At 61.7% G+C, this 112729-nt stretch carries 117 protein-coding genes and 3 pseudogenes (2 of these 120 only partly in view); 64 read left to right on the top strand and 56 right to left on the bottom strand.

What is annotated here, in order from left to right; translation table 11 throughout:
* A protein-coding gene (locus X760_RS41555; protein ID WP_023716622.1) for a hypothetical protein crosses the window boundary here: on the bottom strand, positions 1 to 1731 show its 5' portion. Its footprint begins 102 nt before the window's first position; 1731 of the gene's 1833 nt are visible here — the first part of the coding sequence; it begins with the start codon at positions 1729 to 1731; the stop codon falls past the left edge of the window.
* A 159-nt stretch (positions 1732 to 1890) separates the two neighbouring features.
* Here X760_RS41555 and X760_RS41550 point away from each other — a divergent pair, with 159 nt between their 5' ends.
* From X760_RS41550 to X760_RS77720, 10 genes and pseudogenes are all read left to right on the top strand, one after another.
* Entirely contained in the window at positions 1891 to 2994 is a 1104-nt protein-coding gene (locus X760_RS41550) for a myo-inositol-1-phosphate synthase (protein ID WP_023716621.1), read from the top strand.
* A complete protein-coding gene (locus tag X760_RS41545) occupies positions 2991 to 3587 on the top strand; it encodes a histidine phosphatase family protein (RefSeq protein ID WP_023716620.1) in 597 nt (198 codons plus the stop codon). Before X760_RS41550 ends, X760_RS41545 begins: the two co-directional genes overlap by 4 nt.
* A gap of 14 nt (positions 3588 to 3601) precedes the next feature.
* Entirely contained in the window at positions 3602 to 4705 is a 1104-nt protein-coding gene (locus X760_RS41540; RefSeq protein WP_023716619.1) for a glycosyltransferase, read from the top strand.
* Positions 4705 to 5505: a nucleotidyltransferase family protein gene (locus tag X760_RS41535; protein ID WP_023716618.1), complete on the top strand. Its 801-nt coding sequence runs from the start codon at positions 4705 to 4707 to the stop codon at positions 5503 to 5505. The genes X760_RS41540 and X760_RS41535 overlap by 1 nt, the downstream gene beginning before the upstream one ends.
* A gap of 2 nt (positions 5506 to 5507) precedes the next feature.
* Entirely contained in the window at positions 5508 to 6269 is a 762-nt protein-coding gene (locus X760_RS41530; RefSeq protein WP_023716617.1) for a TIGR04290 family methyltransferase, read from the top strand.
* Positions 6262 to 7194 carry a beta-xylosidase gene (locus X760_RS41525; RefSeq protein WP_023716616.1) on the top strand — a complete coding sequence of 311 codons (933 nt, stop codon included), beginning with the start codon at positions 6262 to 6264 and terminating at the stop codon, positions 7192 to 7194. The genes X760_RS41530 and X760_RS41525 overlap by 8 nt, the downstream gene beginning before the upstream one ends.
* A 20-nt stretch (positions 7195 to 7214) precedes the next feature.
* The gene (locus tag X760_RS41520) at positions 7215 to 8279 is read left to right on the top strand and encodes a glycosyltransferase family 4 protein (RefSeq protein WP_023716615.1); all 1065 of its coding nucleotides are present in this window, start codon (positions 7215 to 7217) and stop codon (positions 8277 to 8279) included.
* A 7-nt stretch (positions 8280 to 8286) separates the two neighbouring features.
* Entirely contained in the window at positions 8287 to 9276 is a 990-nt protein-coding gene (locus tag X760_RS41515; RefSeq protein WP_031193309.1) for a GNAT family N-acetyltransferase, read from the top strand.
* A gap of 59 nt (positions 9277 to 9335) precedes the next feature.
* Positions 9336 to 10040: pseudogene (locus X760_RS77725) on the top strand (class I SAM-dependent methyltransferase); the annotation flags it as partial.
* A gap of 219 nt (positions 10041 to 10259) precedes the next feature.
* A complete protein-coding gene (locus X760_RS77720) occupies positions 10260 to 10478 on the top strand; it encodes a hypothetical protein (RefSeq protein ID WP_023717099.1) in 219 nt (72 codons plus the stop codon).
* Between the two features lie 370 nt (positions 10479 to 10848).
* Here X760_RS77720 and X760_RS41505 read toward each other — a convergent pair whose 3' ends face one another.
* Positions 10849 to 11433 (bottom strand): sigma-70 family RNA polymerase sigma factor, encoded by a 585-nt coding sequence (locus X760_RS41505; RefSeq protein ID WP_036244131.1) that lies wholly within the window; start codon positions 11431 to 11433, stop codon positions 10849 to 10851.
* Between the two features lie 270 nt (positions 11434 to 11703).
* Between X760_RS41505 and X760_RS77715 the strand changes: the two genes are divergently transcribed.
* The 3 genes from X760_RS77715 to X760_RS41495 all read left to right on the top strand — a co-directional run bounded on the left by X760_RS77715 (position 11704) and on the right by X760_RS41495 (position 12714).
* Entirely contained in the window at positions 11704 to 11907 is a 204-nt protein-coding gene (locus X760_RS77715; RefSeq protein ID WP_023716611.1) for a hypothetical protein, read from the top strand.
* Between the two features lie 126 nt (positions 11908 to 12033).
* On the top strand, positions 12034 to 12381 hold the full coding sequence (locus X760_RS0136850) for a DUF982 domain-containing protein (protein ID WP_023716610.1): 348 nt from the start codon (positions 12034 to 12036) through the stop codon (positions 12379 to 12381).
* Positions 12382 to 12414: 33 nt separating this feature from the next.
* Complete coding sequence (locus X760_RS41495; protein WP_084642356.1) at positions 12415 to 12714, top strand: DUF982 domain-containing protein; 300 nt, start codon at positions 12415 to 12417, stop codon at positions 12712 to 12714.
* 43 nt (positions 12715 to 12757) lie between these two features.
* Here the strand turns inward: X760_RS41495 and X760_RS41490 are convergent, their stop codons facing one another.
* From X760_RS41490 to X760_RS41480, 4 genes are all read right to left on the bottom strand, one after another.
* Entirely contained in the window at positions 12758 to 13252 is a 495-nt protein-coding gene (locus tag X760_RS41490; RefSeq protein WP_023716608.1) for a hypothetical protein, read from the bottom strand.
* Between the two features lie 86 nt (positions 13253 to 13338).
* Positions 13339 to 13974, bottom strand: coding sequence for a LysE family translocator (locus X760_RS41485; protein ID WP_023716607.1), 636 nt, complete (start codon positions 13972 to 13974; stop codon positions 13339 to 13341).
* Positions 13975 to 13978: 4 nt separating this feature from the next.
* Positions 13979 to 14137 (bottom strand): hypothetical protein, encoded by a 159-nt coding sequence (locus X760_RS76110; RefSeq protein ID WP_245278486.1) that lies wholly within the window; start codon positions 14135 to 14137, stop codon positions 13979 to 13981.
* Positions 14138 to 14248: 111 nt separating this feature from the next.
* Positions 14249 to 15001 (bottom strand): SIR2 family protein, encoded by a 753-nt coding sequence (locus X760_RS41480; protein WP_348633196.1) that lies wholly within the window; start codon positions 14999 to 15001, stop codon positions 14249 to 14251.
* Between the two features lie 290 nt (positions 15002 to 15291).
* Here X760_RS41480 and X760_RS41475 point away from each other — a divergent pair, with 290 nt between their 5' ends.
* The 10 genes from X760_RS41475 to X760_RS41430 all read left to right on the top strand — a co-directional run bounded on the left by X760_RS41475 (position 15292) and on the right by X760_RS41430 (position 24513).
* Positions 15292 to 16068, top strand: a complete 777-nt coding sequence (locus X760_RS41475; RefSeq protein ID WP_023716604.1) for a heme-binding protein — start codon at positions 15292 to 15294, stop codon at positions 16066 to 16068.
* A 62-nt stretch (positions 16069 to 16130) separates the two neighbouring features.
* Positions 16131 to 17933: a methanol/ethanol family PQQ-dependent dehydrogenase gene (locus X760_RS41470; protein ID WP_280940404.1), complete on the top strand. Its 1803-nt coding sequence runs from the start codon at positions 16131 to 16133 to the stop codon at positions 17931 to 17933.
* The gene (locus X760_RS41465) at positions 17914 to 18783 is read left to right on the top strand and encodes a substrate-binding domain-containing protein (RefSeq protein WP_023716602.1); all 870 of its coding nucleotides are present in this window, start codon (positions 17914 to 17916) and stop codon (positions 18781 to 18783) included. The genes X760_RS41470 and X760_RS41465 overlap by 20 nt, the downstream gene beginning before the upstream one ends.
* Positions 18780 to 19313, top strand: coding sequence for a c-type cytochrome (locus tag X760_RS41460; RefSeq protein ID WP_023716601.1), 534 nt, complete (start codon positions 18780 to 18782; stop codon positions 19311 to 19313). Before X760_RS41465 ends, X760_RS41460 begins: the two co-directional genes overlap by 4 nt.
* 38 nt (positions 19314 to 19351) lie before the next feature.
* Positions 19352 to 20326 (top strand): cytochrome c oxidase subunit II, encoded by a 975-nt coding sequence (coxB, locus tag X760_RS41455; RefSeq protein WP_031193303.1) that lies wholly within the window; start codon positions 19352 to 19354, stop codon positions 20324 to 20326.
* Positions 20323 to 22299: a cytochrome c oxidase subunit I gene (gene ctaD / locus X760_RS41450; protein WP_023716599.1), complete on the top strand. Its 1977-nt coding sequence runs from the start codon at positions 20323 to 20325 to the stop codon at positions 22297 to 22299. Before coxB ends, ctaD begins: the two co-directional genes overlap by 4 nt.
* A complete protein-coding gene (locus tag X760_RS41445; protein ID WP_023716598.1) occupies positions 22296 to 22901 on the top strand; it encodes a cytochrome c oxidase subunit 3 in 606 nt (201 codons plus the stop codon). The genes ctaD and X760_RS41445 overlap by 4 nt, the downstream gene beginning before the upstream one ends.
* 1 nt (position 22902) lies before the next feature.
* Complete coding sequence (locus X760_RS41440) at positions 22903 to 23244, top strand: hypothetical protein (RefSeq protein WP_023716597.1); 342 nt, start codon at positions 22903 to 22905, stop codon at positions 23242 to 23244.
* A complete protein-coding gene (locus tag X760_RS41435) occupies positions 23241 to 24119 on the top strand; it encodes a cytochrome c oxidase assembly protein (RefSeq protein ID WP_023716596.1) in 879 nt (292 codons plus the stop codon). Before X760_RS41440 ends, X760_RS41435 begins: the two co-directional genes overlap by 4 nt.
* Positions 24100 to 24513: a cytochrome c gene (locus X760_RS41430; RefSeq protein ID WP_023716595.1), complete on the top strand. Its 414-nt coding sequence runs from the start codon at positions 24100 to 24102 to the stop codon at positions 24511 to 24513. The genes X760_RS41435 and X760_RS41430 overlap by 20 nt, the downstream gene beginning before the upstream one ends.
* A gap of 3 nt (positions 24514 to 24516) precedes the next feature.
* On the opposite strand, the gene X760_RS41425 is transcribed toward X760_RS41430, so the two are convergent.
* The 9 genes from X760_RS41425 to X760_RS76105 all read right to left on the bottom strand — a co-directional run bounded on the left by X760_RS41425 (position 24517) and on the right by X760_RS76105 (position 31653).
* Complete coding sequence (locus X760_RS41425; protein WP_023716594.1) at positions 24517 to 25320, bottom strand: ABC transporter permease; 804 nt, start codon at positions 25318 to 25320, stop codon at positions 24517 to 24519.
* On the bottom strand, positions 25317 to 26042 hold the full coding sequence (locus X760_RS41420) for an ATP-binding cassette domain-containing protein (RefSeq protein WP_023716593.1): 726 nt from the start codon (positions 26040 to 26042) through the stop codon (positions 25317 to 25319). The genes X760_RS41425 and X760_RS41420 overlap by 4 nt, the downstream gene beginning before the upstream one ends.
* Complete coding sequence (locus X760_RS41415) at positions 26039 to 27007, bottom strand: PQQ-dependent catabolism-associated beta-propeller protein (RefSeq protein WP_023716592.1); 969 nt, start codon at positions 27005 to 27007, stop codon at positions 26039 to 26041. The genes X760_RS41420 and X760_RS41415 overlap by 4 nt, the downstream gene beginning before the upstream one ends.
* Positions 26995 to 28173, bottom strand: a complete 1179-nt coding sequence (locus X760_RS41410) for an ABC transporter substrate-binding protein (protein WP_023716591.1) — start codon at positions 28171 to 28173, stop codon at positions 26995 to 26997. Before X760_RS41410 ends, X760_RS41415 begins: the two co-directional genes overlap by 13 nt.
* A 192-nt stretch (positions 28174 to 28365) precedes the next feature.
* A complete protein-coding gene (gene pqqE / locus X760_RS41405) occupies positions 28366 to 29454 on the bottom strand; it encodes a pyrroloquinoline quinone biosynthesis protein PqqE (protein ID WP_348633200.1) in 1089 nt (362 codons plus the stop codon).
* Positions 29455 to 29480: 26 nt separating this feature from the next.
* Positions 29481 to 29777, bottom strand: a complete 297-nt coding sequence (pqqD, locus tag X760_RS41400; protein ID WP_023716589.1) for a pyrroloquinoline quinone biosynthesis peptide chaperone PqqD — start codon at positions 29775 to 29777, stop codon at positions 29481 to 29483.
* Entirely contained in the window at positions 29774 to 30532 is a 759-nt protein-coding gene (pqqC, locus tag X760_RS41395) for a pyrroloquinoline-quinone synthase PqqC (protein WP_023716588.1), read from the bottom strand. Before pqqC ends, pqqD begins: the two co-directional genes overlap by 4 nt.
* On the bottom strand, positions 30529 to 31461 hold the full coding sequence (pqqB, locus tag X760_RS41390) for a pyrroloquinoline quinone biosynthesis protein PqqB (RefSeq protein ID WP_023716587.1): 933 nt from the start codon (positions 31459 to 31461) through the stop codon (positions 30529 to 30531). The genes pqqC and pqqB overlap by 4 nt, the downstream gene beginning before the upstream one ends.
* An 87-nt stretch (positions 31462 to 31548) precedes the next feature.
* Positions 31549 to 31653: a hypothetical protein gene (locus X760_RS76105; RefSeq protein WP_023716586.1), complete on the bottom strand. Its 105-nt coding sequence runs from the start codon at positions 31651 to 31653 to the stop codon at positions 31549 to 31551.
* 342 nt (positions 31654 to 31995) lie between these two features.
* Here X760_RS76105 and X760_RS41385 point away from each other — a divergent pair, with 342 nt between their 5' ends.
* The 3 genes and pseudogenes from X760_RS41385 to X760_RS41380 all read left to right on the top strand — a co-directional run bounded on the left by X760_RS41385 (position 31996) and on the right by X760_RS41380 (position 34234).
* Positions 31996 to 33192, top strand: a complete 1197-nt coding sequence (locus tag X760_RS41385) for a M20/M25/M40 family metallo-hydrolase (RefSeq protein WP_023716585.1) — start codon at positions 31996 to 31998, stop codon at positions 33190 to 33192.
* 9 nt (positions 33193 to 33201) lie between these two features.
* The gene (locus X760_RS77075; RefSeq protein ID WP_023716584.1) at positions 33202 to 33489 is read left to right on the top strand and encodes a hypothetical protein; all 288 of its coding nucleotides are present in this window, start codon (positions 33202 to 33204) and stop codon (positions 33487 to 33489) included.
* Between the two features lie 224 nt (positions 33490 to 33713).
* Positions 33714 to 34234: pseudogene (locus tag X760_RS41380) on the top strand (ferritin-like domain-containing protein).
* A gap of 310 nt (positions 34235 to 34544) precedes the next feature.
* Here X760_RS41380 and X760_RS41375 read toward each other — a convergent pair.
* The 9 genes from X760_RS41375 to X760_RS41335 all read right to left on the bottom strand — a co-directional run bounded on the left by X760_RS41375 (position 34545) and on the right by X760_RS41335 (position 40950).
* Positions 34545 to 35459, bottom strand: a complete 915-nt coding sequence (locus X760_RS41375) for a hypothetical protein (RefSeq protein ID WP_023716582.1) — start codon at positions 35457 to 35459, stop codon at positions 34545 to 34547.
* Positions 35456 to 35851, bottom strand: coding sequence for a phage holin family protein (locus X760_RS41370; RefSeq protein WP_023716581.1), 396 nt, complete (start codon positions 35849 to 35851; stop codon positions 35456 to 35458). The genes X760_RS41375 and X760_RS41370 overlap by 4 nt, the downstream gene beginning before the upstream one ends.
* The gene (locus X760_RS41365; protein ID WP_245278485.1) at positions 35848 to 36576 is read right to left on the bottom strand and encodes a hypothetical protein; all 729 of its coding nucleotides are present in this window, start codon (positions 36574 to 36576) and stop codon (positions 35848 to 35850) included. The genes X760_RS41370 and X760_RS41365 overlap by 4 nt, the downstream gene beginning before the upstream one ends.
* A 271-nt stretch (positions 36577 to 36847) precedes the next feature.
* Entirely contained in the window at positions 36848 to 37321 is a 474-nt protein-coding gene (locus tag X760_RS41360; RefSeq protein ID WP_023716579.1) for a DUF2269 family protein, read from the bottom strand.
* Positions 37321 to 38607: an SDR family oxidoreductase gene (locus X760_RS41355; RefSeq protein WP_023716578.1), complete on the bottom strand. Its 1287-nt coding sequence runs from the start codon at positions 38605 to 38607 to the stop codon at positions 37321 to 37323. Before X760_RS41355 ends, X760_RS41360 begins: the two co-directional genes overlap by 1 nt.
* 36 nt (positions 38608 to 38643) lie before the next feature.
* A complete protein-coding gene (locus tag X760_RS41350) occupies positions 38644 to 38982 on the bottom strand; it encodes a hypothetical protein (protein WP_023716577.1) in 339 nt (112 codons plus the stop codon).
* A complete protein-coding gene (locus tag X760_RS41345) occupies positions 38982 to 39344 on the bottom strand; it encodes a hypothetical protein (protein WP_023716576.1) in 363 nt (120 codons plus the stop codon). The genes X760_RS41350 and X760_RS41345 overlap by 1 nt, the downstream gene beginning before the upstream one ends.
* Positions 39344 to 40564: a divalent metal cation transporter gene (locus X760_RS41340; RefSeq protein ID WP_023716575.1), complete on the bottom strand. Its 1221-nt coding sequence runs from the start codon at positions 40562 to 40564 to the stop codon at positions 39344 to 39346. The genes X760_RS41345 and X760_RS41340 overlap by 1 nt, the downstream gene beginning before the upstream one ends.
* Positions 40561 to 40950 (bottom strand): hypothetical protein, encoded by a 390-nt coding sequence (locus X760_RS41335; protein WP_245278505.1) that lies wholly within the window; start codon positions 40948 to 40950, stop codon positions 40561 to 40563. Before X760_RS41335 ends, X760_RS41340 begins: the two co-directional genes overlap by 4 nt.
* A 227-nt stretch (positions 40951 to 41177) precedes the next feature.
* Between X760_RS41335 and X760_RS0136835 the strand changes: the two genes are divergently transcribed.
* Positions 41178 to 41390 (top strand): DUF2934 domain-containing protein, encoded by a 213-nt coding sequence (locus X760_RS0136835; RefSeq protein ID WP_036244130.1) that lies wholly within the window; start codon positions 41178 to 41180, stop codon positions 41388 to 41390.
* Between the two features lie 6 nt (positions 41391 to 41396).
* Positions 41397 to 41525, top strand: coding sequence for a hypothetical protein (locus X760_RS78770; RefSeq protein WP_280940403.1), 129 nt, complete (start codon positions 41397 to 41399; stop codon positions 41523 to 41525).
* Positions 41526 to 41707: 182 nt separating this feature from the next.
* On the opposite strand, the gene X760_RS41330 is transcribed toward X760_RS78770, so the two are convergent.
* The 6 genes from X760_RS41330 to X760_RS41305 all read right to left on the bottom strand — a co-directional run bounded on the left by X760_RS41330 (position 41708) and on the right by X760_RS41305 (position 47454).
* Entirely contained in the window at positions 41708 to 42469 is a 762-nt protein-coding gene (locus tag X760_RS41330) for a GntR family transcriptional regulator (protein WP_051409549.1), read from the bottom strand.
* Positions 42470 to 42538: 69 nt separating this feature from the next.
* Positions 42539 to 43321: an SDR family NAD(P)-dependent oxidoreductase gene (locus X760_RS41325; RefSeq protein ID WP_023716570.1), complete on the bottom strand. Its 783-nt coding sequence runs from the start codon at positions 43319 to 43321 to the stop codon at positions 42539 to 42541.
* A gap of 96 nt (positions 43322 to 43417) precedes the next feature.
* On the bottom strand, positions 43418 to 44332 hold the full coding sequence (locus X760_RS41320; protein WP_023716569.1) for a PfkB family carbohydrate kinase: 915 nt from the start codon (positions 44330 to 44332) through the stop codon (positions 43418 to 43420).
* Positions 44329 to 45528: a mannonate dehydratase gene (gene uxuA, locus X760_RS41315; RefSeq protein ID WP_023716568.1), complete on the bottom strand. Its 1200-nt coding sequence runs from the start codon at positions 45526 to 45528 to the stop codon at positions 44329 to 44331. The genes X760_RS41320 and uxuA overlap by 4 nt, the downstream gene beginning before the upstream one ends.
* Positions 45529 to 45685: 157 nt before the next feature.
* A complete protein-coding gene (locus X760_RS41310; protein WP_023716567.1) occupies positions 45686 to 46345 on the bottom strand; it encodes a ThuA domain-containing protein in 660 nt (219 codons plus the stop codon).
* An 11-nt stretch (positions 46346 to 46356) separates the two neighbouring features.
* Positions 46357 to 47454, bottom strand: coding sequence for a Gfo/Idh/MocA family oxidoreductase (locus tag X760_RS41305; RefSeq protein ID WP_023716566.1), 1098 nt, complete (start codon positions 47452 to 47454; stop codon positions 46357 to 46359).
* A 491-nt stretch (positions 47455 to 47945) separates the two neighbouring features.
* On the opposite strand from X760_RS41305, the gene X760_RS0136825 reads away from it, so the two are divergent.
* Positions 47946 to 48704 (top strand): dihydrodipicolinate synthase family protein, encoded by a 759-nt coding sequence (locus X760_RS0136825; RefSeq protein WP_245278484.1) that lies wholly within the window; start codon positions 47946 to 47948, stop codon positions 48702 to 48704.
* On the opposite strand, the gene X760_RS41300 is transcribed toward X760_RS0136825, so the two are convergent.
* The 6 genes from X760_RS41300 to X760_RS41275 form a co-directional block, all read right to left on the bottom strand.
* Complete coding sequence (locus X760_RS41300) at positions 48705 to 49106, bottom strand: DUF1801 domain-containing protein (RefSeq protein ID WP_198030445.1); 402 nt, start codon at positions 49104 to 49106, stop codon at positions 48705 to 48707. It abuts the gene before it with no gap.
* A gap of 89 nt (positions 49107 to 49195) precedes the next feature.
* On the bottom strand, positions 49196 to 49666 hold the full coding sequence (locus X760_RS41295; protein WP_023716564.1) for a DUF1801 domain-containing protein: 471 nt from the start codon (positions 49664 to 49666) through the stop codon (positions 49196 to 49198).
* A gap of 4 nt (positions 49667 to 49670) precedes the next feature.
* Complete coding sequence (locus tag X760_RS41290) at positions 49671 to 49901, bottom strand: hypothetical protein (RefSeq protein ID WP_023716563.1); 231 nt, start codon at positions 49899 to 49901, stop codon at positions 49671 to 49673.
* Positions 49902 to 49987: 86 nt separating this feature from the next.
* Positions 49988 to 50380: a VOC family protein gene (locus X760_RS41285; RefSeq protein WP_023716562.1), complete on the bottom strand. Its 393-nt coding sequence runs from the start codon at positions 50378 to 50380 to the stop codon at positions 49988 to 49990.
* 74 nt (positions 50381 to 50454) lie between these two features.
* On the bottom strand, positions 50455 to 50865 hold the full coding sequence (locus X760_RS41280; protein WP_023716561.1) for an SRPBCC domain-containing protein: 411 nt from the start codon (positions 50863 to 50865) through the stop codon (positions 50455 to 50457).
* Positions 50862 to 51185, bottom strand: a complete 324-nt coding sequence (locus tag X760_RS41275) for a metalloregulator ArsR/SmtB family transcription factor (protein WP_023716560.1) — start codon at positions 51183 to 51185, stop codon at positions 50862 to 50864. The genes X760_RS41280 and X760_RS41275 overlap by 4 nt, the downstream gene beginning before the upstream one ends.
* A gap of 199 nt (positions 51186 to 51384) precedes the next feature.
* On the opposite strand from X760_RS41275, the gene X760_RS41270 reads away from it, so the two are divergent.
* From X760_RS41270 to X760_RS41255, 4 genes are all read left to right on the top strand, one after another.
* Positions 51385 to 51627, top strand: a complete 243-nt coding sequence (locus X760_RS41270; protein WP_023716559.1) for a type II toxin-antitoxin system prevent-host-death family antitoxin — start codon at positions 51385 to 51387, stop codon at positions 51625 to 51627.
* On the top strand, positions 51627 to 52052 hold the full coding sequence (locus X760_RS41265; protein ID WP_023716558.1) for a type II toxin-antitoxin system VapC family toxin: 426 nt from the start codon (positions 51627 to 51629) through the stop codon (positions 52050 to 52052). The genes X760_RS41270 and X760_RS41265 overlap by 1 nt, the downstream gene beginning before the upstream one ends.
* A 100-nt stretch (positions 52053 to 52152) precedes the next feature.
* Complete coding sequence (locus X760_RS41260) at positions 52153 to 52383, top strand: AbrB/MazE/SpoVT family DNA-binding domain-containing protein (protein WP_023716557.1); 231 nt, start codon at positions 52153 to 52155, stop codon at positions 52381 to 52383.
* Positions 52373 to 52780, top strand: coding sequence for a PIN domain-containing protein (locus tag X760_RS41255; protein ID WP_023716556.1), 408 nt, complete (start codon positions 52373 to 52375; stop codon positions 52778 to 52780). The genes X760_RS41260 and X760_RS41255 overlap by 11 nt, the downstream gene beginning before the upstream one ends.
* An 84-nt stretch (positions 52781 to 52864) precedes the next feature.
* On the opposite strand, the gene X760_RS41250 is transcribed toward X760_RS41255, so the two are convergent.
* From X760_RS41250 to X760_RS41210, 9 genes are all read right to left on the bottom strand, one after another.
* Complete coding sequence (locus X760_RS41250) at positions 52865 to 54115, bottom strand: RNA polymerase sigma factor (protein ID WP_023716555.1); 1251 nt, start codon at positions 54113 to 54115, stop codon at positions 52865 to 52867.
* A gap of 118 nt (positions 54116 to 54233) precedes the next feature.
* The gene (locus X760_RS41245; RefSeq protein ID WP_023716553.1) at positions 54234 to 54602 is read right to left on the bottom strand and encodes a YciI family protein; all 369 of its coding nucleotides are present in this window, start codon (positions 54600 to 54602) and stop codon (positions 54234 to 54236) included.
* A 399-nt stretch (positions 54603 to 55001) separates the two neighbouring features.
* Positions 55002 to 55784 (bottom strand): ABC transporter ATP-binding protein, encoded by a 783-nt coding sequence (locus tag X760_RS41240; protein ID WP_031193294.1) that lies wholly within the window; start codon positions 55782 to 55784, stop codon positions 55002 to 55004.
* A 10-nt stretch (positions 55785 to 55794) separates the two neighbouring features.
* Positions 55795 to 56592, bottom strand: coding sequence for an ABC transporter permease (locus tag X760_RS41235; RefSeq protein ID WP_245278504.1), 798 nt, complete (start codon positions 56590 to 56592; stop codon positions 55795 to 55797).
* A 97-nt stretch (positions 56593 to 56689) separates the two neighbouring features.
* The gene (locus X760_RS41230; protein ID WP_051409543.1) at positions 56690 to 57655 is read right to left on the bottom strand and encodes an ABC transporter substrate-binding protein; all 966 of its coding nucleotides are present in this window, start codon (positions 57653 to 57655) and stop codon (positions 56690 to 56692) included.
* A 251-nt stretch (positions 57656 to 57906) separates the two neighbouring features.
* The gene (gene hutC, locus X760_RS41225) at positions 57907 to 58638 is read right to left on the bottom strand and encodes a histidine utilization repressor (RefSeq protein ID WP_023716549.1); all 732 of its coding nucleotides are present in this window, start codon (positions 58636 to 58638) and stop codon (positions 57907 to 57909) included.
* A 31-nt stretch (positions 58639 to 58669) separates the two neighbouring features.
* Positions 58670 to 59692, bottom strand: a complete 1023-nt coding sequence (locus X760_RS41220) for a zinc-binding dehydrogenase (protein WP_023716548.1) — start codon at positions 59690 to 59692, stop codon at positions 58670 to 58672.
* Positions 59693 to 59707: 15 nt separating this feature from the next.
* A complete protein-coding gene (gene hisD / locus X760_RS41215; protein WP_023716547.1) occupies positions 59708 to 61030 on the bottom strand; it encodes a histidinol dehydrogenase in 1323 nt (440 codons plus the stop codon).
* 80 nt (positions 61031 to 61110) lie between these two features.
* Positions 61111 to 61884 (bottom strand): 3-oxoacyl-ACP reductase family protein, encoded by a 774-nt coding sequence (locus X760_RS41210; protein ID WP_023716546.1) that lies wholly within the window; start codon positions 61882 to 61884, stop codon positions 61111 to 61113.
* A 199-nt stretch (positions 61885 to 62083) separates the two neighbouring features.
* Here X760_RS41210 and X760_RS41205 point away from each other — a divergent pair, with 199 nt between their 5' ends.
* Complete coding sequence (locus X760_RS41205; RefSeq protein WP_023716545.1) at positions 62084 to 64144, top strand: N,N-dimethylformamidase beta subunit family domain-containing protein; 2061 nt, start codon at positions 62084 to 62086, stop codon at positions 64142 to 64144.
* A gap of 55 nt (positions 64145 to 64199) precedes the next feature.
* Here the strand turns inward: X760_RS41205 and X760_RS79020 are convergent, their stop codons facing one another.
* From X760_RS79020 to X760_RS79010, 3 genes are read right to left on the bottom strand one after another with little or no spacing between them, the layout of a single operon-like run.
* Complete coding sequence (locus X760_RS79020) at positions 64200 to 64517, bottom strand: hypothetical protein (RefSeq protein WP_348633195.1); 318 nt, start codon at positions 64515 to 64517, stop codon at positions 64200 to 64202.
* Positions 64508 to 64918 (bottom strand): hypothetical protein, encoded by a 411-nt coding sequence (locus X760_RS79015; RefSeq protein WP_348633194.1) that lies wholly within the window; start codon positions 64916 to 64918, stop codon positions 64508 to 64510. The genes X760_RS79020 and X760_RS79015 overlap by 10 nt, the downstream gene beginning before the upstream one ends.
* Positions 64915 to 65127 (bottom strand): NAD(P)H-binding protein, encoded by a 213-nt coding sequence (locus tag X760_RS79010; protein WP_023716544.1) that lies wholly within the window; start codon positions 65125 to 65127, stop codon positions 64915 to 64917. The genes X760_RS79015 and X760_RS79010 overlap by 4 nt, the downstream gene beginning before the upstream one ends.
* Before the next feature lie 194 nt (positions 65128 to 65321).
* On the opposite strand from X760_RS79010, the gene X760_RS41195 reads away from it, so the two are divergent.
* From X760_RS41195 to X760_RS41160, 8 genes are all read left to right on the top strand, one after another.
* Positions 65322 to 65609 (top strand): helix-turn-helix domain-containing protein, encoded by a 288-nt coding sequence (locus X760_RS41195; protein ID WP_245278483.1) that lies wholly within the window; start codon positions 65322 to 65324, stop codon positions 65607 to 65609.
* 280 nt (positions 65610 to 65889) lie between these two features.
* Entirely contained in the window at positions 65890 to 66243 is a 354-nt protein-coding gene (locus X760_RS41190) for a hypothetical protein (protein ID WP_023716542.1), read from the top strand.
* 103 nt (positions 66244 to 66346) lie between these two features.
* Entirely contained in the window at positions 66347 to 66709 is a 363-nt protein-coding gene (locus X760_RS41185) for a metalloregulator ArsR/SmtB family transcription factor (protein ID WP_023716541.1), read from the top strand.
* Positions 66690 to 67208: an SRPBCC family protein gene (locus tag X760_RS41180; protein ID WP_023716540.1), complete on the top strand. Its 519-nt coding sequence runs from the start codon at positions 66690 to 66692 to the stop codon at positions 67206 to 67208. The genes X760_RS41185 and X760_RS41180 overlap by 20 nt, the downstream gene beginning before the upstream one ends.
* A gap of 344 nt (positions 67209 to 67552) precedes the next feature.
* Entirely contained in the window at positions 67553 to 67969 is a 417-nt protein-coding gene (locus tag X760_RS41175) for a hypothetical protein (protein WP_023716539.1), read from the top strand.
* A gap of 103 nt (positions 67970 to 68072) precedes the next feature.
* Positions 68073 to 69287: a glycosyltransferase family protein gene (locus X760_RS41170; protein ID WP_023716538.1), complete on the top strand. Its 1215-nt coding sequence runs from the start codon at positions 68073 to 68075 to the stop codon at positions 69285 to 69287.
* Position 69288: 1 nt separating this feature from the next.
* Positions 69289 to 70533, top strand: coding sequence for a glycosyltransferase (locus X760_RS41165; RefSeq protein WP_023716537.1), 1245 nt, complete (start codon positions 69289 to 69291; stop codon positions 70531 to 70533).
* A complete protein-coding gene (locus X760_RS41160; RefSeq protein ID WP_023716536.1) occupies positions 70530 to 71726 on the top strand; it encodes a glycosyltransferase family protein in 1197 nt (398 codons plus the stop codon). The genes X760_RS41165 and X760_RS41160 overlap by 4 nt, the downstream gene beginning before the upstream one ends.
* Before the next feature lie 129 nt (positions 71727 to 71855).
* Here the strand turns inward: X760_RS41160 and X760_RS41155 are convergent, their stop codons facing one another.
* Positions 71856 to 72527 carry a class I SAM-dependent methyltransferase gene (locus tag X760_RS41155; RefSeq protein WP_031193291.1) on the bottom strand — a complete coding sequence of 224 codons (672 nt, stop codon included), beginning with the start codon at positions 72525 to 72527 and terminating at the stop codon, positions 71856 to 71858.
* A 189-nt stretch (positions 72528 to 72716) separates the two neighbouring features.
* Between X760_RS41155 and X760_RS0136815 the strand changes: the two genes are divergently transcribed.
* The 4 genes from X760_RS0136815 (at position 72717) to X760_RS41140 (ending at position 77292) form a co-directional block, all read left to right on the top strand.
* On the top strand, positions 72717 to 72977 hold the full coding sequence (locus X760_RS0136815; RefSeq protein ID WP_156947991.1) for a hypothetical protein: 261 nt from the start codon (positions 72717 to 72719) through the stop codon (positions 72975 to 72977).
* 17 nt (positions 72978 to 72994) lie between these two features.
* Positions 72995 to 75709: an ABC transporter ATP-binding protein gene (locus X760_RS41150; RefSeq protein ID WP_023716533.1), complete on the top strand. Its 2715-nt coding sequence runs from the start codon at positions 72995 to 72997 to the stop codon at positions 75707 to 75709.
* 157 nt (positions 75710 to 75866) lie between these two features.
* On the top strand, positions 75867 to 76316 hold the full coding sequence (locus X760_RS41145) for a cyclic nucleotide-binding domain-containing protein (RefSeq protein WP_023716532.1): 450 nt from the start codon (positions 75867 to 75869) through the stop codon (positions 76314 to 76316).
* 121 nt (positions 76317 to 76437) lie between these two features.
* Complete coding sequence (locus X760_RS41140) at positions 76438 to 77292, top strand: MBL fold metallo-hydrolase (protein WP_023716531.1); 855 nt, start codon at positions 76438 to 76440, stop codon at positions 77290 to 77292.
* Positions 77293 to 77382: 90 nt separating this feature from the next.
* Here the strand turns inward: X760_RS41140 and X760_RS41135 are convergent, their stop codons facing one another.
* Positions 77383 to 78159, bottom strand: a complete 777-nt coding sequence (locus tag X760_RS41135; RefSeq protein WP_023716530.1) for a polysaccharide deacetylase family protein — start codon at positions 78157 to 78159, stop codon at positions 77383 to 77385.
* On the bottom strand, positions 78156 to 79244 hold the full coding sequence (locus X760_RS41130) for a glycosyltransferase family 4 protein (RefSeq protein WP_023716529.1): 1089 nt from the start codon (positions 79242 to 79244) through the stop codon (positions 78156 to 78158). The genes X760_RS41135 and X760_RS41130 overlap by 4 nt, the downstream gene beginning before the upstream one ends.
* Before the next feature lie 92 nt (positions 79245 to 79336).
* Here X760_RS41130 and X760_RS41125 point away from each other — a divergent pair, with 92 nt between their 5' ends.
* The 8 genes from X760_RS41125 to X760_RS41090 all read left to right on the top strand — a co-directional run bounded on the left by X760_RS41125 (position 79337) and on the right by X760_RS41090 (position 90129).
* Positions 79337 to 80497, top strand: a complete 1161-nt coding sequence (locus X760_RS41125) for a DUF3095 domain-containing protein (protein WP_023716528.1) — start codon at positions 79337 to 79339, stop codon at positions 80495 to 80497.
* A 106-nt stretch (positions 80498 to 80603) separates the two neighbouring features.
* Positions 80604 to 81947, top strand: a complete 1344-nt coding sequence (locus X760_RS41120; protein WP_031193288.1) for a nucleotide sugar dehydrogenase — start codon at positions 80604 to 80606, stop codon at positions 81945 to 81947.
* Between the two features lie 51 nt (positions 81948 to 81998).
* The gene (locus tag X760_RS41115) at positions 81999 to 83339 is read left to right on the top strand and encodes an adenylate/guanylate cyclase domain-containing protein (protein WP_023716526.1); all 1341 of its coding nucleotides are present in this window, start codon (positions 81999 to 82001) and stop codon (positions 83337 to 83339) included.
* A gap of 164 nt (positions 83340 to 83503) precedes the next feature.
* Entirely contained in the window at positions 83504 to 85399 is a 1896-nt protein-coding gene (locus X760_RS41110) for an ABC transporter ATP-binding protein (RefSeq protein WP_023716525.1), read from the top strand.
* Entirely contained in the window at positions 85396 to 87294 is a 1899-nt protein-coding gene (locus X760_RS41105) for an ABC transporter substrate-binding protein (protein ID WP_023716524.1), read from the top strand. The genes X760_RS41110 and X760_RS41105 overlap by 4 nt, the downstream gene beginning before the upstream one ends.
* Before the next feature lie 2 nt (positions 87295 to 87296).
* The gene (locus X760_RS41100; protein WP_023716523.1) at positions 87297 to 88295 is read left to right on the top strand and encodes an ABC transporter permease; all 999 of its coding nucleotides are present in this window, start codon (positions 87297 to 87299) and stop codon (positions 88293 to 88295) included.
* A complete protein-coding gene (locus tag X760_RS41095; protein WP_031193287.1) occupies positions 88292 to 89473 on the top strand; it encodes an ABC transporter permease in 1182 nt (393 codons plus the stop codon). The genes X760_RS41100 and X760_RS41095 overlap by 4 nt, the downstream gene beginning before the upstream one ends.
* Positions 89474 to 89649: 176 nt before the next feature.
* Entirely contained in the window at positions 89650 to 90129 is a 480-nt protein-coding gene (locus X760_RS41090; RefSeq protein WP_023716521.1) for a class I SAM-dependent methyltransferase, read from the top strand.
* A gap of 66 nt (positions 90130 to 90195) precedes the next feature.
* Here X760_RS41090 and X760_RS41085 read toward each other — a convergent pair.
* Positions 90196 to 91613 (bottom strand): annotated as a pseudogene (locus tag X760_RS41085) (adenylate/guanylate cyclase domain-containing protein).
* 204 nt (positions 91614 to 91817) lie between these two features.
* Here X760_RS41085 and X760_RS41080 point away from each other — a divergent pair.
* The 3 genes from X760_RS41080 (at position 91818) to X760_RS41070 (ending at position 94835) form a co-directional block, all read left to right on the top strand.
* A complete protein-coding gene (locus tag X760_RS41080) occupies positions 91818 to 92642 on the top strand; it encodes a hypothetical protein (RefSeq protein WP_023716520.1) in 825 nt (274 codons plus the stop codon).
* 74 nt (positions 92643 to 92716) lie between these two features.
* Positions 92717 to 93241 (top strand): GNAT family N-acetyltransferase, encoded by a 525-nt coding sequence (locus X760_RS41075; RefSeq protein ID WP_023716519.1) that lies wholly within the window; start codon positions 92717 to 92719, stop codon positions 93239 to 93241.
* Between the two features lie 208 nt (positions 93242 to 93449).
* The gene (locus tag X760_RS41070; RefSeq protein WP_023716518.1) at positions 93450 to 94835 is read left to right on the top strand and encodes a hypothetical protein; all 1386 of its coding nucleotides are present in this window, start codon (positions 93450 to 93452) and stop codon (positions 94833 to 94835) included.
* Between the two features lie 549 nt (positions 94836 to 95384).
* On the opposite strand, the gene X760_RS41065 is transcribed toward X760_RS41070, so the two are convergent.
* A complete protein-coding gene (locus X760_RS41065) occupies positions 95385 to 97856 on the bottom strand; it encodes an adenylate/guanylate cyclase domain-containing protein (RefSeq protein ID WP_023716517.1) in 2472 nt (823 codons plus the stop codon).
* Positions 97857 to 97936: 80 nt separating this feature from the next.
* The gene (locus tag X760_RS41060) at positions 97937 to 99031 is read right to left on the bottom strand and encodes a branched-chain amino acid ABC transporter substrate-binding protein (RefSeq protein ID WP_023716516.1); all 1095 of its coding nucleotides are present in this window, start codon (positions 99029 to 99031) and stop codon (positions 97937 to 97939) included.
* Between the two features lie 279 nt (positions 99032 to 99310).
* On the opposite strand from X760_RS41060, the gene X760_RS41055 reads away from it, so the two are divergent.
* Together X760_RS41055 and X760_RS41050 are read left to right on the top strand one after the other, a co-directional pair.
* On the top strand, positions 99311 to 102610 hold the full coding sequence (locus X760_RS41055) for an adenylate/guanylate cyclase domain-containing protein (RefSeq protein WP_023716515.1): 3300 nt from the start codon (positions 99311 to 99313) through the stop codon (positions 102608 to 102610).
* Positions 102611 to 102629: 19 nt separating this feature from the next.
* Positions 102630 to 103310 carry a redoxin domain-containing protein gene (locus X760_RS41050; RefSeq protein WP_023716514.1) on the top strand — a complete coding sequence of 227 codons (681 nt, stop codon included), beginning with the start codon at positions 102630 to 102632 and terminating at the stop codon, positions 103308 to 103310.
* Between the two features lie 305 nt (positions 103311 to 103615).
* On the opposite strand, the gene X760_RS41045 is transcribed toward X760_RS41050, so the two are convergent.
* Both X760_RS41045 and X760_RS74190 read right to left on the bottom strand, forming a co-directional pair.
* Positions 103616 to 106588: a trifunctional glycosyltransferase/class I SAM-dependent methyltransferase/polysaccharide deacetylase gene (locus X760_RS41045; RefSeq protein WP_031193286.1), complete on the bottom strand. Its 2973-nt coding sequence runs from the start codon at positions 106586 to 106588 to the stop codon at positions 103616 to 103618.
* 81 nt (positions 106589 to 106669) lie between these two features.
* Positions 106670 to 106801 carry a glycosyltransferase gene (locus X760_RS74190; protein ID WP_084642351.1) on the bottom strand — a complete coding sequence of 44 codons (132 nt, stop codon included), beginning with the start codon at positions 106799 to 106801 and terminating at the stop codon, positions 106670 to 106672.
* 409 nt (positions 106802 to 107210) lie between these two features.
* Here X760_RS74190 and X760_RS41040 point away from each other — a divergent pair, with 409 nt between their 5' ends.
* The 5 genes from X760_RS41040 to X760_RS41020 form a co-directional block, all read left to right on the top strand.
* Positions 107211 to 107876 carry a hypothetical protein gene (locus X760_RS41040; RefSeq protein WP_031193285.1) on the top strand — a complete coding sequence of 222 codons (666 nt, stop codon included), beginning with the start codon at positions 107211 to 107213 and terminating at the stop codon, positions 107874 to 107876.
* A 7-nt stretch (positions 107877 to 107883) separates the two neighbouring features.
* Positions 107884 to 110664 carry an OmpA family protein gene (locus tag X760_RS41035; protein ID WP_023716510.1) on the top strand — a complete coding sequence of 927 codons (2781 nt, stop codon included), beginning with the start codon at positions 107884 to 107886 and terminating at the stop codon, positions 110662 to 110664.
* A 16-nt stretch (positions 110665 to 110680) separates the two neighbouring features.
* On the top strand, positions 110681 to 111172 hold the full coding sequence (locus tag X760_RS41030) for a Rab family GTPase (RefSeq protein ID WP_023716509.1): 492 nt from the start codon (positions 110681 to 110683) through the stop codon (positions 111170 to 111172).
* A gap of 3 nt (positions 111173 to 111175) precedes the next feature.
* Positions 111176 to 112258, top strand: coding sequence for an adenylate/guanylate cyclase domain-containing protein (locus X760_RS41025; protein WP_023716508.1), 1083 nt, complete (start codon positions 111176 to 111178; stop codon positions 112256 to 112258).
* 347 nt (positions 112259 to 112605) lie between these two features.
* Positions 112606 to 112729: the start of a mechanosensitive ion channel family protein gene (locus X760_RS41020; protein ID WP_245278482.1), read on the top strand. It continues 2177 nt past the right edge of the window; only the first 124 of its 2301 coding nucleotides appear in the window; its start codon is at positions 112606 to 112608; its stop codon lies off the right edge, out of view.

Genomic DNA, 112729 nt, shown 5'->3' with positions numbered 1-112729 from the left:
GAACCGAAGCAACATCGCCGTATAACGTCTTGCCGCGGCCGCCAGCCGGATCTGTTCCCGATCATCGCCAGATCGTAAAGCCATGCTCCACAAGCCAAGCTGGAAGGCGAGATAGCAGGGCTCGTAGTAGTGGACCAGATTGGCATCGACGGGACGGGAAGCTCTCGCTTCCACAACCTTGCAAAGCGCCGCAGTCGCCGCGTCCGAGAGGCTGTATTCGACGCGGGCGCCGGCAATGTCCCAGGCGATGTCCTGACAGCCGACCAGATCGTGCGACCGGCAATGGTCGAGGGCGTCCGTCTTGATCAGCGTTCCGCCGCGCGAAAGGATGAACTCCCACGGATGAAGCCGCCCGTCGATCTCGACCCGCTGCATATTCTTGGGTGAAGCCTGGTTCGAGAACCAGTTCTGCAGCTCCGCCGCGCGGCGCTCGCCCAGCGCCTCACTTGTATTCCGCACGGCCATGTCGGCAAGCGCCTCCAGCGAGGCGCCCGGCTCGGAGGCGGGCAGATTGGCTGCGCGCCAGGCCAGATAGCGCGCGAGATGAGCGACCACTTTTTCTTTCGAAAGCCTTGCCCGGTCCAGCGTTGTACCGTCGATCCAGCGTTCGACGAGAAAGCCATGGCACAGCCCGGCGACTTCCGGGCCAAAGCCTGCATCATGTAGCCTCCCGGCAGTCCCGGCCTTGTGCATTCCGATTTCGCCGAGCCCGACGAACTTGACCGACCATTTTTCCCGGCCCGCAGAAGCGAGGAACTTTCGCCGCTCGAAGCCGCGGTGAACGGGTGGCCAATGATCCTGCGAGTGATAGTGCAAGCGACGCCACTCTCCGCCGGATGTTTCCGCCAGGCTGGCCGCTGTGCTGCCGATGGTCCGGGCTACCCAATTCCGCAACGTCGGGACAGCGGATCCAGCGGGGAAAGTGCGTTCGAAATCCGCGGTGTGTTTTTGGCAAACCCTCCATGCCTCGCGACTGTCCGCCGAAGCCTCGGGACCCGGGCCACCCAAATGGCTTGGGAACAGATGGATGCGCCCGGCATCGATGCCTAGCCCTTGCAGCCATGCGACCACGGCGTGGAACGAACTGCCGGACAGGCCCGGGCCTTCGTCGACGATTGCAAAGCGGGCCGACGGCTTCGTCATCCAGCCACCGATCAGCTCCGGATCGGCGGCAAGCCGCCTGCGAAACGGGTGGCCGGTCGGACGGACGCTGACGGGTGCTGGTGCGCCGATGGCTGCAGCCACCATCGCTGCAAGCCCCAGGCCGATGCTGCGGATGCCGATTACGCATGTGTTCGCATCGAGACCCGACTGCCGCGCGGCGACGAAATAGCTCTCCGGATAAAGCGCGTAATGGGCGTAGCCCTCAGCCGAGCCGGTCAGGATGTCGCCATCGCATTCGAGTTCGGCCAAAATTCGCGGCACGTCTGCCTCGACCGGGCCATCGATCGTGAACCCGGCCTCCCACGATCTACCCACGTGCCGGGCCAAGCCGACCAGGAGATTTGCGCCCGCGATCCGCTGTGGGGAATTCCGGTCCGTGCCGTTGGCCTCGAATTCAGCATCGGCAAGGCCCTGGACCAGTTCCGAGGCCCTGATGAACAGGCCGACCAGGGCTGCGTGGCGCTCGATCCCACTTGGCATGTCCGCAATGTGCTCGGCCGCTTTGCACGCTGAGCCGCGAACAAGTTGCGCGCTCTGCATTTGCTTGTGGTCGCCATAGACGATCATTGTCCCGTCCTGGTTGGCCTCACCCCTCGCTGCACAACTCGGCGGGCGCTACTTTGATCCACTATCGGTTGCACGATTTTTGCAGCCGGCAAGGAACAATCCGGGAGGAAGGCGGTTTGGCACGAAGAACTTACCTTCAACAGCATAGGCAGCGGTTTCGTGGGATCGAAGAAAGTTCGAATCGGTATAGTCGGCGTCGGCAACTGCGCTTCCTCCCTTGTTCAGGGCATCACCTATTACCGCGACGCAAGGAGCAATGAGCCCATACCCGGGCTGATGCACGCCGATCTTGGCGGCTACCATGTCAAGGACATTGAAGTGGTCTGCGCATTCGACGTCGCCAAGGGCAAGGTCGGACGCGATGTGGCAGACGCGATCTACAGCGCGCCGAACAATACTTTCCGCTTTGCCAATGTGGCGCCTACCGGCGCTCGCGTCGAACGCGGACCGACGCTGGACGGCATCGGCAAATATCTGCGCGACGAGATCGAGGAGGCCGACGAGCCGGTCGCCAATGTCGGCAAGATCCTCGCCGACAGCGGCGCCGAAATCCTGGTGTCCTATCTGCCAGTCGGCTCGGAGGAGGCAACGCACTTTTATGCCGAGTGCGCGCTCGATGCGGGCTGCGCCTTCGTCAACTGCATACCAGTCTTCATCGCCTCGCGGCCGGAGTGGCGCCGCCGCTTCGAGCAACACGGCCTGCCGCTGATCGGCGACGACATCAAGAGCCAGGTCGGTGCGACGATCGTACATCGTCTGCTTGCCAACCTGTTTCGTGAGCGCGGCGTGCGTATCGATCGCACCTACCAGCTCAATTTCGGCGGCAACACCGATTTCCTCAACATGCTGGAGCGCGAGCGGCTGGAATCGAAGAAGATCTCAAAGACGCAATCCGTCACCAGCCAGATCGATGTTCCCTTGGAGCCCGGCAACATTCACGTCGGGCCGAGCGACCACGTGCCGTGGCTGACCGACCGCAAGTGGGCCTATATCCGGGTCGAAGGCACGACCTTCGGCGGTGTGCCGCTGAATGCCGAGCTCAAGCTGGAAGTGTGGGATTCGCCCAACTCGGCCGGGGTCGTGATCGATGCGGTGCGTTGCGCCAAGCTGGCGCTCGACCGCGGCATCGCAGGCGCGCTGACCGGTCCCTGCAGCTATTTCATGAAATCGCCGCCCGAGCAGTTCACCGACGCGGAAGCCCGCCAGCGCACGCTCTCTTTCATCGCCGGTAAGGACGAGCCGATGCTCGATGCCGCGGAATGACGACGACGTTCTTTCTGGTCCGCCACGCCGCGCATGACAATGTCGGCTGTTATCTTGCCGGACGGATGGCGGGCGTTTGCCTCGGCGAAGCCGGCAGGGCACAGGCCTCGCATCTGGCTGACCGTATGGCACGCGAGGCGATAGCGGCAATCTTTTGTAGCCCGCGCGAACGCACGCAGGAGACGGCCAATCCGATTGCGCTCGCCTGCAATGCCGGTGAAATCGTGATCCGCGAGGAACTCGATGAGATCGACTTCGGCACCTGGTCGGGAAAGACCTTCGAGGAACTGAACCAGGATGCCGACTGGCGGGTGTGGAACGACCAGCGCCAGCAGGCGAGAACACCGAGCGGCGAGACCATGCTGGACGTGCAGCAACGCGTCGTCTCGCTGATCGAGCAGGTCCGCGGAACATACCAGAACCAGTGCGTTGCACTGGTCAGCCATGCCGACGTCATCAAGGCCGCCGTGTGCAAAGTGCTCGGCCTGTCGCTGGGGAACTGCTTTCGTTTCGATATCGACCCAGCATCGATCACCACGGTTGTTTGGGGAGACTGGGGGTCGAAGCTGATCAGACTCAACGAAGCTGCCTGACGAGGAATTGCCGGATGCGCATGGTCATTTTCGGTCTTACCGTGACATCGTCGTGGGGCAACGGGCACGCCACGCTGTGGCGCGGATTGATCCGGGCGATGGCCGGGCTGGGCTGGTCCATCACCTTCTTCGAACGCAACACTCCCTATTATGCCGGGACGCGCGACCTCGACCAGCTGGATGGCGGCAGCATTGTCCTTTATCCGGACTGGCAGGACATCCAGAGCGCTGCCGAGCAGGCGGTGAATGAGGCCGATGTCGTCATCGTCACCTCCTATTGCCCCGATGCGGTGAGCGCGTCGCGCTTTGCCCACCAGGCCTGTCGCGGGCTGAAGGTCTTCTATGACCTAGACACGCCGGTGACGCTGGCGCGAATCGAACAAGGTGAGCCTCCGGCCTATTTCGGGCCGGAAGGGCTTCGGGATTTCGACCTCGTGCTGAGCTACACGGGAGGAACCGCGATCGATGCGCTGAAGACGATGCTGGGCGCGCGCCGCGTCATGCCACTCTACGGCCATGTCGATCCAGAGCGACACCGGCCGGCCCCGCCCAAGCCGGAGTTTGCCGGCGACCTTTCCTATCTCGGGACGTATGCGGCAGACCGCCAGACCGGGGTCGAAAGGCTGCTGGTCAGTCCGGCTGCGCGCCTGCCGGATCGCCGTTTCATCATTGGCGGCGCACAATATCCGCAAGAATTCCCGTGGAGCGACAATATTTTCTTCGTCCGTCACCTGCCGCCCGCCGAACACCCCGCCTTCTTTTCATCATCACGGCTGACCCTGAACGTGACCCGCGAGGCGATGGCCGAAAGGGGCTGGTGTCCTTCCGGCCGGCTATTCGAAGCCGCCGCTTGCGGTGCTGCGATGGTGAGCGACACGTGGCCGGGACTGGAGGCCTTCTTCCGGCCCGGCGAAGAGATCGTCGTGGCCAACAGCACCGACGACGTGGTCGCCGCGCTCGACCTGCCCGACGCCGAGCTTGACGCGATCCGCCGCCGAGCGCGCGAGCGGGTGCTGGACGAACACACCTCGGCGCGGCGGGCGAAGGAATTCGACCGCATCCTGTCCGATGCACTGCACGGCTCCACGCATGGCGAGCCGTTGAAGGAGGCAGTTTGATGTTGGGCATCGTGCCCGCAGCCGGACGGGGAAGCCGCATCCAGCCGCTCGGCTTTTCGAAGGAGCTTCTGCCGGTCGGCAGCCGCATCGACGGCAATACCGAGCGGCCTTGCGCGGTCAGCGAATACCTGGTGCGCCGCATGGTGCGCGCGGGGGCTGACAAGATCTGCTTCGTCATCGGCTCGGGTAAGTCGGATATCCTCGAATATTATTCTGCCGGCTATGCCGATGCGGCCGCTCTGTTCGTGGTGCAGCCCTCTCCAGTCGGCCTTTGCGACGCCATCTTCCGCGCCGCACCACTCGTCGCAGCCGACGAGACCGTTCTGGTCGGGTTGCCCGATACGATCTGGTTTCCCGAAGACGGCTTCTTAGCGCTTCCGGACGACGGCCTGTCCTTCCTGCTGTTTCCGGTGGACCAGCCGGAATTCTTCGATGCCGTCGTTGTCGACCAGAACAGCCGGGTGAAGCAAATCCAGGTCAAGCAGCAGAATGCCGCGTCGAACTGGATCTGGGGTGCGTTCAAGATGCCCGGCCACACCCTTCACCGGCTTGCCGCGCTGTGGCGGGAGCGGGACCGGTGCGACGAATATATCGGCACGCTGGTCAATGCCTATCTGGCCGCCGGGGGTGAAGCGCATGGCATCAAGGCTGGCACCGCCTATGTCGACGTCGGCACCTTCAACGGCTATCGCACGGCACTTCGGCTGCTCGAAAGCGCCGCCGGTACCAAGGACGACCAAGCCGCCATGACGCTGCCCGGCCACCAGCACGTCCCTATCCTCGCAGGCGAAGGAGGCTAGCCATGCTGCATTCCGATGCCGAAATCCGCCGCCGCATCGATGCGCTCGGCCCATGGTTCCACAATATGGAGCTGGCCGGCGTGGAAACGGCTCCCGATCATTTCCTCGGCAATTACCCGCTGATCAAATGGCGCAAATTCGCCGACGCCATTCCCGCCGATCTTTCCGGCAAGGCGGTGCTCGACATAGGCTGCAATGCAGGTTTCTACTCTATCGAGATGAAACGCCGCGGCGCCGGTCGCGTGCTCGGCATCGACTTCGACGAGGCATACCTTGCGCAGGCGCGCTTTGCCGCTGAGGTTGCGGACTGCGACATCGAATTCCAGCAGCTCTCGGTCTACGACGTTGGCGCGCTGCGTGAGCGGTTCGACATCGTGCTGTTCATGGGAGTGCTCTACCATTTGCGCCATCCCTTGCTCGCTCTCGATCTGATCCGGGAGCACGTTGCCGACGACCTGATGATTTTCCAGTCGATGCAGCGCGGCAGCACCGACGTGCCGGCACTCGAGCAGAATTATCATTTCTGGACGCACGACCTGTTCGACCGGCCGGAGTTCCCAAAGCTGCATTTCATCGAGCATCGTTATGCCGACGACCCGACCAACTGGTGGATTCCCAATCGCGCCTGCACCGAAGCCATGCTGCGCAGCGCCGGCTTCGAGATCGTGCTGCAACCCGAGCAGGAGGTCTATTTCTGCCGCACCGCCGACGTACCGGCCGGCGGCGGCGCCATCTACCCGTCGAAAGGACAGATAAATGATTGAAGCCGCGATGATCTGGAACGAGCCAAACAACAAATCCCACTGGGATCCAGAGCTCGATCCCGACTGGAGCCGCTTCGCCAACATGGCAATCCTGGCCGCCGACGCGATAGCGTCGGAGAATCCGGCCTTGACCAAGGTCCTTGGCGGCATCTCGCCGATCGACGCCGCCTTCATAACACGGATGCAGGAATTCGGCGTGCTCGATCATGTCGACGCGGTCGCCGTGCACGGCTTTCCGCTCGACTGGAACCTCTGGCAGATCCACGAATGGCCGCAGAAGATTGGCGAAATTTCGGCTGTCACCGATCTTCCGGTATGGGTCAGCGAGGTCGGCGTGTCGACCTTCGGTGCCGAGGAGGTACAGGCCTGGGGCCTGCGCCGGACAGCGGAACTGCTGATCGGCAACGCACCGCGCATCCAATGGTATAGCCTCTACGACCTGCCGCGCGAATGGGAAGCGACGACGCGCCATCGCGAGGCGGAAGGCTCTTCCTACTACCGCCATTTCTACATGGGCCTGCTGCGCCAGGACGGCACGCCAAAGCCCGCGCTCGAGGAATTCCTGCACCACGCGCCGGCAATGGGACTGGTGCAGTGGTTCCATTTCGAAGATCACCGGCTGGATGACGCCGTCGCCTGGATGAAACGGCTCGGCGTCACCAATCTGCGCACCGGGCTTTCCTGGGCCGACAGTTTCAGGCCGAACGCACTTGACTGGTTCGACCGGCAAATGGAGGCGTTGGCCGACTTCGACGTGACGGTCACCTTCTGCTTCACGCCGGAACACCGCGGAATGATGCCGCACCACGCCAGCCCGCCGCTGGTGCCGGCGGAATTCGCCGAATTCTGCGCGGCAATGACGCGCCGCTATGCCGGCAGCATCGCTGCCCCTTCCGCCGGCAGGCAGCGCGCCTCCGCAGCGTGAGGAGCTTCGGCTCGCCAGCCATGACGCTCACCGTCCTCAACGTCGCCTATCCCCTCGCCCCGGTCGGGCCGGATGCGGTCGGCGGCGCCGAGCAGGTGCTGTCGATGCTCGATCAGGCGCTCGTACAGGCCGGACACCGTTCGATCGTGATTGGCTGCCAGGGCTCGAGCGCTGCCGGCACTCTCATCGAGACGCCGGCCGAACCGGCTGTGCTCGATGAAGCGGCGAAGCGCCGGGCCCAGCGTGCTCATCGCGCAGCAATAGCTACCGCGCGCGCCCGTTGGCCAATCGACGTGGTACATTTGCACGGCATCGATTTCGACGCCTATCTGCCGGGCGATGGGCCGACATTGGTGACCTTGCATTTGCCGCTCGACTGGTATCCGGCCGACGCTCTCAATCCGGCGCGGGAGGACCTGTGGCTGCATGCGGTATCGGCGGCTCAGCAAAGAACCGCGCCGCCGGGCGCCAGGCTGATCGGGCCGATTCCCAACGGAGTGGACGTCGACGCGCTGAGCGAGCCGCAGGCCAAACACGAGTTTGCGCTCGTGCTCAGCCGCGTCTGCCCGGAAAAGGGCATCCATCTGGCGCTGGACGCAGCCAAGAAGGCCGGTGTGCCGCTGGTCGTCGGCGGAAAAGTCTACCCCTACGAAACCCACACCGCGTATTTTCGCGACGAGGTCGAACCCCGGCTGGACGACCGGCGCCGCTTCCTTGGTCCCCTCGGCCTTGTCGCCAAGCGGCGCCTGCTCAACACAGCCCGCTGCCTGGTCATCCCGAGCCTTGCCGCGGAAACCAGTTCGCTCGTCGCCATGGAGGCGCTCGCCTGCGGCACCCCCGTGGTGGCCTTCCCGAATGGCGCACTGCCGGATGTGGTCGAGCACGGCAAGACCGGGTATCTGGTCGGGGATGTCGACGAGATGGCGGAAGCCATCGTTGCCGCGTCCGGCCTGGATCCCGAGACCTGCCGGGCCGAGGCGCGGCGCCGCTTTTCACTCGACCGCATGGTCTCCTCCTACATGGACGCCTATCGGGCGCTGGCACGGCTCGGCACAGACAGCGGACAGCCCGCGGCGGCGAAGTGAGCGGGACATGCTCCGCAGCGAGATCATCGACGATGCGGCGGGCCTCGAAGCCCTCGGGCCACACTGGTGGGAACTCTGGTCGCGCAGTCCCTCGGCGACGCCGTTCCAGTCTCCCGCATGGCTGGTGCCGTGGTGGCGGACATTCGCTCCTGGTGAGCTTGCGACGGTCGCCGTCTGGAGTGGCGATGACCTGGTCGGCCTGGCGCCACTCTATCTGGAACACCGGGAAGCTGGCGCGCGATTGCTTCCGCTTGGGATTTCGTTGAGCGACTATCTGGACCTCCTTTGTCTTCCCGAGATCGCCGAACCGGTCGGCGCCGTCATCGCCGGCTCGGTTCTTTCCATCGGCTGGTCACAGTGGATCTTGCCGGATCTGCCGACCGACGGTGCCGGCCTCGCCATCTGCCATGCCGCGCTCGAAACAAGCCAGGCTGTCAGCCACGCTGCTTGCCCGGTGCTTTCCCTCATGGGCGATGAGACGCTTCTCACCTGTGTTCCGGCGCGGCGACGGCGCCAATTGCGCCGCGCCCATAGAGCCGCTTCGAGACGTGGCCGGGTCTCCATCGAGCCCGTTTTGTCCGATCCGCAGACATTCCTCGATCATTTGATCCGCCTTCACCGCGCGCGCTGGGCCGGACACGGCGACGGCGTCCTGTCCGACAGCCGGGTGGAAGAATTCCATCGTCAGGCGCTGCCGCAGCTGGTTGCTCAGGCACTTGCCCGATGCTGGCTTGTCGCTATCGGTGGCGCGATCGTGGGCGCTTATTACGGGTTTCATCATCGAGGCCGCGCTTACGCTTACCTCGGTGGCTTCGATCCGGCCTATGCGGAGGAAAGTCCCGGCGCGCTGCTCATCGGCCAGGCGATAAGCCAGGCGATCTGCGAAGGCGCGGAAGACTTCGATTTTCTGCGCGGGCAAGAGGCCTACAAATACAGCTGGGGCGCCGTCGACCGGTGGACGCTGCGCAAGATCTGGACGCGGAGCAAAGGGCGGTGAACGCGACCCGATCGAGATCTCGGCGGGCGACATCAGCAACACAGGTGCTGGAGGAGTGCATGGCAGATGGTGCCGGCGCCGAAGCCGTCATCGCCAGGCTGGCTCTCCGTTTCGAGACAGGAATCGACGCCGTAGAACTGGCGACGATTGCGCAAAATATGCACTCGGCCGACCCGCGAAAGACGGCGAAACTACAGCGGATTGCCGGCCTGCTTCAGCGCAGGCCCGAGATCTTCGCCACGCTGCGCAAAACAGGTGCTGCGGTTCGGCACGAACGCGGGGAGGACGAGACCGACGATGCGGTGGTCAAGCGGCTGGCGGCAGGATTTGACGCGGCGGCGGCGATCTCCCCGGCGGCGAGCGTCCAGCTGTCGTCGCTGGGCAATGAGGAAAAGCTCTCGGCCGCGACGGCTGAGATCGTCGCATGGCTGGAGAGGCGAGGCTTTACCGGCACTGACCGCGACATACTGGACATCGGCTGTGGCATCGGTCGGTTCGAACAGGCGCTCTCCGCTCTATCGCACCGGATCGTCGGCATCGACATATCCGTGGCGATGATCTCGATCGCCCGGCGGCGATGCGCCGGGCTCGGCAATGTAGAATTCCGCCCTACCCGCGGTTTCGATCTTGCCGATTTTCGCGATGCCAGCCTCGATCGCGTGCTGGCCGTCGACAGCTTTCCCTATCTGGTGCTGGCCGGCCTCGCGGAACGGCACTTCATGGAAATCGCCCGCGTGCTGAAGAGGCCGGGCATCGCTGTGCTTTTGAATTATTCCTATCGCGGACAGCCGGCGCTGGATCGCGCCGACGTTCGTAACTTCGCCAATGCAAATGGCATGCAAGTCCTCGTCGACGGGGAAAAGCCGTTCCGGCACTGGGACGGCGATGCCTTCCTGCTTACGATTTCCGGCGGAACATTGCGGCCCAACGCTGGTTCGGATGCCGAACGGGAAAAGCCGCTCGACAGTATGAAGGAGGACAAGATGGCGTCCGGCAGCAAGAAGCACATCGGCCGCGGCAGTCACGGCAAAGGCGCTGGCGCTGGCGCGATGACCGATCTTCCCAAGGACAAGATCGGAGAGAACGCCGTTCTGTCCAACAGAGACAAGAAGCAGCACACCAAGGAGCGTGGGCTCGACGGCAATCGGGTCAAGTCCGAGCAGTACCAGGATCATTCAGCGGATCGGCGGCCTGAAAACTGATCGTTGCGGCGGCATGTGGCTTGCAGCCGGCGAGCAATTGAAACGCAGCGAGAGCCCAACTGCTGACCAAGCTGTGCAAGGACCGAAGCCGGTCGCATGGAATAGCCTGCAAATTCTTGCAAACTCGCACTGTTGCCACCAGAGTGAGGTGAAGGGACCAACATTTGCCAAGAGAACGCGATGTCTCGCTCAAGGGAAGATTCCGTCAGCACGCGTGCCGATCTGACGATAGACCGGGAAATCGCTTCTTTGCTTGCGGCCATCGAACAGGAAAGGGTTCCTGACCGGCTGACCAAACTTGCGATCGAATTGCAGCACGCGCTTGTGGAAAGACGATTGCGCCAAACCAGCAACTAACGTCACATGTATATTAGCGGCGCCTCTCGGCTTCGAAGTCCAGTTGTCCTTCGGACAGGTAGCTGCGCCTTTCCATCAGCGTTTGCGAGGAACTTTCGCCAAGGTATTCCAGCACGCCGGCGCGTGCCCTGTTGAGCCGGCTTTTCACCGTTCCGACTGCGCAACCGCATATTTCGGCCGTTTCCTCATAGCTGACGCCCAGCACGCCTATCAGCATCAGAACCTCGCGCTGGTGCTCGGGAAGGCTCTGGATGGCCTGGTGGACTTCCTTGCCCTGTACCGACCATTCCTGCGTCGCTTCCGAGATCGGCCGCAGCGAAGCGCAGTCGAGCAGGCCTGGCGCTTCCCTCACCGCGGCTCTGACACGCGTGTAGTAGGTGTTGCGCATGATGGTGAACAGCCATGACTTCATGCGCGTTCCAGCTTCGAACTTGTCGATGTTGGCCAGTCCCTTGGTCAGCGTCTCCTGGACCAGGTCGTCGGCATCATCGGGAGTGCGGCAGAAGGTGCGGGCGAAAGCCCTTAAAGCGGGTATGAGGTGGACGATGGAAACTTCTTCGGTTTCGCGGGTCGCGAAGGCGTAGGCTGTGGGTGGCAATGGTCCAGCTCCCGTCCAGAATGAGTTCGTGAGCGCAGACCAGTTAAATGCATTGGGCGAAAGATCGTTCCGGTTGGCGAAAATCACCTGGCTCCAGAAACCGGAGGGGCTTGGCTGGGCGATCCAGCCGACGGCGATATTTTTGACGGAACAACCACCGGTGTCGCGGAGTTCGAATCGAGGTCTGCGAAAATCCGGGGCGCCGCTACTGGCGCGAGCCTTGGCCGCCACCTCAAGGACAGCCCGCCACCTCAAAAACAGGAGGAATCCATGACAGGAAACAAGCACGTTAAAGGCAAAACGCCGGCCGATAGCGACCTCGCCAACGATCCCGGCATCGGCAGTTCCAAGGGTACGATCAAGGAGGGCGACCGGCTCGATCAGGGCGACAACACGTTCGAAGGTGATGTCGAGAACGACACCACGCCCCAAGGCGGTATCAATCCCCGGCAGAAGATGCGGACCAACAAATAATGGCACGACCGGCCGCCGCACGATCGAACAAACCCGCTGCAACCCGTGCAGCAATCCCGCGTTAAAGAGCATCGGCCTCTGTCCGTCCCGAGCGTTGATGCGACAGGCTCTTTCGCGGAGACACAGATGACAAAAAAATCGTTTGGCCGCCCCGTTCCAATTCTCGTCGGCCTTGGTTTCCCTCGCCATGTCGAAAATGTCTGGCAGGCCTATGACGTCTTGAACGAATGGCCGAGCCGCGGCCCGGCGCACAAGGCGGCGTTCGACGCCTGTCGCGCCGGGCTGGCTGACGAGGTCGATACCCAGACGGTGCGCGCGGCGTTCGAAGCATTCGCCCGCAAGGCGGGCATTCTGGCGCACGATATGACGACCGAAACACCAGCACGCATTACAACACCTGCGAAGGCTCACGACGTTTGGCTAAAACGCCCATCGGACGGCCCTCCAGACCCTGGAGAAACCCAGCTTACTTGAAGCGGCCAGCTTGCTTGAACCGGGAGGAATACGGTGCTGAGAATAGAGTTCGATACTCCTGTTTGCATCTATTTCGGCAAGCCTGGGCGATCGCGATTGGTCAGTTCCGTTTTCGAAGCATTATATTGCCTGAAAAGCGAGAAATGGCCGGCGCGCAACGCGCCGCTGTCGCTGATGGCGGCAGATTTATTGAATCGCGCCCGGACCGGTGAAATCACGGCCGCCAAAGCCCGCCAAGCATTTGTCGACGCCGCTTGGGAGGCGAACATTCTTGTCGAGGGCGAGCCGCATGATGCGCATGCCCCGACAGCCTTCATGTCCGACATCGAGTGAGCCGGCAGGCTGCCTCCCGGCAGTTCCGTCCAGCGCCAGCTTATCACGAATGGCTGGCGTTCTCGGCCTTTTTCTCGCGCTGCTGCCTGAGGACCTCGTCGGTTCCGACGAGCTTCTTCGATCCGCCGGGGATCGCGGTGGAGACGACCGACGGCGGGTCGCTCGCCGGGAAAGAATCCTCCAGACCAGCCTGCAACTGGTCTTCCAGCGTCTGCGGCTCTTCAGAGCGGCCGGGAGTCCTTCGAGTATCTACGTTCTCCAGCGGCTGTGTCATATCCGGTGACGACTTGACGTCTCGAATCCAGCCATAGAGCTGTTCGATGGCAAATTCCTTCATCGTGTCGAAATCGGCTTTCTCGTCACGCGATGCTTCGATTTGGTCGACCATGGTCTTCTCGAAACGTTCGAGGCTATCGCTTCCGCAGGCCCGGCAGAGACGCACCAGCGCCTCGCGCAGTATGAGGGGCGCAAAGTGCGCCGTTGCCTCAAGCCTGAGCTGCTGCAAACGCTCTGGGGTGGCGGCTTGGAACTTCGACATGTTCGACCTCTCGCCTTGTGGAGCATGTCAACGAAAATTGTCGATGGATGTTCCATAAGGGCGGCCGCCGGTGCATCGCTCGATCCTCAGCGGTGTGCGCCACCACCGAGTGCCATGCGGACACCGAGGCCGACAACGAGGCAGCCTGCCACGCGGCGCTGCCAGAGCCTTACCTTCGGTCGTTTCATAATCCAGGCCCCGAAGGTGCCGGACGCGAGCGCATATGTGCCTAGCACCAGCACACCGGTCATTTTCTGTGTGCCACCGAGCAGCAGCAATTGCAGCGTGACCGATCCGCGAGCAGGATCGACGAACTGCGGAAGGAATGCCACCATCAAGGTTATCGGCCAGGGATTTATCAGATTGGCGATCATTCCTTCACGCGCGGCCGCAAGCGGTCCGACATTGCGCGGCTCGTCGACGGCGACGCTATCCGACCGTAATAATACCATACGCGATCCAAGCCAAACCAGATAGGCTGCGCCCGCCCAGCGAAGCATCGCAAAGGCAAGGGGCGATGCCTGGAGCAGTGACGATATGCCGAGGGCAAGGAGCGGCAACTGGACCATTCCGGCGCCGAGGGTCATGCCCAGAACGGTGAACAGGGCAACGTCCCGGCCCTGTCCGACGCCACGCGCCATCACCAGCAGACTGTCAGGCCCTGGCGGCATCTGCATCAGGATGACCGTCCCGCCAAAAGCCGCCCATGACGCGAGATCCATGCCGCTACTTCGACCCGGTTTCGTAAGACGGCTTCCCGCCACCCTTCAACCGGCCGGCATCTCGCATCATCTTGAGCGCTTCGTCCCTGGTCAGGCCGCACCTGCGGGCAAAGAAATTGATCTGATAGACCTGCTCGGTCGAGAGGCAATCTTTGGCTTGCACTCTTCGCTTGTGTTTGCGTCCACTCATACACGCTGGATCCGGTATAACTTAGCCTTCCCAACTCACATCGGGCCAGCCGGTTCCCCACGGCTTCGTCGCTTCCGCTGGTTTTCAGGCGCCGTCGGGCCGGCCGACCTTGTCCTTGAGTTCGTTCAGGAATGCGAGCAGCGCGTCCTCCGGATCGTCGGCATCCTCGGTCAGCATATCGATGCCCCAGCGTCCGAGGACGGCCTCCTGGACGATGCTTGGCTGCGGCATGAAGATGAAGGATTTTGGCCGATTCTTCTCATAACCGGACCGGCGCCAGGTCTGCCAAAGCCTGTGCAGCAGCAGACGGATGTTCATATCGGACATGCTGTAGCCGATGAACAGGATGGTACGCCCGAGCGCGTCGGCGCGAAACTTCACGTCGAGCGCCGAATCGAACGAAAGCCGGTCGAAATAGTCGGTCTCCGCCAGGACTAGGGATTTGTCGTCGTCGAAATCGCCGTGGAATTTGATGATCTGGGTGACCTCGCCTGTTGTCTTGGGCAAGTCCTTTGCATTGGCCACTTTCACAAAGGGCCGGCCATGGATCTCGAAGGCAACCTCGAGGTTGCGATCATAATTGGTGGTGTAGATGATCGGAAAATCGAGCGACACGATAAGCTTGTGGATCGCCGAGCCCCGCACTTTTTCCCGCGATACGCTCCATTCGCGATCCATCCAGCTGCGCAAAGGGCCGAGGCTCCCCTGCTTCAGCCGGTAATATTCGGCAAGGGCCTGATAGTTGGCCTCCGGTGCGCCGATCATGTCCTCGTCGAGGCCGAGCTCGTTTTGCATGTGCTCGATGAGCTTTTGCCAGGACGGCAAGCCGACGCTCATCGACACTCCGGCTCCAACGAACAAGATCGCTCGTCGCTCTTTCACCGATTGAGCCAGTTGCTCGACTGCAGACAGCATCCGACACAACTGCGAACAGCGCCCTCCGTTCCGGCCGAGCCCGGACCACCGCGGGAATAAGTCCAATTTGCGGTTGAATGAGAACGCCAGGATCAACTATCCCGAGCGCCGGCCGCCGAGTTTGGCCGACGGAATCCGACATTTATTTCATTCCATTTGGCACTTCTGCGCCTCTCGCGCGTTGGGAGTGTTCAACAAAGACGGCGCAGCTAATGGATCGCCATCGGATTGTCTCAGTAGCATTATGTCTGTTCCTGCTTACAATCGGCGCCGTCCAGCAAAAGGCTTGGGCTCAAGCACCTTGCCCGGCCGACCATGACAAATTGCTGGCCGCCCTCAAGGCCAACGTCAAAGCCAGCGGCGGCCCCGGCAATGGCGGCTTCGATACCAATGAATGGGCGGCAATCGTGGCTCGCGACGGAACTGTCTGCGCCGTCGCCTTCAGCGGGCCTACCGCCGACGCCCAGTGGCCCGGCAGCCGACTGATCGCCGCCGAAAAAGCCAATACGGCCAACGGGCTCAGCCTCGCGCAGATGGCTTTGTCCACCGCGAACCTCTACGCGCCGGTGCAGCCCGGCGGTCCTCTATTCGGCCTCCTGGCCACCAATCCGGTCAATCAGGCGGCAGCCTATGCGGGCGATCCTTCTACGTATGGAAGCTCCAGCGATCCATTGCTGGGAAAGCCCATCGGCGGTGTCGTCGTGTTTGGCGGTGGCCTGGCTCTCTACGACGGCAAGGGGATCGTCGGGGCCCTCGGGATAAGCGGCGATTCCTCTTGTGCCGACCACAATGTCGCCTGGCGGGTGCGGGCCGCACTCGGGCTGGACAAGGTACCGGCCGGCGTCAACCCAAACCGCAAGGACGCTATCATTTTCGACCTCGATCCCGGCGGCAAGAGCGCTTCCGGCTGGGGCCATCCATTGTGTGCCGGAACCGAGGCGGACGTAGCCGCAGAGCTTGGCGCCGGTGTCGGCGGGTCGATACGCTAATGAGGCAAGTGCGACAGGTGGCAGCGAAAACCAGTGTGTCAGCCAAAAGGGGAGAAAGGCCAATGGCTGCGATGCTGGGATGGACGCTGCTGGCAGGCTTCGCGCTAGTTACCACGGCGGTTGCTCAGTCAACGTCAAGCTTTGCGATAAATCCGCCGTCCGCGGCTGCTCCGCCCGACGACGGCCAGTGGGCGATGCCGGCAAAGAACTACGCCTCGACCCGCTACAGCGAACTTGCGGAAATCACCGAGGACAACGTCAAGAACCTGCAGGTGGCCTTCACATTCTCCACTGGCGTCAACAAGGGCCAGGAGGCTGCGCCCCTGGTCGTCGGCAACACGATGTACATCGTGACGCCGTTTCCCAACATCCTCTACGCGCTTGACCTTACCAAGCCCGGCGCGCCGATGAAGTGGAAATTCGAGCCCAATCCCGAGCCTGCGGCGCAGGGCGTTGCCTGTTGCGACGTGGTCAACCGCGGTGCGGTCTTCTTCGACGGGCGCATCTATTTCAACACGCTCGACGGCCATACCATCGCCGTTGATGCAGCCACCGGCAAACCGGTCTGGAACACCCATATCGGCAACATCAATATCGGCGAGACCATCACCATGGCGCCGCTGGTGGTCAAGGGCAAGGTGCTGGTCGGCAATTCCGGCGGCGAAATGGGCGTGCGCGGCTGGATCAAGGCGCTCGACGCCGGCGACGGGCACGTCGTCTGGACGGCCTACAACACCGGCCCGGACGCCGAGGTGCTGATCGGCCCCGATTTCAAGCCGCATTACGACATGGACAAGGGCAAGGATCTCGGCGTGACGTCATGGCCGCCCGATGCGTGGAAGATCGGCGGCGGCAATGTGTGGGGCTGGATCTCCTATGATCCGGATCTGAACCTTATCTTCCACGGCACCGGAAATCCCGGCCCGTGGAATCCGGATCTGAGGCCCGGCGACAACAAATGGACCGCCGGCATCTTTGCCCGCGATCCCGACACCGGCGCAGCCAAATGGTTCTATCAATGGACCCCGCACGACCTCCACGATTACGACGGCATCAACGAGCAGGTGCTGCTCGACATGACTTGGCAGGGCAAGCTCCGCAAGGTCCTGGTCCGACCGGAACGCAACGGCTATGTCTATTTGCTGGACCGCACGACGGGGGAGGTATTGTCGGCGGTGCCGTTCGGGCCTGTCAATTCCAGCAAGGGCGTCGACCTCAAGACCGGCCGGCTGATTGTAAATCCCGACAAAAAAACCGGCACCGGTAAGGTCGTGCGCGACATCTGCCCCACCGCATCCGGGCTAAAGGACTGGCAGCCTTCGGCGTTCTCGCCAAAGACCGGCCTGCTCTACATTCCGCACAATAACATGTGCATGGACGAAGAAGGCGTCGAGGTGAATTACATCGCCGGGACGCCCTATGTCGGCATGAACGTGCGCATGATTCCGGGGCCGGGCGGCAATCGCGGCGCTTTCACCGCCTGGGATGTCGCCGCCGCCAAGCCGGCGTGGAGCCTGAAGGAGAACTTTCCGGTGTGGAGCGGCGCCGTCGCCACCGCCGGCAATGTCGTGTTCTATGGCACGATGGAAGGCTGGTTCAAGGCGGTCAGCGCCAGGACCGGCGCGCTGCTTTGGCAGTTCAAGACGTCGTCCGGCATCATCGGCCAGCCGATCACCTATCGCGGCCCAGACGGGCACCAATATGTCGCGGTCCTTTCGGGCGTTGGTGGCTGGGCTGGGGCGATCGTATCCGGCGATCTCGACCCGCGCGACGCCACCGCCGCGCTGGGCTTCGTTAACGTCATGAAGGATCTGAAGGATGTAACCACGCCGGGAGGTACGCTGTATGTATTTCGGCTGCCTTGAGACGATCGGCCGAGTTGCGCGGCCACGGAGAACGCGACCGCGGCGGCTTGCCGCCGCGGTCGGTGCACTGGCGCTCTCGCTTGTTGCCCCCCTTGCCGATGCGCGCGAATTGAGAATCTGCGCCGATCCCAACAACATGCCGTTCTCCAATGCCGCCAGGGAGGGCTTTGAAAACAAGATTGCCGAACTCGTCGCCGAGGAGCTTGGTGCGACTGTTTCCTACACATGGTGGGCACAGCGGCGCGGCTTTGTGCGCAACACGCTGAAAGCCGGCCTGTGCGATCTGGTGCCCGGCACACCCGCCAATCTCGAAATGCTGCGCACCACCGCGCCCTACTACCGGTCTTCCTACGTCTTCGTGACACGAAAGGATGCGCCGGAAATCACGTCCTTCAACGATCCTCGCCTGCGCGATCTGCACATCGGCGTCCAGCTGATCGGCGACGACGGCGCCAACTCGCCACCCGTCCAGGCGCTCGGGCGCCGCGGCATCGTCGGCCATCTCATCGGCTTCCCGGTCTATGGCGACTATTCCGCGCCGAACCCGCCAGCGCGCATCATCGAGGCGGTGGCGAATGGCGACATCGATGTTGCCGTCGTCTGGGGACCGTTGGCCGGCTACTTCGCCGCCAGGCAAAAAGCTCCGTTACGAATTACGTCGGTTGCGCCGCGTATCGACGGTCCGCTGCTGCCGATGATCTACGACATCTCGATGGCCGTGCGCCGCGACGACGATGCACTGCGCGGTGAGGTAGACGCAGCTATTGCCAAACACCGCGCCGAGATCGATACGATCCTGGCGGAATATGGCGTGCCTCGCCTCGACGGCGCCGGGGCGGCAGTGCGATGAACCGCGGCCTTCCATGCTTGCTGTCGGCGATGCTCGTCCTTGCCGCTTGCCAGCGCGAGGAACGCGACACGCGTCCACAGTCGGTGCTCGGCTCGGGCGACCAACCGGCGGCCGTGACGGCCCTCGAGCCGGGCGGCCAACGGCCGGCCTCGTCCGACAACAAGGCCGGCGTGTTCGAGGCCAACGCCTTCCACCTCAGCGAGGGCAAGCGTCTGTTCAACTGGTTCAACTGTTCCGGCTGCCATGCCAATGGCGGCGGCGGCATGGGCCCGGCCCTCATGGACCAGAAGTGGCTCTATGGCAGCTCGATCGAAAGCATCCACGCCACGATCAGGGACGGCCGGCCGAACGGCATGCCGAGCTTCCGCGACAAGATCCCTGACGACCAGATCTGGGAGCTTGCCGCCTTCGTCCGCGCGCTGAGCGGCAACGCGCCAAAGTCCGCTGCGCCGAGCCGCGACGACGACATGATGCCCCATCCATCCGAAAATCGCCTGCCGGACGCCGCGACGCTGGGGAAGTCGCCGTGAACCGCCTTCTTTGCAGGGTGTGCTGCAGCACAGCCTGCATGCTGCTCCTTGCAGGATGCAGCGGCTGGCAATCCGCGCTCGACCCGAAAGGCCCGGCCGCGGGCGAGCTTGCATGGCTGATCTGGTTCTTCACCGCGCTGTGCACGGCGGTCTGGCTTCTGGTGATGGCCGTGCTGATTACGCCATTGGCCCGGCGCCCGGCGCCGCTCGGCGATCTGCTTGTCCTCGACGCTGCCGCCGAGCGCAGCAAGATGCGAATTGTCGTCGCCGCACTCGCCGCTACCGCCCTGATCCTGGTCGGCCTGACGCTGCTGAGCTACTTCGCTAACCGGACGCTCGCCGCCATCGGCTCGGATGCGGCGCTGACGATCCGGGTGACCGGGCATCAATGGTGGTGGGAGGTGCGCTACGAAAACGATCAGCCGAACCGCATCCTGACGACCGCCAATGAAATCCACATCCCGGCGGGGGAGCCGGTGCGGCTTGTCGTGACCTCGACCGACGTCATCCATTCCTTCTGGGTGCCGAACCTCTCGGGCAAGCTGGACCTCATTCCAGGCCACGAGAACGTTCTCGATCTGAAGGCGGACAAGCCCGGCGTCTATCGCGGCCAGTGCGCGGAGTTCTGCGGCGCGCAGCATGCCAATATGAGCACCTTCATCGTCGCCGAACCCCGGCCCGTCTTCGACGCGTGGCTGAACGATCAGCTGCGGCCGGCGGTCGCTCCTGCCTCTGGCGAGGCAAAAGCCGGCCATGACCTATTCCTCAAACGGCCTTGCGTGATGTGCCACAAGATCGGCGGCACCATCGCCGGCGGTACGGTCGCTCCCGACCTTACACATATCGCAAGCCGGCAGACGCTCGCTGCCGGAACGCTGGCGATGAGCCGCGGCAATCTCGCAGCCTGGATAGCCGATCCGCAAGGGATCAAGCCAGGTGCCCACATGCCCGTGGTGGGACTAAACGGGGACGAGCTGAATGCGATCGTAGCCTATCTCGAGGGCCTGAAATGAGCAGCGCCGACCTAGCCCATGAGCGTGACCTCGCCCAGCAACGCGCCGCAGCACAAAAGGGTGACCTAGCTCCCGAGCACGACGGTCCTCGCGATACCGGCCTCGACGACGCCAGCCTTGACCGCTGGCTGGCGCGGACATGGCAGACGGCACCGGGCATCATCGGTGCGCTCTCGAGCGTCGACCACAAAATTGTCGCGCGGCGCTACCTGATCACCGCCTTCTTCTTCCTGTGCCTCGGTGGCCTCAGCGCCGTTGCCATGCGCATCCAACTGTCGGGGCCGGAGCGCGGGCTGATCGGGCCCGACCGCTACAACCAGCTGTTCACCATGCATGGCGTAACCATGATGTTCTTGTTTGCAGTGCCGATCGTTCAGGCGACTGGCATCTACCTCGTGCCGCTGATGGTCGGCACCCGCAACATCGCCTTTCCGCGCCTCAATGCATTCAGCTTCTGGATTTATCTCTCCGGTGGCCTCTTCGCCTGGGTGTCGTTTGCACTCGACATGGCGCCCGACGTCGGCTGGTTCTCCTATGTGCCGCTGTCCGGCCCTGAATTCGGGCCAGGCAAGCGTTCCGACGTGTGGGCGCAGATGATCACCTATACCGAAGTGTCATCGTTGGCGGTCGCGGTTGCCACCATCGTCACCGTGCTGAAGCAACGCGCGCCGGGCATGTCGCTGGACAAGATTCCGCTCTACGTCTGGGCGATGCTGGTCACCTCCTTCGTGATCGTGTTCGCCATGCCGGCGGTCATGATCACGTCGACGTTCCTGATCCTCGACCGGCTGGTCGGCACCCATATCTTCAATCCCGCCGAGGGTGGCGACGTACTGCTCTTCCAGCACCTGTTCTGGTTCTTCGGCCACCCCGAAGTCTACATCATTTTCCTGCCGGCCACCGGCATGGTGTCCTCGGTCATCGCCGCTTTCGCCCGGCGTCCGGTATTCGGCTATCTGGGCATGGTTCTGTCGCTGATTTCGGTCGGCTTTCTGTCGTTCGGCCTGTGGGTCCACCACATGTTCGCAACCGGCCTGCCGAAGCTCGGCGCGAGCTTCTTCACCGCGTCGAGCATGCTGATCGCCATCCCGAACGGGCTGCAGATCTTCTGCTGGCTGGCGACATTGTGGGACGGAAAGCCGATAGTCAGGACGCCGCTGCTGTTCGTGTTCGGCTTCTTCTTCACCTTCGTCGCGGGCGGCCTGACCGGCGTGATGCTGGCCTCGGTCCCATTGGACCTGCAAGTGCACGACACCTATTTCGTGGTCGCGCATTTCCATTACGTGCTGATCGGCGGGTCGGTGTTCCCGCTGCTCGGCGCGACCTATTTCTGGTTCCCCAAGATCACCGGCCGGATAATGAACGAGCGTCTCGGACGCTGGCACTTCTGGCTTGCCTTCATAGGCTTCAATGCGGCGTTCTTTCCGATGCACATTGTCGGGCTGTGGGGCATGCCGCGCCGGGTCTACACCTATCCGGCGGAGCTCGGCTGGGGCAACATCAACCTGTTCATCACAGCCGGCGCGGTCGTCCTGTTCCTGAGCTTCGTGCTGTTTACCATAAACCTGGTTCACAGCGCCTTGAGGGGTGCGCCGGCCGGGGACAATCCCTGGAATGCGGGCACTCTGGAATGGGCGACAATGTCTCCGCCGCCTAACTACAATTTCGCCCATATTCCGGTGGTTACACATGCCGAGCCGCTGTGGGCCGAACGCGATACGCTGCCGGTGGCGACTGGGCTTCGTGTCGACGTGCGCGAACTTGTTATTTCGACCGTGGCAGAGGCGCATCCCGATGTGCGCGAGAAGTCGGCGACGCCATCGATCTGGCCGTTATTCGCCGCCCTCGCCGTCGGCGCCACCTTTCTCTATTCGATCTTCAGCCCGTGGGCGGTGGTCTGGGGAGCCGGGCCGATCGCCATCACCTTGATCGGCTGGTTCTGGCCGAAAGGCGATCCGGAGGACGAGGAATGAAACAGCGCCCGGCCGCGGATCTTTCCGAACTCCCGACCTTCGGGCTCGGACCGCGCAGCCCGACCTGGTGGGGCACCCTCGCCTTCATGGCGCTTGAGGGCACTGGTTTCGCGCTCGCCGCAGGCGCCTATCTCTACCTTGCCTACCTGTCCCCCGAATGGCCGCTCGGCGTGCCGCCGCCCAACCATTGGCCGGGCACCATCGTCATGCTGTTGCTGCTCGCCAGCGTGGTGCCCAACCACATACTGAACCGCTACGCCGAAGCCTGTGCCATGGTGCCGGTGCGCATCGGCCTGCTGGTGATGGCGCTGCTCGGCATCGCACCGCTTGTCGTGCGCTGGTTCGAATTTCCGGCCCTCAACATTTATTGGGATACCAATGCGTATGGCTCGATGCTGTGGGTGCTGCTCGGCCTCCACACCACACATCTGATCACCGATGTCGGCGACACGCTGGTGCTGACGGTTCTGATGTTCACGCGCCATGGCTATAGCGGCCGGCGTTTCGGGGATGTGGGCGACAACGTCTTCTACTGGGATTTCGTGGTCGCGACCTGGATCCCGATCTATCTGTTTATTTACTGGACGCCGAGGCTGGGTTGAGATGCGTGCGGTTCGGTACGGAACTTCCTGGGGTGGGCTGTTGTCGGGGCCATTGGCCTGGGCGGTATCGACGCAACTGAACTACGCGGTTGTCGAGTGGCAGTGCGCTCACAGGATTGCGATCATCCCCGTCATTGCGTTGGTGTTGGCGGTGCTGGCCTTGCTCGGCGGCGCGCTTTCGTGGCGGGCGCGACAGCAAGGCGGCGCCGCCTTCAAACCGGAGCGTACGCGCGGCACCGAAGATTTCGTCGCCAATGTCAGTATTCTAAGCGCGGTGCTGTTTACGCTGGTAATCGTCATGCAGGGCGCTGCCTCGCTCATTCTTGACGGCTGCATACGATGAGCTTCGAGGCGCTCTTCTCGACCTCCATCTGCTACGGTGCCGGCGCCCCTCAGGCCGGTTGGACGCTGGCGCTGCCAATTACGCTGCCGTTGGCAGCGATCGCACTGCTTTACACCGCTGGAGCCGCTCGGTTGTGGCGGCGGAGTGCTCGCAGCCGCCCGTTGCGGCTGTGGCAAGCCCTGCTGTTCGCGGCCGGCTGGGTCATTCTGGCAGCAGCGCTGGTCAATCCGCTCCATGCATTGGGTGAGCGCGTTTTCACCGCCCATATGATCGAACATGAGCTGCTGATGGCGGTGGCGGCGCCCTTGCTGGTCGCCTCCTGTCCGGCCGCGGCGATGATGTGGGCATTGCCGATCAAGCTGCGGCAGGCGCTGGGCACAGCCGGGCACGCCAAGATGCTGCGAGCGGTTTGGGTCGCCGTCAGCCGCCCTGCAGCCGCCACCGTCCTGCACGGCGTCGCGATATGGGCGTGGCACGTTCCGGCCCTGTTCGAGGCTGCGCTTGGACAGGGTGCCCTGCACTATGCGCAACATGCCAGCTTCCTCGGTAGCGGCCTGCTGTTCTGGTGGGTGCTGCTGCCGCGCCCCGGCCGCGAACAAGCCTATGGCAGCGCGGTCATGCACCTTTTCTTCACCTCGCTGCACACCGGCCTGCTCGGAGTGCTGCTGCTGGTCTCGCCAAGGCTGTGGTACCCGGAAAACGCCGCCGGCGCAGAATTGTGGAGCCTTAGTCCGCTCGAGGACCAGCAACTCGCCGGTTTGGTGATGTGGGTTCCGGCCGGCCTGATCTATGGCGGCGCGGCGTTGCTGCTGGCCGGCCTGTGGATCCGCTCGAGCAGCCGAAAGGAGGCGCCGCATGCGCTTCACGCTGTCTAAAGCCATAATCGGCGCTGCGGTAATTGTCGTGCTCGTTGCAGCCCTGGCCGGGATTGCGTTGTACTTCGAGCAAAGCCGTCGGGTCGAGCAGAAGGCCGACAATGCGACCGGCGGTGTCGGCGCCCGCGCCATACCGATCATGATGGCCAATGGCTGCGCCGGTTGCCACACCATCACCGGCGTTCCCGGAGCGCAAGGGCTGGTCGGCCCGCGCCTCGACGCCAGCTTGGCCAACCGGGTTTACGTCGGCGGCGTCTTGTACAACAAGCCGGAAAACTTGATCCGCTGGATCCGTGCGGCAAGGGAGATCAGCCCGCATACGGCAATGCCTTCGACCAGAATTTCCGAGCAGGAGGCGCGGGACGTGGCTGCCTACCTCTATTCGCTCAAATGAAAGTCATTGCTCGCCGCGTCGCGACCACAGGCCACGACCGGGATCATAAGCGGCCGCCGCGGCGAGGAAGAACACGACGAGGCAGGCCAGAACTACTTGGCATGAGACCGGCTCGAAGCGCAGATAGAGCGCGAAGCGGATCAGCTCGACTGCATGGCTGAACGGATTCAGCGCTGCGACCGTCGCAAGCACCGGACCAGCCTCGGCAAGTCGCCACAGTGGATAGAGCGCGGTCGAGGCGAAGAACATCGGAAAGATGACGAAGTTCATCACCCCGGCGAAATTCTCCATCTGGGCCGATACTGACGAGACGAGCAGGCCGAAGGCGCCAAGCATCAGCCCGGACAGCACCAGCGCCGGCAGAACCGCGAGATAGCCGAGCATCGGTGGCCGCACGTCCCAGTAGCGCGCGATCAGCAAGAACAGGTACACGAGCGGCAGGCCGACGACCACACTGGCGAGCAGGCGAGCGCCGAGCAGATACCAGCGCGGCAGCGGCGCGGTCAGCAACAGACGCATGCTGCCCATTTCGCGGTCATAGACCATTGCCAGCGAACTGGCCATGGCGTGGAACAGCAGCATCATCGCGGCCAGCCCGGGCACCACATAGACTTCATACAGCACATAAGTCTGGTAAGGCGGCGTGATCGACAGGCCGAGCACGGAGCGGAAGCCGGCGGCGAAGATGGCCAGCCATACCAATGGCCGGGCAATCGCCGAGATCAGGCGGCCGCGCTGGCGCAGCGTGCGAAGCAGTTCTCGCTGCAAGATGCCGATGAGCGCCCGCAGCGCATGACGGGTTATCATGCCGACTCCGTCAAGCGAGCGAACGCGTCTGCCATGCTGCCGACGCCGAGTTCGGCGGTAATGCGATCGGCGCGGCCTGCCCATCGCACCCGGCCGCCGTGAAGCACGACAACATCATCTTCGGCAGTCACCTCCTCAAGGAAATGCGTCGCCCACAATACCGCAATGCCGCGTTCGCGGCATAAGCCGCGAACATGCTGCGCCAGTGCCCGGCGCCCGGGCACGTCCAGTCCGGTGGTCGGCTCGTCGAGCAGGAGAAGGCGCGGCTGGTGCATGAGCGCACGGGCGATCTCGACACGCCGCCGCTGGCCGCCCGACAATGAGCGGATGGGATCGCCGAGCCTGTCGAGGACTTCGAGGCGGCCGAGTTCCTCGCGTGTTCGGACCTTGGTAACGTCGGCGGCAAGACCATGCAGGGCGGCGTGATAGCGTAGGTTCTCGCCCGCCGTGAGATCGAGATCGAGCGTCTGCTGCTGGAAGACGACGCCCATCTGGGCGAGCGCGGTCGCAGGGTCGGTGCGCATGGCGTGTCCGAACACTTGCACCGAGCCAGAACGAGCGTGATAGAGACCGGTAATCAGCGAGAACAAGGTGGTCTTGCCGGCGCCGTTGCGACCAAGCAGGATGCACATCCTGCCCTGCTCGACCGAGAAGGAGATAGCGTCGAGCACCCGCCGGTCCTTGAAACTGTGCCCCAGATTGTCGAGCGACAGCGCTTTCATGGCCCAACCACGACGCCCCACGGACCGCGCCCGACCGGCAGCGATTTGACCACCTCTTCATTCTCAAGGTCGATGACCGAGATATCGCCGGAATTGCCGTTGGCGCTGAATAGGCGTCTCTGATCGTCTGCCAGCGCGACGTGCCATGGCCGCTGGCCGACAAGATAAAGGCGGCGCACCGCCAGCGTGGCCGTGTCAATCTCGGCGATCCGGTTTGCGGGACCCAGCGCGACATACGCAGTGCCGCCGTCACGCGACATCTCGATGCCGACGGCCTGGACGCCTTCGCGGCGAATACCCGGCACCTCAAACTGGACCTTGCCGGTTTCAGCCCGTGTTAAGGTGTCGAAGACCGTCACCGTGCCGCGGATCTCGGAAGAGACCCAAAGCCGCTTTGCGTCCGGGGAGAACGCCGCGGCGCGCGGTCGCGTGTCGACCAGCAAATTATCCACGAGATCGAGCGTGCCGGCGTCGATGAGATGCAGCATGCTCGTCGTCTCCGAGGTGCAGGCGACGTAACGGCCGTCCGCGCTGACCGCCATTCCCTCGGGCTCGACACCGACATCGACGTTGCCGATGACCTTGGCCGAGGCGATTTCCACTACCGAGACCAGATTGTCGTTCTCATTGGCCACAAACAGCCGCTTGCCGTCGGGATGCACGACGAAGAATTCCGGATCGGCTCCCGAAGGCAGTTGGCCGACCACTCGTCTCTTGGCAAGGTCGACGACATCGATGCGATTGTCGTCGCCGACAGCGACAAAGAGGGTCTTCTTGTCAATGGAAAGCGCCAGTCCGCGCGGCCGCCGTCCGACGTCGATCGTTGCCGAGAGGCTCATACTTGCCCCGTCGACGACGGCAACCGCATTGTCCTGTTCGTTCGACACGTAGACGGTTTCGGCAGCAACAGGACCGACCGAGATAAGCACGGACACCACCAGGAGGATTGCGGTCAAAAGCGGCATGCGCTCTCCTCGAGATCGATGCCAAGCGTGTCGAGCGGCGTCCGCTGATGCAGGAAGCCGGGCTGCGGCGAGGCGGAGACCAGCAGGCGAGGCCCAGCAATCAGGATCGGCTGCCGCAGTTGCCCGTCCCATGGACGAAAACTGAGCCCTTGGCCTTTGAAACCGGGGAGAAGAAAATCGTCGCCGCGCATGTAGCCGGCGATGGCTGACGGATCGACGCTGCGCAGCCGCGTCGCGGCCTCGCCGACGCTGCGCACGGCGAGCCAGGCGGCATAGTCGCTCGGCGTCATCCATCGCCCCGCCTGCTTCCGGAAGCGGTCCTGCAACTGCGTCGCTCCCCATTCCTCGGTGACGGCGCTCCAACCGGCCGCAACCAGCCCTTGCGTGCCGGCGACCGGTCGCGGCAGTGCCGTGCGGTCATCGAGATAGGCGCCGAATTCGTCAGCCTCGTCGGCGACGACCAATACATCGTAATCGGCGACCTGCGTGGCGGCCGGTATTTCTGACTGCAGCGTGACATGGCCGGTATCAGCGCGTCCGTTCGCCGGACGGAACGTCCATGGCTGGTCGACGGTGATTTCGGCCCCGAAACGTTGCGCCGCGCGGCGAAAAGCGGCGGCCATCGCCTGGTCGGCAGAATGCGTGCCGACAAGCAGGAACCAGCGCTGCCAGCGCTTCCACACCAGGTACTGCGCCAGGCCGTCGGCGAGCATGGCGCGGCTTGGAATGGTGTGTAGCAGGTTCTTCCTGCAGTCCTGCTGGCGCAGCGCATCGTCGGTAGCGCGGCTGTTGAACAGCAGCATCTTCTCGGCGCCAGGCGCCGCAAGCGCCTGCGTGAGCGGCACAGCGTCAAGATCGGCGACGACAAACGCAAGGCCGGCGCCAGCGAACTGGCCTATCGCGTCCGATGCCGTCTCGGCGGGCTTCAGCACTCGCTCCTCCAGCCGGAAATGCTGGCCGAGAAAGCGCCCAGTCGTATTGTCGTCGGCGATGCCAAGACGTGCGCCTTGCAGCCCGTCATCTGTCGCGAACTGGTCCAGCGGACCCAACTGTAAGGGCGGCTTGCGCGACTGGCCGAGATAGCCGATTACCACCGTCTGAGGCTCGGCAAGACCGGGAGCAGCGACGAAAAGCAACAGGGCAAGAACAGCAAGCGCCAGCCTCATTCCGCTGCAGCTCCCTCTCCCGCAGTGACTGACCGAGGCGGAGTTGGATTAATTCCCCGCCATTGAAAAGGTTCCACTCTGGATATTCACGGCCTTGTGGTGACGGCTGGTCAGATCTGGATCGGCCTCACCTTGACTGTTCCTTCCAGCCGCCGAGTGAGAACGAGGGTAGCCCCGGACTCTTGATCGAGATCATGTGCGGCCGATACGGCGAAAGGCAAAGGGCGGGATGAGGTCTCCGCCGGTCCTCGCATCGGACGGCGGAAGCGTCTCCTCGAGCAGCATCGCCATCCGGGCATGGAGGGGCGACCTGACGCATACGGGATCGGCCGCCGCAGCATCGCCGGCCAGCGCCAGCGCCTGGCAACGGCAGCCGCCCCAGTCGACATCACGGCGCTCGCAGCTGCGGCAGGGTTCCAGCATCCAGTCCGTCCCACGGAAGGCGTTGAATGCCGGCGAGTCCCGCCAAATGTCGGCCAGCGGCCGAGAGCCGAAGCGCTCGAATCGCAGCGATGGAATGGTCATCGCAGCATGACAGGGCAGCACCAAGCCGTCCGGTGCGATGACGAAAGCATCGCGCCCCCAGCCGCCCATGCAGGGCTTGGGATAGGTCGCAAAATGATCCGCCACCACGAAATCGATCTCCAGCACGCCGACAAGACGTGCCCGTGCGGCCTCCACGGTCGCGACCTGATGCTCTATCGAGGCGCCGTCGGGCAGCAGATAGCGACGATTGAGCAACGCCCAGCCGGCATATTGCACGTTGGCAATCTCCAGCCGCTCGGCGCCGAGCGAGAGCGCCAGGTCGATGTAATCGGGAATTTCCGCGATGTTGTGCCGATGGATCGGCGCATTGATCGTCAGCGCCAGTCCGAGGGCCCGCGCATGTCTGGCGGCAGCGAGCTTTTGCGCGTGGGCGCCGGAATGGCGTCCGATCCGCGCGGTGGTTTCGGCATTGGCACCCTGGAAGCTCACCTGAACATGGTCTAGCCCCGCGCTGGCAAGTGCTTCCAGACGGATGCCGGCAAGGCCGACGCCGGCCGTGATGAGGTTGGTGTAGACACCGGTTTGCGACAGCGTTGACACGAATTGTTCGAGGTCCCGGCGCAGCGTCGGCTCGCCGCCCGAAAGATGCACTTGAAGAACGCCCATAGCCGCCACTTGCTCGAACACGTCGAGCCAGCGTTCCGTCTCCATTTCACGGTCGGCTTTCAGCAAATCAATGGGATTGGAGCAGTAAGGGCACTGCAGAGGGCAGCGATGCGTCAGCTCAGCCAGCATCGCGATCGGAGGGAACGGCGCCTGCGTCACAGCCGCACCAACAGCCGGTCTGCCCATTCCTGCAGGAAGGCGCCGACGTCGGCGTCGATTTCCTGGCCCTGACCGTCATATTCGCAAGCAAGCTCCCTCACGATGGCACTGATTGACGTCTTGCCGTCACAGCGCCGGAGGATGTCCAGTCCGATTGCATCGGGCCACAGAACGCGCTCGGGTGCCAGCACCGCCCAGGCATTCCGGACGGGATCGAAACGCAGGCGTACATAGGGCGCGAGGCGCGGGCGAGATTGCGCCGATACAATCCCTCTCCGGCGGTCCGCTGTCATCCGTTGGTCTCCGGCCGGAAGCAGCCAGGGGGTATGACGCCGTCATGCCCATATGCGTAGTCGAGCGCGTCGAGCATCGCCCAGAGCACATCGCACTTGAAGACCAAGGCGTCGACAACCTTCTGCTGACGTTCCGGCGTGTCGGCATAGCGAAGCACGTAGCCCAGCGCGAAATCGGAATCGCGTGCGGCCTGATCGGGCCGCCGATCGAAATAGGCGAGCGTGTCGGCCCTGACGAAGTCGTATCGCGCCAGCATCGCTGGCACGCGTTCTGCGATAATATCGGGCGAGAAGAGTTCGGTGAGGGAGGAAGCAACTGCTTCGAGCAGCGTATGGGACGCGCAGAAATTGACATACGCCTGCACCGCGAAGCGTGTTGCCGGCAGCGCCAGCCTTTGGTTTTTCACCTCTTCCGACTCAAGGCCGAGCGACGTCGCGAGATGCAGCCAGCGCGCAATTCCGCCACTCCGGCCGTCCTCGCCGTCATGGTCCTCGATGCGCTTGCGCCATGCGGCCCTGAATGCCGGATCCTCGGCGTGGGACAGGATGGTGGCGTCCTTGCGCGGAATGGCCGCCTGATAGCAGTAGCGGTTGAGCGCCCAGGCCTGCAGCTCGGTCTTCGACATCGCTCCCTCCACCATTCTGCGATGATAGGGGTGTCGGTTGTGATAACGCTCGCGGCCGACCTGCAGAAGGACTGTGCGCAAATCTTGTTCATTGAGGCCGCGGCCGACCACGTCGGAAAAATCGTTCACAGCATGAGCTCCATCCGGTCTTGCGCAATCTCCCATCCAGCTGCGCGCACCGCCGCGTGTTCGGGCGATTCCTCGTCCAGAACCGGATTTGTGTTGTTGATATGGATGAAAATCCGGCGGTCGACCGGCAGGTGGTTCAGACATGCGATCGCACCGTTCGGTCCGGACATGGCGATGTGTCCCATGCGCGCGCCGGTCTTCACGCCCACGCCGGCCGTGATCAGCTCGTCGTCCGTGAACACTGTGCCGTCGAGGAGAACCATGTCGGCGCCGGCAATCCGTTGCCGCAGCGATTCATCGACGGCTGTACAAGCGGGAATGAAGAGCAGCGAGCGGCTCCCCTCCATCAGACGAACCCCGATCGTGCCGCCATCGGCGGAACGGAGCTCCGGATCCTGTCGGCCGCCATCTTCAAGAAAGAGCGCCACCTTGCCAGGAACGGAAAACACCTCGATGCGGATGCCGATTTCCGCGCCCTCGGCATCGCAAAGATCGATGAAGCCTTCAGGAGGAAGGCAGCGGCGCGAAACAATCTGAGCATCGAGGACATCGAAGATCGAATTGGAGGCGATAACCGCCAGAACCTGCTCCGTTGCATAAAGAGCGAAGGGTTGCCGCTCACGCAAGCTGAGGAGCCCCGAAATCTGGTCGATCTCGGCGCCGGTCAGGACGACGGCTGCCAGCGGTGTGGCGCGTGCCGACATCTCCGGATGCGGTTGGAGTTCAGGGTTTTCAGCAATCTGCTGGCGGATATCGGGAGAGGCATTGAAAAGCACCCAGCGTCGCCCGTCTGGAGATGCCGCAACACTCGTCTGAAGACGCGGGCGGACCCCAGGATTACCCGCCCGCGCGGCCCTGTTCAGCCGGTCGTTGGCGTTCCACTGAGGAAAACCGCCACCCGCGGCGGAGCCGATGATCCTAATCCACACGCCGTGACAAACTCCGCGTTTCTCTATTCCAGCAATGTCGCGAACCGGTCGAGCACAGCCGATGCCGTACCCGCCGGTTGCGTAATGTCATTTCTTTGTGGTGATTTCGGCAGGCAAATAGCGCGATATCTCCATTCCCGCCGCGACTTCGCACATGACGGGCTTCTTCCAAGTCTTCTTCTTCTTCTTCATGTCTTTCTCCGATCTGGCTGCCTTGGAAATACCGCAGCCAATCCCATAAGCACGCAGCCCAAGCTTTGTTCCCGACAGGGTATGCGAGGGATGCTCTTTCGGATTGGGCGTCGGACGCTCGCGTCAAAGAAAAGACAGATCAACCGAAAGCGGAACCGGGGTGGCGGATGTTCGCGCGAAGCTTACAGCATCGGCCGGCCACCTGTGACCAGAAGCAAGCCCCGGTGAAACAACCGGCTTCTGACGAAGCCAGGAGGATGTAAGCCGGCGCAACGCAACTCTTGAGGAAATCGCCCTGCTGGCGTTAAGCTCGTTCTCCTGCATCTTGTATCGGGCACAATGATGAACGGTGAGGCGAAAAGCAGCCTGTCCGGGCGCGCCATGCGCTGGGCCATTGCATTGACCGAGGAGAAGAGCGTCACCGGGACCGGCGGCGAAGCCTCGTTCGGCCCGTGGCTGGCAGACGAGTTACGCCGCGAAGCCGCGTTTCGCCACGCGGAAACCTGGACCATAGAGGTCGAGCCGGAAGATGGCCGCCATTGCGTGGCGATGCTGGTCCGCGGTACTGGCCGCGCCACCATCGTGCTGACCGGTCACTACGACACCGTCACGACGCGCGACTATGGCGATCTGGAGGATCTGGCCACCCAGCCGCAACAACTCACCCAAGCGCTAAGAAAAACTTTGGCCATGGCCGAGGCGCCTGCCGTGAGGCGGGCGCGGGACGACTTCGCCTCGGAGGAGTTTCTCGCCGGCCGCGGGCTGCTCGACATGAAGGCCGGTTTGACCGCCGGGCTGGCGGTTTGCGCCGCATTCGCCGAAAGCACCAACGCGGCGGGAAACTTTCTGTTTATCGCGGTTCCCGACGAAGAGAACAATTCTGCCGGTGCGCGCAAAGCGGCACAGGTTCTCACCGAGATAGCCGGCGAGCACGAGTTGGACATCTTCGCGGCGATCAATCTCGATGCGATCGCCGACGACGGGGACGGCAGCAAGGGTCGCGTCATCGCGCTTGGAACGGTCGGCAAGCTGCTTCCGACGGCCCATGTCGTCGGCGTTCCCGCGCATAGCGGCTTTCCGTTGAGTGGCCCGAATGCGGCGACCATTGCCGCGGCCATAGCCGCCCGGGTGGAATGGGCATCGGAGCTGACCGACGACTCCCGGTCGCTTCCGGGTACACCGCCGAGTCTGCTCAGCATTCGCGACGGCAAGTCCGGCTATGACGTGACCACGCCGGCTGCGGCGTTCGCCACCTTCAACGTGCTGAGCTATCGCCGGACGCCGGATGAGGTGCTCGAACGCTTCGACCGGCTTTGCGCCGATGCTGCTTCGGCCTGCCTGGCGGAGTTGAAGCGGCGGCGGCACTTCCAGCACGGCAGCGCCGCGATCGATCTCCTCGAAACAATCCCCCTGCATCGTTACGAGGCAGTGCTGGACCGTCTCGACGCGGAGGCAAGATCGAGGCTTGGCGCCGTTGGGGCTTCGCTTGCCGCCGGCGATCTTCCACTGCCGGAGCAATGCCGGCTGGTCACCGACTAGGCATGGCGATTGAGCCGCTTGCCGGGACCGGCAATCGTCACCGGCTTCGGATCGATACCTTACTTGCCGACGAACCTTTCGGACCGGCCGGCAGCGGCGCGGCTGCGGGCGATCGCTTCGGACGTCGCGGCCGACGCAAGCGCCCGCTATGGCTCGGCAATCGGCTGTGCGGATTATTTCGCCGGCATCTCGGATATGAGCTTCTTTGGCGAGGCGGCCGAGTCCGGTCTCAAGGTCGTCGCCCGCAACACGCCGATGGGCGGGACGGCATTCGCTGGCCGAAGTCAGGTGGGCTAGCCAACATTCCCACCATCAATATCGGTCCGTGGGGACGAGACTACCACACGCCGCTTGAGCGGCTTCACATCGGCTATGCTTTCGACGTCCTGCCGCAGGTCGTGAGCGATGTTTGTGCAGCGCTGCTTAAAGAGCAAGGATAGGTACGAGTCCATCAAATCTCGCCAGGAACAAATCGGCGAAGCCGAGGTTTGGTTCTACAAATCAAATCGCGAGGAAATCCTATGGACACTGACGTCAACTCCGAAACCCGTTCGATCTTCATTGTTGGGCTGCGCAACGCCCACGCCATGGAGAACCAGGCACTTTCGATCATGAAGCCTCAGGTCAAGCGGATCGAGAACTATCCGCAGGTCGCCGATCGCCTGCAGCAGCATATCACGGAGACCGAAGGGCAGATCGCCCGGCTGGAATCCATTCTGGATGGCCTCGGCGAGGACCATTCCACATTGAAAGACACGGCCATGTCGATGGTCGGCAGCATGGCGGCGATGGGACATTCCGTAGCCGGCGACGAAATCCTCAAGAACAGCTTCGCCAACTTTGCATTCGAAAATTACGAGATCGCCGCCTACAACTCATTGCTCGTACTCGCCGAAGCCGGAGGGTTTAGTCAGGCAACCAACTCTCTTCAGCAGAATCTCAGCGAAGAAGAAAAATGGCCGACTGGTTGAAGCAGAACCTTCGCGCCGTCACCTTGCAATACGCCAGGCTGCGTGAGGCGGGAGAGACCGCCAAGAGTTAGGCCGCCCCGCTGGGGAAGAGGAATTCCTGACAACCACCCCAGCCGAATTGACGGGGTGGTTGTTTTTCTGGGATCGGAAGTGCTGCTAAGGACCGCGCGCCACGCGTCGGCCAGACACGCTTCCTTGGAGCCCGAAGAACCGAACGGATTCAGAGCTAAGAATCCGAACGGATCGGAGCGCCCCGGTTCTGATGGCTTGAACGCCGCGATCCCATTTGTCTGCGGAAGGTTGCGGACTCCTGGCCGACTTCGATGTTCCCACCGCAAGGCGACCCGCGGTCGAAATCACCAGGAACGACCGGTGGCAGCGCTATGACGTCGATTTGGGAGCCTCGTCGGTCTCCGGCAAACGATCGCGAATGGCTTCCTCGGTTTTGCTTGCCGTCTTTTTCACGACTTTCTCGACGCGGTCGACCAACGTCTCGGCGTCGCCGCTGGAACCCTGTCGGTCAGCCTCTTCCTTTACAGTCTCATATGCTTCGGCGGCAACCTGCTTGGCTTGCTCCACGCCTTCTTCAAAGACTTCTTCGGCACTGTCACGAAGCTTGTCGCGGTAAGGGCCGAGTTGCGCGTCTTCCGCGGCGGTGTGAGGCAGCATCACGCCGATGGCTGTGCCCACGGCAAGGCCCACCGCGGCCATTGCCAGAGGTTCGCGCTGGAACAGGTCCTGCGCCGACTGCCGCACCCGCCCCGTCATATCGGTGGCGGCCGAGCCGACCTGCCCGGCTGTGCTTCTCAATCTTTCTTTGGCGCCGCTCGCAACGTCTGCCACAGCCTCAGTCGCACCGCCTGCCACGGACGCAACCGAACGAGCGGCATCGGAGAGCATGGAGCCGGCGGAACCTTCGCCCTCGGCACCGTACTCATCGCCGCGTGAGTCCTGCCAGGCCCCGCCCAAGCCCCTCTGGTCAGAGAAGTTTCGGGTGCCGTCAGGCTCCCTGCCGGTCGAATAGGCATCAAGTGCTGAACTGTCTACCGACGTGCCCTTGCCAAGCATCAGCCAGGCTAGGCCCGCGCCGACCAATGTAAGCGGCAACGGATTGTCCCTGACCTGAGTCTTAAGATTGCTGAGCATGGCGGATCCCTCGCCGCTGAACATCCCGGTGAATTCGTCGATCAGTTGGCCCGGTGTCATCTTGCTGCGGATCGTGTCTGCGGTATCTGCCACTCTGGCGCGCGCAATATCAGCATCGCGTTCCAACTCGGCTGCGGATTTCTCGGTCATCTTATCTGTTCCTTGATCACGCGTGCGTCGCGTTTAAGTTGGTCTTGTGTCCGGTCGGGGGTCAACTCGGAGGGAGCCATGCTTGCCTTGCCCGAGCGCAAGAGTATGACGCCCAGTGCTGCCACCACGACGCCGACGAGCAGCGAGGACCATCCGGCTCCCAGGCCGGCGCTCGCCAAGGCAATCACCAGCGCCTGCAAAAGCACCATCAGGGCGGCAAGCAGGCAAATGACGCCTCCCATTACCTCCACGGCGCCGGCGCCGACCTTGCTTACCTTTTCCGACATTTCAGCCCGCAACAGCCTGCTTTCGGTTTGAAGCAGTGTTGTGACCTGCTGTGCCAGATCGCTGACAAGGGTTGTCAGGCTGCGAGTGTCCTGATTGTCAGTCATGGGTTTCGCTCCAGGCTTGCATTGGCCCAGTCATCGCCGGACTGATCGGATCCTAGCGGGGCCGGCTCAACTGCCTCTGCCGATTGCCATCCGAACTCATTCGAGCGAGGACCCGTCTCGGGCGCCCGGCCTGTTTCCGACTGGCCCGGTGCTCCGGTTTGGGCAGAGGGTGGCGAGCTCTTGATGAACCGTCCCAACGCCAGGCCTGCCAATACCGAACCGGCGATCAGCGCGCCCGAGTTTTCGCGGCCGAACGACTGAATTTCGCCAAGCACCTCGTCGAACGGTTTATCCTTCAGGGACGAGGAAAGCCGCTCGAGCCCGCCTGCGGCGTCAAGGGCGAATTTCGAAGCGGTCCGTTGATCATTGTTGGCAAGATGCTCGCTTGCCGCGCGCAATGCGCCGCTGAAGGCCTTGAGGTTGGCGCTCACGTCGCGCTGCGTTCCCTCCGCCTTGTTGAACAATGCTTGCTTTGCTTCCGATGCGTAATCTCCGGCTTTCCTGGTGATCTCGTCACGCGCATCGTGGAGCGCTTCCGTCGCGGTCTGCTTTTCCCGTTGTAGTCTTTCCGAAAGCTCGCTTCTGGCTGTCTCGAAATCGGCCGGCTGACGGCCCTGATCGTCCTGGTCCTGCATGGTGTCTCCTAGTGGAATCCGAGGAAGGAGAGGATCGCAAGCACGACGACGACGAGGCCGATGAGATAAATAACACTGTTCATGGCGCAATCTCCTCCACTGCGCACCGAACTTGCCTGTGCTTCCCGTGTTCCCTCGGACGTCATCTTTTTTGGTAAGCGAAGCCTAACCCGCCTCAAGACGGGATCTTGTCCTGTGCCGATGGCGGTGAGCGCGCGGTTGGGAATGATACGGGACCGGACTCCGGTGCGACTTACGGGTCGAGGCGCAGTTCCTTTCCGGCAGATATTCGTGCTGCATGGGCCGGAATTTTTCCGCAGTGCCTTGACTGCGCATTATCGCAGTGGGACCTGCCTGCGACCTACCACTCGATTGCTGGCCGCGCGATCATCAGCCAGAAAATTCCGAGTACGGCAGCGAAGGCGGGGACGCCGAAGGCGAACCACAGCCAGAAGAGCCGATGATAGCGTGGCGGCAACGGCGCGCCTGCAGCGGCGGCTTGCGAGGCCAGCTTGCGCATCTCCATCTGCATCCAGACGACCGGGAGCCAGAACATTCCGGTGAAGACATAGAGCGCGATCGAAAGCACGATCCAGCCCTCCGACAGCGAGTAGCCTGCCTGCCAGGCGAGCGCAGCGCCCGTCAGCGGCTGCGCGACGACGGCCGTCGCTGTGAAAAGAAAGTCGGCTACGACAACCATGCGCGCCACCGCCGCAACCGTTGCCGTATTGCCCGTCCTGTGGGCGAGCAGCATGAAGAACGCGATGCCGGCGCCGGTGCCAAGCAGCACGGCCGCGCCGATGACATGCAGAAATTTCAGCAGGAAATAGTGCATCAACGCTCCTCCAGCACTGCCAAGGCTACAAAGTGCAGCACCAGGATCGGCAACACTTTGAGGAACGGCCCAAGCGGTTCGTTCCACAGCTCCGGGCGCAGGAAACTTCCGACGGCTAAGTAGAGGAGCGAGAGCGCGATGCCGCCATAGAGGCCTTTTCGCGTCGTCGACCGCCAAGCTATGAGCGCGCCAATGGCGATGTCGGCCAGAGCGCCGACGATCACGGTAGGCGCCGATAAGATGCCAGCCCCAGTGCTTTGCATCAGATCGATGCCACCGTTATAGCCGGTGGTCAGCGACACAATACCCGTCACGATCCAAAAGAAGGGCAAGACGACGAAGATCGCAGGCTTGATGAAATACAGCCGGGCAAACCATTTTTCCTGCACCGTTGCCGGATTGAGCGCGAGGAAACCCGCCAGGGTTTGCGGCCGTATGCCGGTCAAGGCGGCCCAGTTGGAGGGATCTCCAACCGCCCCTCGGGCGATCTCCCTGGCCGCGTTGGTGCGCATCGGTGGGCGCCAGCCGAACATCGCGGCAAGGTCGCCGAGGCGGTAGAGAAGCCTTGCAACAGCCGCCGGCAAGACAAAGCTAACTGCCGGAGCCCAACCGAGCCATCGGCGATAGCTGCCGACGACCTCGTCCATAGTCAGCTGTTCGGGACCGACAAGTTCCAGCACGACGCGAGACGGACTGGCGGGAGCGAGAAGGAAGACGACGGTTGAGACAACGTCGTCGAGTTGTACCACCTGGAGCCCGCCGGTGTCGGGCATGGACGGCAGCACCGGCAGCGAGGCGAGACCCCGAAACAATGCGCTGGCTCCAAACACCGGCCGCCCGAGCACCACGGACGGGCGCAGGATCACCCAGTTCAGATCAAGCGCCATTAGCGCTTGGTCGCCGGCCAGTTTCGTCGCCGAGAACGTCGAAGGCTGCGCCCGATCGACGCCTATCGCCGAGAAGTGGATCACCCGGGCAACCCCTGCCCTCGCACAGGCGAGGAAGAGTGCTGCCGCCGCATCGCGATGGACTTCCCGCGTCTTTTCACGGGGGCTGTCCTGCAGAACGCCGGCACAATTGACGACGGCGTCGATGCCCGTGAGATGCGGCAACCAGTCTTCGGGCTGCAGCGCCACCGCCATGTCCAGCACCAGCAACTGATAATTGCCGGCCCGGTTTGCGCCGGGGCTGCGGACCAAGCCGATCACCTCATGCCCTTCGGAAAGAAGGCGTGCGACGACCGAGGCACCGATCAGGCCGGTGGCGCCGGCAACCAGAACTTTCACACTGGACCCCATTCTCCGACGGCGGGACAGTATCGTTCATTCCCGCTTATCGCCCTCGATACTCCCCTTCATAGCGGAAAGTTCTTCCTCCGTGCATAACAACCGCGGCCGCGCCGGGTCGGAGATGTCGAGCTTGTCCCAGGGAATGCGGTACATGCTGTCGCGACTGCGCATTCGAAAGACGTCGAGGACCGCAATGCCGATGGCCGAAGCGGACAGGCGCTCGAATGCCGCGTAGATGCCGACATGGTACTCGGTAACCACGAGGTCATCGCCATCCGGTTCGGCGCGTATCTCCTCGATATGGCCGATGCTTTTGCCGCGCTGCGAAAGCACATTCCTGCCAGCCAATTGCTCAAGATTGACGGTGGCCATCATCCAGCTCCCGGGATACGCCCAATGACATGATCGCGCAGCCAGTCCTGCCAGTCGAAAATCGCCGTTTCGCGGACGTCGATATCGAACTCGATGTCGACGCCGATGTCGCGCACCTTGTTCCATGCGATGCGGTGCGGCTCGGCATGGCGCCTGCCGCCGAGCCTTGCCGCAAGCCGCGCCATCCAGCGCCCGGGCCGCTCGCCAAGCCGGCGCGCCAGCGTGATCGAACCGAGCTCGACCGCAATAATTTTTGGCGGCTTGCCTGGCCTGAGTTCGGCCACCAGCCCGTCCACCTTGCCGATCTTGACCTGCTCGCGGTCGACCACTTGCTTGTCCAGGATGTCGCGCAGCAAATCCATCAAGTGCCTCCGAATATCTGCAAAGGAATAGTCACGACTGCGAGCACGAAACCGAGCGCTATGATGAAGATGACCGCGGCATTCGCGATCAGGCCATTGCGGTGCTCGCCGACATAACGCTCGTCGTTCAGCAGGAAGAGGAACGGAACCACGGTCAGCGGCAGGCTGGCGGCCGTCAGAGCCATGGAAAAGATGGTGAGCTTCAGCGGATCGAGACCCAATGCGATCGGAATGGCGGCGAGAAACAACGAGATCGTATAGACGGTGCTGAAGCCGGGATCGTCGCGCGGTTTCAGGTCCTCGCCCCAGGTCCAGCCGAAACCCTGCGCCACAAGGTACGCTTGCTGCAGCCCGATTTCGAGCGCGGCACCGAAGCAAGCTATGCCTAGTGAAGCAACGAACAGGACGAACCCCCAGAAACCGAAGATCGGAATCAGCATCAGCGGCAGTTGGTGGTAGTCGTCGATCTGCTCAATGCCGTGCGCCGCCAGCACCAGCGCTGCCACGATCAACACACCGATAGCGATTGTGCCGCCAAAACACATGCCCAACCCGGCAATGGCCCGATTGGCTCCGAGATAGCTCTTGTCCCATTGGCCCTCGATCGCTCCCGACGAATAGAACATGAACAAATAGGGCGAGATCGACGCACCAAGAATGCTGACCGCCATGAACCAGTAATTGGCCGCGTCGTGCTCGGGCAGAGTGGGCACGGCACCGGCCGCAACCTGTCCCCAATCGGGCTTCAGCATGACGGCGCCAACCACGAAGCACAGCGTGACCAGCCCGAGGACCGCGACGCCTTTTTCGATGAATCCGAACGTGCCTTTCCAAAGGAACAGCCATGCCAGAAAAGCGACCGGCAGCGCCCACCACTGAAAGCCGATGCCGGTGGCGAGCTCGAGCGCAATGGCAACACCGCCGATTTCGGCTGCCATGACCAGGAAGTTGACCAGCAAAGTCGCAAGCAACGGCCACAGAAAGGCGTTGAAGCCAAACCGTTCCCGGATCCCGTCGGCGATGGTGTGATGGCTAACGGCGGCGAAGCGTCCGGCCATTTCGACCAGGAAGATGATGCAGATCGTGCCCAGGACGACGGCCCATATCAGCTGGAAGCTGAACGCCGCGCCGGCCTGAGCTGCGGTCGCCATCGATCCGACCTCGAGAAAGCCGCCAACGCTGGTGACGACGCCGAGCGATATTTCGAGTAGCTTCTTCATGATTTCGGCGCGAAATATCTGGCGTAGGATGCGCTCAGATCGGCGGCGGCGGCCCGCAGATCCTGTTGCGCGTGTTCCACGTCCGAACGGTTGCCGTTCTGCACTGCGGTCGCTGCGCGTGTTACCGCCGCCGAAAGCTGTCCGACCGCCGTCGTCAGACCGGCTTGCTCGCTGGGCTCAGGCGACTTGGCGGACTGGATTTGCGCACCGGCATCGGCGAGCGCCTTGCCGACCGATTGCAACGTGCGCGACGTGTATTTCGAAGGGGCTGCCCCAGCGACCCAAGCCTCCAGGACCAGCGATGCGGTCTGTGTGGCGGAAGCCGCGATTTTCGACTGCTGCTCGACCTGGTCGGAAGACGTGCATGCCGTCAGTACAGATATCATCAGCAGCAAGCACAGGCGGTCTGGTCGAAGACCGACGGCTGTAACGGCATTTACAATACGTGCTCGTAGCGTTGCTGCCACACGATTGTTCTCCCCGCACCAAGCGACTTCGGCGTGAAGTTTGATCTAGAGCGCCCGGTAATCACGTCAACTGAACCGGATGAACGGCGCTGGCAGCGCGGAACAAACCAGCGATCGCTGGATTAGGTGATGAGGAGGCAAAGGCCATGGACAGGGAAGAGCGTATCAGGCAGCGAGCCCATGAGATCTGGGAGCGCGAAGGCCGTCCGCAAGGACGCGAGCGCGAGCATTGGGATCAGGCCGTGCAGGAGATCGAAGCTGAGGGTTCCGAGGCCGAACGCGGTCCGGGAGTGCCCGATCCAACGGTCGGGGCCGGCTCCAATCCAGAGGCGCGCGGCAGCAAGCGGCGGGGGAAGTGAGGTCCAATGCCTCGTCTCGTCGCCTGGATCGTGGTCGTACTGGTCGTGCTGTTCGCCGCCTGGCTGATGATCGGACGCGACAGAACCAGTGGCGGAGCTCAGCCCACGCCGCATGCAATAGATCAGAATGGATAGGAGCTGACATGGCGGGAACCGATACTCATCCTGAACAGGACCCTGCCGAAGGATCGCGATCGACAGTGGAAAAGCAGCTCCGCAAGGAGCAAGGCGGCGAGGGTCAAAATCGCAAAGCCGAGCCAGCTTCCGACAAATCCGGCAGCAAGACCAAGACGCCTTCGGAAGCGCGCAAGAAAGGCTCAGGCTTGGATTGAGCCGGCTGACAGCGGGCTCACGCTGCCGTTTGCCTCGAAATAATAGGGATAGCGCTGCTGGACGATTTCGAGCACCTCGAAGATGTGGCGAAGATGCATTCGCATTGCTTCTTCCGCCGCAAGCGCGTCGGCCTGCTCGAGCGCATCGACAATCCGCCGATGCTGGCCGAGGACCACCGACATGCTGTCGAGGCGCGGAAAAGATAGGAAGCGGAACCGGTCCATGTGCAGCTTCGCCGCGCTGATGTCGGCCCAGATTCCGGGAAACCCGGCATGGCTGGCGATGTGCTGGTGGAACAGCTCGTCCGACTTGAAGAAGCGCCTGTCGTCCGCAATGGAGGCGAACGTCTCTTGGACAGCCAGTTCGCCTTTGAGCACGGCAAGCAGGTCGGCACGGCGCGGGCTCTCGACCGCACGATTGATCAGGCCGACTTCGAGCGATTCGCGCAGGAACTGCGATTTCTCGAGATCGGCGATCCGGAGCGGCGCCACCATGCTGCCGCGCTGCGGATAGATGTCGATCAAGCCAAGACCGGCCAGCCGGGCGAGCGCCTCCCTAACAGGTGTGCGACTCACGCCGAGGGCTTCCGACATCGCCTTTTCAGAAATCAGTTCGTGCGGCTTCAGGCGGAAGGTCAGGATCTGGTCGAGCAGGACCTCGAACGTCCTGGCCGCAACTGAAGCGCCGGGGCCGGTTTCGCCCAGCCGCCCCTCGGTGAGGGTCCGCATTCCCAAAAGCCCTGCCATCGGCGATCCCCTTATAGGCTCTGCAGTTTCAAGCCGTTCATGAAATGCCTGCGAGCAGCAGCGCCGGCGTTATTCCTTGCGCGGAGAACCGCCGATGCGCGCCAGCAGGCCGCCATCGACGCGCACGACCTCGCCGGTGACGAAGGAAGCGTCGTCGGACAGCAGGAAGGCAACGACGGCGGCAATCTCCTGCGGCCGGGCGGTGCGGCCGAGCGGATGCATGTTGTCGAGGATGCGCAGTATCTCGTCGGGGTTGTCGTTGAGCTTGACCGCATCCCGCAGCATCGGCGTGTCGACGGCGCCCGGAGCAACGGCATTGACGCGCACGCCGAGGGGGGCGTAGTCGACGGCCATCGATTTGACGAGGCCGATCAGGCCGTGCTTGGCCGTGCTGTAGGCCAGAACCCCTTCCTGGCTGGCCAGGCCCTGCACCGAGCTCATGTGGACGATGGCACCGCGGCTTTGGCGCAGCAGCGGCATCGCCGCACGCGACAGCAGGTAGGCAGCCTTGAGGTTGACGTTCATCACCTCGTCCCAAAGCGCCTCGTCTGTGGTCTCCACCGTTCCGTAACGCTGGATGCCGGCATTGTGGGAAAGCATGTCGAGCCCGCCGAACGCGGACCGGGCAAGCTCGACGGCGCGGCCGCAGGCCTCGGCGTTGGCGGTCGAGCCAAGCACGGTGTGCACGGTCACGCCGCGCGCTGAAAGCTGCGTCGCGACCTCGTCTAGCTGATCGCCCGCCCGGTCGAACAGGATCAGGTCGACGCCTTGCTCGGCCAGCCTTTCGGCGACGGCACGGCCGATGCCCATGGCCGCGCCGGTAACCAGCGCGCGTTTTCTGAATTCAGCCATTTATCCTCCCAAGAACAGTTGCCGATCGACTACCATGGTAGTCGATCGCCACTTGACGTGCTCTTTTCCCACGAGCCGGCCCAAGCGTGTTCGGCATCATGCAGATCCTTGTAGGAAAGCCAGCGTTTCCGCGCGCGTCGGTGCGCCAAGACGTCCGCCAAAGCGCAGGCATTTCAGAGCGGCGGCGGCGCTGGCCACTGCTATGGCCCGCTCTTCGTCCCAACCTTCGGCCAGACCGAGGGCGAAGGTGCCGTGAAACACGTCGCCTGCCGCCAGGGTGTCGACGGCTTCGACCCGCGGCGACGGCAGGTGACGGACATCATTGCCACCCGGGTGCTGGAACGCGGTGCCGTTCGCCCCATCGGTGACGGCCACGAAGGCGCCGGTCCGTTCGCCGAGGATAGCAACGGCAGAACCGGCGGATATCTCCGGACCGCAAAGGATGCGTGCCGCCGGCAGCGAAGCAACGACATGCGAGGCGATCGGCAGCAGCCGGTCGAGCACCGGTCGCGACGCGACATCTGCGTCAAGGACCGCCGGAATGCCGTATTCACGAGCTTTCGCCAGCGCCAGGGCGGCGGCTCCGGGCCAGCGGACATCGACCAGCACGGCGTCGAACTGGGAAAAATCCGCGGGTGGAAGGCGGTCCGGATCGGCTTGCGTGACGGCATCGTAGAAGGGCACGATCATACGTTCGCCGGCGGCGTCGACCAGGATCGTAGCAATGGCCGAGCGGCCGCCCTCGACCCTGCGCACCAGCGAACAGTCGACCCGCTCCGCCTCCATCTGGCCAATGACATCGCGGCCGACGGCATCGTCGCCGACGCTTGCCCATAGCCAGACCTGTCCGCCCTGGCGGCTGGCCGACGCGGCGGCGCTGGCCGCCATGCCGGCCGCGATCTGCACGGCCTCGCTTGGCAGGAACTTGCCGGCGCCGGAGGGCAGGACATCGAGGTGCAAGATCGTGTCGTAGGTGAGCGCGCCGACACAAAGCAGGCGGGGCGCCGTCATTGCAGCCGGTAGCCGCGCTGATGGGCAATCGCCGTCATCACGCCTCTCAGTTCGGCAAGGCCGCGAAGACGGCCGATCACGGGGTAGCCGGGATGGGTGTGCCGCGCGGCGTCATCGATCAGCTCGTGGCCATGATCCGGGCGAAACGGCAGCAGCGCCGCCGGTTCACCGGCGTCGCGACGGCGTTGCTGCTCGTCGAGCAAGACCGAGACCACCGAAACCATGTCGACATCGCCGTTCAGATGCTCGGATTCCATGAACGAGCCGTCCGGGTCCTTGCTGACATTGCGCAGATGCACGAACTTGACCCTATGCGCAAAGCGCCTGGCGATGGCAGGCAGGTCATTGGCCGGATTGGCGCCCAGCGACCCTGTGCACAAAGTAAGGCCGCTATGGGCCGATGGCACAGCATCCAGGATAAAGGCAATGTCGTCGGCGTTCTTGACGATCCGGCACAGGCCGACGAGATCGCGCGGCGGGTCGTCCGGGTGGATCGCCAGCGTGACGCCCGCCTCTTCGGCCGCCGGCAGCACGTTTTCGAGAAAACGGACGAGGTTCTCGCGCAGCCGCTCATGCGACAGGCTCGACTGCTCGACCGCCACTTCGCGCAATTCCATTATATCGTAGCGCTTGAAGGCGCCCGGCAGGCCGGCCATGATGTTGGCGAGCAGACGCTCTTTTGCCGTGTCCGGCGTCGTCTCGAACCATTCGCTCGCCCGCTGGAGAACATCGGACGCATAGTCGCGCTCCGATCCCTTGCGCTGCAGCATGTAGCAATCGAATGCGGCAAGCTCGTGCATGTTCATGCGGAGCGCCCGTCCGCCGCCCGGCAGCGGCGCAGCCAGGTCTGTGCGGGTCCAGTCGAGGATCAGCATGAAGTTGTAGCAGACCGTGCGCACGCCGCAGGCGCCGAGATTGCGCAAGGTCTGCCTGAAATTGTCGTAGAGCCGGTCAAGATCGCCGCGGCCGAGCTTGATGTCTTCGTGCACGGGGACGCTCTCGACGACGCTCCATTTCAGGCCCATCGCCGGATCCGCCTCGATCAGCGCCTGGCGGTGCCTGATGGCGTCGATCGGCCAGACTTCGCCGTAAGGGATGTCGTGCAGTGCCGTCACGATGCCGGTCGCGCCGGCCTGCCTGGCATGGGCAAGCGTTGCCGCATCGCCCGGGCCAAACCATCGCCACGTCTGCTCCATTCGACCCCCAACTGCGGAATTCCCCGATGACCGGTGGTGTATTGGATGCTACCATGGCAGTCAATCGATTGCAGTTCGGGGACCCTGCGAGATACCGTCGGGGGCGGCTTTGCTCCTTGAAAAGACTGCAACGACACCTGGCGTTCAGATCGAACGGCTACGCAAAGTCCGAGTTTCGGCTGGCCCAAATCGCGCCGCGTTCGAACATCGTGCGCATTTGCGGCACGGCGAACTCATCGGCGGTGTGGCCGAGCGCGCTATAGAAGACGCGGCCCTTGCCGTAGCGGCGCTTCCAGACGACCGGCATGACGACGCCGGCGATGAAGTCGAGATGCTCGCCGGTAAACGTCGTTGTCGCCAGCACCGCGTTGGTCGGATCGACATGCATGTAATACTGCTCAGAACGGTAGGCGAAACTATCGATGCCTTGCACGATCGGATCGTCTGGACTGGTGATATCGACGTGATAGTCGATGATGTTGCCGGGATGGGCGACCCACTGGCCGCCGGTCATGAACTGGTATTCCGGCTCGTTGCGGAAGCTGTCGCACATCGTGCCGTGAAAGCCCGCAAGGCCGGTGCCGGCCCCGACGGCGCTGGTCAGGTTTTGCAGCTCCGGCTTTTCGATCGTCGACATGGTGATCACCGGGACAATGAGATCGAGCTTGCCCAGTTGCGGATCGGCGAGTGCCGAGGTCCCCTGCTCCAGCCGCACGTCGAAGCCGTTGCCGGTCAGCATCTCCTTGACGATTTCGGCGCTTCGGGCCGGGGTGTGACCTTCCCAGCCGCCCCAGAAAATCAGTGCCGTCTTACTCATCGCATTATTCCCTATTCCAGAATTCCGAAAGGCAGATCGGCGTGCATCGGCGCCGGCCGGGCGCAGCCATATCTCAGGTCGATACGCTGGCCTATCTCTGCTGAAGAGATGATCGATTCCATGATTTCCAGGACATGGAGGGAAAGATCGAGGCTGGCGCGGTGTTGCCTGCCGGAGACGATCGCCTGCGCCATGTCGGCGAGGCCGAGGCCCCGGTAATTGCCGTCGCCATAGGAATGGATCTGATCGGCCACCTTCCAGTCGCCCTTGCGCTGGCTGGTCCTGATGTCGCCCTGGAACTGATTAGGATCGGAGACGATCATCGAGCCGGTGGTGCCGTAGAGTTCGATGTGATTGTGTTCATGCTTCCAGACGTCGAAGCTGGTGGTGATCGAAACCGCCGCTCCGTTCTCGAATGCGAGCAGGCCGGAAATATGGGTCGGCACCTCGACCTGGATGGTTTCGCCCTGGCGCGGTCCAGAACCGATGGTACGAGTGGCATAGGATGACTTCGCCTGCCCGGTCACCGACTTTACCGGGCCTAGGAGATTGACCAGGCAGGTCAGATAGTAAGGTCCCATGTCGAGCATCGGCCCACCGCCGGGCTGATAGTAGAAATCTGGATTGGGATGCCAGAGCTCGTGGCCGGGCACCTGCATGAAGGCAGAGCCGGCGACAATGCTTCCAACGGTGTCCTCATCGACCAGCCGCCGCGCCGTCTGGTGGGAGCCGCTAAGAAAGGTGTCGGGTGCGCAGCCGATACGCACGCCCTTTTCGCGTGCGGCCGCGACGAGCCGCTCCGCGTCGCTGAGCGTCGTTGCTAGCGGCTTCTCGGAGTAGACGTGCTTGCCTTGCCCGACAGCCTGCAAACCGACCGGCACGTGATGCTGCGGCGTGGTCAGGTTGAGCACGATCTCGACGCGGGGATCGGCTAACAGCGCCTCGATCGGCATGGCAGCCAGGCCGTAGGCCGCTGCCTTGGCCTCAGCTGCCGTCCGGTTGATGTCGGTGACGCCGACAATGTCGAGCACCGGGAATTGTGGCGACGCCTTCAGATAGGCGTCTGAAATGTTGCCGCAGCCAATGATGCCGACACCGATCCTCCGCATGGGCTTCTCCTCAAAAGGCGGCATTGATGAAACAGCAGAACTCGTTTGTCACCCCCTTTTCGGCCAGGCGATGTTGTCCCGTGAAAAGGATTTACCTCGAGAGCCTCAGAACCGCGGCCCGATCACAATCGCGCGCCTATGCGCGAGCCGCTTGCTTTCGAGGTCGAACGCCCGGTACTCAGCAACACTGCTTCATGTAGCTTGCTCGACATTCTTGATGCCGGCGTTGAGCACTGCACCGATTTTCACCGGTAGAAGGACGCACATGATCCGCCCACAAGGAACCATCGCACCGATCCTGACGCCGTTCGAAAACGACGGCCGCATTGCCCGCGACCTCTGGATATCACACGCCAAGTGGGTGCTGGATCAGGGAGCGCATTTCCTGTCGCCGTTCGGTACCACGGGCGAGGCGTTGTCCGTCTCGTTGCGCGAGCGCATGCAAGCGCTGGAGTGGCTGGTCGAGGCCGGCATTTCGCCANGGCGAGGCGTTGTCCGTCTCGTTGCGCGAGCGCATGCAAGCGCTGGAGTGGCTGGTCGAGGCCGGCATTTCGCCAAGCCATCTGATGCCCGGCACCGGTGTCACAGCACTTGCCGAAACCGTCGAGCTGACGGCGCATGCGGTCGGTCTCGGCTGTGCCGGGGTGATGGTGCTGCCGTCGTTCTTCTATACGGCCGCCGGCGACAACGGACAGGCCCGCTACTACAGCGAGCTGATCGAACGGGGGGCGAACCCGGCGATGAGGATGATCCTCTACCACATCCCGCAGAATTCCGGCGTACCGGTGAGCCCGGCGCTGACCGCCCGGCTGAGCGAAGCGTTTCCCGATGTCGTGGTGGCCTACAAGGACAGTGCCGGTGACTGGAACAACACCGCGGCGGTCATTGCGGCAGCCCCAAAGGTCGCGGTGTTTCCGAGCTCGGAAGCACAGCTGACGAAAGGCCTCGCCAACGGTGCTGCGGGGTGCATCTCGGCGACGGTCAATCTGAATGCGGCAGCGATCCGAGCCCTCTATGACGCAACGCTGGCGGGAGAGGACATTACTGACGCGGAGGCCGGCATCAAGGCGTTCCGCAAAATCATCCAGGATGCCGGCCTTATCGCTGCGATGAAGGCGGTCCTGTCAGCACGATCGGGCGACAGGCGCTGGCTGAACCTGCGCGCGCCGCACGAGAATGCAACGCAGACCAGCGGCGAAGCTTTGCTCGCCGCTCTCGGCCCGCTGGCCGACCATATCGGCCGGAGCTGACTATCGGGCAGCGTTCAGGGCGGCAGCAGCGCGTATCAGCGCCTTGAACGCATTCTCATCTATAGCCTCGCCCTCACGGATATCGATGGCGCGCCTGGTGTTGCCTTCGAGGCTGGAGTTGAACAGGCCTGAAGGGTCCTGCAGCGAGGCGCCCTTTGCGAAGGTCACTTTCACGACGTTCTTGTAGGTCTCGCCAGTGCAGATTATTCCGGCGTGCGACCACACCGGAACGCCTCGCCACTTCCACTCCTCGACCACTTCCGGGTCGGCCTGCTTGACGAGAGCGCGGACATGCGAAAGCGTCTGGCCTCGCCAATCGCCCAGCTCGCTGATCCTCGCATCTATCAGCTGAGAGGGAGAGTTGCCTGCATTTCCTTCCATCGAGCCACTCTTCATCGTCATTGTCGCTTTCCCTAGGGTTGTTGCCGCTCGCCCGTCACATGAATACCGCTAGTCGGCACCTGGTTTGCGGGAATGACTGGCATTCCCACTCACATTCGCTCGCCCGGCAATTGGCTGGCTTGCTTCACCCAGGCGGCCAGTTGAGTTTCGTCCAGCTGGTCGTCCTGGCGGATATCGAGGTAGCGCACGTCCTTGTGCTTGGACTCGCCTGGAGGGACAGGATGCAGCGACGCGCCGCGGAAGAAAGCCAGCTTGATGTACTTTGTGAAGCAATGGAAGTTGAGGAACCAGCCTTGACCCTCTACGCCATAGAAGGGCGAGTTCCATTTGACGGCCTTGCGCACGTTGGGCACGCTGCGCACGATGAGCGCGTCGAGGCGGCGCCCGACGTCGCGTTTCCAGCCCGGCATGGCCGCGATGTAGGCTTGCACAGGGGCGTCGCCATCGGCCTTCGCTATCTGCGGGTTGCCGCCTGCGAGGAGGACCGGCTTGGCAGCGGCAGGGTTGGCGGCGGGCTTCTTCGCGACCGCCAATGACCTGATGGACGTCTTGTTGGCCATGCGTTCACTCCAATGCGCCGGTGCCCCCTGCGTTGCGCCACTTGGGAGCGTAAGGCAGCACGAACATGTACAGACCGGTAAGCAGGAGCAAGCCGAGCGGAAACAGCGGCAAAAGGTATACCCAGTAGGCGGGTTCTTTGCCTGCTCCCAGGCTGATGAAGATAGCGGCGACGACCGCCGCAAAGATAATCGACAGCCAGCGGTGGATCTGCCGAACCCATTTGTTCCAATCCATTGAGACCTCCTCTGAAGACGAACCGAAGCGGATCGGCGGCCCGTTTGGCGACTCCCGCCGGGCAGCCACGCCACTGAACGCGTGCCTTACCAGCGCGCCAGCTGGGTGATTTGAACGAGATTACCGCAGCCGTCGTTCAGCTGGGCGATGGTCGAGCCGGTTACTTCGGTCGGCGGCATGGTGAATTCGGCGCCGCGCGCTTTGACACGCTCGTAGTCGCCCATGATGTTGTCGCTGAAGAACATGACCGCGGGCTGGCCCTGCTGGAACATGGCTTTCTGGTAGGTCTTTGCGGCCGGGTTGTCATTGAGCGCGAGTTGCAGCTCGGCACCGTCCGGCTCGTCGGGTGATGCGACGGTCAGCCAGCGAAACGGCCCATTGCTGAAATCGGCCTTCTTCGTAAAGCCGAGCGTTTCGGTGTAAAAGCCCAGAGCCTTTTCCTGGTCATCCACGTATACTTTGGTCAACTTGATCTTCATTGGCTTGCCTCCGTTATCGCCCCGCCATCTGCCGCTCTGTAACAGAGCCCGTGCTTGAATAGCGCCCGCGGACCTCAGTCCGTCCGCGCCAGAACCTGCTCCAGATCGTCAAAGAACCTCGGCCAGCCGACTTTGGCACCCCGGAAGTAAGGCTGCTGATCCGGCCGGAAGCCCGACTGCTCCATGCGCAAGCGGACCCCGGTACTCGTGGGGGTGAGGGTCCAGGAGACGACACTCTTGAGATCCTTGGTATCCCACGTGTAAGTCAGCGTTCTGTTCGGCTCGACCGTCTGGACCTGACATTCGACGGAGCCCCAGGCTGCGTGAAGATTAAAACGGTGGTCCGCGACAGGCTTGAAGTCATTTTTCATGAGCCACTCCTCGATCAAGTGTGGTTGCGTGAGCGCGCGCCAGATCTTCTCGGGCGGATAAGCGATCTCCCGTTCGACAATGACGGAGAGTGTTTCGGTCGACGTTCGGTTCACTGGTCCATCCTTTTGAGCAGGTCTTCGAGGTCGTCGAACCGGCTCTGCCAGAACCCGGTCATCTGGCTTGTCCAGTCGATCAGGGGGGCAAGCGCAGCAAGCTGCGCGCTATAGTGGGTCTGTCGTCCTGCATGGCGGTCGCGCACCAGCCCCGCCTGCCTCAAAACCCCGAGATGCTTCGACACGGCCGGTTGCGAGATCCCCGCCTGAGCCGTCAGAGCCCCGACCGTCTGCTCTCCTTCGCGACACAGTCGCTCAAAAATAGCGCGCCGAGTCGGATCGGCAAGCGTTCTGAAGAGTACATCGTGAGCGTTTGGCATTGGGATCGATAACCCTTCGGCTATTGATCGATGTATAACCATCGGGATATGTATTAGTCAAGCGGAAAGCGGCATAATTCTCGTTGCAGGAGCGATCACCTGCTTCGCTCACGCAGCCAGTTGCTCATTCGCCGTACTCTGCGCTGGAATCGTTAAGCGTGATGCGCTATATGACCATCTACATGGTCAGGAGCGTGACATGGGCGTGGTCAATCTGGCGGACGCCAAGGCACATCTGAGCGAGCTCGTCGACCGGGTCGAGGCTGGAGACTCGATCGACATCACCCGGCGTGGCAAGCGGGTCGCCCGACTCACGGCTGTGGCCCGCCCCCCCAGGCGGATCGACGCCGTCCTGCTCCAATCCCTGACCGCAACCATGCCTCTGCAGGCTCAGGCCGCCGCCGATCTGGTGCGATCGATGCGAGATGGCGATCGCTATTGATGCTTTATCTCGACACTTCGCTGATCGTAGCAGCGCTATCCAACCAAGCCATGACCGCGCGCGTTCAGGGCTGGCTGGCGGAGCAGGACCCAGCGCAACTTGTGATCAGCGACTGGACCATCACCGAGATGTCCTCCGCCATGGCGATCAAGCTTCGGACCGGACAGATTGACCTGGAGCAGCGCGCAGCAGCGCTCGCGATGTTCAACAAGCTGGTCGCCGAGAGCTTCACCGTGCTGCCCGTGACGGGCGGGCATTTTCGGGTCGCCGCGAAATTCGCCGATCAGCATACGCTCGGCCTTCGTGCTGGCGACGCCCTGCACCTCGCGACGGCATCCGAGCATGGCGCCACGGTGCGAACCCTCGACCAGCGGCTCGCCGAGGCAGGGCCGATACTCGGCGTGCCGACGCAGTTGCTGGCATGATCAAGGCTCCTCCTTCAAATGCATATATCCCGAGTTGCCTTGATCTCGACCACTTCTGGATATACATTTCTCCTGGCGTATATCTAGGAGAGGAAGTGGCATGCAGGTCGCCAAATGGGGAAACAGTCTTGCGGTCCGCCTTCCCGCCGCTGTGGTCGAAGCGCTTGAACTCAGGGAAGGCGATGAGATCGAAATCCATGTCGCTGACGCCCGCCAGCTTGGCGTGGCGCGGAAGCCCGGGCGCGAGGAGTTGCTGAAGCGTCTCCGCGCCTTCCGTGGTCGGCTCCCCGCTGACTTCAAATTCGATCGGGACAAGGCGAATGCCCGTTAGTTTTTTTGATACCAATGTCCTACTTTATATCGCGTCAAGCGATACGGCGAAGGCTGATCGGGCCGAGGCGGCCATCGCTGCTGGCGGGGCGATCAGCGTGCAGGTTCTCAACGAACTCGCCAACGTCGCGCGTCGGAAGATGCAAATGTCATGGACCGACACGCATGCGCTGCTGACCATGCTGCGCGGCCTGTTGACGGTTCATCCGCTCACGCTCGAGACCCACGAAACAGGATTGAGGCTCGCCGAGCGGTACAGCCTTTCCACCTATGACGCGATGATCGCGTCCGCGGCGATTCACGCTGGCTGCGATACAATTTTGTCAGAGGATATGCAGCACGGAATGGCGCTCGACGATGGCTTGCGCATCGTTAATCCCTTTCGCGTTGCGAGCTGATCGGCTTATTGAAGGAGCTCGCCGCGAGCGCACTGGCTGCTTTCGGTGATACCGAGCGGCGCTTCAGGCACGGAGAGCGATGCTTCAACCACAAGCGTCGGCGCGGGCGAGGAGAAAGGCCGCTTCACGTACGTTGCGGGTGAGCTTGGCCGCCGCCTCGAATTCGGCCTCGGCCAGCCGGCCGGCCCGAAACAGAAAGTCGCCCCTCGCTGCCGGCAATGGCGCATAGTTGCGCAGGGCGGCGGCGCCGGCAATCTCGTCTACCAGCCGCAGGCCCGCCTCAGGCCCGAAGGCCATGCTGTGGGCGACCGCTCGATTGAGATCGACCACCGGCGAGGGCATCACTGCTCGCAGCCGGTCGTAGAGCGCTGCGATGCGGGGCCAATCGGTATCGGCCGGACTGCGCGCCCGCGCATGGCAGACTGCAAGCGCGGCTTGTAACGCATAGGGGCCATCGCCCCCGAGAGCTTCGGCGCGGGCCAGCGCGTCAAGGCCTCGGCGGATCAGCAGTTGGTCCCAGCGTGCGCGGTTTTGCTCGGTCAGGGTCAAGAGGGCGCCGTCCGGCCCGATGCGTGCGGGCAGGCGCGATGCCTGGATTTCCATCAGAGCCAGCAGGCCGAACACTTCGGCATCCTCGGGCATCAGCCCCGCCAGCATACGGCCCAGCCGTTGTGCCTCCAGGCACAGGCCCGGCCGGACAAGGTCGTCGCCGGCCGTGGCAGCATAGCCTTCATTGAAGATGAGATAGATGACCTCCAGCACCGAGGACAGACGCGCCGCACGCTCGGCACCGCGCGGCACCTCAAAGCTGAGCCCGGCCTTTCCGATCGTCTTCTTTGCGCGGACGATGCGCTGGGCGATCGTCACCTCGCTCGACAGGAAAGCACGGGCGATCTCGTCCGTCGTCAGACCGCCGATGACACGCAGCGTGAGCGCCGCGCGGGCGTCGGCCGAAAGTACAGGGTGGCAGGCTGTGAAGATGAGGCCCAGCAGCTCGTCGCCAAGATCGTCGTTGATAGCCATTTCGATCACCTCGGCCGCGCCGTTGCACTCGCCGTCAAGCTCCCGCGCGATCTCCTCATGCTTGCGCCCGCGCATCTTGTCGCGACGGATCGCGTCGATGGCGCGGCGTTTGGCGGCCGTCATCAGCCAAGCGCCGGGATTGGCCGGCACGCCGGCCTTGGACCATTCGGACAGGGCTATGACCAGGGCGTCTTGCACCAGTTCCTCTGCAAGGTCGACATTGCGCACGAGGCGGACCAGACCCGCGATGAGTCGGGCCCGTTCAATGCGAAAAATCGCTTCGATCGCCTGGTGCGTCTCGCCTGCAGTCATGCTGCCTTGTCGGCCAAAGCCATAACGGAGGCAAGCAGATTGCGGCCGACAGTCTCGGTTGCCGCTGAGCTTCTCGCGCGTTCGGTCATGGATTTCCGTGACCTCCGGCATCAGATTTTCATTGCCAATCAGCCATCTCGTACAGCGGCCGGATTTCGATCTCGCTCGGTCCCGGCATGGGATTGGGGCAGCGCTTCACCCAGGCGACCGCCTCGTCCATATCCTTGACTTCCCAAAGCCAAAAGCCGGCGACCAGCTCGCGGGTCTCGGCGAAAGGCCCGTCGATGACGGTGCGGCGGGAACCATCAAACGCAACGCGCTTGCCCTGCGAGGAGGGCTTGAGGCCGTCGGCGTCGAGCAAGATGCCGGCATTGCGCAGCTCATCATTAAATCTGCCCATCGCCTCCATCGCCTCCTTAGCCTTGGGCGTGGGGAGAAAGCCCTTTTCGCTGTCCTCGGTAGCCTTCACGAGCACCATCACACGCATCGTCTGTCTCCTTGTTTGAGCCGGCCTCATAGGCCGGCATCGGAACGACGAACGGAGTTTAGGAAATCGACATTGTCCTGCAAATTTTTTTCGACGGTTGAGGCGCGGGACGCCAATGGCCGCTTCCGGGTCAGGAATCGCGACGGTGCGATATTGAGATTGGGCGCTTGACGGGCGCCCGAGTCACAAGCTCGAACACGAGTTTCATGAACGCCTTGATCGGGCGAAGCTCCTGCTACCCTTCAGACGGCCGCGAATGAACCTGTGAACCGGCTTGTGATCGGCAATCCGTAGCGGCATCAGGCGTCATCCGGCTGAAACTCCGTCTTCCGAGACGATCCCCGCGCCCAGCCGCGTTCGTTGCGCTGCTCTTGGACCTGACACGCATGAGTGACCCGCCTAAACCATTTCGGGACGTTTTGAAGCCTCGCGGATCGCCTTGTGCACGCTGCGCTGCAAATCCATGAAAGCCGGGGTTTCCATGACCTCTTCCCGGCGCGGGCGCTCGATGTCGACATTGAAGGTCTGCATGATGCGTCCCGGGCCGATCCCCATCACAACGATGCGGTCCGACAGGTAGACCGCCTCTTCCACATCATGGGTGACGAAGAGCACGGTGAGCCTGTGCTCCTCCCAGATCTGCGTCAGGAGTTCCTGCATCTGATGCCTGGTCAAGGCATCGAGCGCGCCAAAGGGCTCGTCCATCAGAAGCATTTTGGGTCGATAGGAAAGAGCACGCGCTATGGCCACACGTTGCTTCATGCCGCCCGAAAGCTCAGACGGATAGCGATTGGCGCTGTGCGGGAGCTTGACCAGATCGAGATGCTCGCGCGCTATCCTGCGACATGTCGCGCGATCATGACCCGCGGCCTTGAGGGCGAACTCGATGTTCTGCTGCGCCGTCAGCCAGGGAAGCAGGGTGTAGGACTGGAAAACGACGCCGCGGTCGAGGCCCGGCTGCAGGATCGGCGCGCCATCGATGGCAAGATCTCCCGCGTCAAAATCCTGCAGTCCGGCAACGATCGACAGCAGCGTGCTCTTGCCGCAACCCGACGTGCCCACCAGCGAGACGAACTCGTTGTCGGCAAGATCGAGATTGATATCGCGCAGCACCTCCGTGCGCCGCGCGCCCGTGCCGAAGCTCTTGTGGAGACCTTTTATCCGCAGCTTGGGCAAATTCATCGGCCCGGCCTCATTGCACGTGGCCTTCCTGCCGAAACAGCACTTTTCCCAGTGCCTTCATGACCTGGTCGGTGATGAGACCAAGCACGCCCAGCAGCAGGATGTAGCCGATGATGGTGTTTGTCTGGAAATAACGCTGGGACACGGTGATGCGGTAGCCGAGGCCCGATGTCGCCGCGACAAGTTCCGCCAACACCAGCCAGGTCCAGGCCCAGCCGAGACTGATGCGCAACGTATCCCAGATGCCTGGCAAGGCGCTGGGAACCACGATGCGCGTCAGGATCTTGCGATCCGGCAGGCCGAGCGTCCTGCCAAGGCCAATGAAATCAGCGGGAACCCGCTTCACATTGTCCATGATCATCAGCACCTGCTGGAAGAAGGTGCCGATGAAGATGATCAGGAACTTCTGCGCATCGCCCGTCCCGGACCACAGGATGGAGAGGGGCACGAACGCGACCACCGGCATGTAGCGGATGAAATCCACAAGCGGCTCGATCGCCGCTTCCCAGGTCCGGAAGCTGCCGATCAGCACGCCAATCGGAATCGCCAGGGCCGAGGCGATGAGGAAGCCAATGGAAATACGGTATATCGAGGTCCTGAGATCCAGCCACAGCGTGCCGTCACCCGCGAGCTTGCCGAGTTGGGTCACCACGCTTCCCGGCGAGGGCAGGAAAATCGGCTTTACCAGCCCAAGCCCCGTTGCCGCCCACCAGGCGAGGCCGAGGCCGGCAAAGACGGCCACCGCTATCATCAGGAAGCGCGAGCGTGCGATAGGCGCGCCGATCCCGGAGGATCGGCGACGGCGCATCGGCTGTTTGGTCACCGGCCCCGGTGCTGCGTGAGACGGGCTTGGCTTGGTCGCACGCTGGTCGGACATTTGCGTCACCACCGCGAGCCGGCCCTCGTCATTTCGCGGCCTTGACGAATGACGGGTCGATCATCTGCTCCGGCGTCACGTCCGCCTGAAGCAGCCCGGCGTTCTTGGCGGCCGCCTCGACATCGGCGAATGTCTTGGTGGAAAATTCGCCCGTCAGCGCATCCTTGTTTTCGGCGAGAGTATAGTAACGCACGCCATCAAAGGCGGTGTTGAGGTCTTCGACGCTCGAACCGACCGCCTTGGAGATGATCGCCCGGCCGTCGGGCGTGTCGGCGTTGTAGGCCTTCAGGGCCGCATCCCAGGTCTTGATCATGGCAAGCACCTGGCCGGGACGCGACTTGATCACCTCATCGCGCACCACGAACACGTCGCTGATCAGGCCGGGATCTTCGCCCGCGGTGAAGAGCAGCTTGACATCCTTGTTCTGCGCCCTGGCCGCGGTGAGATAGGGCTCATAGGTAACCGCGACCGGCACCTGGCCAGCGATCAACGCACTGCCGGCATCCGCCGCCGGCATCGGAACCGGCTGGACATCGGCGATGGACATGCCGTTCTTGGCCAGCGCGTATTTGAGCAGGATGTCGCTCGTCGTGCCTTCCTCGAAAGCGACCTGCTTTCCCTTGAGGTCAGCGACGGAGGCGATGTCCTTGCCGGCGATCATGGCATCAGCCGTCATGCTGACGTCGAGCAGAAGCACGATCTTCACCGGCAGGCCGGCCGCAACCATGCCCATGGCCGTGTGGGTCGCGATATTGGCGGCATCGAGCTGGCCGCTGGCCAAGGCGGCGTTGATGTCCTTGTCCTCGGCGAAGTTCACGATCTGAACGTCGGACAGCCCGCTTGCCTTGAACAGTCCCTTGGCTTCGGCGACATGCCACTGGCCATAGCCAAGCCATGGCTCGATGCCGATCTTGAATGTTCCTGCCTCAGGCGTCGCCGGAATGGTTGTATCGGCCGCGTAGGCCGCCGGGGCGAACCCGACGGCAGCAGCCATAACGAGTGCCCGAAATTGTCCTGCTAGGTTACGCATCGTCTTGTTCCCCTTGATGATCAGGCCGCTTTTTTTGAACCAAACATCCGGCCTGGTGAGAATGCGGGCTTCTGCTCTTGCGGCACCGTGCCTCGGCATCTTAGCGTCAGTTCAACCGAAGTGCGACGACACTTCAACGTCAGCAACAGCGGATGTCAAGGCTAAATACATACATGCATATACAAGTCAGACCTCTCTGAATCGCTTCACTGCGATCAGGTTTTTTTGGACGGAGAATACCGACTGCCAAGCGAGTAGCGGCTTCCAACGTAAGTCAGCTTGCTGATCGTGGCAACGACGGCGCCCGTCCATGTCCGGCGATGCAGAAGCAGGCAGCAGCTGCCCGCATCGATGCCCAGATGCCGCGCCGTTTCGGCATCGGCAGGGGTCGCCGAAATGATATGCTCGACCTCCGTCACCGGGGTTTTCTGCATGAGATAGTCGTAGGTCGCTGTCCTGGAAAAATCCTGCTTGTCATAGTCGGGTATCAGGCCCGGGTTGACGAAGCGCTCTTCCAGTTGCACAGGCAGGTCGTTCTCGAAGTTGACGACAATGGAATGATAGATCGACGCGCGCTTTGCGAACTCGAACGAAAGCGCGAGTTCCTTTGTCGGCATGATCTCTTCGAGGACGATAACCGCGGAGCGATGCCTGTTTCCCCGCGCGACAATTTCCGCCGCGATGTTGTTGATCTCGATCAGTGCGGATTGCGGTCGAGGTGGCGCGATGAATGTGCCGACGCCCTGGAGCCGGATCAGAAAACCCGCAGAGGTCAACTCCCGCAAGGCACGATGAACCGTCATCCGAGACACGCCGAGTGTCGCCACGAATTCATTTTCGGACGGCAGCTTCCGATCCTTGCTCCATCGCCCCGTTCCGATGTTCGTCAGGATGTAGTCCTTGACCTTCTCGTAAAGAGGGCTGGCGGTGTCGGGCAAAGAGATCATTTCAAAAATCCTTTCCGGCAATGTTCGGAAATCACACGCGCCCGGCAGACCGCATCCGGATGATTGTTTTCAAGCCATCGCCCTGCCCCGCCAACAGCCGCTCATAGGCTGCGGGAACATCATCCAGACCGATCTCGCGGTCGATCAGTTCGACCATGGGCTCGGTCAATTCGCCAAGCATCCGGATGGCGTCGGGAAGCTCATCGGCAAAGGCGTGGCATCCCAGCAATGTGATTTCGCGTTCAACCAGGATGTTGGGATCGATATCGAGGCGCCCATGGAATATGCCGACCATCGCAACGATGCCGCCGGCATCGAGAACGCCGAGCAGCTGGCTGAGTGCTGCGATGCTGCCGGTCGCTTCGACGGCAGCGAGCAAGGGGGCATCCGCGGTCGCCGCGGCAATGGCGTCCCGGTTCAAGTCGACGATGCTGGCGTCTGTCACCCGCGCCACCCGGGCGCATCGGCCAGGGTTGCGATCGGCGACGAGCACGGTACCTGCGAAGGTTCGAGAGAGCAGCAGCGCGGCAAGACCGCCAATGGTGCCGCAGCCGACGACAAGAACGGAGCCGACCGTTTTCGGCAGACGCCGCACTGCATGCAACGCTACAGCCAGCGGCTCGGCCATCGCCGCGACCCGTTCGTCAAGCGCGGTATCGACGACGTGCAGCAGGCGTGCGGGCAGGACCGCTTGTTCGGCAAATCCGCCGTCGCATATTTCGCCAACAAAGCCCAGCGACGTGCAAAGATGCCGCCTGCCTGCATGGCATTGCGCGCACTCTCCGCACCAGAAGCGGGAATCGGCGACCACTCGGTCGCCAACAGCGACGGTGTCCACGCCCTCGCCGATGGCGATCACCGTGCCTGTCAGTTCATGGCCTGCCGTCGAAGGCGACCGGCTTATCCACTGGCCCGTGCGGAAGTTGTGGAGATCGGAACCGCAGATGCCTGCGGCATCGACCCTCAGCTTCACCCAGCCCACCTCGGGAGCGCCTGGCGCGGCGATATTCTCGACGCGCAAGTCGCCGGGTCCATGGAGTCGTGCCGCCCTCATCATCATCGTTTCCGCTCAGCCGGCGAGATAGCGATCGCGGATCTCCGAAACCGCGTTCTCGTGCGAGCTGAACCCTTCGTAACGGGCGAGCCTGCGGGCATGCAGTGCGAGTTCCGGATAGGCGGCCGAGGTCACATAGCCGACTGATGATCTCTTGACGAAATCCGTCACAGAAAGCGGTCCGAAGGTTCGCGCCCACCGGCTGGTCGGCAGCACCGCATTGGGCCCGAGGACGAAGTTGGCGAGGGTCACCGGGGTATGCGGCCCCATGAGGATCTCGGCGGCTTCTGTGATACGTCCGAGATGCGCAAATGGCTCCGTTGACAGAATCTCGAGATGCTCCGGCGCATAGTCGTTGATGAAGCGGTAGCTGTCCTCCAGCGATTCGGTCAGCACAATACCGCCGCGTTTTCCGGTGAGCACGGCGCGCGAGAACTCCACGCGCTGTTCGGTCATCCGGGACCAGTGTTCCGGTATCGCAATCAACGCGGCTTCGGCGACCTTGCGGCTGTGCGTCACCAGATAGGCCGACGAATCCGGCCCGTGCTCGGCTTCGATCAACAGGTCAAGAGCGGCCAGACCGCCGTCGACGCTGTCATCGGCAAAGATGATCGCTTCGGACGGACCGGCGGGGAGACCCGTGTTGATGATCGGGGACAACACGCTCTTTGCCGCCACTACCCACGGGCTCCCCGGTCCGACGATCTTGACGGCGGGCTTCACAGTCTCGGTTCCATAGGCGACAGCGGCAACCGCATGGGCGCCGCCGCACTTGTACACGGTCTCCACGCCGGCGAGGCGGGCGGCAACCAGCGTCGCGCCATCGACGGAACCATCCGAAGTCGCAGGCGTCACGATCGCGATCTGCGGAACCCCGGCAATCACCGCCGGAACCGAGGTCATCATCGTCACCGAGGGGAAGGCGCCTTTGCCGCGCGGAACATAAAGCGCAACCGAAGCGATCGGTGTGTATCGGTCACCCGCATAGGCGCCAGGCCGAACTTCCTTGAGCCACATCGTCTCCGGGCGCTGCTCCTCGTGGAAATGCCTTATGTTCTCGATGCCAAACCGGATACTCTCCACGACATCCTTGTCGACCTTGTCGAATGCCGCATCGAACTCCGCTTCCGAAGCTTTCAGTCCACCGTCGGCAACATCGGCTTTGTCGAGCTCGCGCGCAAACCGGAGCAAGGCCGCGTCACCTTCATTCTTGACGGCCTGGATGATTGGACGGACCTTTTCGATGAAGGAAGACAGATCTCCTTCGGCGCGTTTAAGTAAATTGGCGCGCTGATCGACACTGAGGGATGACAGGCGGTGGAAGCTGACGTCAGACATGGCGGCTCCTTTTCTTAGTACGCAATCACGGTTAGCGCTTGTCGATCACTTCTGGGACACGTCTCCAGTCCCTGAAGCCTTCAAATCGATGCGAGAAAGCCTCCATCCACGGGAATGGACTGGCCCGTTATGTAGGCTGCCGCATCCGAAGCGAGGAACACCGCGATTCCGTGCAGGTCCGAGAGATCACCAAAACGGCGCTGCGGTATCTTGGCGAGCATCGATTGCTGCCATGCCTCGTTGCTGTAGAACACGTCTGTCATCGCTGTCCTGAAATAGCCAGGCGCGATGGCGTTGACCCGGATCCCGAGATCGGCCCACTCCGCCGCAAGCGCCCGCGTCATGCCGAGGAGGCCTGATTTCGACGAGCCGTAAGGCACCGCCGTGGGAATCCCGACCTCGGAGGTCAACGAGCAGAGATTGATAATGACGCCGGGCCGTCCGGCGTCTCTCATCTGCCGCGCGGCGGCTTGGGCGCAGAAGAAGGCGCCTTTGAGATTCGTATCGACAATCCTGTCCCACAAGGCCTCGTCGACATCGAGCGAGGGCCGGACCTCTTCCACACCCGCATTGTTGACGAGAATATCGAGACCTCCGAGCAGGCTGCCGGCCTCGGCTGTCGCCGCCCGGCATTGGTCGACATCGGTGACGTCCAGGGCGATGGCATGCGCGGCCCCGCCGGCAGTGCGGATGGCGGCCACCGTCTCCTCGAGCGAGGCCACGCTGCGCGCCGTGATCGCGACGTCGGCGCCGGCTGCGCTGAGCGCCTCGGCGATGCTGCGCCCGATGCCACGGCTTGCGCCGGTTACAAGCGCCTTCCTGCCTGACAGGTCGAAGAGAGATGCGTTGCGCATGTCTCATCCTCCTTGGTAATGTCGCGCTTGGACCGATCGCGTCGAGACTATCCGAATGCAGCTTATCTATACAAGCATGTACATCATGGCGGTAGTGCGCCATGCGGAACTTTGCTTGTCAGAGCGGCAGCGTATTGGCCGGCATCGGACCGGTCTGCGCGGTTCGCCGCAGCCCATCTGGAGTTCATCGGGAGGATAGATGAAGCGCGCAGTAGACCACGACGCGATGAGCGTGGTTGGTTATACCACCCCCTGGAGTGCCAAAGCAGGCCAGCAGATCAACCTCAGCCTGTCATGCGATCGGCCGATAAAGGCCACACGAATTTGCCGAGTCGACAAGCCGGCTCCGGAATTTCTGGCCTGGCCCATCGAAGGGGTGGGTGAACCACGGCATCGGCATTTCGACCAAGGGTCGTTCCTGTTCGTGCGAGCCGGCGAACTGGCCAAAGTACAAGCCGTCCACGGCATTCGTTTTGAGCTGTTCCTCACGCGCAACGGAGGTGCGCGTACGATCCTGGAAGCAGGCGCCCTCGGGCTGCGCCTCCGCGACGGCGCATTTGCCCTGGAAATCGGCGGCGAAACCTTTGTCGAGAGGAAGGCGCCAACTGGTGTGTGGCTCACTGTCGAGTTGGATCTGCGGCAGGAGCAGCCGCGTCTGCGGATCAAATCGCATGATCTCCTCGCGCCTTACGAACTTCGTGAAGGTTTTGGCAGCCCTGCGCGGAACCTTCAAGCGCACGGCATCCATTTCGGCGCAAGTGCTACTCACCACGAACCTACCCTCAACGCGAAATTTGCCGCGATCCGGCTCGAGACACCGCAGGGGACCATTGCCTGGGATTTCCCGACGCTGTTACCAACGCAGCCGATCCTGTCGTCGGGCAGAGCAGATCCGCTGCTCCTCGATGTGATCAATCAGCCAGCCTTCTGCATGACTTCGGCACGCTGGGACGGATCGAGCTTCGAACCTCGCTTCGTGCCGTCGCACTACGACGCTATCCATTGCCACGACGACGACATCGGCCCGCTTGAGTGGCCGGCATCGCACTGCGTGACAATCCCTGAAAACGCACGCCCAGGCGTGTACGCGTTCCAGATCGAATGGGAGGATAGCTACGAACGCGTGGTGTTCTTCGTCACCTCATCACAGGTTTCGTCGCCGCTGTTGTATCTCGTGCCGACGGCCACCTATCTCGCTTATGCGGACGAATATCTCCCAGATCATCTTTATGAATGGAAAAGCGACGACCGGGGACATCGCTTCGCGGTCGCCAACAATCTGAAGTCTCTTTACGACTACCACTCCGACCTTAGCGGCGTTTCTATCTGCTCCTACAAAAAGCCGAAAGTGACGCTCAGGGACGATTACGATTATCCCCTCTGCGGCTGCCCACACAATTTGCCGGTCGATCTGCACTTCCTCCGATTCTGCCACGACAATGGAATCGTGTTTGACGTTATGACCGATCATGATTTGCACGAATGCGGTATAGACGGTCTGCGTGGACACCAAGCGGTCGTCACCGGCAGTCATCCCGAATATATGTCGATCGAGATGGAGCAGGCGCTGCGGCAGTTTGTGGCCGAAGGCGGCAGCATCGCCTATCTCGGCGGAAACGGCTTCGCCGCCACTGTGGCTTTCAAGGACGATCTGATGGAGCTGCGGCGCTCGCCGCTGGAGGCCGGCCGCACGTGGGACGGCCCGGTCGCCGAACAAGCGCTGTCGATCACCAACGAACCAGGCGGCTATCTCCGCTCCCGTGGCCGCGGCGAATTCTCGCTGATCGGTGGCGCGATCTCACTGATGGGATTCGAAGGCGCACGCCCCTTCACGCGCACTGACGAAAGCCATGAAGCAGGATGCGCATGGCTGTTCGAAGGCGTTGAAAATGCGACCTTCGGTTCGGACGGCATCGTGCTGGGCGGTGCCGCGGGCTACGAAGTGGATGCGACGGATCCAGCCCTCGGCACATCCGCGGACACCGTCGTGATCGCGCGTGCGACGGGATTTCCCGACAGCTTCTTCCAGGATCCGACGCGCTGGTGCGAGGGCGGGGATACGCAACGCATCGCCCGCCGCTGCGCCGAAATGACCCTGCGAAAGCTCGCAGCAGGCGGCTTGATCTTTTCGGCAAGCTCGGTTGCCTGGTGCGGCGCGCTGCCAGCCGCAGGCGCCATGAACGATGTCGGCAGGATCACGTTTAATCTGCTTAACCGCCTCGGCGCGACGAAAGGAGAACCCGGCCGAGAAAATCGATAAGCTGATTGGTCTCATTACGAGAAAGACCGCATCCTCAAGTCGCTGAGCCCAGCCTTCAACCGCGCAATGCGGCCGCGACGAGGCTTTGCATCGAAGTGGTCGGACGACCGATCAGCCGCCCGAGGGCGCCTCCGTCATCGAACAACGCTCCGCGTGAGGCTGCGGCGTCGGTATCGGCCAGAAGCGCAGCGAGGTCGGCCGGCAGCCCGGCCCCCGCCAACACATCCTGATAGGCGGCTTGGGAAAAATCGTTGTAGGCGATAGCCTTGCCCGACTGCCGCGAGACCTCCGCCGCAAGCTCGGCGAGCGTAAAGGCTTGGTCTGCGGCGAGCTCGTACGTCTTTCCCGCATGGTCGTCGGTCGTCAGCACCACGGCTGCGGCCTCGGCATAGTCCCGCCGCGCTGCGGACGAGAAACGCCCGTCTTTCGCGACGCCGACGAAGGCGCCGTGCTCCAGAGCCGCCGGAAGCGCCAGCAGATGGTTCTCGGTGTACCAGCCATTGCGCAGGATGACGGCGGGACGCCCGAATCCGCGATGACCTCCTCCGTCTGCCGGTGCTCGATTGCGAGCGTTGCGGAAGACGTGTCGGCATGCAGCATGCTGGTGTAAGCGATCAGCGAAACTCCGGCGCGTTGGGTTGCCTCGATCACCGCCCGATGCTGCGGCAGGCGGCCGCTGACCTCGGTCGACGAAATCAGTAGCAGTTTCTGGACGCCGGCGAAGGCCGGGGCGAGCGTGTCGGGACGGTCGTAGTCCGCCTCCCTCACGATCACACCGAGCTCCNGACGCCGGCGAAGGCCGGGGCGAGCGTGTCGGGACGGTCGTAGTCCGCCTCCCTCACGATCACACCGAGCTCCGCCAGATCGCTGGCCTTTGCCGGATTGCGAACCGCCGCGACGATCCGGTCGGCGGGAATGGTCTTCAGCAGTGCCTCGATCACGAGACGGCCAAGCTGTCCTGCTGCTCCAGTTATTGCATACATCGTTCAGTCCATTTCGTGGTTGTGTGATTGGAGAGCCTTCGAATAGCGGCCATCGTTACCATTGGAAACCACGTATCTTGCGGTTACCGCCATTTTCCCGTAACCAACTGGAAACTCCTCGAGAAGGGTGTGCGATGGTTCTCAAGGCGCGAAAGAAGGTGAAGGCTCCCCCCGGCTGCCCCATGTCGAGATGCATGGCGCTGCTTGGCGGCTGCTGGACACCCGAGGTGCTCTGGTCCCTGAGCGAAGGCCCGCGTCGGTTCTCGGAACTCCGCCGCGATATCCCAGCCGTTTCGGCGAAGGTACTGACCAGCAGACTGCGGGATCTCGAGGAGCGCGGCGTCCTCGGTCGCAACGTGATGGCGACCTCGCCGCCGACGGTGGAATATGAGCTGACCTCGTTGGGGCAGGAGCTGCTGCCGGCTATCAGGTCTATCGTAGAGGTCGGATCGCGCCTGCTGCTCGGTGATTCTGTTCTTTAGAGAATCGCGAGCACATCAGAGAATCGCGAGTTTGTGGCGTCGACACTACTTTCGGCCTGCGCTTAACAGCGAGGATGACGCTTGATGTGCGTGTTGATCTGGTGGTGGAGCAGTTCCGCCCGCCCAGGTCAGCGTTCAAAATAGATGGCCAACCTTAGCCTCGGGTCATCATTTCGGACTGAAAGATACGGAGCGCCAAAGGGTGGTAATGCGCAGTGACTTGGGCCCACCAGGAGTCTAAGCTAGCATGCTTCTGCCAGCACGAAGAAAAAACCGCCGCATGCCCCGCTTTCTTGCCGTCTACACCATGAAGCCCGAAGACCTCGCCCGCTTTCGCAGCCTGCCTAAGCCCGAGCAGGATACGATTGATGCCGTCGGCTTACAGCTGTGGGCGGACTGGGAGGAGAGAAATGCCGCATTTTTCCCCGATCGCGGCGGCATGGTCGGTAAGACGAGGCGCGTTACCAGGGACGGCATCGCCGACGCCGTGAACCCTTTCTGCGGCTATATAGTCGTCGAGGCCGATACCATCGATGCCGCCGCCCGCCTGTTCGAGAACCACCCGCATTTCACCGTCTTCCCAGGAGACGGCGTGGACATCATGCCCTTCCTCACCGACCCTGCGCCGACTTGAACATCCGCTAATCGCTTGCGATTTCCAGAAGGAGCGGCCGGCAACGCAGCCCACTCGGCCTCCCCTTGCACGCCGCCAGCCCAACTGTTAAATACTGAACCATATGGTTCAGTATTTAATGCCCCACCTCGATGCCTCATTCGCCGCGCTCTCGGACGCCACCCGGCGCGGCGTTTTGGAGCAACTCGGACGAGCAGACGCCTCGATCACGGACCTTGCCGAAAAGTTCCACATGACCCTCACGGGCATGAAGAAGCACGTCGGCGTCTTGGAGAAGGCGGGGCTCGTCACCACGGAGAAGGTTGGGCGCGTGCGGACCTGCAAGCTTGGCCTACGCGCACTGGAGGAAGAGGCGGCATGGATCGAGAGGCACCGCCAGCTCTGGGACGCACGCTTCAACGAGTTGGACAAGGTTGTCGAGGAATTGAAACGGAAGGAGAAAGTCGATGGACGAAACAAGAGCTAGTGAGCCTACCCCCATGCAGAACCGCACGATGGTGGAACGGAAGTCCGACCGGGAGCTGGTCGTTACGCGAACCTTTGACGCGCCGGCACGCACCGTGTTCGAGGCTTGGACCAAGCCCGAGCTGTTCATGCGGTGGTGGGCACCGAAGTCGATGGGCATGTTCCTGCGTTCCTGCGAGATGGATGTTCGTGTCGGGGGCAGGTACCGTTTGGTATTCGGCCACGATGCCTCAAACCCTGACGAGTTCTTCGGTAGGTATATCGAAGTGACACCGCACTCGCGCCTCGTCTGGACCAATGACGAAGGTGGTGACGGTGGACCCATCACCACGGTGACCTTCGAGGAAAAAGGTGGCAAGACGCTGCTGGTCATGCACGAGCTCTATCCCTCAAAGGAAGCTCTCGACGCTGCCGGCACCGGGGCGGCGGATGCGATGGGCGAGACGTTCGAGCAACTGGACGAGCTTCTCGTCACGCTAGGCGCGAGCGTGCGACGGTGATGAAGTCGTCGATCTCCCGGTCGGCAGCCTGGATCTTCAACTAGGCGGAAGAGAACCCCGACGAGATCGTCGCCGCCCTCTGTGAACCTACGAGGCCAATCATCAAACTCATTGAGGTTTCGCCAACTATCGGGACCAATCGAGTGATTTTCGCACCTCGCGACGTTCGGCGACGCGCTCAGGTCGTCTCAAAAAGGACCGTCACCGCCCCAGCTAAGGCATTAGCCAGAGGCCATAGCGATCGACAAGTAACCGGTGTTGCACACACTCTGCCGCAGGCGGTGTGTTGTGAGCGCTGGCGTCCACTCGATTCCTGCCGAAATTCCGGCTAGCTTGGGCGATAGATGGCTCAGTTCTGGTCGGTGAATCATAATCAGACCGCCCGTCAAGAGATTGATGGGCAGCACTTTTGGTCCCCCAAGACCGAGAGCAATGGCGCGCGAAATGAGTTCTACAACAACATGCGCCGTGCGACGCCCGGTGACCCTGTCCTTTCGTATACCGATCAAGCAATTGACTATAGGCGCAGGATAGCGGAATTCGCTTTCACCGCTCGGAAACCAATCAAGTTCGGAGAGGCCTTATTGGAATCAAGAGCGATGACTTCTGCCGATCTTTTGGACACCGCTTTCCCCTTCGATCCATCCCAAAACAACAACAGGGAGTCTCGACCCGCTCCCGCCGAGGCGATATTCGCCAATCCATCTAGTTTCGGACTCAGGCAATCAGAAAGTTATCTGACAGGCATTCCACAGAAGTAATACAAATTGAAAATCGCGGCCTCATGTTTCAAAACCAGGATGGTTTCGAAGCCGGCGGGTCGCTCACGGTCCTCAAAGCGAGAATTCTAAGAGACGTTCAACAATGACCCAGCACGCAGAAAACGCTCGAATTCTCATGTACAGCCACGACACGTTCGGGCTCGGCCATTTGCAGCGCTGCCGGACTATCGCGCATTCGCTGGTCGAGGATTTCCGCGGACTTCAGGTGCTTATCATTTCGGGTGCGACTATCGCTGGCGCCTTCGACTACCGCGCCCGTGTCGACTTCGTGAAGATCCCCAGCGTCATCAAGCTGCGCAACGGCGAATACACCTCGCTGGAAAAGGACATCGATCTGCATGAGACGCTAAGGATGCGCCAGTCGATCATCCGCCATACAGCTGAGACCTTCCGGCCGGATATCTTCATCGTCGACAAGGAACCGCTCGGCCTGCGCGGTGAGATCGAGGACACGCTGTCCTACCTCAAGACGCGGGGCACCACTCTCGTGCTTGGCCTGCGCGAGGTAATGGATGCGCCGCATCTGCTCGAAGCAGAGTGGGCACGCAGGGATGTGATGCGCAAGATAGGCCTGTTCTACGACAAGGTCTGGGCCTATGGCCCGCCGGATTTCTACGATCCGTTGACCGGCTTGGATGTGCCGCCGGCTGTCAGGGCAAAGATGAGGTTCGTCGGTTTCCTGCAACGGAGCCTGCAGCGGAACGAGTTGCCCGGCCACCGGCCCGAGGGCGACTATATCCTCGTTACTACCGGTGGCGGCGGTGACGGCGCCGAACTGATCCACGACGTCATCGATGCCTATCAGCAGGATCCGCAATTGCAGCATAGGGCCCTGATCGTGCTTGGGCCTTACATGCCGGCGCGCAAGCGCAACAAGCTGCTCAAGAAGGGGTCCAAGATCCCCTACATCAAGATCATCGAGTTCGACAACCGCATGGAAGACCTGATTGCCGGCGCCAAGGCGGTAGTGGCGATGGGCGGTTACAACACCTATTGCGAGATACTGTCTTTCGACAAGCCGGCGCTGATCGTGCCGCGCGTCGAGCCCCGCCAGGAACAACTGATCCGCGCTCGGCGCGCAGCCGAACTTGGCCTCATCGAGATGCTTTTGCCGGAGGAAGCCAAGGATTCCCAGCGGTTTGCCGATGCACTGGTGGCGCTGCCGGACCGGCCCCACCCATCACAGAGCAATCCGCATCTGACGCTGGAAGGGCTGCCTCATATTTCCGAAATCGTCGCGGAACTGCTCGACCGGCGGGCCGGCCATCACCTTTCGGTCATTGAAGGAATGACCTGAGTTGCAACATCGCAAGATCGTCGTGGTTCTGAAGGGCTATCCGCGGCTGTCCGAAACCTTCATCGCGCAGGAATTGCTCGGTCTGGAGCGTGCAGGGTTCGACCTGATACTCGTCGCGCTCAGGCGGCCGACCGACGAAAAACGCCACCCCGTGCATGACGAGATCAAAGCGCCGGTCCATTATCTGCCGGAATATCTGCATGAAGAGCCGCTGCGCGTGCTTCGCTCGCTGTTTGCCTATCTGCTGCGGCCGTGCTTCTGGTGCACGCTCGGATCGCTGGCTGCCGATCTCCCCCACGACTTTACGCGCAATCGCGCGCGCCGCTTCGGGCAAGCGCTCGTGCTGGCGGCCGAATGGCCGGAAGACGCGGGCTGGCTGCATGCACATTTCGCGCACACACCGGCATCGGTGACGCGCTATGCCAGCCAGCTTCGTGGCCTGCCCTGGACCTGCTCGGCCCATGCCAAGGACATCTGGACTTCGGCGGACTGGGATCTGGCCGGCAAGCTTTCCTCGGCGCGCTGGACGGTCACCTGCACGAAAACCGGCTTCGACCGTCTGAAAAAACTCGCTAACGGCAACTCGTCTATACATCTGAGCTATCATGGGCTCGACCTTGATCGCTTCGGCAGTTTCGGCGAGGCGCGAAAGCAGCATGACGGCTCGGCGCCGGACGAACCGGTTGTCGTTCTGAGTGTCGGGCGCGCCGTTGAAAAGAAAGGTTACGATACGTTGCTGCAGGCCCTTGCCCTGTTGCCCGGTGATTTGGCGTGGCGTTTCGAGCATATCGGCGGCGGCGAGGAACTGGAGCGGTTCAAGGCGCTGGCGCAAAAGCTCGGACTGGATGGTCGCGTCTCTTGGAAAGGCGCGCTTGCGCAGGAGGAAGTGCTTGAGCACTACCGCCGCGCCGACATCTTCGCCCTGGCCTGCAGGATCACCGCAAATGGCGATCGTGACGGTCTGCCGAATGTTCTGGTGGAGGCGGCCAGCCAGCGGCTTGCCTGCGTGTCGACCGATATTTCCGGCGTGCCGGAGCTTTTATCGCCGGATGAAACCGGGCTGCTGGTTCCGACGGAAAACCCAATTGCCCTGGCACAGGCGCTGGAGCGCCTGATCCGTGATCCCGTACTGCGCGCCCGCCTCGGCGACGCCGCAGAGCGGCGCGTGCGCGGCAATTTCGATCATATGGCAAGCATTGGACAGCTCAAGGAACTGTTCGAGCGGGAGTGGCGGGCCGCCGAATGAAGCGGCTGCGCGCTTTCTTCTATGTCCAGCACCTGCTCGGCATCGGCCATCTTGCGCGCGCCAGCCGCATTGCGGCGGCTCTGGTCGATGACGGGTTTGACGTGACCGTCGTGACCGGCGGAGCGCCGATCGCCGGGTTTCCGGGACTCGGTGTAAAATCTGTAATCCTGCCACCTGTCACCTCCGGTGATGAAGGATTTTCCGGACTTGTCGACCTGGAGGGCAACCCGATCGACGATGATTTCAAGAAATGGCGTTCAGAGATGCTGCTGCAGGCATTCCGGGATTGCAGGCCTGATATCGTCATTCTCGAGGCGTTTCCATTTGGACGCCGACAGATGCGTTTCGAACTCTTGCCGCTGATCGAGGCCATCGACGCGACGTCGCCCAGACCGCTGCTGGCGACGTCCGTCCGTGATATCCTTCAGGAGCGCGTCAAGCCGGGCCGAAACGAGGAAACGGTCGATCTCATCAACAGGCATTTCGACCTTGTTATGGTCCACGGCGATCCGGCTTTCGCAACCATCGACAAGACATTTCCGCTGGCTGGGACGATCAGGGCCGAGGTCACCTACACAGGGCTCGTTGCCGCGCCGCCCTCGCCCGCGGCCTCCGAGCGCTTCGACGTTCTGGTGTCGGTTGGCGGCGGGGCTGCCGGAAAGAGCCTTGTCAGCTCCACCATCGCAGCGGCGCGGAATGCCAACAACGCTCGGAAATGGTGTTTGATCACCGGCCCAAACCTGCCGAAAGACGAATTTGACGCGATCGCACGCGATGCCAGGCCGGGCCTGTCCATCTTCCGGTTCCGCGAGGATTTCGCCAGCCTGCTGACAGGCGCCCGCCTGTCAGTCTCGCAGGCGGGTTACAACACGGTCTGCGATGTCCTGCGCGCGGGTTGTCGCTCCCTGCTCGTTCCATTTGCAGCCGGCGGGGAAACCGAACAGACGGTTCGCGCCCTGATGCTCGAAGAACTCGGTCTTGCAACGGTGCTGATGGAAAAGGACCTAACGCCTGAAGGTTTGGCGCAAGCGATCGAACAGGCGCTTGTGAGACCGACGCCATCCGCGCATCGTCTCGATCTGGAAGGCGCGCGTCGCTCCGCGCAAATCCTGCACGAGCGGTATCGAACATGGTCCCTAAAAGTGGAGCCCGGTTTCGGAAAAGCTCATGATCAAACAGACGATAGATCCTAGTCCTACTGCGTTACTGACTCAGTAGGACTAACGCACGTCGCGTCTGGTGAGTTTCGTGCGACGCGCTTCAAGTCCTGTTTTATGCATGTCGTTGTCCGAAAACCGCTACGCACTTTTGGGCGAAATACATTAAACAGTTCCAATCAGCATGAAGCGCGTATAATTTTTTGTCGGCAGTTCGCCGGAGAACCGCACCTCCCGTAGCGCCGCCATTGCTTCGAAGGTTGCAAGTGAAGCCACGCAGTTGATGTGCGTCGGCTCGCTGAAATAATCGTTCGATTGCAGCAGTACATTCGTGCCCCGCGGAAGCAGAGCAAGCCAGGCGCGCAGATCGGCTATGTGTTCGCAGCTCGTATTGACTATCAGGTCGGGCCGGACGGCCGCATAGTCGAGTGCGTACATATCTGCCGTTAGCGCCCGGAACCGGTCGCCGGCTTCCCGGTTGAGGGTCCGGGCGACCGGCGCGACTTCGGGATCGATGTCGATGCTATCGACCGCCGCGATGTCGAAGCGGGCGTCGTTGAAAAGCATTGCCGGCAATACGCCGTACCATCCACCCAGAACCCATATGCGCCCGAACCGGCCGCCGCAGCTTTCGAACAGCCTGTCGAGCGCCCACATCTTGCAGGCGACCTGCTTGTGGTTGAAGGCGTTGGCGATATCGGCCTTCGGATGCTTGGTGACGACGCGCGCCAGCCCTGCCACGAGAGGGCAGTTGACATAAGCAGCAATTCCCCGCGTGAGGTCCAAGGCTTGCTCGTGCCAGTCCATACCGGCATTGCGTGGTTGCGTGACATCCATCATATTTGTCTTGTATGTTGGGATTTCGGGCGACACAACGCAATCTTGCCTCCCGCAAGACTGTTTGATTCCGCGGACGTGATTATGCTGCAAGCCGCTTGGCTATTGCCCGGTGCCGGAGAGAGCCTGTTGCATCTGTCCGGATCATCGGCGTCCATCCGCCAGCACCAGCCGCCCAGCTGCGGCCTCGTGCTGCTCGGCTATTCGCCAACGCCCTGCGGAAGCCGCGAACCGTCTGGCCAGCTGCCTTCTTCGCTGATCAACAATGCCCATGTCGTTGTCATCGACCATGCGCCGGAACTGGATCGCGCCGCCTCGCAGGTTCCTTGCATCGTTGAGCGCAGGACAATGTCCGTGCACTGCAGCTTCGACTTTGTCGTTGGCGACGAAGAAATTGCCGATACGCCATTCGCCAGCAGGTGCGTTTACATCCTGCATCCTTTCAACTGAAGGGTCCGCAGTCGCATATGGAACCCAGCCTAGCCCGCTATATCTGGACGCACACCAAGAAGCAGCAGCTCTGGATATTGATGATCGTCGTGCTTTCGATGGTCCCGTATTTCATGTCCTTCGACCTACCGAAGCTGATCGTCAACGGCCCGATCCAAGGTAGGGGCTTCGAGCAACCGGGCGCGACCCAGCCATTCATGAGGCTACACTATAACCTGCCGTTCATCGGAGAGGTCCAGTTCTTCTCCGGTTTTCAGCTCGACCGCAAGGAGACCCTGTTTGCCCTGAGCCTTGTGTTCCTCTTGCTAGTCGTCATCAACGGCCTGTTCAAATTCTACATCAACACCTACAAGGGCCGCCTCGGCGAACGCATGCTGCGACGTATCCGCTTCGATCTGGTGGACCGTGTGCTGCGTTTTCCGCCGGTCTACTTCAAGCGGGTGAAATCCGCCGAAGTGGCGACCATGGTGAAGGACGAGGTAGAGCCGCTGGGCGGCTTCATCGGCGACGCCTTCCTGCAGCCGGTACTGCTCGGCGGCCAGGCGCTGACGGCCATGCTGTTCATCATGATCCAGAACGTCTGGCTCGGAATGATAGCGGTCGTGATCGTGGTGATCCAGATCGTACTCATCCCGCGAATGCGGCGGCGGCTGATCGTGCTCGGGCGCCAACGGCAGTTGACGGCGCGCGCGCTTTCGGGCCGGGTTGGCGAAATCGTCGACGGCATCGGCGCGGTTCACGTCCACGATACATCAAACTACGAGCGCGCCGACATAGCTGCCCGGCTCGGGCTCATCTTCAAGATCCGCTTCGATCTTTACCAATGGAAATTCATGGTGAAGTTCCTCAACAATTTTCTCGCGCAGCTCACGCCCTTTCTGTTCTATATGATCGGCGGGTATCTGGTCATCCAGGGGAGGCTGGACGTCGGCCAGCTCGTGGCCGTGATCGGCGCCTACAAGGACCTGCCCGGACCGATGAAGGAACTGATCGACTGGGATCAGGATCGGCAGGATGTCCAGGTCAAATATCAACAGGTCGTTGAACAGTTCACCGTCGAGGGTCTCATCGCGCCGAAAATCGGGGCATTGACGATCGACGATCCTGATCCGATGACCAATCCCCTATCGGCGATCAATCTGTCTATAGCAGACGATGGAGGTGCAACGCTCCTCAACCGTATCTCCCTCCAGGTCAAGCCGGGTGAGACGGTGGCGCTGGTCAGTACCGCAACAGGTGGAGCGGAGGCGCTTGCAGAAGCCTTCGCGCGGCTGAACTGGCCGGACAGCGGAAGGGTCGCTTCGGGCACCGACGACCTGCTTGAACTTCCCGAGGCAGTGACCGGCCGGCGCATGTCCTATGCCTCGTCGGATGTTTTCCTGTTCCAGGCAAGCCTCCGCGACAACCTGCTCTACGGGTTGAAGCACGCGCCGCTGACATCGGTGCCTTATGACGGTGCCGCGGCAGACCAGCACCGCTGGAATATCCACGAGGCGCGCCGGTCGGGCAATCCGGATCTCGATATCCACAGCGACTGGATCAACTATGCTTCCGCCGGGGCTACCGGCCCGCACGACCTCTTTGAAGCCGTGCGCCGGGTGCTCGACGCGGTTGTTCTGTCGCGCGACATTCTGGATCTCGGCTTGCGCTCTTCGGCCGACCTCACGCGTCACACGGAGCTTGCCAGGCGGATCGTTGAACTGCGTGCGGCGCTGCGAACCCGGCTGGAACAAGAGGGGCTGAGCGGACTGGTGGTTCCTTTCGAACCGGGCGCCTACAACAAGGAAGCAACGATCGGCCAAAACCTGCTCTTCGGCGCTGCCGCCGGCCCCGAACTGGCCGACAGGGCCCTGGCGGCCAATCCCTATTTTGCTTCTGTGCTGAGGCAAGCCGGCCTCGACCGCACGCTCTACGAAATGGGCTTGGAGATCGCCAAACAGGCGATCGAGCTGTTTGCCGACCTGCCGCCCGATCACCAGTTCTTCCAGCAGCTCGCCTTCATGAGCGCCGAGGAGATACCCGCCTACGAAACCTTGCTACAACGGCTCAAGAACCGTCCTCACGAGGCGGTTTCAGAGAACGATCGCGCCATGATCGTCACCTTGAGCTTTGCCTACATCGAGCCCCGGCATCGCTTCGGCCTGCTGAGCGACGAGCTGATGAGCAAGATCGTCGCTGCACGCAGCCGGTTCTATGAAAACCTGCCGCCCGAACTACAAAATGCGGTCGAACGGTATGACCCTGCCAAATACATTGCCGCGGCCACCGTCATGGATAACGTCCTGTTCGGGCGTGTGGGCAACAACCATCCCGACGCACCGGACCGCATACGCTCCATCGTCTATGACATTCTTGACGAACTGGGGCTTTATGCCGAACTTCTGGATGTCGGCCTGGACTTCAACGTCGGCTCCGGCGGCAGGCGGCTGACCGGTGGACAGCGACAGAAGCTCGATGTTGCCCGGGCCCTGCTCAAGCGTCCCGATTTTCTCATTCTCAACCGGCCACTTTCGGCGCTCGACCAGCGCATGCAGGATAAGGTGCTGCGAAACGTGCTCGAGGAAGCCAGGCGCGACGGCCATTCGCCGGCAATTGTGTGGGTCGTGACGAATCCGGCAATGGCGATGATGTTCGATCGCGTTATCGTCTTCGACTCAGGTCAATTGGCGGAAGACGGAACACACGAGACACTTTTGGCAGGGAACGGTATCTTCAAGGAACTGTTGTCATAGAGCAACGGACATTCAGATGGGATCATTCTGCCGGTGCACGACATCGGGCTCGCCACCTTTCGCGTGGTTTGTCTCGCCGTCTCGAAAAGAGAATTGATTCCATCTGGGCGTCCGTTGCTCTAGTCTGGCAAACGCGAATTTTGGAAGGTTTGCGACAATGCTGCTCAAGGACGAAGTTGGAATGCTGCAACGCGTTCCCTTGTTCTCTGCCATCGAGCCGACAAAGCTCAAGCTGCTTGCGTTCACATCCGATCGTGTGAGCTACAGCGCCGGCCAGATCCTTTTCCGGCAGGGCGACGAGGGAGACGCCGCCTATGTCATCCTTTCAGGCAGGGCGGATATTCTTGTCGATTCCGAGAGCGGACCGATAAAAGTTGCCGAACTGGAGCCAAATTCGATCGTTGGCGAGATCGCCATATTGTGCAACAGCTCCCGCACTGCCACCGTCAGAGCGGCAAGTCCGCTGGAAGTCCTGAGAATCCGCAAGGATCATTTCCTGAGGCTTATGAGGGAGTTCCCGGAAATGACCATCGAGATATTGCGGGTTCTTGCCGATCGCCTAAGCCATACAACCGCGGATCTGATCGACGCACGAAGCGCCAAATAACGAAGGACGTGCGCTCGATCCTCGCCGTCGTGACGGCACTGTCCTCTCGCTGAGAAGATCACCCGGAGAAAGCCTGTCTCGCCTAGCAGCAGTTGTTTGGATATGATGGCGAAGGGGTAGCATGGACGACAACGTTTTCCTGGTCAGGTTTTGGGGTGTCCGCGGCAGCATTTCGGTATCAGGGCCAGAATTCTCTCGCTATGGCGGCAACTCAATCTGCGTCGAGATGCGATGCGGTAAGCATACGCTTCTGTTCGACGCAGGCTCTGGCCTACGGCCTGCCGGCGCGGCGCTTCAGGCGTTGGGCGTGACCGATTTCGACCTGCTTTTCACCCATTGCCATTACGATCACATCATCGGGCTGCCGTCTTTTGCGCCGATCTATGACCGGGGCGCCAAGGTTACGCTTTGGTCCGGGCATCTTGCAGGACACATGACGACCCGGCAGATGGTCGATGAGTTCATGCGGCCGCCGTGGTTTCCGGTGAAACTGGAGATCAGCAAGGCAAGCCTCGACTATCGCGATTTCGTATCCGGAGACGTGCTTCGCCCGCGCGAAGGGGTGGTGGTCCGAACCGGCAGTCTTATCCATCCGGGCGGCTGCATAGGCTACCGGGTCGAATGGGGCGGCCGCGTCGTGGCGGTGATCACAGACACTGAGCACGAGCCGGACAAACTCGATCGGACGGTGCTCGGCCTGATCGAAGATGCCGACCTCGTCATTTACGATTGCACCTACACCGAGGAGGAAATGGAACGCCGCCGCGGTTACGGGCACTCGACATGGCAACAGGGCGTCAAGCTCTGTGAGGCGGCCGGTGCGCGGGGGCTTGCGCTGTTTCACCACGATCCGACACGCACCGACAAGGAACTGGACAAGATCGAGAAACTGGCCAAGGACAGGTTTACCGGCGCTTTTGCCGCGCGGGATGGCCAGACGCTCAAACTTCCAGTCTCATTGCGCAAAAAGCGCTGAGCTATTTTCCTCTAGAGCGCTTCACCGTTTCACAGAAACGGCGAAGCGCTCTATCTCTTTGTTTTGACGCAATTCCGGACGGAAAACCGTTCACACTTTTCCTGGAATTGCTCTACCGGCGCTGCGCTCGATCAATGTCCTGATCGGAAGCCATGCGCAGGCTTCAGTCCGTGCGGTGACGGTGAACAGCCGTTCGAGGAAAAGCCAGGCCGATTCATCATGTACGAGATGGTGGGTGAGCAGACCGACCGGTTCGCCGCCATCGAATGCATGCTGCAATTGCGCGATGATAGCTTGAACCAATAGGCCGTGATCGCGGCAGCCGCGCGTGCCATGCCAATCCATGATGTCGACATTGCTGTTGATGACCGCCAGTGAAGCGCGCCTCGGCGGCCCATAGACCGACAATGCCGCAAATCCTATCGATCCAAGGTCGGATACCAAGCCGGCGTCAATCCTGTTCCAGGGTGGCACCAGCATCGGAACGGTACGTGCGCCGTGCAGGCCGGTTACGTGCGACAGCCCGCGAGCCAGATCATTGAGCACCGCCTCGCGTGGCCGATGCGCGCCGAGCTCCTGCTTTTTCTGGTCCTCGGGCGCATGATTTCGGTGCGCCCAGCCATGGATGGCGACCGTGGCATGCGGCGCCTCGTCAAGCCGGACGGCAAGCTTCTCATCAGTCAGGGCCGGAATGACGGCCAGAGTCACCGGAACCGCGAATTCACCGGTGAGATCGAGCAGCCGATCAAGCGCAGGCGTCGGACCCACGGCGTCATCGTCGCGCAGCCAGAACTCTGCCTTGCGGTCTGCCCGTTGCCGGCACGCCAGTTCTTCCACCAAGGGCTGCCAGATCTGATCGGGTGTCATGAAACCGGGATCTTCGCAAGGAGTTCGGCCAGCCGCGCCACTGCAGCACCGAGGGAACGTTCTTCGAGGATGAAACGTCTGGCTTCCGCGGCCATGATGGTTCTTTCGTCGTTACGGGCCAGAAGCCTTTCAATGGCAGAAGCGAACGCCGCAACATCGCCCGGCGGGGTGAGAAACCCGGTCTGGCCATCCCGCACGACCTCCGGCACGCCGGCGATGTCCTGAGCCACCACCGGAAGGCCGGCGGCCTGTGCTTCAAGATAGGCAATGCCATAGGCCTCGCCGCAACCCGGCCAGACGTAAATTCCCCCACTGTAGAGGACATCCGGCACGGCGGCTGGCTCAATCGCGCCAAGCCATTCGATACGGGCGGCGGGCAAGCCGGCGAATTGCGCTTTGACCTCGTCACGGGCAGGCCCATCCCCGACGACCAACATGGTCCAGGGCAGGTGGCCGATCGGACCGAGCGCTTGCGCCAGCATGCGATAGCTTTCGACTTTGTCGCCCGGGCGCATCATGGCGACGGTAACGAGGCGCGTCGGACAACTCCGTGCCGGCGTTTCCCGGAATACCGATGTGTCGATGAAGGGCGAAAGCATGCCGAAAGCGGCGTCGGGAATCGCATCTGCCAGTCCCTGACGATCCCTTTGCGTGAAGCAGATGTTCAGCGCTGCCTGTTCGACGGCTCGCGCCACCAACGCTTGTATATCGGCCCACAAGCCGGTGTTGCGCCGCCTCGAATAGGAGGCTTCCGCTGTCACATAGGGGACACCAAAGGCCAACGCCAGCTCCGGCCCGATCAGGTCGGGCGCCTTGTAATAGGGATGATAGGTGAACCACAGATCGGGCTTGCCGTCACGATCCCAAAGCCTTGCCAGCCGCGCGGCTTCCTCCCGGGCCTCGATCTTGAGCGCGTCGAAACTTTTCGAATCCGGTTCGCGTAGATAGAAGCGTAATTCGGATGCTAGTTCGACGCTATGCCCTCCATGCTCCAGCGCCTTGACCAGCATCCGTGCCATCTGGCGGTCGCCGGAGGCAACGGGATGATTGGGCGACTTCAGCGGCGCGTAGAAGGCAATTCGCATCGCCGGACCCTATCATCGGAAAGCCTGCGCAAGTCAATTTCGAAGCATGATCGACTTCACCTTCAAGCAGTGGAATGTGCTATCTGATGCTCATGGAAACAGCTGCCGCGTCCGATCCGTTTGTCGCTTCCCTGCCGGTCTTCGCAAAGTTCGAAAGCGTTGCCGATATCGATAACTATCGGCCTCTCCCCGATGGCTGGGCGCTGGCCACCGCCGACATCGTCGGCTCGACCAAGGCGATCGGGGCTGGGCGCTATAAAACCGTCAATATGGCCGGTGCCAGCGTCATTTCGGCGCTGCTCAATGCGCTGGGTCGGCAAGATCTTCCCTTTGTCTTCGGCGGCGACGGCGCGCTCGTGGCATTTCCCGGCTCGGCGCTGGAGATCACCCGCAACGCGCTGGCGGCTGTCCAGAGATGGGTGGCGGACGAACTCGACCTGACCTTGCGTGCCGCAATCGTGCCGATAAAGGATATCAGAGCGCAAGGCCTCGACGTTCGCGTGGCGAGGTTCCAGGCCTCCGAAGCGGTCTTCTATGCCATGTTCGCCGGCGGTGGCGGCAGTTGGGCGGAAGCCGAGATGAAAGCGGGGCGCTACCGCATCGATCCTGCGCCGGCCGGCGCGCGGCCGGATCTGACCGGCCTCTCGTGCCGCTGGAACCCGATCGAAGCCCGGCATGGCGAAATCGTCTCGATCATAGCCATACCGGGGGCGTCGCGCGACGTGCGCGATTTTCAGTTTCTGGTTTCCGACATCATCGCCCTTGCCGGCAGGCAGGAACGCGATGGCCACCCGGTGCCGGTGAACGGACCGGACTACAGTTTGCTGCCCGCCGGCCTCGATATCGAGGCGCGCGCCACGGCGCCGGCAGGACGGCGATGGCTGTCGAAGCTGTGGATAGTGTTCCTGATGACGCTTACGGCTGTTACCGATAGATATGGCTGGACGATCGGCAAATTCGATCCGAAGAGCTACAAACGCGACGTGGCCAGCAATTCGGATTTCCGGAAGTTCGACGACGGCTTGAAGATGACCATCGACGTTGACGCGGATGTGTTGCAACGGATCGAGAACCGGCTGAAACAGGCGGAAGAGGCGGGCATCTGCAACTATGGCCTGCACCGCCAGAAATCGGCCTTGATGACATGCCTCGTCGCCTCGCCGCTGCAGCGCGATCACGTTCATTTCATCGATGGCGCCGCCGGCGGCTATGCGATGGCTGCAGCAAGCCTGAAGGCGAAGGTGCCGGTCTGACAGCTTGCGGACATCGATTTTCCGCAATATGCCTCGGGGTTCTTGGGACCAAGTGAGCCTCGCCATGGAAGCGGACGGTCTGTCCGAATTAAGGGAAAGCAGATTTTTGGACGCCTCACGATCGACATATGACCGTCTTCTGAACCGGATTTCGACGCGCGCCGCGCAAGTCGGCGTGATCGGACTGGGGTATGTCGGGCTGCCGCTGGCGGTTGCGATCGCACGCGCCGGCTTCCCGGTTTCCGGCTTCGACGTCGAAGCCCAGAAGGTCGAGAGCCTGAACAACGGCCAATCCTATATCGAGGCGGTGACCTCGACAGCCCTTGCCGGCCAGGTGGCGAGCGGACGGTTCCGCGCCACTGCGGATTTTGCTGAACTGGCCGTCTGCGATGTCATCATCATCTGCGTTCCGACACCGCTGACGAAAAACCGTGAGCCGGACCTCTCCTTTGTCAGGAACACGGCAGGCACCATCGCGAAGCATCTGCGTCTCGGCCAGCTGATCGTGCTGGAATCGACCACCTATCCCGGCACCACCGACGACGTGATCAAGCCCATACTGGAAGAAACCGGCTTGCGGTCGAAGATAGATTTCTTCCTCGGCTTCTCGCCCGAACGCGAGGATCCCGGCAACCGAAGCTTTGAAGTCGCGACGATCCCCAAGATCGTGGCAGGCGACGGCATTGAAGCGGCGACACTCGTTCAGGCTTTCTACCAGGGCGTGGTCAAGACCGTTGTTCCGGTTTCCACCACGGCGACCGCCGAGGCGGTCAAGCTGACGGAAAACATCTTCCGCTCGGTCAACATAGCCCTGGTCAACGAGTTGAAGGTCGTGCTCGGTGCGATGGGCATAGACATCTGGGAGGTGATCGAGGCGGCAAAGAGCAAGCCCTTCGGCTACATGCCTTTCTATCCCGGCCCCGGACTTGGCGGCCACTGCGTTCCGATCGATCCCTTCTACCTGACGTGGAAGGCGCGCGAATATGAACTGCCGACCCGCTTCATCGAGCTGGCGGCAGAGATCAACACGGCTATGCCGCGTCATGTGGTCGATGAACTGGCGAAGGCGCTGGACCGGCGCTGCGGCAAGGCGCTCAGCCGCTCGCGCATTCTCATCATCGGGCTCGCCTATAAGAAGAATGTGCCCGACATCCGCGAAAGCCCCTCATTGCGGCTCATTGAACTCATCGAGGAATGGGGCGGCAAGGCGGAATTCCACGATCCGCATGTTACGGAGATCCCGACCACACGGGAGCATATGGCGATCAAGGGGCGTCGCTCGGTCGAATTGACCGAGGCGGCCTTGAAGGATTTCGATGCTGTCGTCGTTGCAACCGACCACGACGCGATTGACTATCAGGCGATCGCGGATCACGCTCTTCTGATCGTCGACACACGCAATGTTTTTGGCCGCCTCGGGCTAACCCGAGAGACGGTGGTGAAGGCCTGACGGCGTCCGAGCCGGCGAATTTGTGGCGGATCAAGGAGATTTCGAGATAGCATGAGCACAGCGCAAGCAGAAATTTCTGCCATTCTCATGGATAAGGTTGCTGATTGGCTGACCCAATCGGCGCTGGCGGGCGACGACCTGGAAACATTGGTAAAGGGCTTTTGTGAACGGCTGGCTGCTGCCGGCCTGCCGTTGAGGCGGGTGCATTTGAGCTTTTCGATGCTTCATCCGCTTTATGACGCGCTTGGCTTCACCTGGCTCCGCGGCCAGGGCTTGGAAGTAGAAGGCTTCCGTCATGACGACGGCGTTCCTTCCGACAGATTCCTGACCAGCCCATACTACCATCTGCTCAGCCACAAACTCGACCATCTGCGGCGCCGGCTCGACCCGTCGGTGCCGTCTGAATTTCCTGTTTTCGATGACCTCAAGCTTATGGGCGTCACCGATTACATGGCTTTCGTCCATCCCTTCAGCGGCAACACCAGTCAGGGCATGATCGGGTCTTGGTCCACCGACAGTGCTGCAGGCTTCAGTGACAACATGATTTCGGCGCTGCTGCGGATCCAGAACCATCTCGCTATCGCAACCAAGATGGCGGTGCTCACCAAGCTCGCCGACAACATGATGACCACTTATCTCGGCGGCGACGCCGGCAGGCGGGTGCTGGACGGCCAGATCAAGCGCGGCGAGGGCGATACAATCCGGGCTGCACTGGTCATGGCCGATATGCGCGGGTCGACAAGGCTTGCCGAAACCTCCGGCCGCGAAATCTATATCGATACGCTGAACCAGTTTTTCGATGCCATTGCTGCACCTTTCAATCGCAGAGGCGGGCAGATCATGAGTTTCCTGGGGGATGGCTTCATTGCTGTCTACCCTTGCGAAAGGCACCGAGCGCAGTCGGAGATCGCCTGCCGGGCTGCCCTTGCGGCAGCGCACAAGGCCACCGCGCGCATGATGGATCTCAATCTGCGCAGAAAGGAGCAGCGGTTGGGCGACATTAAATTCGGCATCGGCCTGCATGTCGGCAATGTGATGTTCGGCAATGTCGGGCTTTCCGACCGGCTCACATTCTCTGTCTTCGGCTCGGCTGTAAACGAGGTCCAGCGCCTTCAGACCCTGACCAAGAAATATTCGCACAGCGTTCTCGCCAGCGAAGATTTCGCCGGCTATTGCAGCGCCAACAACTGGCTGACGCTCGGCAAGGAGGAACTGGCGGGCATCAAGCAGAAGCTGACGGTGCTTTCACCCGATTTGTCGGGTGCTCTTGCACTCGATGAAGACGGTGCGCTGGAGCCGATTTACGACCGAATATCGGACGCCGAGCAGGTCATGCTGCTTCATCGCGATGCCGCGCGGTTGTCGGCGGGCGACCCGAGGAAGCTCCAGTAACCGTCACGATCTGATCCGAACGCCTTTGGTATGCAGTCCGGTCGCCGGTTCCGCCGGGGAACTGGCGACCGTTTCGAATCCAAGTTGCTCTAGGCTGGCAATGCGCTAGTCTCGCTTTCTGGGCCTGCCGACCGGCAGGCCGCCAGAGTGGGGCTGGTGTGAGAATGAATTCGAGCGTTGATCTGCTGCGGATCGAGGATGTTGGCATCTCTTTTGCCATTATAGGGGGACCGTTGCATGCCGTCAGGCGTGCAAATCTTCGCGTCCTGCCCGGCAAGGTTACCGCGCTTGTGGGCGAGTCCGGTTCCGGAAAATCGGTTCTCAGCCAAGCAGTGATGGGCATTTTGCCGAACACAGCCCATGTTCGCGGCCGTATCCTGTTTTCTGATCCTGAAAAGCCCGGCACGACGCAGGATATCCTGCAAATGCCGCGTGACGGACCCGAAATCCGGGCGTTGAGAGGCAGCCGCATCGGCAAGATATTTCAGGAGCCGATGACATCGCTGTCGCCGCTGCACACGATTGGCAATCAGGTCAGCGAATCCCTGCAGATTCATACGCCCATGGCTCGGGTGGAGCGCAAGGCGCTGGCGAAGGAAATGCTCGGCCTTGTCGGCTTTCCCAACCCCAAGCGCGCCTATGACATGTATCCCTTTGAACTTTCGGGAGGATTGCGTCAACGCGCAATGATCGCCATGGCGCTTATCTGCCGGCCCGCCCTGTTGATCGCCGACGAGCCGACGACGGCGTTGGACGTCACCATCCAGGCGCAAATCCTGCAATTGCTGCGCGAGCTTCAGACGAAGCTGAACATGGCGATGCTGCTGATCACGCACGACCTAGGCGTGGTCGCCAATGTCGCCGACGAGGTGGTGGTCATGTACCATGGCGAGATCATGGAAGCGGGACCTGTGGAGGCGATATTCCGCCGGCCAGGTCACCCTTACCTGAAGGGCCTGATGGCAGCCGTTCCGCATTTCGACCTGAAGCCTGGCGAAAGGCTAAAGGCGCTCCGCGAGGTGCCGGTGAATGTCGGGAACCTGCTCGGCAAGCAGACGGCGCTGGCATCGAAGGGGCCGGACGACATCCTGCTGTCGGTCAGGGATCTGACAAAGACCTTCACGATCCGCAAGTCCGGATGGTTCGGCGGAGATCATCAAACCCCTGTTCGCGCCGTGGACGGCGTGAGCTTCGATATCAGGCGGGGTGAGTGCCTGGGTCTTGTCGGCGAAAGCGGCTCCGGCAAAACCACGGTCAGCAAGATCCTCATGCGGGCTGTCACCCCTAGCGGCGGCTCTGTGATCTTCAACGGCCGCGATGGTCCGATCGACGTCTTGGAAGCCGAGGGAGACGCCCTGCGTCTGCTGCGCGCAAAAATCCAGATGGTCTTCCAGGATCCGGTTTCGTCGCTTTCACCTCGCATGACGGTGGAGAACATCTTGAGCGAGCCGCTGGAAATCCATCAACGTGGCAATGCCGCGTCCCGACTCGCCACGGTCAAGAGCCTGATGCAGGCAATCGGGCTCGATCCGCGCTTCATAAAGCGTTATCCGCACAGTTTCTCCGGCGGGCAGCGTCAGCGTATCGGCATCGCGCGCGCGTTGGCGCTGGGACCTGAACTCCTGATCTGCGACGAGCCGGTTTCGGCACTCGATGTCTCTGTCCAGGCGCAGATTCTGAACCTTCTGAAGGACCTGCAGAAGGAACTGGGCCTGACCTACCTGTTCATATCCCACAACCTGGCGGTGGTGGACTACATGGCAGACCGCATCGCGGTGATGTGCGGCGGGCGTATCGTCGAGCTCGCGCCGCGCGAAATTCTGCTTAGGAAACCTATCCACCCCTACACGCGCTCACTGGTCGCCGCAGTACCTTTCCCCGATCTCGACAGGCCGATGGATTTCAAGACGCTGAAGCTCAGCGGCGCTTCCGACACCAGCGCATGGGGACCGCAATTCCGCGACGAGGGCGACGAGGATATGCTGTCGCCGCTCGATCTTGGCGGCGGCCACCTCGTGCTGGCCCGACGTTCGGCCGATGTCAGCGAGCTACGCCATTGATCAGCCGGCGCACCGTCCTTGGGCTCATGGCTTCGGCATTTCTGCCCGGCACGTTGCGCGCCGGCGATCTGGAGCCGGAATTTCTTCAGCCGCAGCTGAAGGCCAGGGCGCTGCCGGCACTCGCCGAACGCCTGCCCAAGCGCCCGCGCGCGTTGAATCTCGCTGCGATGGGCCGGCAGCCCGGCCAATATGGCGGCACGCTGCGCACGATCATCGGCAGCCAGAAAGATATCCGGATGATGACGATCTACGGGTACGCTCGCCTGGTCGGCTATGACGAAAAGCTTAACTTGCAAGCTGACATTCTCGAAAGTTTCGATGTAGCGGATGATCGTGTCTTCACTTTCAAGATACGGGAAGGACATAAATGGTCTGACGGTAGCCTGCTGACGCCGGAGGATTTTCGCTATTGCTGGGAAGATGTCTGGCTGAACGATGAGCTTTCGCAAGGCGGGCTCGCCCCGGCCCTGCTGGCGGACGGCAAGCCGCCACGCTTCGAGATCGTCGATCCGTCGACGGTCCGCTATAGTTGGGATGCGCCCAATCCCGACTTCCTGCCCAAGCTCGCCGCTGCTTCGCCGATATCGCTTGTTCTGCCAGCCGCCTATCTCAAGCAGTTCCACAAGAAATACCAGGATCCATTCCGGCTCGCCGGCCTAATGAAGGAGAACCGGGCCCAGAAATGGACGCTCCTGCATATCCGCATGTCGCGGCAGTATCGCCCGGAGAACCCGGAACTGCCGACGCTCGATCCCTGGCAGAACCGGACCAAGCCGCCGGCCGAGCAATTCGTCTTCGAGCGCAACCCGTTCTTTCATCGAATAGACGAGAATGGCCGGCAACTGCCCTATGTTGACCGGATCGTCATGAATGTCAGCTCGTCGGCGATCATCTCCGCCAAGACCGGTGCGGGCGAGAGCGACCTGCAATGCATGGGAATTGACTTCAGCGATTACTCCTTCCTGAAAGACGCGGAGAAGCGCTACCCGGTGAAGATGCATCTCTGGAAACGCACACAGGGTTCGCGGCTGGCGCTGCTGCCCAATCTGAATTGTGCCGACCAGGTGTGGCGTGGCCTTTTTCGTGACGTGCGCGTGCGCCGCGCACTTTCGCTCGCTGTGGACAGGCGCGAGATCAATTTGGCTGTGTTCTACGGATTGGCGCAGGAAAGTGCCGATACGGTCCTGCCGGAGAGCCCGCTCTACCGGCCGGAATTCGCGAAAGCCTGGGTCGCCCATGATCCCGACCAGGCCAATGCCCTGCTCGACGAGGTCGGGCTTCAGGCGCGTGACGATGACGGCCTGCGGATACTTCCCGACGGACGCCCGGCGCAGCTCGTAGTGGAAACGGCCGGCGAAAGCACGCTGGAAACCGACGCGCTCGAGCTCATCACCGATCACTGGCGCAAGATCGGCATCGCCCTGTTCATCCGGACTTCGCAGCGCGACATCTTCCGCAGCCGCGCGCTTGGTGGCCAGATCGTGATGTCGATGTGGTCGGGCATCGACAATGGCGTACCGACCGCCGACATGAACCCGTACCAACTGGCCCCCACCGTCGACGACCAGCTGCAATGGCCGCTCTGGGGTGCTCACTACTTGTCTCATGGCAAGGTCGGTGAAGCGCCCGATCTTCCGCCAGTGGTCGAGTTGATGGCTTTACTCAAGCGCTGGAACGCATCGACCGAAGCCACGGAGCGCGCCGAAATCTGGAATTCAATGCTGTCGATCTATACCGATCAGGTGTTTTCGATCGGCACAGTGAACGGAACGCATCAGCCGATTCTGGCGTCCTCGCGGCTGCGCAATCTGCCTGACAAGGCGCTCTACGGCTACGACCCGACCGCCTATTTCGGTGTCTACATGCCGGATACATTCTGGCTTGGAGAGTCCTGAGCGTGCTTCGATATTTTGTCTGGCGCATCGCCGTGATGGTTCCAACGCTGCTGGTCATATCGGCACTGGTGTTCACGATCATCGAACTTCCACCAGGCGACTATTTCGACAGCTATGTTGCCGAGCTTCGGGCTCAGGGCGAAGCGGTGGATTCCGATCGCATCGAGATGATGCGCAAGGAATATGGTTTCGACCAGCCACCGGTCATTCGCTACTTCTACTGGGTCGGCGGGATGCTGCACGGCGATTTCGGCTATTCCTTCGAATATGAGCTGCCGGTTCGCGACGTCGTCGGGGACCGAATGTGGCTGACCGTGCTGGTTTCCTTCGTCACGATCATCTTTACCTGGCTCATAGCCTTTCCGATCGGCATGTACTCCGCCACGCATCAATACAGCTGGGGCGACTACGGCCTGACTTTGTTCGGCCTTCTCGGCCTTGCGATTCCGAACTTCATGCTGGCGCTGATCCTGATGTATTTCGCCAACATCTGGTTCGGCACGTCCATCGGCCATCTCATGGACCAGCAATATCTCGGCGAGCCGATGAGCTGGGCCAAGGCGAAGTCGATCCTCGCCCATCTCTGGATCCCGGTCTTGATCATCGGCACCGGGGGCACGGCAAGTATGATCCGGCGGCTGCGCGCCAATCTGCTCGATGAGCTACATAAGCAATATGTCGTGACCGCGCGCGCCAAAGGCCTTCATCCCTTCAGGGCGCTGGTCAAATATCCGCTGCGCATGGCGCTCAATTTCTTCATTTCAGACATCGGCTCTATCCTGCCGGCCATCATCTCCGGCGCCGAAATCACGGCGATCGTGCTGTCTTTGGAAACGACCGGGCCGATGCTGATCAAGGCGCTCCAAAGCCAGGACATGTATCTGGCAGGGTCGTTCCTCATGTTCCTCGCCTTCCTGACGGTCATCGGCGTCCTGATTTCCGACCTGGCGCTGGCGCTACTTGATCCGCGAATTCGTTTGCAAGGCGGCAGCACCAAATGAACACGCAATCGCCGCTGCCCGCTCCGGGTGCCCCACTGCAACACTACGTTTCCATCGCGCCCTTTGACCTGCAGTCGGTCGAGGTGATGACGCCGGAGCAGGAGAAGGTCTTTCAGGCGTCGCAGTTGCGGCTGATGTGGTGGAAATTCCGGAAGCACCGGCTTGCCGTCATATCCGGCATATTCCTGGCGGCGCTTTATTTCGGGATACTGATCTGCGAGTTCCTGGCGCCCTACAATCTGCACACGCGCAACATGGACTACATCTATTCACCGCCGCAGCGGGTGCACCTGTTCCACAACGGCCAGCTCGTCGGGCCGTTCGTCTATGGCCGTCAGATGACGCTGGATATGGACACGCTCAAGCGGAACTACATCGAGAAACAGGATGATGTTCAGCGGATCCGTTTCTTCTGCAAGGGCGACAGTTACCGGTTCTGGGGCCTGATCGAAGGTGACAGGCATTTTGTCTGTCCTGCCGAAAACGGCCAGCTCTTTCTGGCGGGCACTGACAGGCTGGGGCGCGATGTGCTCTCGCGCATCATCTATGGCGCCCGCATTTCACTGACAATCGGCCTCGTCGGCATCAGTTTCAGCTTCCTGCTCGGCATTGTCATCGGCGGACTGGCCGGCTATCACGGCGGTATCTTCGACCTGATCGTCCAACGGATAATCGAAGTTCTGCAATCGATCCCTAGCATTCCGCTATGGCTGGCTCTGGCGGCGATCATGCCGATAACCTGGAGTCCGATCCTGATCTATTTCGGCATCACCGTGATCCTCGGGCTGCTCGACTGGACCGGACTGGCACGGGCCGTGCGTTCAAAGCTTCTAGCCTTGCGCGAGGAGGATTACGTTCTGGCCGCGCAATTGATGGGCGCCAGAAGCAGCCGCATTATCGGGCGGCATCTCATTCCCGGCTTCATGTCGCATCTGATCGCGACGGCGACGATCTCCATACCCGGCATGATCCTGGGCGAGACGGCGCTGAGCTTCCTCGGGCTCGGCCTGAGGGCACCGATAACCAGCTGGGGCATCCTGCTCACCGAGGCGCGCAGCGTCAGCGTGATCGCGTTCTATCCATGGCTGCTTTTGCCGATGCTCCCCGTCGTTCTCGTCATCTTGGCGTTCAACTTCCTCGGCGACGGGTTGCGGGACGCCGCGGACCCCTACAAGTGAGATCGCTATTCCGCCGCGCGCAGCGCCGCCGACTCCACCCGGTATGATCCTTGTCGGCAGCCTGTTCGCCTGTTGCAGTGTTCATCGTTCGCCTCTACTCGCGGCAAGACTCGTCGCGAAACGCTCTGGTCGGGGGCAGTTGATTTCGTGGACTGGTTCAGGACATACAATCGCACATGAGTCGCCTCGACAGTTTCATCCGGAGGATGACCGCACAGCGCGACATACTCGATCATGTCTGCGCCGAGGTGGCGAAAATGGAGGGGCCCGTGCTCGAGCTCGGCCTCGGCAATGGCCGGACGTTCCACCATCTGCGCGAGCGCCTGCCCGGACGCCGGATCGTAGCGTTCGACCGCGCACTTGCCGCACACGCGAGCTCAATTCCCGAAGCTGAAAACCTCGTGCTCGGCGAAATACGCGAGACGGCGAGCAGGTTCATTGGCATCGACGCCGCTCTTGTTCATGCCGACATCGGCACCGGCTATGAAGATCGCGATGCAGTGACCTCTACCTGGCTTCCCGATCTAGCCGCGCGCCTGCTTCGCGTCGGCGGCATCGCGGTCAGCGGCACGCCGCTCGATCACCCGCAGTTGCAACGCCTCCCGCCGCCGCCTTCGGTGCCCGTCGATCGTTATTTTATCTATAGGCGCGTGTGAGGGGCCGGGACGAGCCAGATTTTCGGGGGCCAAGTCTCCAGGGCCAAGTCTTCAGGGGCCAAGTCTTCAGGGGATCGTATATACTGCTATCTCCCGGTCAATGCCGCGCAGCGAGACCTCGTGGGGCACGGGCGTCAGCGCGTTCCTGTGCAACAGATCGGCGGTGAGATTGTCGTCGACCACCGCCCGAGTGGCGAAGATCGCCTGTGCGTTGGCAAGGTTCTGGACCCGCGAAGCAATGTTGACCGTCTGGCCGAAATAGTCCTGTCGCTCATTCATAGACACGGCGATGCAGGGGCCGGCGTGGACTCCGATCTTGAGCAGCAGATCCTCGCGCCCGCTCTTGTCGTTGAGCGTACGCATGGCATCGCGCATCCTGAGGGCTGCAGCAATCGCACGATCGGGCGTCGCGAAGGTCGCCATCACCGCATCACCGATCGTCTTCACCACCGCGCCTGCCTCCGCCGTGACGATCTCGTGCAGAACCTGGAAATGCTCGCGCACGAGATCGAAGGCTGAAAGGTCGCCCACCCGCTCGTAAAGCTCGGTCGATCCGCGCAGGTCGGTGAACAGGAACGTCAGGCTGGTGATCTTCAGGCGCTGGTTAATGTCGAGTGTATCCGTGCGATATAGAGATCGCGGAATGTCTGGTTGGTGAGCAGGCGCTTGGCGGTCAGGAAGGGCCGGCGTCTACCCAGGAAATCATGCAATGCCTGGCCGGCTATGAAGACCGTCGGCAGCACGCGGGTGTCGGTCCTGTTTTCCAGCGAAATGCGCAACGGGCCGGGTTGCATCTCCAGCGTCTGGTTCTGGACATGGTCGCGGTCGAAGGCCAAAGAGAGGCTCCGGCGCTCCTTTGTTGGTTCGCCCTTCCCGTCGATGAACTGCGCTGAATGGGTGACCGGCTCGAAGACGATGATGAATTCGGACGGAAGCTGTATGGGCAGAACCGCCTTTTCACCGGGCGCAAGCTCGATATCCTCCAGCGAGAACGCTTCCATCTTTTCCGCGAAATCCTCTTCCGGCAGATCGACGCCGGACGCCCAGTAGATCTGGCGGAAATATTCCGCCACCGGCAGTTCGTGTGGATTGTGGGCGGCAATCCTGCGCACGCGGGGACTGACGGTGAATGTCACCTCGACCATCTCGTCGAGGGTGGGCGAATAGCCCTCGGAGCACAGCGCGCAGGTGTATTCGTCCTTCTGCAGGGTTTTCAGCGTGGCGTTGGTGTCGAGCACGCCGCCACAGCCGGGGCACAGAACATTCCAGGAAATGTCGAAGATGCCCACCCGCGCCGCATGGAGAAAGGCGCTTATGGCGCGCTCCTCGTCGAGGCCATGCTTGCTGGCGAAGGCTGGCGCATTGATGCGGCAAAGTTCGCGGTCCTCGCCCTCCGCGATGGTTCGCTTGATCGCGTCGATCGCCTGTGGATCGACATCGGCCGATTGTCGCAGAAGCGAGAACAGATCCTGAGCTTCGTTCATCGTGCAGGTTCCGGAAAATGCGCCCCGAGGCGTGTTGACCGGACCGGTCTTTGGTCCGAGTGCTCCATCTTACTTCGAAACAGATCGTACGGCCATTCGAATGGATAAGCCTGGTGACCGTCCAATTTCCATTCGGCGGATTTTCACCGGCCGCAAGCAGCACTATGATGGTCCATGGAGCATTCATCTTTGGGATTTTCTCCCATGCCGACATCCAACAACCCGCCATTTCCCGCGGCCCTGCGCCTTTTCTCTGCGGTGGTCATCATCGTCCTGATCGTAGGCGCCGGCCTGTTTTTCGTGCCTGTTCTGGTCAAACCGGGCTGGCCTTGGGCCGTCACGCCGTTCAATGCGCGCTTCCTCGGTGGCTTCTACACCGCCGAAATGGTCGTGATGGCGGCGCTGCTGGTCTGGAATCGCTGGTCGCCCGGCAGGCTCGTGTTCGTCATGGCCTTCATCTTCACAGTCATCGTGTCGGTGGCTTCGTTCATCAATCTCGGTTATTTCAACTTCGAGCGCAAAGCGCCCTGGCTGTGGTTTTTGGTCTATCTTGCTTCGGTCGCGGTATCCGGGCTGTTCCTGTGGCGGGCCAGGGCCCGTCCTTCTGCAAAAGGCGTGACCTTAAATCCCGCATGGCGCGGCTACATGCCGGCGGAATCCGCGATCCTTGGGCTCTATGGCGTCGGCCTGTTGCTGTTTCCCCTGACATTCAGTGGCATCTGGCCATGGCCGATCGATGCCTTCCACGCTCAGGTCTACAGCGCCATCTTCCTCGCCGGTGCGGGCGGTATATATCTGGTCTGGAGAAGCGCGCCGCGCGAGGAACTGCTGGTGCTCGGCTTGGCGCAGTTTCTGGTTGGCCTGCTTGCCATCCTCGGCGTCGCCATCACCGACGCTGCGGTGCACCGGATCGACTGGACGGCGACCGGGACATTGTGCTGGCTCGTCCTTTTCGGCTGGATCGGCATCAGCGGCGTCTTCAAATTCTACGCCGCCTCCCGGTATTTTAGCTCGCAATCGGCATCATAGGTTGCAGAGACGGCTGGATTTTCAGGTGACGTCCGGTGCATCGTACCGGGCCGATTGCCTTCGCCGGGAACGCCATGACCAGCACGACCTCGCCACCCTCCGAGAAAATCCAGCCGCAGCTCCGGTCCGTCCGGCCAAGCGATGCGGAGGCGCTTTGCGCTATCTTCAACATGCCGGGCTTCCGCTGGGGCACGCTCAGGATGCCTTTCGAGATGGTGGAGCAGGTGGCGCGGCGTATCGCCAAGTCCGGCCAGGAAACCACCTGGATCGTTGCCGAGCTGGACGGCAAGGTCGTCGGCCATGGCAGCCTGGTCGTGCAGGGTTCGCCGCGCCGTTCGCATATCGGCGAGATCAATATCGGCCTTGACGATGCCTTTGTCGGCAAAGGTATCGGCTCCGCCATACTTGGCGCGCTGCTTGACGTAGCCGACAACTGGCGCGCCCTGAAGCGGGTCGAATTGACCGTCTATGCCGACAACGAACCCGCCCTCCGTCTCTACAAAAGCCACGGCTTTGAGGTCGAAGGCCGGCATGTGAAGGCCGGCTTTACCGACGGGCAGTACCACGACCTCCTGAGCATGGCCCGCCTGCGGTTTTAAGATCCGCTGGTTTGGCCTTAACTGTTTAGCCAACCTAACAATTCGTGCCGAGTCGGCGAACAGGCGGTTGCTTATGGAGAACTCCGTAGGAGACGGTCATTTCGGCTCACACCATCTTGATCGAGTTGACGATCTATGTGTGGGCCGGCCGCATCCAGCAAGTCTGGTCTCCCTTGGCGTTTGCACCGCAAGCGGCTAGACGGGACCAATGACCGCCGTCCTTGACCCAACGCCTACGCCTCCGGTGGAAATTCTGGCTGTGCTGTCGCTGCTCTGCCCGGAGGTCGTGCGCGACATCGAGCAGAACTGGAATGCACCGGTTTCCGATTACGCCCGCCATCTGTGGCGGCCGGTGGCAAGGCCTGCATCGGCCCCGGCGATCGCTGCCCGATCGATCCTGCGCGAAGTCTTGCATCAGCGCCTTGGTGTGATGATGCAGCCTGACGAGATCGGCAAGACCCTCGACGAGTTCGAGTACAGACCGGTGATTCAGTCCGGCCTGCACTGCCTGCTTCTGATGGACCGGATCACCTTCGATGCCCTCCTGCTTGCCTGGCTCGGCGCGGTCGAAAACGGGCTGTCGGCCTTCTTCGGCTTCATGGGAACGACGATGACCATGGAGACAATTGGCCGGGAGGGGCCGGGATGGCTCGATGTCGGCGACGACAAGGTCAACCTGTTTGGCATCGGGCGCCACAAACTGTGCCGCAAAAGCGCCTGCGTGGCCGGTCCCGTCTCCCTCAACAAGCGCGCGCTCGAAGCGGTGGGCGATGAAACGGATGCCAGCCGCTGGCTGGGCACACTGCTTGCCAGCCAGGACAAGGTGTTTGGAACCGCCGCCGATGCGCTGACAGCCCTCAACGAGGATCTGGTCGCCAATTGGGATCGTGCCGGCATGGCCCTGCCGGTTTTCATCGATGATCGGCTGGCCGCGGCTGCCATGGCACGGCATCTAGAACATGACGGCAGCCTTCTTTCCAGGCTGCTCATTGAACCCGCAAGACGCCAGCGTCTCGAACATGCCTTGCAAGAGGCCGCATCGAGCCCGTTTGGCAGATTCCTGCCCAATGCCACAGACTATTTCTGGGGCATCCGCGAGGAGCGCGTGCGCAAGCTCGTCCTCGAGAACGGGCACCTGATCGAGCCTGACAGGCCGCATGGTCTTTTCATCCCGTTCGAGCGGCTGCATCTCAAGCAGGCGCTGCTGGACGGCGTGCTGCTGCCGAACTTGTTCCTGACGTTCCTCGTCCTTGCCATATTGCCGCGCGTGCGGGTCGTGGGCGGCCTGAGACAGATTGGCTATGTAGCGCTTTTCCACTCGATCCTTCTGGCCGTGCTAGACGAAAACGCGCCGGAAGAGCGCGATCTGGCCGCTGAGCTGCAGGTTCGGGAAAATGCCTGGGGCATGCGGGTCATCGATGAAAAGATCTCGGTCCGGGAGCAGCTTGCCGGCCTGCCGGAAGGGGCGCTCTTCCCGGACCTGCTCCGACAATACCGTTTGCGGACATTTGCCGAGACGACCGACGACCTGAAACTGGTTCGCGAAAACGCCCGATGGCGCAAGATCGGCCGGGCAGAGATCAAGCCGACCTGAGCCTCACTTCAAGCCTTATTTCAGGTTGATTTTCTGGTGAGCAACCGCAAGCGACGGCGACTATCGGTGAGCCTCTGGCGTCTGGTCCGGCCGCTTTCCTTGACGCTGATGCGTTTTGGGATTTCGACGACGGCTTCCGCCTCGACAGTCATATGGCTTGCCTGAGAGCCGTCTGCAGTTCAAGGCCTGACCTGACATGGCCTCACCTGTCATTGCACGACACCGGCCTTGCGGAACCCGTCCACAGCGAGTTCGAAATCGGCAATGACTGCTCTATCATGCTTTCGGACGTTCGACACTGTCACGCCGAGCGGCCGCTCTGGGTCAAACTTTGCCGTTTAAGGCGGCGCCCCGGAACGGGCAACTTGCGCCATATCCGGACCTTGCCAGTGATGCCGTGAATGTTAAGTCTCGGCTCCGATGCGGACGTTCCGCCCGAGTTCAAAGACTGACCGCGACCGTTCTGTGGCCTTCGCATCGACAGCGCCAATAAGCTGCGTCCCACATCCTACTCCTTGCGTCCATGGGAGGGTCGTTGTGAACCAAGCCCTACTGCCCGGGCTTGTGGGAAAGCCGATCCAGCGCGTCTCGAAGCGCAGTGGCGGCATCGTCACGCTCGTCAGCGGACATCAGCTCCGGTTCAAGTTCCAGCCTGAAGTGCGGCAGCTCGGTTCGAACGGCGCGACAAGCGCCGGCTAGATTGGCCTTCAGATCGATGACGCGGTAGGTGGCGACGGAATAGGCGATCCCCTTGACCTGGACATGCCCCATCTCCTCACAGTCGATCGTGTTCTTCACTTGCGCAAACGTCTCGTAGGAAATGAGGACGGTCCCCGGTGGCGCCTCCTGTTCCAGGCGCGAGGCGAGATTCACGGCGCCGCCGATTATCGTGTAATCCATCCGGTCCTCGCTGCCGAAGTTACCGACAGTGCAGTAGTCGGTATGGATGCCGATGCGGCAGCGCAGCGGTGTCTCAATTCCAATGTCACGCCAGATTTCGGCAAGTTCGCTCATCCGCTTTTGCATGGTGAGAGCCATCTGCACACACGCCAGCGCGTCCTCCTTGACGCCGCGCGTCTCAGGGTCGCCGAAAAACATCAGGATCGCGTCGCCGACATATTTGTCGATCGTCGCGCCGTGATCCGAAGCAATTTTCGACATTTCCGTCAGATAGTGATTGAGGAGCTGGGTGAGATCCTCGGATTCCATTTTGTCAGTGGTCTCGGTAAAGCCGGCGATATCGGAGAAGCATATTGTCAGTTTCTTCCGCTGGCTGGCGATTCTAACGTCTTGGCGGCCGGCGAATATCGAGCTGTACACTTGCGGCGCCAGGTATTTGGCCAGCTTGTTGGAAAGCGCCTCGAGAGCCGTGGATTTCTCTGCGAGGTTCTCCTCTCGTTGCTTCAGCTCAGTGATGTCCGAATAGACCGCGACCGTGCCGCCGGCGGTGATCCGCCGCTCGCTTATCATGATCCATCGCCCGTCGCCTCGCCGCTGCACCCACGGTTCGCCTGGGTTGCGGTGCCGGGAGAGCCGCTCGGCGACCCATTCCTCGAGCCGCCCCTCGGCATCCTTGATGTAGCCGCGCTCAGCGGATCGGCGAATAATGTGCTCGAATGTCGTGCCGGGCATCAGTTCGATCGCAAGGTCGCTGTAGAGCAGTTCGCGGTAGCGGCTATTGCTGAGGACAAGCCGGTCCTCCCCGTCGTACAGCGCGAATCCCTCGGAGATACTCTCGATCGCATCGATGAGCCGTTGGCGCGCCTCAGCGACATCGCGCAGGTTCTTTTCCTCGACCTCGACTGCGGTGTCCCGGAAGAGCCTAAGCGCTTCGGCCATCCGGCCGATCTCGTCGCGGCCCGCGGCAGGCAGCGGCGCACGAAGATCGCCGCCGGCGATTGCGAACATGCTTTGGCTCACCTCTCCCAGACGGGCGAGAAGGCTACGGTCGACATAGAGCCAGACAACCAGAACGGAACTCAAGAGGGTGAGAAAGGCGGAGCCAAGGACAACTCCGGTACCGTAGCGCTGGACCGTCGCGGCTTCGAGACCGGACGCGGTGATCTCGCGGTCTGCCGCGGCGACCAGGCGATCGACGGCAGCGGTGAGACTGCGCGACAGCCGATTGTTTTCGGCCAGAAGCTTTTCGCCCTCTGCGAGCACTGCTAGCTCGTCCTTGCGCGCCTTCGGGATGCTGTTCCCGCCGTCGATCAATGCCTTGAACTCGCCGACCCGCTGTTGGAAACGGGTTCGCAGCCTCTCGTCGATCTCGGTGGAAACCGTGTCGAGAACGGCGAGCGACCGGCGCAGCGGAAACAGGATCAACGTCAGATCGTCTGGCGTTGGCGCGTCCGTCGTCTTGACCAGCACGTCATTGACCGCCGATATCTCCTGCTGCGCTTTCTGCTGCGGAATGTAGGCCGCAATTGCCTGGACCAGGTCGGCCGCCGCCGCCGCACCGCGATCCGGCGCGAGCGACGTGTCGGCTGTAACCGCCTGCCATTGCTGGAGCTTGGAATTCATCACGAGGATACCGGGCGCCACAAGACGCTGGCTTGCATTTGTCGTAGCCGACAAGCGGCGTAACAGTTCTTCTTTGCGCGCCACCACTGTGAGGCGGGCGACAACAAGGTCGTCGAGGGCGTTGAGGTTGCGCCGCAGACCAAGAACTGCAGCCTCGATCTCAGCCACCACCGCCGTGCTAAGCGTGGCACCTTTGAGTGCGGCAAGCAGTTCCTCGAGGCGCGTCATCTCGACCCCGACCGCGGCGGAAACCTCGCCGTGCTGAGCTTTGCTGGTCGAAGTAAGTACGGCGGGCGCAGAGGCGGCTACCCGCTCTGCCTGGCGCGACAGCTGGAGGGACGCGAGCGCCAACGGTACCCGATCCTTGGTGATGCGGTCGACGACCTCTCCTACCTGGAGGAAGGCATAGAGAGCGGCCGCTGTCGCGAGTACGGCGAAGGTGCTGATGCCGAAAAAAGCGAGCAACAGACGGCCACGTATGCCGAAGCGTTCAAGCATAACGGCGACACATAGCTCTGAACGGTCCAGCTAACTCGATCTCCATCAGCTGTCTCAAGCGGCGACGGCATCGGCGGTCCTTATTCGACCGGCACGTACTCTCCACCTCGCCAGACGTACCATACCCAGTTTTGGCTCGTGAGATCGCCCTTGTTGTCAAAGTCGATACGGCCCAACACAGTATCAAATTGATTGCCGCGCAGCGCCGCTATCACGGCTTGGAGCTCTAGTGAGCCGGCCTTGTCCACTGCCTGCGACCAGGCCTGGACGGCGGCGTAACTGAGCAGCGTGTAGCCTGCGGGCTCGAAGTTTTCAGCCCGGAACCGCTCGACGACCGAGGCGGCTTCGGGATTTCGGCGAGCGTCCGCGGGGAACGTGAAGAGGGTACCCTCAGCCGCGGGGCCGGCGATCAAAGCAAATTCCTCGGTCGCCATGCCATCGCCTGAGACTAGCTGAACTGTGTAGCCGCGGTCGCGCGCAGCGCTAACCATGAGTGCGACCTCGGCATGATATCCGCCGACATATGCCACGGCGATGTTCGCAGCCTCTAGCGCAGCGATCTCGGCCGAATAGTCGTTCTTCGCGGGTGTGTATTCCTCGTAGATCGCTTCGACTACGCCGCGCTTGTTCAGCTGTTTTCGAGTCTCGTCAGCAAGACCCTTTCCATAAGTGGTGCCGTCATGAAGGATCGCAATCTTGCTGTTGCTCCAATGCTCGGCCAGGTAGTTGCCGGCCACGATCCCCTGCGTGTCGTCGCGACCAATGACTCGAAAAACGTTGGCGCGGCCTTGTTCAGTCAACAGCGGATTGGTTGATCCTGGTGAAATCTGCAAAACGCCCGCCGCCTCGTACACCTTCGATGCTGGGATCGAGGCTCCAGAGCAGTAGTGCCCGACGACGAGCACCACACCATCACCCACCAGTTTCTGGGCTGCGGCGACCGCTTGCTCGGGATCACAGAAGTCGTCGGCCGTGATGAGCCTCATCTGCTGGCCGAGTACGCCACCCGTCGCATTGATGTCGGCCACGGCCATCTCGGCGCCACGCTGCGCCTGCTCGCCGAACCAGGCGAGCCGTCCCGTCATCGCAGATGAAACCCCAATCAGCACCTCCGCCCGCGCGGAGCTGAACGCGGCCGCGAGAACTAAGATCGCCATGGCGATGATGCGGTGCATGTGTGCACCCCCTTAACTGTAGCTTACGCCAATCCCGTCAGAGCCGACAGCCCCTTCGGCAAGCGCGGCTGTCTCGGCGGCGTTCGCGGATCCGACAACTATTGCGCCTTCAACAATGCCTGCCCGCAGCGCCCTGCCACCGGACCCACACTGATCGCTCGATGCCCATTTGCGCTGCCGCTTGCCGGTCGACGACTATCGGTGCATCCTTGCGAATAGCCTGGCCGTGAAGTGCGTGGCGAGGTCACGCCGGGACGGCCTCTAGTGAGGTCTTGTTCGATGGACTGCTCGGGCTGCGGTTTCGAGGTTGAGGGCGGTTACGCCTTCTGTCCGAGGTGTGGCAGGCGCCAGCCCGTGCCATGCGCCAGTTGCGGCTACCCCTGCGCACCTGATTTCGAGTTCTGTCCTAAATGTGGGGCAAACGTCGGTGCGCCCGCAAAAGTCGTCGAACGGCCTGCTCCGACACCAAGCCGGACCATTGTGCCGCCTTCTCGAACTCCATCGATGCTTCCGGACATCGAAAGCGAAGAAGGGCTGCATCCCTTCTCTGACGCCGATCGCCGGACGGTAACGGTCCTGTTCGCCGACCTTTGCGGCTTCACGACGCTCAGCGAGCAGCTCGACCCCGAGGTCATGCAAGCGCTGCAGAACAAACTGTTCAAGGAATTGACGGCGGCCGTGCGAAACTTTGGTGGTTTCGTCGACAAATTCATCGGCGATGCACTGCTCGCGTTGTTCGGTGCGCCGGTCGCGCATGAGGACGATCCCGAACGTGCGCTTCGCGCCGCTCTCGACATGATCGCCCGGACGGCGCGGCTCGGCGAAAGCACCCCCCACTCCGGCTCGCCTCTGTTGCTCCACATCGGCATAAACACTGGTCCGGTCGTTACTGGCGGATTGGGCATCGGCACCGCCAAATCCTATTCGGTGACCGGCGACACAGTGAATACGGCGCAACGCCTGCAATCGCTGGCCGCACCGGGTGAGGTGCTGGTAGGCGAGCTCACTCACAGACTGACCCGGCATGCCTTCTCTTACGAGTCGCTGGGTGATGTCGTGTTTCGCGGCAAGGCTGGCAGTGTGCTCGTCCATCGACTGGATGCACCGCTTGCGACGCCGCGTGCAGCGCGTGGGCTCGAGGCGCTCGGCCTCAGTGCGCCGATAATAGGTCGTGGTGCGGAGCTCAGTAGAATGATGGCGAGCCTTGACCAGGCGTGCAGCGGCTCGGCCCAACTCGTCCGCCTCGTCGGAGAAGCCGGTATCGGGAAATCGCGGCTGGTGAAGGAGTTCGTCGCCCGCGTCGGCGACGAGGATCGTTTTCGCAACGTCGCCGTGCGGCTGGCCACGTGCTCACCGCTGGGCGAACAATCATTTGGCGCCTTGGGCGCAGTGGTGCGCAGCGCTGCCGGGATGATGCAAAACGACAATGGGGACGAAATGCGGGGGAAGCTCGCAGGCTTGCTTACCGATCTCGGCCTGCAGGGCGAGGAGGCGAAGCGGCTGATGCCTTTGCTCTACCATGTGCTCGGCCTTGGCGACCCCGATGCCACCTTGCAGCATGTCGAACCCGAGCAGCTGCGGCGGCAAATTCTCTACGCAGTCCGCACAATCATCGAACGGCGGCTTGCGTTGTCGCCGCTGTTGATTGTCGTCGAAGACCTGCACTGGGCCGACGCCGTGTCGCTTGAGGCACTACGTTTCGTGATGGACAGGTTGGAGCGCACGCGGTTGATGTTGCTGGTCACGCATCGTCCGGCGCCGGATAACGACCAGCTCGACTCAAGTCGGGTCAGTCACACAGCGCTCAGGCTTCCGCCGCTCAGCAGTGATGACGGACGCAGCCTGCTGGCGGCGCTTTTCGGCGAGAGCTGGGTAAACTCCGCAGGAGGGCTTCTCGACCAGATTCTCGAGCGCGCGGGCGGCAACCCCCTTTTTTTAGAGGAGATCGTTCGCGGCCTTATCGATCGCGGTGTACTGATGCGAGAGGGCCAGCGATGGCGGACTGTGGCAGGCGAAGTCGCAACCGGCATCCCCGCCACTATCCAGGCAATGTTGCTTGCCCGCGTCGACCGGCTGCCCCAAGAGGTGCGCCGGTTGGCCCAGGAGGCCGCGGTAATCGGCCCGCGCTTCGATGCCACACTTCTGAAAACTGTGACAACCGACCCCGGCCGGCTCGAAGCCGGCTGCGAACTGCTTTGCGATGCGGAAATCATCGAGGAAGTTGCCGGATCAGGCTCGGTCTCGTCGCAAAGCTACCGCTTTACGCAAACATTGCTGCAGGACGTGATCTACCAGAATCTACTCCTGCAACGGCGGACCGACATCCACGGGCGGGTCGGAGCTGCCTTGGAGCAACTGTGCGGCGACAAGCCGGAGCGGCTCGAGGATTTGACCGTGCTCGGTCATCATTTCGCACAGAGCGCCGAGCGGGAGAAGGGCGCGCATTACCTGCAGGCGGCGGGCGATCGCGCTCGCATGATATACGCCAACGACGACGCCCTTCGTTTCTACGAGCGAGCACTGACTGCGTTGGGCGCGATCGGGCAAACACCGCTCAAACTGGCAATTGCAGAGCGCATTGCCGATTTGAGCGGCCCGGCAGGCCGCCGCGAGATCGCGCACCACCATTACGAAACGGTGTTGCAGGTATACCGCGAGTCGGCCAATCGCGTCGCGTCGGCGCGAGTTTTACGCAAGATCGGTCGGCTGCTCTGGGACGTCGGCAAGCGGGACGACGCAGAATCCCGCTATGCTGAAGCGGCAGCGCTCCTCGATGGAGCGGATGCCCCGATCGAGCAGGCGCATCTCTGGCAAGAACGTGGCCGACAGGCGTTCCGTAGCGGAGATCACGCTCTCGCGGCAAAATGGGCAGACGCGGCGCTGGATTGCGTACGCACTCTGACAACGGAGCATGTCTCCGAGCTAGGGCGTGATGCCACCCTTGTGACCGCCGAGGCACTCAATACCAAGGCTGTTGCGCTGGCTCGCCTTGGGCGAAACCGTGAGGCCGTGCGTCAGGTTGAGCATAGCATTGAATTGGCCGAAGCCGCCGGTCTACTGGGCGCGGCCTGCCGCGGCTACACCAATCTCGGCGTGCTTTACACGACCATCGATCCGGCGCACGCGATGGAGGTCTGTCGGCGCGGTCTTGAAGTGGCGCGCCATATTGGTGATTTGGGTTTCCAGGCGCGCCTCCTCGCCAATCTGGCGGTCGCTTGTTGTACTTTCACGGATCGCTGTCCAACGGAGGGCGTACCTGCTGCCGAGAAGGCCATCGAGATCGACCGGGCGCTCGACCAGCGCGAGCACCTGCCGGTGCCGTTGATCGTGCTTGGGCAGATCCACCAGTGCAACGGGCGTCCGGAGCTGGCGGTTGGCTTGTTCCACGAAGCACTGGACGTAGCCCGCGAAACGGGCGAACCCCAACTGCTGTTTCCGTGCTATGATGGTCTTGCAACGCTTAATCTCGACCTCGACAATCTGGCCGAGGCCGAACGCTACTTTTCCCTGGCGCAGGGTATATGCGCCCAGCACGGGCTCGACCCGGAAGCGCTTGTGGTGCTGCCTTTTCTCGACTAGCCGGGGTTGGAGGTGGAAAATGTCCGCGCGTAGTGACTTGGTACCGCTTCAACCGGGCGACCGTGCGCCGAACTTGATACTCGACGCCATTACCCAGGAAGGCAAGATCGCGCTTGACGACTTTCGCGGCCAAAAGCCGGTGCTGGTCGGCCTGTTTCGAGGTCTGCATTGTGCGTTTTGCCGGCGCCATATCGCCGCCCAGGCGCGGCTTGATCCGGAGCTGCGCGAAAAGGGCGTGGAGAGCCTGACGGTGGTCAACACGCCAATCGAACGGGCGCGTCTCTATTTCCGCTACCATCCGATGCCGAATCTGCTTGCGGCCTCCGACCCTGAACGCGCTTCACATCGTGCTTTTGGACTGCCCAATCTCGAATTCACCCAAAACGAGACGAACTGGCCGTACAAGGTCTCGATGGCAGCGGCAAAGGATATGCGGGTCGATATACCAGGCGAGTTGCCCGGTCCTATGGACCCCATTGCGGCCAGCGAAATCCTTAATAAGAGGGACCATTACGAACTGACCGAAGCCGACGAGCAGATGATGGCAACGGGACACGGACAACTGGTCGGTCAGTTCCTACTGGATCGGCAGGGGATCGTCCGCTGGAGCTTCACGGAGGTTCCAGAGGGCGGGCGATACATGTTTGGGGCGCCAAGCCCGCAGGAGCTGATGTCAGCCGTGTCCCAAGTGGCCCAATAGACTTGCGAACGAGGTAAACGGGCGCGGCACTGAACAAAAAGCGGAACCAATTTGTTACAAATCTAACATTGGCCTCGACGAGCCAGAATGTACGGTCCTGGCAATGCTTTCTGTCGCCTCTGGACTAGCGATGTCCTCTGTGGATGGCTCCTGTATCGTGGGGTGGCTGCGACAGCACCCCTTCCAACCGTCAGAACGCTGTCGTCAACAACAACAATCTCGAAAGAGCGCGCAGCTGCGGAGCGTCTCGTCGATTGTATCTTGCGCATTGTGAGCGGGAATGATGACACTGACAAGCTCACCGTTCATTCGAGCACGGCCTCGATACGGGCAACAAAGTAATCGAGCGAGCGATCCCCGCGAATCTCGATCCGCGGAAGGTCGATGGGATCGCAATCGAGGTCCGCCGGCCCGTGTCTGCCGCCGAAGCCGATCCGATAGCCGCACTCCTTGGCCAGCCTGCCAAGCCGTCGGTCGGTGACCGAGAAGGGTGCCGCGAACGCCGTGGTTGGCCGACCGGTCCACCGTTCGATGAACATACGAGAGCGCAGGAGTTCGGCGGCCAAGTCAGAGCTCGACAGACCATCGATCGCGCGATGCGTCGCCAGATGGCTTCCGAAGAACGCACCTTCGCCGGCGAGGCGTCGCACTGTCCTGGCGTCCATAAGCTGCGTCGGCGGGCCACTGTAGGCGTCCCACTGTGCACTTTCACCCACCAGGTCCGTCACCAGGAACACTTCCGCGGTCAGGTCGTTCGCGCGCAAGGTCGGCCAGGCATGGTCGGCAAAGTTCTGGAAGCCGTCATCGAAGGTGATGAGCACTGGGCGGCCAACGAAAGGCTGACGGTTGGCGATGAACCATTCCAGCTGCTCGGACCTAATCGCGTGAAAGCCATTGGCGCGCAGCCATGCCATCTGGCTGGCGAATGCGGCGGGCGTGAGCCGAAAACGGGCGAGCGCGGCTGGACCTTCATCGGAGACGCTGTGATACATGAGGACAGGGATACGCTGTCGCCGCTCGCTACGTGCGACGTCGCGGCGCAAGGCCCGCGCCCCGCCCCAGACGATTTTCCGCGCGACCCCGATTTCGACGGGCGCGCGGATTGGCACGTGATCAATCATCGGTTCCGTCGCCACGTCGCCTGGTGACAGGCGGCGGAAGCGGTCTATGCGGTAGAGCTCGGTCTGGATCGATTGCTCGAGGACGAGGCCGTCGGTCGCTGCCAGCGTCTCTGAGATCGCTTGTGCACCGAATGTGTTCCAGTCGAAGCCCGTCCTTTCGATATTGTCACGTAGCACGAACGCGTGTGCGCTGATGAAACTGCCGCCAGGCGCCAACGCCTCAACGAGTTTTTTGGCGATGCGCCGCAACTCGGCGAGATCATCCAGGTAGTAGAGCACTTCCGAACAGACGATCAGATCCATCTCACCCGGCAGCGTGTCGGCGGAGAAATCCAGTACGCCGAACTCAACGTTCGGCTGATCGCCGCATCGCGCGCGCGCCCGCCCGATGGCTACGGCGGAGATGTCAGTTGCGGTCAAATGGCCCACCCGCGACGCCAGCTGACGCGTGAAGTGGCCCTCCGCGCAGCCCAGCTCAAGCGCCCGTCCGATGGGACCGGCAGGCAAAATTTCGAGCTGCCGCTCATACTTTTCCTGCTCATAGGGCGAGCCGTAGTTCCAGGGATCCTCGGTCGCGAAATGGCGATTCCAGAAAGACGTGCGATCATTGTCGTGCCCATCCGCGGCCCGTGCACGGCGCGGCGCTGCAAGAGGCTCTTTAGCTTCGGCGCTCGACCCAACCAGCGCCTGCGCTTCCACGGCCAATCCCGCGAGTTTGCCGAAATGGCTGTCCCGATCAGACCGGCGTCCCGCCATGGACAACAATGCCTCGGCTGCAAACATGTTTGACTTGTCGGTACCGGCGCCCTTTTGCGGTGCAGATAAAGGTGATCGCCTCGCAAGCGGCGCGGCACTGTGCATAAGCCGCTCAGGGGGCACGAAATTCAGGATCAACTCAGTCCAATGACGCCTTGTCACTTTCCCGAGTACGCCGAACTGTACGAAAGCCTCGATCTGGCCATCCATCATCAGATAAGCATAAATTTGATCGATTCCTTCTGGAAGCTCGATCGAGGTCGGATTTCGAGCGTCGACGCGAATGCCGAGTGTCCGCGCCAGTCTGCGCGGCGCGGCAAGATCGTCGAAGTCGAGAAGCATTTGCTCAAGGTGATACTGGACGCGGCGACCCGCTACGGGATCGTCCCAGACCTTGCCGAGTTCGATGATCAATTCGGTGAGGGAGCCGCCGAACCTGTCCCACTTGGCAGCCAATTGCGCTGGCACCGATAGGCTTCCTACCATAAGGCCATCGAAGACCACCTTGGCGATCTCACGCGCCCACTTACGTCCTGCCGGGAGCGCGCGCAGGGACTGCGGGTTGATCGAGCGCGAGCCGCAGCCGCAATCCGATGCGGCGTTCCACAACGCGAACCACGCGAGTGCTTCGGAAGCGGTGCGGCCGTTCGCCTCGATCGCTCCATTGGCGTGAGCCGATGCTGGGTGTTTGACCCTGGGATCAGCAGAAAAACCGCGGGCGATCACGATTTCCGCATCTGCCAGCATCTGCGTCGAATTGCGGCTGAGCGAATTGGGGCTGACCCGATGGAAAGCGAGCGGCTCGTCGACCATCACCCAATTTTTGCCTAGACGTGCGAGGCGCTGCCACAGATCCCAGTCCTCGCAGGTGCGCAGCGACACATCGAAACCGGCCAACTCGACAATTGTCTCCCGGTCGACCAGCAGCGCGTGAATGGCGATGGCACACCGGCGGGCGAATGTCTCGAAGGGCTGGATCGCAACCTCCGTTGCGATGCTCGACGGGGTGAGTTCGCCATCGGGCATCACGCGCCGAGAACCGCAATAGGCGGCGACCGCATCGGGCGCTGCTTCAAGTGCGGCCAGCATTTTCGCAAGGAAGCTGGCATCCACCCAATCGTCCGCACCCAAAAACATGAGCCAGTGGCCGCGCGCTGTCGAAATCCCGCTATTGCGCGCGCCGGCGGCGCTGTACGCGCAAGAGCTTAACGTCCGAAATCGGGCATCGTGCTCCACATAACCGGCGATGATCGCGGGGGTGCGGTCCGTGGAGGCGTCGTCGACGATGATCGCCTCCCAGTCCATTATTTCCTGATCGAGAAGGCAATCGAGTGCGCGCGCCAGCGTTACCTCCGCGTTGTGCGCAGGAACCACGATTGAAACCAAGGGATTAGGCGCCACGCCGTCTTACTCGCGCCCGGTTCGAAGGTAGAACAAGATGCGTCGATCTTTCTCGGCATAGGCCGTCACAATCGACGCCGATCAGTCCATCGACCCATCGTCTACCACGACTATATCCAGTATCTGGTAGGTCTGCCGGCGGATGCCGGCAAGCGTTGCGCCGACGGTTTGCTCGGCATTGAGCATCGGTACCACACCGCCTTGCGGTAGCATTGTCCTGGATCATCGAGCTTTCGTTTTCTTCGGCAAGAGTCGGCGAATGTCAAAACCGGATGACGGCATCGGCTGGCAGCACTGCCCTGTCAAGATCGGGGCGAATTAGAGGCAGGCGAAAAAGACTTGAAGACAGGCCGAATGGCAAGCGCGCATGCCCGACGGCTTAGACTGAGGCCGATGCGCCGCGGCATTTCCTTTCGCGCATTTCATCTGCAAAAAGATGATCGCGGGCGAGACGCGAGCGTAAGCTGATCCGGATCGAGCCGCATGTCCAAATCTACCCGAATGGGGACGCACGAAACGACTTAAGCCGAGAAGATTCCGGCTTGCGGGTCGGCTATTTTGCTGACATGTTTATCAGTTGCTAAATTAGCGCTGTGACAATGTTCAAAAGAAGGGGCATGGGATGGCCAAGGAATCTTCGAGTACCGCTTCTTCGGCAAATAAAGCGGACGCAAATCTGATAAGTAATGCAGACGGAAACGGGCTGACCTTCGTGGCGGGCCAGGCTCGCGAGAGCGGGGCCCCCGGCGACGCTGTAGGTGTCGACAAGATACGTGATCTGCTGTTCGGCAACCAGATGCAGGACTATGACCGCCGCTTTTCCAAGCTTGAAGAACGGGTCTTGCAGCGCTTCAAGGATGTCGAATCCGAGGCCAAGCGCAATCTTGAAATGTACGAGTCAAATGCAAAGAAGCAGGTCGACTCGCTTGCCGCGCAATTGCGGAACGAAAAAGACGCGCGAGCCGACGCCGACAAGGAGATTGACCGGAATCTTCGCGAGCAAAATCAGGCGCTTGAAAAGCAGGTGCGCGCGTTGTCGGATCAGTTGAGCGAGCTTGAGCGCGAAGTTGCGGACCGGATAAATCGAAACGACCATTTGCTGCGTGAGGAAATCAAGCAAAAGAATGAAAGCATTCAGATGCTGATGGAGAAAATGTTTTCCGATCTCGGCAATGTCAAGACCGACCGAAATCTTTTGGCTGGCCTGTTTGTCGAGGTTGCAAAATGTCTAAATCAGGATCCCGTCGGCAGCAAGAGCAACTCGGAGCGTACCTGGAAAGTGAGTTGATCGGAACTTGACGTCGACCGTCGACCCAATCAGCCTTCCTCAAAGAGCAGCTTCGAACGATACAGAGATTGATCGCGAGGCTCTGGCTCGCCTTTTGATCGAAATTGCCCGGAACGTTGATCCGGACTATCGTGCGCGTCTCGACGGAATCCCAACCGCCGATCCTCGCATGGAAACGCTTCGCCAGTTGCTGGTCGGTCGCGAAATTTCGGAGCTTTCACGAGTTACGCACCTGCTCGACGAACCCGAGCAGCTTGCGGCTGCACTGGGGAGCGTTCTCCCCAGTGCAGCCGCACGTGCGCTTCATGCGCAACTCGGAGAGGCCCTTGCGCCGGCTGTCGAGAGGGCTGTGCAACGGTCCATCCAGAAAAGCCCGCGCACGCTGACGGATATATTATACCCGGTGTTTCTGCCGGCTATTCGCAAGTCGATCGGCGAAAAGATCGACCAAACCTTTCAGTCGCTGAATGAAACTTTAAGACATATATTTACTTGGCATGGGCTCAAGTGGAGATTTGAAGCTTGGAGAACGGGGGCAAGCTTCTCAGAAGTTGTTCTCAGGCATTCTCTTGTCTATCGTGTAGAACACGCCTTTCTCATTCACCGCAATTCCGGGCTTTTGATCAAGCATGTAACTGCCGAAAACGCAACCAGCGAAGATCCTCAACTGATCTCTTCGATGCTTAGTGCAATTCAGGATTTTGTAAAAGACTCATTTAACGAGAAAGAACAGGGCGGCCTGGACACTATTCGTTTCGGGGAGCTTCGTCTCTGGTCGGAAGTTGGACCGTTTGCGACCCTGGTTGCGGTGATCCGGGGAAATCCGCCGGAGGAATTACATGAAATAATTCGCGATGTATTGCTTCGCATCCATGATGAATACTCACAGGCTCTAGAGCAGTTTGACGGCGACAGTTCGCAGTTGGCCGGCGTAGAGACGCAGTTGCAGACCTGCGTTGAACTGAAGCAGGAGGAATCAAACCAGGGATTTCCGTGGCTGGTAGTGGCTGCAGTCCTGCTGGTTTTGATTCCCGCAGGCGGTTGGTTCTTTCTTTCCTGGCAATCCGGGCAACGCTGGCAGGCGTATGTGTCGCGCCTGGGGACCCAGCCGGGCATCATCGTTGCCGAACAAAAGGTGCGCGATGGCCAATTCTATATTGCCGGCCTGAGAGACCCGCTTGCCGCCGACCCGCAGTCGCTGTTGGCCGGAACGCAGGTCGATCCAACCCGCGTTCATTCACGCTGGCAATTCTATCAGAGTCTTGATCCGGAGTTCGTGTTGAAGCGGCTAACGGCGTCGCTGGTTCCGCCGGATTCAGTACGACTTTCGATCGTCGATCATCGCATCGTTGCCGAGGGTGAGGCTCCCGACACCTGGATAGATCGCGCACGCGCAGCGGCCCGACAGCTTTCGGCAGGCGGACCGGAATTCGACATCTCCAGAGTTCGTGATGTGAGCCCCGAAGCACGCGCGGCGGAGCACTGGCAGACTTATGTGTCGCGACTGGAGGCCCAACCGGGAATCATCGTCGTCCAACAAACGGCGAGGGGCGGACATTTCTATATTTCCGGCCTGAGAGACCCGCTTGCCGCCGACCCGCAGGCTCTGCTGTCCGGAACGGAGGTCGATCCCGCCCGCGTTCATTCGCAGTGGCAATTCTATCAGAGCCTTGATCCGAAGTTCGTCCTGAAGCGGCTGATGGTGTCGCTGACCCCGCCGAAATCAGTTCGGCTTTCGATCGTCGAGGACCGCATCGTTGCCGAGGGTGAGGCTCCCGACACCTGGATAGATCGGGCGCGCGCAGCGGCCCGACAGCTTTCGGCAGGCGGACCGGAATTCGACATCTCCAAGGTTCGTGATGTGAGCCCCGAAGCACGCGCGGCGGAGCACTGGCAGNCCGACACCTGGATAGATCGCGCACGCGCAGCGGCCCGACAGCTTTCGGCAGGCGGACCGGAATTCGACATCTCCAAGGTTCGTGATGTGAGCCCCGAAGCACGCGCGGCGGAGCACTGGCAGACTTATGTGTCGCGACTGGAGGCCCAAGCGGGAATCATCGTCGCCCAACAAACGGCGAGGGGCGGACATTTCTATATTTCCGGCCTGAGAGACCCGCAGGCCGCCAACCCGCAGGCTCTGCTGTCCGGAACAGGGGTCGATCCTGCTCGCGTTCATTCACAGTGGCAATTCTATCAAAGCCTTGATCCGAAGTTCGTGCTGAAGCGGCTGATGGCGTCGCTGGCTCCGCCGAAATCGGTTCGGCTTATGATCATCAAGGATCGCATTGTTGCCCAGGGTGAGGCTCCTGCCGCATGGATAGATCGGGCGCGGGTCGCCGCCCAACAGCTGTCCGCGGACGGACTCTCTCTAGAAATCTCCGAGCTGCGTGAGTTGACCCCTCCGCAACTCACTCATTCGAGGGAGGCTATTCAAGCGGTCAACATTTTCTTCGATTCTGGCAAGGCTGTACCGGGACCAGAGCAACTGCCGGTTCTCGACAATTTGGCGAATCAGTTGAAGCAATTGGCCAAGGACGCCCGCAACGCAGGCGTGACAGCACAGTTCATGTTGACCGGCCATTCGGACGAGACGGGCCGTGAAACGGCCAAATTGTCGATCAGCGCCGCGCGCGCGGAAACAGTTCGTGCGCTTCTCAAGAAGCGCGGCGTCGATCCGGAGTTGCTCTTGGTTCGCGGCGCGGGCACCTTTGAGCCAGCGGAGATTGAAAATAGCCGAACGGGGAACTCCGCCAACCGCAGAGTTTCGGTTACGGTAAACTTCCACTAGGGCGGAGCCCAGGAAATTGCAAAAGAAGATCTGCATGTTGGGCGGGTTCGCTGTCGGAAAGACGAGTCTGGTTCGCAGGTTTGTGCAAAGCATCTTTTCAGAAACCTACTTGACCACGGTGGGAGTGAAAATCGACAAGAAGAGTGTCGCATTCCCGGACAAAACCGTGGATCTGATTTTGTGGGATTTGGCCGGCGAAGACGATATCGGCTCATTCCGCGTCAGCTATGTGCGAGGTGCGAGCGGGCTCGTGCTTGTCGTCGATGGAACCCGCGCCGCCACTCTCGCCGTGGCGCTCACGTTGCGCGAGCGGGCCGAGGCTGAATTCGGCGCTATGCCGTTTGTATTGCTGCTCAACAAATCCGATCTGGCCGATCGGTGGGCAATATCGGATAGTGAAATTAACGAACTGAGGCAACTTGGATGGCAAATCTATCTAACAAGTGCGCTTTCGGGTGAACATGTTGATGATGCGTTTCGTCAGCTTGCTTCGATGGTCGCAAAATAGACCATGCATGAATTGCCAAGAGAAGTCAGAAGCTGGATTTACGATTTCTTCTACAACGAGCGCTCCGTCGCATATCTGAAAATCGACGCCCAGCTTTGCATAGCTGCGAAGGGCGGCAACGTTAAACATTACGGACTCTCATCAGTTCGCATAGGTAAGCCTGTTGCCGAGCAGCTTGAATTCATGGAAGGTTTGCTGCCCTGCCCGGAGCTTCCATATCATATGGCCATGGTCGAACTGCCCAGCGGGCGTGTCGCGGACCTCCATCTTTTTGCTGACAATGCCTGCGTGTGGCTGCTCTTTCTTGACGCCACTGCCGAACGCGACAATAGGCAGCGACTTCAACAGAAGGCTTATGAAATGACGCTCCTGCAAGAGAGGGAGCGTCAACTCAACGAGAAATTACAATCGATGAACGAGGCGTTGAGGGCGAGCCAAGAGGGATTGTCGCGTGAATACCAGCGCGCCGAAGCCCTGCTCCTCAACATTCTTCCGGCGTCTATCGCGGAGCGGCTAAAAGCGCACGAAGAAATTGCAGACAACTACGCAGAGGTGAGTGTGCTTTTTGCCGACATCGTCGGTTTTACGGAAAGAGCGCGGAACGTCGGAGCCGTGACGACGCTCGCTATTTTAAATTACTTCTTCAAGGCGGCGGATCTGCTCTCGGAGCGATACGGCTGCGAAAAGATCAAGACAATCGGCGATTGTGTGATGGTGGTCGCTGGCCTGCCCGCCGCGCGATCCGATCATGCGGAAGCCCTTGCGCACTATGCACTTGAACTGCGGAAGGCGGTTAAGCTCGAACGCTTCGCAGGAGAACCGATAAGACTCAGAATTGGAATTCACTCAGGACCAATCGTGGCGGGCGTCATAGGCACAAGGCGGTTTGCCTATGACCTATGGGGCGACACCGTTAATCTCGCCGCACGTATCCAAACGTCCGCGGAGCCCGATGAAATCCGTATTTCGGATGCAACTCACAAACTGCTTGGACCAAATTTTGCTTGCGACCCACTCGCGGAAACGGAATTGCGTGGTACAGGTCGTGTGCGAATGTGGCGGCTCCCGGGGGAAATCGGATCCTGATATCTGACGTCGCCATCGTTCTTCCCTGCACGGTCATGCGCCCAGTTTCCATCACATAGCCTCGGTCGGCGATGCCCACCGCGGCATACGCGTTCTGGCCTGGGGGATCCTGGTGCCGGGTCTTTTACGCCCAGCATCACGGATGCGCAGTTCATATAACGGCTGGAGGCTGGGCCTAGGTCGGAATGCCCTCCCCCGGCGGCTAAGTAGACACCGCGAAGTACCCGGCGTAACGGTCTGGGTCGAAACGATGACGTCTTGCACCGCAACATCGGTTTCTTCAAGGTAGGGCAACAACGGACATAGATGTCGTTGCTAGCCGATCTGACCGGAAGGTTAACAGCACGATGCCACGCATCATTCGACGATTGGGGGCCAGGAACCTGGCGCGCCTGGCACGGCGTCTCGGAGACCTGACTGCGATGTTTGCCCTGATTGCCAGGCCGCTCGTCTTTGGGATCGCCCTTTTGT

This window comes from Mesorhizobium sp. LSHC420B00 (genome assembly GCF_000503055.1).
Lineage (GTDB): Bacteria > Pseudomonadota > Alphaproteobacteria > Rhizobiales > Rhizobiaceae > Mesorhizobium.
This window is presented reverse-complemented; position numbering and strand designations above follow the sequence as displayed.

Bases quoted from the DNA above. Each gene is read 5' to 3' on its own strand.
- X760_RS41545 (WP_023716620.1), top strand. From the start codon at position 2,991: ATGACGACGACGTTCTTTCTGGTCCGCCACGCCGCGCATGACAATGTC.
- X760_RS41540 (WP_023716619.1), top strand. From the start codon at position 3,602: ATGCGCATGGTCATTTTCGGTCTTACCGTGACATCGTCGTGGGGCAAC.
- X760_RS41535 (WP_023716618.1), top strand. From the start codon at position 4,705: ATGTTGGGCATCGTGCCCGCAGCCGGACGGGGAAGCCGCATCCAGCCG.
- X760_RS41530 (WP_023716617.1), top strand. From the start codon at position 5,508: ATGCTGCATTCCGATGCCGAAATCCGCCGCCGCATCGATGCGCTCGGC.
- X760_RS41525 (WP_023716616.1), top strand. From the start codon at position 6,262: ATGATTGAAGCCGCGATGATCTGGAACGAGCCAAACAACAAATCCCAC.
- X760_RS41520 (WP_023716615.1), top strand. From the start codon at position 7,215: ATGACGCTCACCGTCCTCAACGTCGCCTATCCCCTCGCCCCGGTCGGG.
- X760_RS41515 (WP_031193309.1), top strand. From the start codon at position 8,287: ATGCTCCGCAGCGAGATCATCGACGATGCGGCGGGCCTCGAAGCCCTC.
- X760_RS77720 (WP_023717099.1), top strand. From the start codon at position 10,260: ATGGCGTCCGGCAGCAAGAAGCACATCGGCCGCGGCAGTCACGGCAAA.
- X760_RS77715 (WP_023716611.1), top strand. From the start codon at position 11,704: ATGACAGGAAACAAGCACGTTAAAGGCAAAACGCCGGCCGATAGCGAC.
- X760_RS0136850 (WP_023716610.1), top strand. From the start codon at position 12,034: ATGACAAAAAAATCGTTTGGCCGCCCCGTTCCAATTCTCGTCGGCCTT.
- X760_RS41490 (WP_023716608.1), bottom strand. From the start codon at position 13,252: ATGTCGAAGTTCCAAGCCGCCACCCCAGAGCGTTTGCAGCAGCTCAGG.
- X760_RS41485 (WP_023716607.1), bottom strand. From the start codon at position 13,974: ATGGATCTCGCGTCATGGGCGGCTTTTGGCGGGACGGTCATCCTGATG.
- X760_RS41480 (WP_348633196.1), bottom strand. From the start codon at position 15,001: ATGAGCGTCGGCTTGCCGTCCTGGCAAAAGCTCATCGAGCACATGCAA.
- X760_RS41475 (WP_023716604.1), top strand. From the start codon at position 15,292: ATGGATCGCCATCGGATTGTCTCAGTAGCATTATGTCTGTTCCTGCTT.
- X760_RS41470 (WP_280940404.1), top strand. From the start codon at position 16,131: ATGGCTGCGATGCTGGGATGGACGCTGCTGGCAGGCTTCGCGCTAGTT.
- X760_RS41465 (WP_023716602.1), top strand. From the start codon at position 17,914: ATGTATTTCGGCTGCCTTGAGACGATCGGCCGAGTTGCGCGGCCACGG.
- X760_RS41460 (WP_023716601.1), top strand. From the start codon at position 18,780: ATGAACCGCGGCCTTCCATGCTTGCTGTCGGCGATGCTCGTCCTTGCC.
- coxB (WP_031193303.1), top strand. From the start codon at position 19,352: ATGCTGCTCCTTGCAGGATGCAGCGGCTGGCAATCCGCGCTCGACCCG.
- ctaD (WP_023716599.1), top strand. From the start codon at position 20,323: ATGAGCAGCGCCGACCTAGCCCATGAGCGTGACCTCGCCCAGCAACGC.
- X760_RS41445 (WP_023716598.1), top strand. From the start codon at position 22,296: ATGAAACAGCGCCCGGCCGCGGATCTTTCCGAACTCCCGACCTTCGGG.
- X760_RS41440 (WP_023716597.1), top strand. From the start codon at position 22,903: ATGCGTGCGGTTCGGTACGGAACTTCCTGGGGTGGGCTGTTGTCGGGG.
- X760_RS41435 (WP_023716596.1), top strand. From the start codon at position 23,241: ATGAGCTTCGAGGCGCTCTTCTCGACCTCCATCTGCTACGGTGCCGGC.
- X760_RS41430 (WP_023716595.1), top strand. From the start codon at position 24,100: ATGCGCTTCACGCTGTCTAAAGCCATAATCGGCGCTGCGGTAATTGTC.
- X760_RS41425 (WP_023716594.1), bottom strand. From the start codon at position 25,320: ATGATAACCCGTCATGCGCTGCGGGCGCTCATCGGCATCTTGCAGCGA.
- X760_RS41420 (WP_023716593.1), bottom strand. From the start codon at position 26,042: ATGAAAGCGCTGTCGCTCGACAATCTGGGGCACAGTTTCAAGGACCGG.
- X760_RS41415 (WP_023716592.1), bottom strand. From the start codon at position 27,007: ATGCCGCTTTTGACCGCAATCCTCCTGGTGGTGTCCGTGCTTATCTCG.
- X760_RS41410 (WP_023716591.1), bottom strand. From the start codon at position 28,173: ATGAGGCTGGCGCTTGCTGTTCTTGCCCTGTTGCTTTTCGTCGCTGCT.
- pqqE (WP_348633200.1), bottom strand. From the start codon at position 29,454: ATGCTGGCTGAGCTGACGCATCGCTGCCCTCTGCAGTGCCCTTACTGC.
- pqqD (WP_023716589.1), bottom strand. From the start codon at position 29,777: ATGACAGCGGACCGCCGGAGAGGGATTGTATCGGCGCAATCTCGCCCG.
- X760_RS76105 (WP_023716586.1), bottom strand. From the start codon at position 31,653: ATGAAGAAGAAGAAGAAGACTTGGAAGAAGCCCGTCATGTGCGAAGTC.
- X760_RS41385 (WP_023716585.1), top strand. From the start codon at position 31,996: ATGAACGGTGAGGCGAAAAGCAGCCTGTCCGGGCGCGCCATGCGCTGG.
- X760_RS41375 (WP_023716582.1), bottom strand. From the start codon at position 35,459: ATGACCGAGAAATCCGCAGCCGAGTTGGAACGCGATGCTGATATTGCG.
- X760_RS41370 (WP_023716581.1), bottom strand. From the start codon at position 35,851: ATGACTGACAATCAGGACACTCGCAGCCTGACAACCCTTGTCAGCGAT.
- X760_RS41360 (WP_023716579.1), bottom strand. From the start codon at position 37,321: ATGCACTATTTCCTGCTGAAATTTCTGCATGTCATCGGCGCGGCCGTG.
- X760_RS41350 (WP_023716577.1), bottom strand. From the start codon at position 38,982: ATGGCCACCGTCAATCTTGAGCAATTGGCTGGCAGGAATGTGCTTTCG.
- X760_RS41345 (WP_023716576.1), bottom strand. From the start codon at position 39,344: ATGGATTTGCTGCGCGACATCCTGGACAAGCAAGTGGTCGACCGCGAG.
- X760_RS41340 (WP_023716575.1), bottom strand. From the start codon at position 40,564: ATGAAGAAGCTACTCGAAATATCGCTCGGCGTCGTCACCAGCGTTGGC.
- X760_RS41335 (WP_245278505.1), bottom strand. From the start codon at position 40,950: ATGATATCTGTACTGACGGCATGCACGTCTTCCGACCAGGTCGAGCAG.
- X760_RS0136835 (WP_036244130.1), top strand. From the start codon at position 41,178: ATGGACAGGGAAGAGCGTATCAGGCAGCGAGCCCATGAGATCTGGGAG.
- X760_RS78770 (WP_280940403.1), top strand. From the start codon at position 41,397: ATGCCTCGTCTCGTCGCCTGGATCGTGGTCGTACTGGTCGTGCTGTTC.
- X760_RS41330 (WP_051409549.1), bottom strand. From the start codon at position 42,469: ATGGCAGGGCTTTTGGGAATGCGGACCCTCACCGAGGGGCGGCTGGGC.
- X760_RS41325 (WP_023716570.1), bottom strand. From the start codon at position 43,321: ATGGCTGAATTCAGAAAACGCGCGCTGGTTACCGGCGCGGCCATGGGC.
- X760_RS41320 (WP_023716569.1), bottom strand. From the start codon at position 44,332: ATGACGGCGCCCCGCCTGCTTTGTGTCGGCGCGCTCACCTACGACACG.
- uxuA (WP_023716568.1), bottom strand. From the start codon at position 45,528: ATGGAGCAGACGTGGCGATGGTTTGGCCCGGGCGATGCGGCAACGCTT.
- X760_RS41310 (WP_023716567.1), bottom strand. From the start codon at position 46,345: ATGAGTAAGACGGCACTGATTTTCTGGGGCGGCTGGGAAGGTCACACC.
- X760_RS41305 (WP_023716566.1), bottom strand. From the start codon at position 47,454: ATGCGGAGGATCGGTGTCGGCATCATTGGCTGCGGCAACATTTCAGAC.
- X760_RS41300 (WP_198030445.1), bottom strand. From the start codon at position 49,106: ATGACGATGAAGAGTGGCTCGATGGAAGGAAATGCAGGCAACTCTCCC.
- X760_RS41295 (WP_023716564.1), bottom strand. From the start codon at position 49,666: ATGGCCAACAAGACGTCCATCAGGTCATTGGCGGTCGCGAAGAAGCCC.
- X760_RS41290 (WP_023716563.1), bottom strand. From the start codon at position 49,901: ATGGATTGGAACAAATGGGTTCGGCAGATCCACCGCTGGCTGTCGATT.
- X760_RS41285 (WP_023716562.1), bottom strand. From the start codon at position 50,380: ATGAAGATCAAGTTGACCAAAGTATACGTGGATGACCAGGAAAAGGCT.
- X760_RS41275 (WP_023716560.1), bottom strand. From the start codon at position 51,185: ATGCCAAACGCTCACGATGTACTCTTCAGAACGCTTGCCGATCCGACT.
- X760_RS41270 (WP_023716559.1), top strand. From the start codon at position 51,385: ATGGGCGTGGTCAATCTGGCGGACGCCAAGGCACATCTGAGCGAGCTC.
- X760_RS41265 (WP_023716558.1), top strand. From the start codon at position 51,627: ATGCTTTATCTCGACACTTCGCTGATCGTAGCAGCGCTATCCAACCAA.
- X760_RS41260 (WP_023716557.1), top strand. From the start codon at position 52,153: ATGCAGGTCGCCAAATGGGGAAACAGTCTTGCGGTCCGCCTTCCCGCC.
- X760_RS41255 (WP_023716556.1), top strand. From the start codon at position 52,373: ATGCCCGTTAGTTTTTTTGATACCAATGTCCTACTTTATATCGCGTCA.
- X760_RS41250 (WP_023716555.1), bottom strand. From the start codon at position 54,115: ATGACTGCAGGCGAGACGCACCAGGCGATCGAAGCGATTTTTCGCATT.
- X760_RS41245 (WP_023716553.1), bottom strand. From the start codon at position 54,602: ATGCGTGTGATGGTGCTCGTGAAGGCTACCGAGGACAGCGAAAAGGGC.
- X760_RS41240 (WP_031193294.1), bottom strand. From the start codon at position 55,784: ATGAATTTGCCCAAGCTGCGGATAAAAGGTCTCCACAAGAGCTTCGGC.
- X760_RS41235 (WP_245278504.1), bottom strand. From the start codon at position 56,592: ATGCGCCGTCGCCGATCCTCCGGGATCGGCGCGCCTATCGCACGCTCG.
- X760_RS41230 (WP_051409543.1), bottom strand. From the start codon at position 57,655: ATGGCTGCTGCCGTCGGGTTCGCCCCGGCGGCCTACGCGGCCGATACA.
- hutC (WP_023716549.1), bottom strand. From the start codon at position 58,638: ATGATCTCTTTGCCCGACACCGCCAGCCCTCTTTACGAGAAGGTCAAG.
- X760_RS41220 (WP_023716548.1), bottom strand. From the start codon at position 59,692: ATGAGGGCGGCACGACTCCATGGACCCGGCGACTTGCGCGTCGAGAAT.
- hisD (WP_023716547.1), bottom strand. From the start codon at position 61,030: ATGTCTGACGTCAGCTTCCACCGCCTGTCATCCCTCAGTGTCGATCAG.
- X760_RS41210 (WP_023716546.1), bottom strand. From the start codon at position 61,884: ATGCGCAACGCATCTCTCTTCGACCTGTCAGGCAGGAAGGCGCTTGTA.
- X760_RS41205 (WP_023716545.1), top strand. From the start codon at position 62,084: ATGAAGCGCGCAGTAGACCACGACGCGATGAGCGTGGTTGGTTATACC.
- X760_RS41195 (WP_245278483.1), top strand. From the start codon at position 65,322: ATGGCGCTGCTTGGCGGCTGCTGGACACCCGAGGTGCTCTGGTCCCTG.
- X760_RS41190 (WP_023716542.1), top strand. From the start codon at position 65,890: ATGCCCCGCTTTCTTGCCGTCTACACCATGAAGCCCGAAGACCTCGCC.
- X760_RS41185 (WP_023716541.1), top strand. From the start codon at position 66,347: ATGGTTCAGTATTTAATGCCCCACCTCGATGCCTCATTCGCCGCGCTC.
- X760_RS41180 (WP_023716540.1), top strand. From the start codon at position 66,690: ATGGACGAAACAAGAGCTAGTGAGCCTACCCCCATGCAGAACCGCACG.
- X760_RS41175 (WP_023716539.1), top strand. From the start codon at position 67,553: ATGGCTCAGTTCTGGTCGGTGAATCATAATCAGACCGCCCGTCAAGAG.
- X760_RS41170 (WP_023716538.1), top strand. From the start codon at position 68,073: ATGACCCAGCACGCAGAAAACGCTCGAATTCTCATGTACAGCCACGAC.
- X760_RS41160 (WP_023716536.1), top strand. From the start codon at position 70,530: ATGAAGCGGCTGCGCGCTTTCTTCTATGTCCAGCACCTGCTCGGCATC.
- X760_RS41155 (WP_031193291.1), bottom strand. From the start codon at position 72,527: ATGGATGTCACGCAACCACGCAATGCCGGTATGGACTGGCACGAGCAA.
- X760_RS41150 (WP_023716533.1), top strand. From the start codon at position 72,995: ATGGAACCCAGCCTAGCCCGCTATATCTGGACGCACACCAAGAAGCAG.
- X760_RS41145 (WP_023716532.1), top strand. From the start codon at position 75,867: ATGCTGCTCAAGGACGAAGTTGGAATGCTGCAACGCGTTCCCTTGTTC.
- X760_RS41140 (WP_023716531.1), top strand. From the start codon at position 76,438: ATGGACGACAACGTTTTCCTGGTCAGGTTTTGGGGTGTCCGCGGCAGC.
- X760_RS41135 (WP_023716530.1), bottom strand. From the start codon at position 78,159: ATGACACCCGATCAGATCTGGCAGCCCTTGGTGGAAGAACTGGCGTGC.
- X760_RS41130 (WP_023716529.1), bottom strand. From the start codon at position 79,244: ATGCGAATTGCCTTCTACGCGCCGCTGAAGTCGCCCAATCATCCCGTT.
- X760_RS41125 (WP_023716528.1), top strand. From the start codon at position 79,337: ATGGAAACAGCTGCCGCGTCCGATCCGTTTGTCGCTTCCCTGCCGGTC.
- X760_RS41115 (WP_023716526.1), top strand. From the start codon at position 81,999: ATGAGCACAGCGCAAGCAGAAATTTCTGCCATTCTCATGGATAAGGTT.
- X760_RS41110 (WP_023716525.1), top strand. From the start codon at position 83,504: ATGAATTCGAGCGTTGATCTGCTGCGGATCGAGGATGTTGGCATCTCT.
- X760_RS41095 (WP_031193287.1), top strand. From the start codon at position 88,292: ATGAACACGCAATCGCCGCTGCCCGCTCCGGGTGCCCCACTGCAACAC.
- X760_RS41090 (WP_023716521.1), top strand. From the start codon at position 89,650: ATGAGTCGCCTCGACAGTTTCATCCGGAGGATGACCGCACAGCGCGAC.
- X760_RS41080 (WP_023716520.1), top strand. From the start codon at position 91,818: ATGCCGACATCCAACAACCCGCCATTTCCCGCGGCCCTGCGCCTTTTC.
- X760_RS41075 (WP_023716519.1), top strand. From the start codon at position 92,717: ATGACCAGCACGACCTCGCCACCCTCCGAGAAAATCCAGCCGCAGCTC.
- X760_RS41070 (WP_023716518.1), top strand. From the start codon at position 93,450: ATGACCGCCGTCCTTGACCCAACGCCTACGCCTCCGGTGGAAATTCTG.
- X760_RS41065 (WP_023716517.1), bottom strand. From the start codon at position 97,856: ATGCTTGAACGCTTCGGCATACGTGGCCGTCTGTTGCTCGCTTTTTTC.
- X760_RS41060 (WP_023716516.1), bottom strand. From the start codon at position 99,031: ATGCACCGCATCATCGCCATGGCGATCTTAGTTCTCGCGGCCGCGTTC.
- X760_RS41055 (WP_023716515.1), top strand. From the start codon at position 99,311: ATGGACTGCTCGGGCTGCGGTTTCGAGGTTGAGGGCGGTTACGCCTTC.
- X760_RS41050 (WP_023716514.1), top strand. From the start codon at position 102,630: ATGTCCGCGCGTAGTGACTTGGTACCGCTTCAACCGGGCGACCGTGCG.
- X760_RS74190 (WP_084642351.1), bottom strand. From the start codon at position 106,801: ATGCTACCGCAAGGCGGTGTGGTACCGATGCTCAATGCCGAGCAAACC.
- X760_RS41040 (WP_031193285.1), top strand. From the start codon at position 107,211: ATGGCCAAGGAATCTTCGAGTACCGCTTCTTCGGCAAATAAAGCGGAC.
- X760_RS41025 (WP_023716508.1), top strand. From the start codon at position 111,176: ATGCATGAATTGCCAAGAGAAGTCAGAAGCTGGATTTACGATTTCTTC.